Genomic DNA, 111,818 nt, shown 5'->3' on the forward strand with positions numbered 1-111,818 from the left:
TCTGCCGAAACGGCCTGCCGTTTCTGTTCTACGTCGACCCGGCGACGACTCGTGGCAAATTGTTGTACCGGCGATACGACGGCGACCTCGCCCTGATCACGGCCACCCCGACTCGGTGACACCGATGATCGGGGTGGTCCGTCGACGCGACGTCGCGGGCCGGCGGCCCGCCGCTCACTGTTCACCAAGCGATTCGGCGATCACCACGGTGTTGGCAGCGCTCGCGCCCACGGTCACGTCGAACCGGCCGCCACAGGTGATCAGCGCGAGACCCCGCATGTCGTGATGCGCGGCCAAGATCGCGTTGAGGGCCGCTGGGTCGGACTTGGGGATGTCGGCGATGACCTCGTCGACACGGAACCGCGTTGCCCGGCCCGCCGTCGCGGGCTGGACTTCGAGCTGGTCGCCGGGAACCAACTCACCGAGGTGGTCGAAGACGCCATGGCCGTTGACCTGGGTATGCCCGAGCACCACCGCCAGCCCTTGGGCGCCCGGCCGCGGACCGTCCGACCACCAGGTGGTGGATTCCATATCGCCGGGGACGCCGAAACTCTCGACATCGCGGCCGAGGAACGGGTCGTATTCGACGGTTGTCGGCGCGGCGAACATCGCGGCGTCGATACCGAGCCCGGGAACGACGAGCCGAGCCGGAGCCGCGTCATCGGACTGCCGAACCACCTCGCTCGCAGCGGAACCCGCGACCGCTGTGGCCGAGATGTCCTCGCCACTACCATCCGGCAGCAGCAGCGCCAGTGCGAGCGACAACAGGCCCACCGCGATAACTCGCAGTGCCATGACCGGATACCCGCGCACGTGCCTCACGCCGCGGACGGGCCACATACTTCGGCGGCCTGTAGGGCGGCAAGGGTCTCCTGGTTGGGAATCGGTAGCCGCGCCAGGACGTCGTTCACGGTCTGCGCGAGCGAGGAGAGCCGCGACCCGACGGTGTCGCCCGCCCCCCGCAGTACCGCCGTCGCGGCATCGACATCCGAGAGTTCCGCGGCGTTCAGCTGACTTTCGACACTGGCGACCGAGTTCGCGACATCGCCGAAGGCGCCACTGACCCGATCGCGCAGCCGCGCCCAGGTACTCGCGTCGGTGCCGGGAGTCAGCACGCGGTCGGTGGCGGGCAGCGCCAGGGCCGCGACGGTATCCCGTGCATCGCGTGCGGCGCCACCGAGCACAGCCAGATCCGCGCGCACACCGTCGAAGGCGGCGGCGATGGTCATCGGTTCGCTGTTCGACTCGGGGACAGCACCCTGGAACGACTCGGTCGCCGAGCACAACGACGCCGCGAAAGCGACCATGTCGGTGTGGACGTCCGATTGGTGTTCGGCGAAGTAGTCCCGATCCGCGGCGACCTGTGCCGCCGCGCGAACCTGTTCCGCGTTTTCGCGGCTCGCCGCGGAATTTCCGTCCAGCAGGCCTCCGTCGAACTCACAACGTGTGATACAGAATACCGCGAGCACGAGCGCTGTCCCGATCATGAGTATCCGGACGATCCGGGTGCGCCGCACCTGCGCGTTGCCACCCGAATCGGCGGCATTCGCGAATAATCGCTTCATCATTCCTCGTTCACATCTGCATTCCCTGGTTCTCATCTCAGGAAAGCACCGCCCTACCGTGTCGACCAGAGCCGAATGTCCCGGGCCGTCGTCATTCGACCGTGACGGGCACGAAGTTGATTGCCCTGCCGTAGCCATCGAGTACCCGCCCGACACGCTTCAAGGTCGCCACGCTGAGATCACGCTCCCGGATCTCAGCCTGTGGAAATGCGCGGACAATCGCTGATTCGAGCCGCAACGACTCGGCCATCGTCGGCAACCACGCGACCAACAGCAGGTTCGTTTCACCGCCGAGCATCGGAACGCACACCCGCACCGCGCTCCACTTCGTCGTCGTCGTGCCGAAGCGGTCCAGGTCGGCAGGGGGCACCCGCAACCGGTAGGTGACGAGAATCGGCCAGCCCGCTGCCTGCCGCGACATTTCCGCCCGGAGGATCAGGCGACCGGCACGGGTCATCTCCGTCAACCGCCGCCGAACCGACGTCGCACTCATTCCCGTATCGCTGGCGAGGTCGACGACGCTGCGACGAGCATCCTCGGCCAGCGCGGCCACCAGCCGTCGGTCCGAGAAACGACCGGGGTCGCTGGACCGGACGGCAGGCTGATCCGAATCACCGAGCGCGGCGCGCTCGTATTTGTCCAGCGAGCCCGCCCGCCAATCGCTGCCGTCGGCGTAGACGTTCACCCCCACGCTCGTCCGCGCCTCGACGACGCCGGCGAGCGTACTGAGCGAACGCGTAACGAACCCGTCGAGCGCGTTGAGATCGCCCGCGGCGACCCAGAGTTCCAGCTGGTAGCGGCCCGTCGTCCGCTCCACCGAGTAGACGGCGGGCAAGGCGCACACCGCGGTGGACAGCTGTTCGATTCGGTCCGGTCTACACGCGAGCTGCACGAGCGCGAACAGCGAATATTCCGGCGCGTAGGCCGTCGTCCAGGCCAGGCCTTCTGAGGTCAACCGCCGCCACCGTCTGGTCGCCGTCGCGGCGTCAACGCCGAGGGCGGCGGCGACACGCGACCAGGGCGCGCGCGGCGCGATCTGCAGAGCGTTCACCAGGTGCAGGTCGTCCTCGGTGAATACCGGCACCGATCGCGACCCGGGTGTGCGCGATTGGCCCGCGTGATGTCGTTGCACAGCGCCATTGTGACGACATCTCGGGCACGATCGAATCAACCAGCCCGCGACTCGCGGCGATCATGTCGGCGCGGGCATCTCGACAGCGCCGATCCGCACGGCAAGGGCAGCGGCCTGCACTCGCCCGCTGACGCCCAGTTTCGCGAACAACACCGTCAGTGAATTGCGCACCGTCTTCTCGGCGAGATAGAGCCTCGCGGCGATCTGCCGATTCGTCAGGCCTTCGCCCAACAGCGCGAACAGCTGCCGTTCACGTGGACTGAGCTGATCCAACATCGCCGTCCGTCCGATCTTGGCTCGCAGCTCCCGAGCCACCCGCGGATCGTAATGGTTCCCACCGGCAGCGACGGTTCTGATCGCGGCGGCGAGATCGATACCGACGATGTCCTTGACGACGTAGGCACTCGCCCCGGCCGCCATCGCATCAGCGAGCCTATCGGGGTCCGTGCTGGAAGTGAGAACAACGCAACGGAGGTCGGCGAACCGGGTGCGCAGCGTACGGCAGAGCTCGAGGCCACGACCGTCGGGCAGATCGGGGTCGATGACCACCACGTCCGGCGGGTCATCGCTTCGAATCCGCGCCATGGCCTGCAGCAGATTCACCGCCTCACCGTCGATGCCGATATCGGACTCACCGGCGAGCGCGACCTGCAGACCACGCAGGACGATCTCCTGGCGGTCTACGAGGAATACCCGGATGTCGGCAACGGATCGAGGTTCGGCCGCCTGACGCAGCCGCGTCGCCGTTGGCCGGCCGGAGAGTCGGCGTGGTTCGGTCAGGCCCTCGTCGCCGCGACCGGGCAACATCGCGACGGCCCCACGGTTGTGGCACAGCGGCCCTGGGCCGGACAGCCCTGCACGGTAGCTCTGTTCGGTGCTCGTTCGCATTCAGCCTTCTCCACTCAGCGCGAGTTCTCACTTCCACGGCCTGCCGCGCACAGCGAACCAGCCATACGCAGTCTCCGACTCCCGGAGCAGGTGGCTCGAAGTTGCCCGAGATTCGCCACGTTCGGCTTCCTGCTGCCGAAATCCACCAGTATCTGCCTATGACAACCGCGCATCCCACCGGCCGGGCACGCGAACACAATTCCTACCCATCGAACACTGTGTGACCACCGACCACATAAGAAAGAATCGTGACTCGGCACACAAATACGGCAGGAACTGTCACCGAAACCTCGACACTACGGACGACCGTTCAGGAGTTGTTCATCACAACTACGGCGAGGACGTCTGGCTCTTTTCTTTAATCAGCGGACCTTAATAGCGTCAAATGCGCGGGGGCCGAATTGACGCCGAGATCAAAGGATCCGGATATGACAACAGACATTTGGGCGAGATGCGAACCGGACTTTCCCGCTGCCGGACGAGACCGCGGACACGGCCCTGGTCGTGCTCGGCCCGTTCCGGCGCGGCGAGAGCTGGACTCAGCGGCGGCCTGGCCAGGACTGGTAGTACGCACGCACGGAGCCGTGCCCGCCGCTGACATGATGCGCACCATCAACGGCATCGGCCGGGCGTTGCGTGCGGCGTCGCTGTCCGCGACCGGCTGTGTCCGCATTTCGCGACGCGACCTGAGCGGGGTTCTCTACCAGGTCAATGCCACTGTCGACGGTCGGCTGTGCCGCGTTCAGATCATGGGCCCCGCGGCAGCGGTGATCGAGCGGTTCAGCCACCACGTGGACAGCGTGCGCGCCCGCCGGGCCGCCGGGTTCCTGCCTTACCCGCACAACCATGTCCTGTTCGTGCCCACTACGCCGCAGCCGATCGTCCGGCGCAAACCAGTCCGGCTCTTGACGCTGAGCGCGGGCGCGGCGACCGAGATCATGTACCGGATGGACTTCGCGACCTTTCTGTTTCGCGATGCCGAAACCGGGGTCGACGCCGTGGTCTATCGGGTGGGCGATCAGCAGGTCGGGTTGATGCGCCGGTCTCACGTCAGCACCGCAGGTACAGCGTCGCGTCGCATCGTGGTCGACAGCGGCGTTGCCGAGACCATCCCTGAACCCGCTGCCGCCGATCGGCTGTGCCGCCACGGCCTGCCCTCCCTGTTCTTCGTCGATCCCGCCACCGCGCGGGGACGACTGCTGTACCGGCGATTCGACGGGCACCTGTCCCTACTCGAAGCTTGCGACCGCACATGACACCGACGACCAGAGTTCTCATAGCGGATGGTTGGGCGATCGCCCAGCACGGCCTGCGTGGCGTCTGCGCGCAGTCGCCGAGCTTGACCGTCGCCGGTGTCGCGGATTCCCTGAAGGTGGCGATCGAGCTGATCGACCTGGCCCACCCGGACGTCATCGTCCTCGACCCGACGACCCTGCGCGGCGAGAGGATCGACACGACGGCCGCACTCGAGATGCTGCCGCCAACCACGCACTGCCTGATCTTCACCGAGAACCCCAGCCACGAAACGATGGTGTCGGCCGTGGCGAGAGGACGCACGGCGGTGCTGTGCAAGTCCGCGCCGATGGCCGAGTTGACGGCGCTGATCGAGCGGCTCGGCTCGCCATGTTCGCTGCTCGATGACCAGCTCAGCGCAACGGTGATCAACGAGGTCCGCCGCCACCGTGCGATCGAGAACGTCAGGTTGACCGAGCGGCAACGGCAACTGCTCGCCATGCTCGGAGCCGGGCTGACGAACCGGCAGATCGCGGCCCGGCTCTTCCTCAGCGAGAAAACGATCCGCAACGCCGTTTCCGGGTTGCTCAGCCGCCTGGACCTCCACAACCGCACCCAAGCGGCCGTTGTCGCGCACGCGCTCGGCCTCGAAGATTTTGGGCCGCAACCTATCCGGAGATCGGTATGACCAAACCCAGCCGCTGGTCATACCGACGATAGAGCAGACGGCCACGGCGCCAGCAGTCATCGATGAAGAACAGCGTCGCCAACCCTTTCGCGCACAGCTCACCCATCGCCGCCGTCTCCGTCATGACGGCCGCGGGCGCGGCCACGACGAAAAGGTACGGCGCGGAATCCTCCGCCGGAGGGCGGCGCGTACGGAGACGGCGCAGCCCAAGCGCCAGCGGGTCGGCGCAGGACTGGATACCCGGCCGGAACACCACTGAGTCCTCGCCCGTATCCGCGTCGATGAACAGGCGCGCGTTGTAATCACCTGCTTCCAGATCAACCGCGGCCGCACCAGGAGAGCACCGCCGCAGGTGGCACAATTTGCGGCGCACGATCGGCTTCATATCGCTGGCACAGGTCAGCCGCGGGTCGATCGAACCAGCTCCCCAGAAAGGTACTCCATCCGCAGCGCAGGTCAGCTTGCGCTCCAACTGTTCGGCGAGCACACGAACGACCGAGTCCGTTCCCGCAACCAATTGCACACGAAGCATGCGCGGCCCGCAGTACACCGTAGCCTCGGCCAACGTCTCGTTTCTGGCGCGGCCGGCGAGCCGAATCCGTACGCGCTCTACCTCAGCGGTATCCGCGCAAAGATCTCGCGCCACCGCTTTCGCGGCGACGACTATCCGCATCTCCGTGTATCGACACCACTCGATGTCGAAACGGTTCCCTCTCATTCGACGAACACGCACGAAACTCATCCTCGAGGTAAGTAATTTTTCCGGGACATTAACCCCTGCCCCGATGTGGTCTCAAAATGATCAGATTGATCCGAGCGAATCTTCGATTTCGGCAGAAGTGATACGCGACAGAATGGATTCTTGATGGCAAGAAACGAGTGGATCGAGAACGCCAACTGCCGGGCCGTGCCGCCCGATATGTTCTTCCCCTCCCAGCGGACGAGAAAACTCACCATCGCACGAGCACGGGGAGTATGCGCACACTGTCCGGTCATCAGGGAATGCGCGCGTTTCGTCCTGGACGAGAAGATCAACTGCGGAATCTACGCCGGTGTCTTGCTCGGATACGGCGCGGATGCTCGCCCGGCCGCGATCGAAGCACTCAAGCGGATCGTCGGCGCCGACGACAAAAGGCAACGCTGACTCGGCGTCCTGCCGCTGGTCGCGGCGCGGCGTCGGCCCGAACCGCGCAATCGGACCGACGCCGCGCGGCGCTCATCGAGTCAGCGACCCCTCCTTCACCTCGCCGATTCCGCTGACGGCGCACCAGCGGACGAATCGTCGGCTCGGGTGCTCCCCGAACCAAGCAGGTCTGCCAGCGTCTTGGCCGATGAGCTGCCGAATCCGACGGCGGGAAGCAGCAAGCTCACTCCCTCGGTGGCGACACTGCTGCCGGTACCCAAGATGTCGGCACCGACTGAACTGCCGGCCTCGGCCAGGTCCGCCACTGCCGGACCACCGGAACCGGAATCGGCGTACGCCGCGGCGGCACCCACCGCGGATACCCCCATTCCGATAGCGGCAGCGACCGCGACCCGACCGATACGTGAATTTCCCATGGTTAGCTCCCTTTGCGAGGTACCGGAATCATTGCCACCTGGCGAACATCCGAATAGAAACCGGATGAACATTTCGAAGGCTAGCCACGGTCGAGCATCGAGAACAGGACCGGCCGCACGGATGGGACATCTCGCAGACAAGTCGGGACAATCGTCGTTCTTTCGACATCGCCACCGCCCCCGCGGCCGGGTCGGCTACCGGTACTCGACGAATTCGGCCGAAAGGGTTGTCACCGACTTGACCCCGGAAACCAGGAGGTCGAGCAACGACCCGACGGCCGAACTGCCGCTGGATACCGCAGCGCCCCCGCTCTCGATGAGCTGAGCCAGCAGCTTCGACGCATCCGTTGCCGCGGAACTGCCCGAGCTGAGGACCTGCGCGCCGAGCGAGATACCGGTCTGGGCCGAACCGGTTCCCGCACCGACGAGCTCCGACGAGCCGAACCCGCCGGACGGCGCGGAATCCGCTGCGGCGGCAGCCGGACCCGCACCAGATAACACTATTCCCGCACCGATGAGAACAGCGGCTGAATTCCTCAGAATTCGCACATCCATCACGCACTCACCCTTTCCATCGACTCCACTGACAGCGATTCAGGCCATGTGACCGAATTCGCAGAACGAGGCGAAAACTATCAACCGGCCACGGCCGCGAAAAGCCTGATCGACGGGCGGGGGACAGTCGCCGCGACCAACAGGACACAAGGCCCGGAGCCGGTACTCGGCAGCGCGGGCGCTTCTCGCCATCTCGTTTCTCGATCGAGCGGTGTTGCCGACATCCGCGCACACCACGGCCGGGAAGCGAGGCCGAGGCTCGCTATCGGCGACCGGGATTCCGGAGTCCCGCCTGGAGCGCGCCACCTGGCCATGTGCTGGTTGGTAAGCAACGCCCTGCCGCTCATGATCGTCGTCGACGAGGGCCCCACCCAGGACCACCTCCACCGATACCTACTCCCCGCCGTCCGCCGGTCCGACCTGGCCATGCGACCCCGGTAACGGAGCCCACCCCGGGCCGGTATCAAGATCACCACGCTCTGGTGGCGCGCTATCGCGCGCATCGCTGACACCACAGCGTGGTGATCACCCGTCCAATTGACGGCGTGCCCGGCGGCGAGCGCGCTAGGCGACGGCGGTGGCTTCCAGCTCGACCAGTTGGCCAGGGACGGCGAGGCGGGTGACGCCGAGCATGGTGGTGGCCGGGGCGACTCGCGCCGCGCCGAGGCGGGCGGCCAAGACGCCGTAGTGCTGGAAGAGCAGGTCGACGTCGGTGGTGTAGACGTTGAGGCGGACCACGTCGGTCAGGGACATGCCGGCCTCGACGAGCACCGCCTCCACGTTGTCGATGCTCAGGGCCAGCTGGGCGGCCATGTCGCCCTCGTGCTGGGGCTTGCCCTCGCCGTCCATCGCGGTCTGGCCGGAGCAGTACAGGGTCCTGGTCTGCCCGGAAACGAGCTCGCCCTGGTTGAAGCCGAGGTCCACCGACCAGGTGACCGGATTGACCGCTGTGCGTTCCACTGCCATATCGACTCCATTCGATTCGCCGGTGTCCCGTGACACCGTGGAGCAAGCGTCGCAACCAATCACGACACCCTGTGTCGTGATTCGCTAGGGTCTTTCGGTGCGCGCGGACCGGCTGGTTTCCCTGGTGTTGCTGCTGCGCCAGCGTGGTCGGCTCACCGCGACCGAGCTGGCCGCGGAGCTGGAGGTGTCCACCCGCACCGTGCTGCGCGATATCGACGCGCTGTCCACGGCCGGGGTTCCGGTGTACGCCGAACGGGGCAGGCACGGCGGCTTCGCGCTGCTACCCGGCTTCCGCACCGAACTCACCGGGCTCACGCACGACGAGGCGCTGGCCCTGCTGATCGCCGGATCACGCCGCGGCGCACAGGCTTTCGGCCTCGACTCGGCGCTGGCCGCGGCCATGCTGAAGGTGGTCGACGCGCTGCCGCCGAACTACCGGGACACCGCGGCCGGCGTGGCCGAACGCCTGCTCGTCGAACCGGAAACCGACCTGCTGGCCCGCAGGCAAACCTCCGAGGAGATTCCCGCCGCGGTACTGGCCGAGGTCCGCCGCGCGGTGTTCGCGGGCACCAAGCTGCGCATCCACTACGCGCCCCCGGACACCCCGGCCGCATGGCGCACCGTGGACCCGCTCGGCGTGGTCATCGTGCGCGCACAGAGCTATCTGCTCGCCACCCGTTCCGGCGCCGACCGCACCTACCGCCTGTCCCGCGTCCTGGCCGCCGAGCAACTCGACGAGCCCGCCGAGCGCCCCGCCCGCGTCGACCTCGACCGCGCCTGGCAGGACCGCAGCACCCGCTTCCGCACCGGCGGCGACGCGCTCACCGTCACCCTCCTCCTCGCCCCGGCCCGCCGCGAGGAGTTGGTCACCACCGCCGTCGCCGTACACACCGAGCGCACCGACCCCGACGGCAGGCTGCGAATGGAACTGACCTTCCAGGACCTCCGCCACGCCCACTGGGCCCTCTGGCAACTCGGCACCGACGCCGAGGTACTGACCCCACCCTCGCTACGCGCCTCTCTCCACGAACACGCTGCCGCCATGGTCATCATGTACGACAGCTCGCCGTAGCCAACCGAAGTCCCCGGTCACACCTCGCCACTCGACGCACGCTTACGCCGTTCGTAGGCCGCGATTGCCTCATCCACCCCGCCCCGATCAGCTCGTTGCACCAGCCTGTTGAGCGCCTCGAGCCGCGTCAGCCGTTGCACACAATCATGGAGAGCTCTGTTGACCGTATCCTTCTCGGTCTCGGTCCCCAACAGCCGCATCGCCTCGGCGAGTATCTCGTCGTCCACGTCCACGTTCGCAATGCCCATCACACGTTTGTACAGGCGGTTGAGGGGTCGAGAGAAACTTGGACGGATACCGGTGGCCCACCTCTTGCGCGCACCATCAACGGCATGCATGCTAACCTATGCATGCACGATACTCGCCGCAAGAAGGAGGCCGGCCATGGCGACTGTCCAGGTCCGTGACGTCCCCGACGACGTCGCGGCTGTGATCGCGGAGAAGGCCAGCGCACACCATCAATCGGTGTCGGCTTACCTGCGCGACCTGATGGCCGCGGATGTCCGCCGGGAACTACAGCGGCGCGCGATCGCGGAGTGGAACAACAACCTCAAGAAGACCCAAGAGGAGCTGGGAATCACCGGGAAGGTGACAGTGTCCAGCGCTGACGTTGTCCGCGAGATCCGGGATGGGTACGACCGGGGCACCGAGTGATCGTCGTCGATGCCACCGTCTGGGTCGATCTCCTGCGTGGCCACCTGCCGAGCACATATGCCGACCGCATCGGCATCGCCGGTTGCATCGCGCCGCCGCATGTCGACTTCGAGGTGGGCTCAGCGCTGATCCGGCTGGAGCGGCGGGGCGACCTCGAGCCAGGCCAGGCCGCCGTGCTGATCGCCGCGTTCAGCAGTCACCCGGTGGAGCGGGTACGGGAGCCCGAAGACGCAACCGAAGCGCTCACGGTCCTGAACAACGCCACCTATGCCGACGCCTGGTATGTGGCGATGGCGAAACGGCGAGAGTACGCGCTGATGACCCTCGATGAGGGCATGAAAGAGGCAGCTCGGATCCACGGCGTCGACCTGGTGGGCGCCGCGTAGTCTCTCCCAATACGACGAACGCCCTCGGCGACCATCCCGGGTCACCGAGGGCGTTTCGCTCGCGCGGACTCAGCCGAGCAGGCGCCAGTCTTCGAGACCCTGGTAGAGCGGGACGCTCTGGGCCAGCTTCGACACCCGGCCACGCAGGGTCTCGATGTCCGAGGTACCCGCCAGCGCGGCGGCGATGATGTCGGCGACCTCGGTGAACTCGGCATCACCGAAACCACGGGTGGCCAGCGCGGCGGTACCGATACGCAGACCCGACGTCACCATCGGCGGGCGCGGATCGAACGGAACGGCATTACGGTTCACCGTGATCCCGACCTCGTGCAACAGATCCTCGGCCTGCTGACCGTCGAGCTCGGAATTACGCAGGTCCACCAGGACCAGGTGCACATCGGTGCCACCGGTCAGGACCGAAACACCCTTGTCCTTGACGTCGGCACCGGTCAAACGCTCGGCCAGGATGCGCGAACCCGACAGCGTGCGCACCTGACGGTCCTTGAACTCCTCGGTCGCGGCGATCTTGAACGCGGCGGCCTTGGCGGCGATCACGTGCATCAACGGACCACCCTGCTGACCGGGGAACACCGCCGAGTTCAGCTTCTTCGCGAACTCCTGCTTGGCCAGGATCAGACCGGAACGGGGACCGCCGAGGGTCTTGTGCACGGTCGAGGACACCACATCGGCATACGGCACCGGCGAGGGATGCAGGCCCGCGGCGACCAAACCGGCGAAGTGGGCCATGTCGACCCACAGGTAGGCGCCGACCTCATCAGCGATCTCACGGAAACGAGCGAAGTCCTGATGACGCGGGTAGGCCGACCACCCGGCAACGATCACCTTCGGCTTCGCCTTCACCGCGATGTCACGGACCTCGTCCATGTCGATGCGGTGGTCTTCCTTGGACACACCGTAGGAGTGCACGTCATACAACTTGCCCGAGAAGTTCAATCGCATGCCGTGGGTGAGGTGACCACCATGGGCCAGGTCCAGGCCGAGCAGCGTCTCGCCCGGGTTCATCAGTGCCATCAGCACCGCGGCATTGGCCTGGGCGCCGGAATGCGGCTGCACGTTGGCGAATTCGGCACCGAACAGTTCCTTTGCCCGATCCCGCGCCAGCGTCTCGACCACGTCGACGGCCTCGCAGCCACCGTAATACCGGCGACCCGGGTAACCCTCGGCGTACTTGTTCGTCAGCACCGAACCCTGCGCCTGCAACACCGCGCGCGGCACGAAGTTCTCCGAAGCGATCATCTCGAGCGTGTCACGCTCGCGGGCGAGCTCACCCGCCATCGCGGCGGCCAACTCGGGATCGAGCTCACCGAGAGACTGGGTATTCACCGAAGCGGTCGTCTGCGTCACGGACCTCAGTCTATGGGCCGCGCGCGAACGCCCGAGCAGCGGGGATAGCGCACCACCCGCACCGCCGCCACCCGAGCGACGCGGCTCACATTTCCCCGGCCGGGCGTCTGAACAGCTCCGTCACCCGGCGAACTGGGCGATCCGACGTAACGACACCGGCGAAAATGACCTATGACACAGGTATGAACTTCGCACCGGTAGGCCCGATCGAAGCGTTCGGCATCGCGGTTCACCAGCTGGTCTGCACCGTGGCCGGCGGCCGGCACTGTGTGATCTACACCTAGCCCCGACCGAAGGACCCGACATGAACTCGCTCGCCGTGACCCCAGCCGTGGCACCATCGAATCCGATCGAGGCGCTGTTGCTCCAGCTCGGCTACCTCGTCTGCACGCTGACGAACCCGGGCGGCTGCGCCGTCATCCAATAGGCATCCGCCGGATCGCGCCCGGCGTGAGCGGCTCGTCGAGCAGCCGCCCGAATCGCTCGACCCGGTCCTGCGCGTCGACCGCGTTGTCGAGCCAGCCGCCGAGCAGGCGATAGCCCTCCACATAGGTGCTGATGTAGGCCCGCCACAGCGGCGAGGACAGGAACCGCAGCGACTGCCGCGCCCGCTCCGGCGTGGCCAGGCTCCACCGCTGCAGGAAGCCGGCGACCTCCTCGTCACTGCGGTGCTGATCGTGCAGCAGCAGCGCGGCGTCTTGACGGACCGAGAGCAGCTTCGCCGAGGCGATCGCGAACCGTTCGGCCCGCTCCCCGTCGAACCGCAGGCCGAGATCGGCGTAGATCTCCTGAGCCCACACACCCCAGCCGGGCCCGACGATCGAGCGCAGGGCCAGATCGGCCAGCCCCTCGGCCATCAAACACTGCGGCGTGTTCACCAGGAACAGCGTCTGTTCCTCCTCGCCCGCCGCGACCAGCCCGGCCTCCTTGCGGCAGTGCTCGGTGTGGTGCCCCGGGTAGGCCTCGTGCGCGATGAGCGCGGGCAGGTGGCCGAGATGTTGTTTGAGGTCGGAGTTGATGGCGACCTTGGAACGGTAATTGCCCAGGTAGTAGTTGAATCCGGACCAGGGCTTGTCGCCGACCACCTCGTAGGTGACGGTCTCGTGGTCGGGCAGCGGATAACGCTCCCGCACCCGCTCGCGCAGCGCGCTGGAGAACGCCTCCACACAGGCCGAGAGCCGCTCCGGCGGGATCTCCTCGCCGCGCCGATAGGCGGCGACCCGCTCGGCCAGCGGACCGTCGCCGCCGAGCACCTCGTCCATCTGCCGGTGCGCTTCGCGGTAGTCGTCGGGGTCACCCGGTGCGATGTCGACGTCGAAATAGGCGCGGACCTCGTCGACGAAACCGATCTGCTCGCCGGCGAATTTGCGGGCCGAGCACTCCATCGCCACCAGGTGGGCGTCGAGGAACTCGGTACGCCGCGCCGAGAGCCCGGCATCGGCGAGACCCTCGCGCAGGCGCACCGCGCGGCGGGCCAGCTCGGCCGGATCGGGGACGGGCGCGTTCTCGACCTCGCGGCGCAGCCGCTGATCGCCGGTGTAGGCGTCGACGAAGCCGTCCTCGAGCCGGTCGAAAGCCAGCCCGAGCCGCAGGTATTCAGTGACAAGTGGATGTGACCCCATGCCGTCCGACCTTACGTCGTGAATTCGAAAAGCGGGCCCTACCTCGGCATCGTTACTCGTTACCGACCGGTAGCCAAACCCCCTGTTGCGCGCGGACGGCCAAGACGGAGCACAATCGCGGCATGCGGTCAGAGTTATTCCGGATCTCACTCGACGGGCAGCTGCGCTGTGCGGGTACGCAAGGACGGAGCGTCGGGTAGGTGGCACGGATGAGCGAGCCGAGCCCGTATGTGGAGTTCGACCGGAAGCAATGGCGCACCCTGCGCAAGTCGACTCCGCTGGTCCTGACCGAGGAGGAACTGACCGGCCTACGTGGTCTCGGTGAGCAGATCGATCTCGAGGAAGTCGCCGAGGTGTATCTGCCGCTCGCCCGGCTCATCCACCTGCAGGTGGCCGCGCGGCAGCGGCTCTTCGCCGCGACCGCCACCTTCCTCGGGGAGAAACATCCCGACAAGCAGGTGCCGTTCGTGATCGGGGTCGCGGGCAGCGTGGCGGTGGGCAAGTCGACCACCGCGCGCGTGCTGCAGGCGCTGCTGGCCCGCTGGGATCACCACCCGCGGGTGGACCTGGTGACCACCGACGGATTCCTCTATCCCACCGACGAGCTCACCCGCCGCGGCATCATGCACCGCAAGGGATTCCCGGAAAGCTATGACCGGCGCAAGCTGTTGCGGTTCGTAACCGAGGTGAAGTCGGGTGCCGAAGAGGTGTGCGCGCCGGTGTACTCGCACATCTCCTACGACATCGTGCCCGACGAGAAGCACTGTGTGCGCCAGCCCGACATCCTCATCGTCGAGGGGCTCAACGTGCTGCAGACCGGTCCGCGGCTGATGGTCTCGGACCTGTTCGACTTCTCGATCTATGTCGACGCCAGGATCGAGGACATCGAGAACTGGTATGTGCAGCGCTTTCTCGCACTGCGCAAGACCGGCTTCGCCGACCCCGATGCGCACTTCCACCACTACTCCGGCCTCAACGACGAGCAGGCCACCGCCGCCGCGCGCGACATCTGGAACTCCACCAACCGGCCCAATCTGGTGGAGAACATCCTGCCCACCCGACCGCGCGCGACCCTGGTGCTGCGCAAGGACGCCGACCACACCATCAACCGGTTGCGGCTGCGCAAGCTCTAACCCTGACGGGCCGCCGGTGTGCCGAGCGCGACCACCTGATCGGCCAATTCCGTTCGGGTGCCGTCGTGTTCGAGCACGAGGACGCCGTGCGGGATCGCCCGCGCGTCGACCGGATCGCCCGCGACGACCTGCACCGTCGACCGGCGCATCCGCGGCAGCATGTCGACCACCGGCTGCTCGGCCAGCGGCGCCCAGCCCTGGGCCGCCGACTGCAACCGGTCGACCGCGCTCGGCGCGCCGGGCGTGTCGGCCCACTTCCTGGTGGCGACGGTGATGGTGTCGTCGGCGCCCCAGCGCGGGCTGTAGGCCACCGAGCACTCGCCAGGCAGCACGGGCAGTTCCCGCACGGCGTTGGTGCGCACGTCGATGGTGGCGACGTGGCCGGTACCGCAGGTCGCGCTGCGTGCGGTCGACCCGGCCAGCACGAAGGTGTGCCCGTCGGGGCCTGCGGCGGCCGAGAGGTCGGCGTCGATGCCTGGCACCCGGCCCAGCGGCAGCACCACGTCGGGCCCGATCGCATACAGGTGGGTCTTCTCCCACCACAGACCCTGCGATTCCACCCTCGCCACCAGCAGGTAGTCGGGGGTGGCGGCGACCAGCCTGGCACCGTCGAAGTCGCCGCCGGAGCGCGGTGACGGCGAATCCGGCAGGGTGACATCGCGTTCGGGCCCGGCGGGCTCGGTGCCTGCCAGATCGAGGCTCATCAGCTGGCCCGGCTCGCGCCACCAGCCGACCACCGCGTCGCGCAGGCCGACCGCGACCGCGCAGTCGCAGTCGGTACGGCTCACCGCGCCGTCGCGCACCCGCACCGCAACCAGGGTGCCGGTGCTCGACTCCACCGCGAACGCGAACCGCCCATCGGCGGTGAAGCTCACCGCGTCCGCGGAGTATCCGAAGCTGCCGGTGGCGTGCACGGTGTCGCCGTCACGGAAGACCGCCAGCTCCCCCGTGGTGCGATAGGCGAACACCGAGGTGGCATCCGGCTGGTCGGGGGTGATCGCGGGCAGCGCGGTCGGCTCGGTACCGCAGCCCGCCATCAGCAGCGCGGCTGCCGCCATCGCGCCCGCGATCCAGGCGCGCCCACTCTCGCTCGCAACTCCCACCGCTCACCCCTGCACGTGTCGTCGGGCTCGTCTCGCGCAGCAGCCTAGCCGCAGGTCGCGTGCCGTGCCCGCAACTTCGAGACCGCGTCCATCCACCCGGCCGCGCCACGTGCGAGCCGCTGCCTCACACGCCGAAGCGGCGATGTCTCGCGGCGTAGTCACGCAGCGCGCGCAGGAAGTCGACGCGCCGGAACTCCGGCCAGTACGCCTCGGTGAACCAGATCTCCGAATAGGCGCTCTGCCACAGCAGGAAACCCGAAAGCCGTTGCTCACCAGAGGTTCTGATCACCAGATCCGGGTCGGGCTGGCCCGAGGTGTAGAGGTGCTGACCGATCGCATCGACGGTGATCGACTGCACCAGGTCTTCCCCCGACTCACCGGCGGCGATCTCCTGGCGCACCAGCGAGCGCACGGCGTCGGTGATCTCCTGGCGGCCGCCGTAGCCCACCGCCACGTTCACGTGCACACCGTCGCGGCCGCTGGTGCGTTCGGCCGCCGCGCGCAGGCGCTTGGCGATCAGGTCGGGGAACCCGGCCAGCGAACCGACGATCCGCACACTCCAGTTCTGCTCCGGCGCCGACAGTTCCTCCACCACGTCGGTGATGACCTCGAACAGGGTTTCCAGCTCTTCGGGGTCGCGGCGCAGATTCTCGGTCGAGAGCAGGTAGACCGTCACCATCTCGATGCCCTCGTCGGAGCACCAGCCGACCAGTTCGGCGATCTTGAGCGCACCGACCCGGTGCCCGTGGCTGACATCGGTGAAGCCGTTCTCCCTGGCCCAGCGGCGATTGCCGTCGCACATCACCGCGACGTGGCGAGGATGCTGCTTGTCGGCCAGCTGCTTGGACAGCCTGGCTTCGTAGATGCGATAGGGCAGACCACGCACCTGACCGAAAAAATCCACCCCAGCACCCTAGCGGTCGCGTATCCCCGCGACATGGGCAGTCGGTGGGTCGGTTGTGGTGGTCGGCACGTTTGTGGTGGTAGCGCGGGTTCTGCCGTACCGTAGAGACCGCAACTTACGGTACCGTAGGTTTGAACCTTGGAGGGATTCGTGGAGGCTGTGGCCGTGGGGGAAGCCGTCGGCGTGCTGAAGCCGCGATTCCGTGGCTGGATTCACACCTGGGCGGTCGGTGTCGCCGCGGTGGCGGTGGCCGTCCTTGTCGGGGTGGGATTCTCGGAGTCGGCGACAGCGGGCTGGTCGACACTGGTGTACGGGGTGTCGGTGATCGCGCTGTTCGGGATCAGCGCCGTGTACCACCGGGTCACCTGGCGCAGCGTGCGAGCACGAGTGCGGATGAAGCGGGCCGATCACTCGATGATCTTCCTGTTCATCGCCGGAAGCTACACGCCGTTCGCGCTGCTCGGGCTGCCCGGCTCGACCGGGCGGACGCTGCTGGCCGTGGTGTGGGCCGGTGCGCTGGCCGGGGTGGCGCTGAAACTGCTGTGGCCGACCGCGCCGCGCTGGGTCGGGGTGCCGCTGTACCTGCTGCTCGGGTGGGCGATCGTGCCGGTCGCGCCGGAGCTGCTGCGCAACGTGGGGATCGCGCCGCTGGTGCTGCTCGCGGTCGGCGGCGTCATCTACAGCGTCGGTGCCGTCCTCTACGCGACGAAGTGGCCCAACCCGTGGCCCGCGCACTTCGGCCATCACGAGTTCTTCCACGCGGCAACCGTCGTCGCCGCGGTGTGCCACTACCTCGCGATCTGGCTGGTCCTGCTCGGCTGACGGCGCGTTCGGCGCGATGGGCGCACCCGGCCTTCTATGCTCGATATTCGTGTCACCCGTCAGCGCTGCGCGCGAAACCTGGGCGGCCCGGCGTGCCGCGACCGGGCGGGCACGATGAACGGCCTGCTCCGCTGGGCGTTGCGCAGCTATTGGGGCCTGGCGCTGGTGGTGATCACCGCCAACCTCATCGGACTCGCCGCCATCTTCCTCGTCGCCTGGGCCGACGGCGTCTTCACCAGGGTCGGACCGAACTGGCGGGAAGCCGCCTCGCTGCTCGGCATCTACCCGGCCTTCGCCGTCGGCCTCGGCATCGCGATGGCCATCTACGACCGGCGCCGCTACCTGCAATGGCTCGACGACGGCCGCAAACCGACGCCCCACGAGGCGCGCAGGCTGATCGGCTTGCCCGCGGCGATCACGCTGCGCGCGATCATCCTGTGGATCCCCGGCATCGCGCTCACCGTGTGGCTGGTCGACCGGTTCACCGACTACGACAACGACGCGGTGGTGATCGCGGGTTTCGCGCTCGGCGCCCTCGAATCCGCGGGCACCACCTACCTGATCCTGGACCGGATGATCCGGCCCGCGGTGCCGATCATCGCCGCGGTGCTCGGGCCGACCGTGCACCCCACCGCCACCGTGCTGGTGCGCGTGCTGGTCACCTGGGCGGTCTCGGCCGCGCTGCCCGGCCTCATCATCATCACCGTGCTCAGCGACCGGGCCACCCCGGCCCAGGACCGGGTGCGCGCGGCCTGGATCTTCTCCATCGTCGCCCTCGCTGTCGGCGCGCTGGCTACCGCGCTGCTCGCCCGCTCGGTGGCAAGCCCGATGCGCACGATGTACCGGGCGCTGGAACGAATCACCCGCGGCGAACTCGACGTGCGGGTGCCCGTCGGCAGCGCCAGCGAGATCGGCAGGCTGGAACACTCGGTGAACGAACTCGCGGCCACCCTGCGCGAACAGGCGCACACCGAGGACGTCTTCGGCAGGCACGTCGGTTCCACCGTCGCCGAGCGCGCGCTGGCCGGCGGCACCGACCTGACCGGTGACGTGCGGATCGTGTCGGCACTGTTCGTCGATGTCACCGGGTCGGTGCAGCTGTCGGCGGAGATGGCGCCGGACCAGTTCGTGCACAAGCTCAACCGGCTGCTCGCCACCGTGGTCGCCGCCACCGAGGACAACGGCGGCCTGGTCAACAAGTTCGCCGGCGATGCCGCCCTGTGCGTCTTCGGCGCGCCGTCGGTCCTCGACGACGACGCCACCCCCGCCCTGCGCGCGGCCCGCCGCATCCGCGACGAGGTCGTGGCCACCGGCGAGCTCGACATCGGCATCGGCGTCGCGCGCGGCCGGGTCTTCGCCGGTGACGTCGGCGCCGATACCCGCCTCGAGTTCACCGTGATCGGTGACGCGGTCAACGAGGCCGCCCGCCTCACCACCGAGGCCAAGGAAGTCCAGCGCCGCATCCTGGTCAGCGATTCGGTCATCCAGGCCGCGAGCGGCGGCGAACGCGCACACTGGAAGCGGCACAAGGATCTGCGCCTGCGCGGCATCCCCGGCCGGACGCGGACCTGGACCGATATCCCGCCGGGGAGATGAACCGGCGACCGCCGGTCCCACCCACCGTCGGCACGGCGACCGCCGTCCTCGACCAGGTCGCGATCGGCGACGCGGCCCCCCGCTAGCGCCGGAGGGCCTCGGTGAGCGCGATGGGGGTGGTCACCGGGAGGTCGCAGACCGACCCACGGCAGATGTAGGCGGCGGGGGCGCCGTCGACCAGGGGGCGGTCGGTGAGCAAGGGCGCACTGTCGGGCGGGCCAGCGAGCACGATGGCGCCGCCCGGTGCGTAGGTGCGGGCCGCGTCGAGGAGTTCGGTGGCGGCGGAGGATTTCTCGGTGGCGGTGACGGCGACCTGCAGCGGGCCGCGAACCGACGCCTCGGCGACGGCGAGCCAATGGCCCGCGGTCCGCGGGGCCTTGGCCAGCAGTACGGCACCCAGCGCGAGGGTGTGGTCGGCCAGTTCGCGGTAGCGGACCGCGCGGTCGGGGTCGGCCATCGCCGATGCGGTGAGCAGGGCCTCGGCGAGGGCGGAGGCGCCGGCCGGGGTGGCACCGTCGACCGGGTCGCGCGGGCGGGCCACCAGGGTCTCGGCGTCATCGGCGGTGTCGAACCAGCTGCCGGGCCGGTCGGGGTCGGCGAAATGCTCCAACACACTGTCCAGCAGCACCTGCGCCGAGGCGAGCCAATCCACTTCGCCGGTGGCCTGGTACAGCGCGAGCAGGCCGGTGGCGAGCCAGGCGTAGTCCTCCAGCGCTCCGGGCGGAGTGCCGGCGACGCCGTCGAGCGAGGCGCGGCGCAGGCGGCCGTCGACCAGATGGACCTCGAGCAGGAACCGCGCGCAGCGCACCGCGGCCGCCACCCACGACGGCTCCTCCAGTGCCGCACCGGCTTCGGCGAGCGCGGTGATCGCCATCCCGTTCCAGGCGGTGACCACCTTGTCGTCACGGGCGGGCTGCGGACGTTCGGCACGCACCGCGAGCAGCCGGTCGCGCAGCCGGTCGAAGCGGGCGGCCTGGTCGGCGTCGACGGGATCGCTGCGCCGGGTGAGCACCGAGGTGCCCTGCTCGAAATTGCCGCCGGTGCTGACTCCGAAAGCCTCTGCGGCCCATACCCCGTCGAGCGGGCCGAGATCGCCGATCAGCTCCGACGGTGTCCACACATAGGTCGCGCCCTCGACACCGGGACCGCCGGGCGCGAGCTGGGTATCGGCATCGAGCGCCGAGGCGAAGCCACCCCGCGTGGTCGCCAGATCGGCGAGCAGGAACTCGACGGTCTCGCGTGCCACCCGGTGCGGCAGCGATTCCAGCGGGGTCGGTGCGGTGCGCCGGGCCAGATGGGCGTAGGCGCGCAGCAGCAGCGCGTTGTCGTAGAGCATCTTCTCGAAATGCGGGATCAGCCAACCCGCGTCGACCGAATAGCGGGCGAAACCGCCGCGCAGCTGGTCGTAGATTCCGCCGCGGGCCATGGCCTCGGCCGTGCGCTCCACCAGCTCGAACACCGCCTGCTCGCCGGTGCGTTCCCAGTGTCGCAGCAGGCCTTCCAGCATCGCCGACGGCGGGAACTTCGGCGCCCCACCGAAACCACCGTGCTCGCGGTCCTCGTCGGCGGCGATCGCCGACACCGCGCGGTCGAGAAGGTCTGGGACAATGGCGAATTCGGCATCTGGCAGCCCGGTCGCCTGCGCTCGCAGCGCCTCGGTGACCTGTTCGGCCGCCTTGTCGACGTCGTCACGGCGGGTGTTCCAGGTGTCGGTGATCGCGCTGAGCAGCTGGGTGAACGAGGGCATCCCACCGCGCGGCCGTTTCGGGTAGTAGGTGCCGCAGTAGAACGGCGCGCCGTCGGGCGTGAGGAAGCAGGTCATCGGCCAGCCGCCCTGCCCGGTCATCGCGACGGTGGCGTTCATGTAGACCGCGTCGAGGTCGGGCCGTTCCTCCCGGTCCACCTTCACGCACACGAAACCCGCGTTCATCTGCTCGGCGGTCGCGACATCCTCGAACGACTCGTGCGCCATCACATGACACCAGTGACAGCTCGCGTATCCCACCGACAGCAGGATCGGCACGTCCCGCGCTGCGGCCTCCGCCAGCGCCTCGGCATCCCATTCCCGCCAGTGGACGGGGTTGTCCGCGTGCTGACGAAGGTACGGCGAACTCGCATCGGCCAATCGGTTCACACGGCCAGCCTGCCACACCGGCCGCCCCCGGCGCCGAACCCGGTTCGGCCGCGCCACCCCTTGCCCGTTCCGACCCGCCGTATTCCTGGTTCACCTGCCCCGGTGCCGCAGCACCCGTGCCCCCAGCGAGCCCGCGGCGACCAGCACGGCGGCCATCGCGACAAAGACGATCTGCGGCCGGTCCAGGGTGTGGTCGCCTGCGGTCAGACAGCCCGCGACATTGATCAGCCGATGTCCGGTCGACGCGACCAGCACCCGCTGCTCGAAGCTCGCCGACCCGAGATACCCGAGGAGGAAGGCGAATGCCATGGTCGCGACGAAGAAGCAGACCGCGACCACCATTCCGGCGGTGATCGCCTGCACATGCCACAGCGCCCAGCCGGCCCCGGTCACCGACACCGCGGCGAACCTGGCCATGCGCGGCTCCGGCAGGGGCTGCAGCAGGCCACGACAATCAGCGCGACGTTCCCACCGACCCGCCTGCGGGAAACCACTTCGAGCCCTGTCCCGCCGACGGTCTTGCGGAACACCAGCCAGGTCACCAGCGCACCGAGCGCTGGCCCGAACTGGACCAGGGACAATGCCGCCGGGTCGATCCCCGAATGCCGGTTGTACCGCGAGCAATACCGCCGACGCGGCGAGCGTGGACGTGGCGAAGACACCGACGGCGGCCCACACCCGCGCGGCCGTCGGCGAAGGGAGGGGCCGAACGATGTCTGATCCGCCCGCGGCCGGGCCGGACGAGCCCGGCCGCGACTATTACGACCCGCTGGCGATGAGGCACCAGGCCGCGAGCAGCGGGTGCCCCTCACACAGCGACGGCATCGGCGGGCCGATCGGCTTGGCCTGCGGGGTGACGGCGGCCGGAGCCGGGGCGGGTTCGGCAACGGCCGCACCGGCTCCGACCACGGCAGCGCCGCCGAGGAGGGTGGCGAGGGCGATGCCGACGCCGAATCGAATTGCCTTGAGCTGCATGAGATCTCCTGAATCGTCATGGATGACGAAGGAAGCCTCGCATATTTGACCGATCGGTCGCAATAGCTGTCACGCTACCCGGCGAACCGGGTGTCGATCCAGGCGAGCATCGAGTCGAAGCCGTCCGTCCCGGCGAGCTCGCGAAGCCGGCCCGGTAACAGCGCGTCGAACCGCCACCGGCCGCCCTCCGGTGCGAGCGCTGCACCGGATGACTGCGCAGCCCACGCACCCGGCGGAGACCGGGCAGGTATTCGATGAACAGCGCAGGAGTCGCGGAGCCGACCGTGAGCAGTAGCGAATGCGCGCCTGCGACGGTCCCCACCCTGATCATGTACGGGAGGCCACGGCCGTCGCGTTCACCCGCGCGGGCTCGCGGTCGACCTGTACGAAGGCGAGCACCCCGACCGAGGCGAACCCGCCACCCGGATAGCAGGTCAGCCAGGCCGTCCCGCAGCGCCGCCCAACGCCGCCCAGCGTCGCCGGGTCGACCTCGAGCGGACCGGCCGGCCGCGGCCGCGTCCGTCGAACCATGTCATCCGGCCACGGTATCCACACCGCCTCCGGCCGGCCGCGACAAACCCCGGCTGGCCGCGCGCACGTGGGGCATCATTAGGGATGAAACCCCCGGACCGCGATCGAACAGGACTGCCATGGCACCGCGGCTGACGCTCTCCGCGCAGCGCGCCGCGCTGGAGCGCGAGTGGGCGCAGTGGGTGCCCGCTGGGCAATCCGCGCTCGGCCGCAGCGCGGCGGTACGCACGGAGGTCGCACAGTCGTGGTCGCGGTCGTTGCGCACGGTCGATCCGGCCCGCGATTGCGCGCCGGAGAGCGAGAGCGGCGACATCGGTCCGCGCTGGGCCGAATCACCGCTGCGCGGCCCGGTGACCGAACTGCGCGACCAGTTGCACAGCGTCGCCGACGACGCCGGGTATGTCGCCGCGGTCACCGACGCCTCCGGCACCATCCTGTGGACCTACGGCGGCCCGGTCATGCGTCGCAAGGCAGAGCAGGTGAACTTCGCGCCGGGCGGTCGCTGGGACGAGGCGCACATGGGGACCAACGCGCTGTCGCTGGCCCTGTGCACCGATCAGCCGCACACCGTGTTCTCCGCCGAACACCTGGTCGCGGCCTTGCACGGCTGGGTCTGCTACTGCGCGCCGATCCGCGCCGCCGACGGCACCCTGCTCGGCGTGCTCGACCTGTCCACCACCTGGCAGCGCTCGCATCCACTGGCCATGGCGACCGTGCGGACCATGACCAGCGCGATCGAGGCCAAACTGCACGCGGCCACACCCGCGCCCGCAGGCATGCGGCTGACCTGTCTCGGCGCGGGCAGACTGACCCGCGACGGCACGCCGATCCGGCTGCGCCCGCGCCAGCTCGAGATTCTCACCCTGCTCGCCCTCGACGACGACGGCTACAGTCACGAACGCCTGCACTACGCCGTCTACGGCGACCGCGCGGTCGGCGCGAGCACGCTGAAGTCGGAGATGTCGTATCTGCGCCGCGCCACCGGCGGCGACATCACCAGCCGCGTCTACCGCTTCACCACCGCGCTGTCGTGCGACGCCGTCGACGTGCTGCGGGCGCTGGAAGCCGGCGACCTCGATACCGCGGTCCGGCTGTATCACGGTCCGCTGCTTCCTGATTCGGATACCCCCGGAATCAGCGAATGGCGCGACTATCTCGCCGTCGCCATGCGCAACGCGGTACTGGCCAGCCGCGACGCCGAACACGCGCTCACCTACGGCGAGGCCGAGCCCGACGACATCGCGGTCCACGAACACGGCCTCGCCCTACTGCCCCCCGGCGATGCCAGGCGAGCGGTCCTGGTGGCCCGGCTGCACAGCGCGCAACGCGACTAGAGCCGACGCGCTGAACCCACACTCGTCGCTGCGATGGTCGCGATGTCGACCGATCGACGAAACAGTGGGCGATCAGCGCGGTTCCTCGACGCACCTCACCGAATCCGCGGCCTTCAACGTTTCATCAACCCTGACGGCGGATAGTGATGGGCGTCACGCTTCACCGGAATCAGCGAGGAGCTCACGCACATGATCTACGCCAAGCCGGGCGCCGAGGGCAGCATCGTCAGCTATGCACCGCGGTACGACAACTTCATCGACGGGAAGTGGGTTCCGCCGGTCGAGGGCCGGTACTTCGAGAACACCTCCCCGGTGGACGGGCAGCCGTTCTGCGAGATCGCCCGCTCGACCGCCGCCGACGTGGAACTCGCCCTCGATGCCGCGCACCGCGCCGCCGACACCTGGGGCGCGACCTCGGCCGCCGAACGCGCCAACATCCTCAACAAGATCGCCGACCGGATCGAGGGCAATCTCGAGGCCCTCGCCGTCGCCGAGACCTGGGACAACGGCAAGCCGGTCCGCGAGACACTGGCCGCCGACCTGCCCCTGGCCGTCGACCACTTCCGCTACTTCGCCGGCGCCCTGCGCGCGCAGGAGGGCGGGATCAGCGAGGTCGACGCCGACACCATCGCCTACCACTTCCATGAACCGCTCGGCGTAGTCGCGCAGATCATTCCGTGGAACTTCCCGATCCTGATGGCCACCTGGAAGCTGGCGCCCGCGCTGGCCGCGGGCAACGCGGTGGTGCTCAAGCCCGCCGAGCAGACCCCCGCCTCGATCATGAAGGTGGTCGAGCTCATCGCGGATCTGCTGCCGCCGGGAGTGCTCAACGTGGTCAACGGTTTCGGTGTCGAGGCGGGCAAGCCGCTCGCGTCGAGCCCGCGGGTGGCCAAGGTCGCGTTCACCGGTGAGACCACCACCGGCCGCCTGATCATGCAGTACGCCAGCGAGAACATCATCCCGGTGACGCTGGAGCTCGGCGGCAAGAGCCCGAACATCTTCCTGCCCGACGTGATGGCCGCCGACGACGACTTCCTCGACAAGGCCATCGAGGGCTTCGTGATGTTCGCGCTCAACCAAGGCGAGGTATGCACCTGTCCGTCGCGCGCGCTGATCGCCTCGTCGATCTATGACGAGTTCATGGCCCGCGCGGTCGAGCGAACCAAGGCGATCGTCAGCGGTAACCCGCTCGACGAGGCCACCATGATCGGCGCGCAGGCCAGCAACGACCAGTTCGAGAAGATCCTGTCCTACATCGATATCGGCAGGAAAGAAGGCGCCGAGGTGCTCACCGGTGGCGCGGTCCGCACCGTCGACGGGCTGGCCGACGGCTTCTACGTCGAGCCGACGATCTTCAAGGGCAGCAACGACATGCGCGTGTTCCAGGAGGAGATCTTCGGTCCGGTCGTCGCGGTGACCACCTTCGACTCCACCGACGAGGCGCTGAAGATCGCCAACGACACCCTCTACGGCCTCGGTGCCGGTGTGTGGACCCGCGACATGAACACCGCCTACCGTCTCGGTCGCGGGATCAAGGCGGGCCGGGTGTGGACCAACTGCTACCACGCCTACCCCGCGCACGCGGCGTTCGGCGGGTACAAGAAGTCCGGCATCGGCAGGGAGAACCACAAGATGATGCTCGAGCACTACCAGCAGACCAAGAACCTGCTGGTGAGCTACTCGCCGCAGAAGCTCGGCTTCTTCTGATGGCGCGGCGCTGATGGTCCGACGAGTAGATCTCACCGACCAGGCGGCGGCGCTGCTGCGGGACCTGACCGGGCGGCACGGCCCGGTCATGTTCCACCAGTCCGGTGGCTGCTGCGACGGCAGCTCGCCGATGTGCTACCCGCGCGGGGAATTCCGCGTCGGTGGCTCGGATGTACTGCTGGGCTTTCTGCCCGACGACATCCCGTTCTGGATGAGCGCCGACCAGTTCGAATACTGGCGGCACACCCATCTCACCGTCGACGTGGTGCCCGGCCGCGGCAGCGGCTTCTCGCTGGAGGCACCCGAGGGCGTGCGGTTCCTGATCCGCTCGCGCCTGCTCACCGACACGGAGGTGGCCGAGCTGGACTCCCAGCCGCCACCACCCACCGGTGACACCGTGATGTGAAACACGCGCTATCACATCGTTTCCGCAGGTCGGCGGCGCTCGACACGCGCCGCTGACCTGCGTGATCCACGGCCGTAACAGTCGTCAACCATTCTTCAACCCTCGACGATCACCGTTGCCGTCGCTACGCGCTTGTCTTTTGTTCGATGAGGAGTTCCTGTGAGTACCGACGCGATTCCCGCCACCGGCGCGGACACGCCAGCCGACGACTATCTGGCCAAACGCACCCTGCGCTCCGGCACCGCGGGCTGGGTGCTGCTTGCCGGGCTCGGCGTGAGCTATGTGATCTCCGGGGACTACTCCGGCTGGAACTTCGGCCTGGCCGAAGGCGGCTTCGGTGGTCTGCTGATCGCCGCGGTCGTCATCGCCGGAATGTATCTGGCCATGGTGCTCGGCATGGCCGAGCTCTCCTCGGCGCTGCCCGCGGCGGGCGGCGGCTACACCTTCGCCCGCCGCGCGCTCGGCCCGTGGGGCGGATTCGCCACCGGCACCGCCATTCTCATCGAATACGCGATCGCGCCCGCGGCCATCGCCACCTTCATCGGCGCGTATGTGGAGTCGCTGAACCTGTTCGGGATCACCGACGGCTGGTGGGTGTACCTGGCGGTCTACGCGCTGTTCATCGGCATCCATCTCAGCGGCGCGGGCGAGGCGCTCAAGGCGATGTTCGTGATCACCGGGATCGCGCTGGTCGGTCTGGTCGTCTTCGCGATCGCGGCGCTCGGGAAGTTCGACGTCGCCAATCTCACCAACATCGCGCCGGACCCCGACGCCACCGGCTCCTCGTCCTTCCTGCCCTTCGGCTACCTGGGCATCTGGGCCGCCGTGCCGTTCGCGATCTGGTTCTTCCTCGCCATCGAGGGTGTGCCGCTGGCCGCCGAGGAAGCCCGCGACCCGGAGAAGAACGTGCCGAAGGGCATCATCGTCGCGATGCTGCTGCTGGTGGTCACCGGCGCGGTGGTGCTGTTCCTGGTGACCGGCGCGCTCGGCGCCCAGGATGCCTCGGCCTCGGGCAACCCCCTGGTGGAGGCGCTCGGTGACAGCCCAGCGGCCAAGGTGGTCAACTACATCGGCCTGGCCGGACTGGTCGCCAGCTTCTTCTCCATCGTCTACGCCTACTCGCGGCAGACCTTCGCGCTCTCGCGGGCCGGCTACCTGCCCACCAGCCTGTCGGTGACCAATTCCCGCAAGGCGCCGGTGCTGGCGCTGATCGTGCCCGGCGTGATCGGTTTCGCGCTCTCGCTCACCGGCGAAGGTGCCATGCTGCTGAACATGGCCGTGTTCGGCGCGGCGGTGAGCTACGTACTGATGATGGTGAGCCATATCGTGCTCCGGGTCCGCGAGCCGAACATGCCGCGCCCCTACCGCACGCCCGGCGGCATCGCCACCACCTCGTTCGCGCTGGTCATCGCGGCCGCCTCGGTGGCGGCCACCTTCCTGGTCGACCCGAAGGCCGCGCTGTTCACCCTCGGTGTGTTCTGCGCCTTCATGGCCTACTTCGGCCTCTACAGTCGCCACCACCTGGTGGCCAAGTCGCCGGACGAGGAGTTCGCCGCGCTCGCCAAGGCCGAACAGGACCTCGAGTGACGCCACGCTGACCCATGCCCCACCGCTCGGCCGCCGGACCCCGCGGCGGCCGAGCGCCGACCACACTCGCGAAAGGAGGACGGCGCCCGGTTCCGGCGCCTGCACTCTGATGACGGTGTACCGCAGCACGATCGACGTCACCAGCTACACCTTCGACGGGCTCGTCGAACTCATGGCCAAGGCCACGCCCTTGCGCAGCGGCGACCAGCTCGCCGGGTGCGCGGCCGCGACCGACGCCGAGCGGGCGGCCGCGCAGTGGGCGCTGGCCGACGTACCGTTGACCACCTTCCTCTCCGAGATGCTCGTGCCCTACGAGACCGACGAGGTCACCCGGCTGATCATCGACAGCCACGACCGTGCCGCGTTCGCGCCGATCGCGCATCTCACGGTCGGTGGGCTGCGGGACTGGCTGCTCGCGGTCGCCGCCACCGACGACGCCGCCGCCGCCACCTTGGCCGCCGTCTCCCCCGGACTCACGCCCGAGATGGTGGCGGCAGTCAGCAAGATCATGCGCAACCAGGACCTGATCGCCGTCGCCAGGGCCACCGTGGTGACCGCGGGTTTCCGCACCACCATCGGCCTACCCGGTCGCTTGAGCACGCGGCTGCAACCCAATCACCCGACCGACGATCCCCGCGGGATCGCCGCGGCCACCCTCGACGGCCTGCTGCTCGGCTGCGGTGACGCGGTGATCGGCATCAACCCCGCCACCGACTCACCGCAAGCCACCGCCGACCTGCTGCACCTGCTCGACGAGGTGCGCACGCGCTTCGACATTCCGACCCAGTCGTGCGTGCTGTCCCACGTCACCACGACGATCGGACTGGTCGAGGCGGGCGCACCGGTGGACCTGGTGTTCCAGTCGGTCGCGGGAACCGAAGGCGCCAACTCCGGTTTCGGCGTGAACATCGCGCTACTGCGCGAGGGAAACGAAGCGGGGCGCTCCCTCGGCCGCGGCACCGTCGGCGACAACGTGATGTACCTCGAGACCGGACAGGGTTCGGCGCTGAGCGCGAATGCCCATCTGGGCGTCGGTGATCGGCCGGTCGACCAGCAGACGCTGGAAACGCGCGCCTACGCCGTGGCCAGGGATCTACAGCCGCTGCTGGTGAACACCGTGGTCGGATTCATCGGCCCCGAATACCTCTACGACGGCAAGCAGATCATCCGCGCCGGGCTGGAGGACCACTTCTGCGGCAAACTACTCGGCCTGCCGATGGGTGTCGACGTCTGCTACACCAATCACGCCGAGGCCGACTCCGACGACATGGACACCCTGCTCACCCTGCTCGGCGCGGCCGGGTGCGCCTTCGTCATCGCGGTACCGGGCGCCGACGACGTGATGCTCGGCTACCAGAGCCTGGCCTTCCACGACGCCCTCTACGCCCGTCAGGTGCTGAACCTGCGCCCCGCACCGGAATTCGAGGCGTGGTTGTCCGGGCTCGGCATGCTCGACGCGAAAGGACGTATGCGCCAAGTGGAACCGCTGTCCTCACCCCTGCGCGCCCTGGCGGGCACCCGATGAACGGCAGGCAGCGTGCGCGGTCCGATTCGCCGCCCGCCAGGTCCGCCACACCAGCCGTGCCGACCCCGGAGATGCCTGCGGCCCAGCGAGCAGCCTCATCACGTCCACCTGCCGCTCGCGACTCAGAATCCGCAGCGGACCCCCGAGCCGACTCCAACCGCACGAACCTCTCCAACCGCACGAACCTCGACGATGCCGCCGCCGGGTCACCGCACGAAGCCGACCCGAACTACGCCACCCGATCCCCCAGCGAGCCCGACCTGGACTTCGCCGCCAGTTCAGCCGGCGAAGCGGAGCCCAGCCCCGCAGCCGCCGGCCACACCGGTGCCACAGTCGGCGCGGCGGCCGCCGGCACCCGGACTCCAGTTGACACAGAGGCCGACTGCGCCCGAAATTCCGCAGCCGAGCCTGGCCGACGGCCGTCCACTACCGGAGCGGGTCCGGCCGTCACCATGACACGTGCAGCAACAGGTTCGCCGGAACAGGCCCCAGCACAAGCTTTCTGGCACGAACTGCGCAACCATACGCAAGCCAGGATCGGACTGGGCCGAACAGGAGACGCACTGCCGACAACCGAGGTGCTCGCCCTGCGCGCGGCACACGCGGCAGCGCGGGACGCCGTCCATGTGCCGCTGGATATCCGCGGCTTCACCGAGCAGATCGCGAACACCGGCCTCGGCACCCCGGTTTCGGTGGTCAGCCGGGCCGCCGACCGCTCGGAGTATCTGCGCCGCCCCGACCTCGGCCGACTGCCCGCCGACCTGTCCGCCGTCGAAAACAGCGGTGCCGATATCGGTTTCGTCCTCGCGGACGGCCTGTCCCCGCACGCACTCACCGAGCACGGCGCCGGACTGCTCGCCGCCTTGGCGGAGGAACTCGCCGATCGCTACGCCCTCGCGACCCCGGTCATAGCCACCCAGGCGCGCGTGGCCCTCGGGGACCACATCGCCGAGGCGATGGGCGTGCGCACCGTGCTGGTGATCATCGGCGAACGCCCAGGCCTCTCGGTCGCCGACAGCCTGGGCGTCTACCTCACCCACCTGCCCCGCCCCGGCCGCGCCGACTCCGAACGCAACTGCATCTCCAATATCCACCCGCCCGAAGGACTCACCTACCGCGACGCCGCCCGCGTCGTCTCGGGCCTGGTGGCAGGTGCGCGCACGCTCGGCCGCTCCGGTGTCGACCTCAAAGACACCTCACGCACCGATGCCGTCACCGCCGCCGACTCGCAGATCATCGAAGGCACGTGAAGCTCACCACGCCCGCGCGCCGTCGGCCCTGAACAGCACAGTGCCGGACGGTCCGCGCCCGACACCGACATTCCCGGGCCGACCCGTTCGACGCGAACCGGGACAGCGCGCTCCATAGAGTGTTGCCCATGATCCGCACCGCCGCCCTCGCCCATGTCCGCGACCGCAGGCTGATCCAGACGCGCCCGGAAGGCAAGGACGTCTTCTACATGGCCGGCGGCAAGATCGACCCGGGCGAAACCCCCTTACAGGCGTTACACCGCGAGATCGAGGAAGAACTCGGCGTCGGCCTGTCCGGCGTCGCCGAACTCGGCATCTTCGAAGCCGAAGCCTTCGGCCACGGCAAGAACACCCCACTGCACATGACCTGCTACCTAGCCGATTTCACCGGCGAACCCGTCGCCACCGGCGAGATCGCCGAATTCCGCTACTTCACCGTCAGCGAATACGCCGCCATGGACCAGGTGGCCCCCGGCTCCATGCTGGTCTTCCGCCGCCTCCACGAACTCGACCTCATCGACTGGTGATTGCTCACGTCCCGCTGCAGCTGATCCTGCGACAGGAACGCTGCCCGCCGGTTGATCACCGCGGGCAGGCGAGGCCGCGGTCGTTCGGAGATCGCCACGCGACCGAATCATGCGAACGGAAGCGGGTTTCGGTTGTCACATAGTGACCAGAAGTGTTGAGCCGCAGGATCTCGATCGACCTGACCCGGCCGTCGTTGTTCTCCAGCCGGACGATCCAGTACTGCTCGATGCCGAGGCGGGCGTACTCCGCGCGCTTGTCCACGCAGTCGGCGGTGACCGTCGCCGGTGACACCACTTCGACGACGAGCAGGGTGTCCGCCGCGGTGGGTTTGGTCTTCCACCTGTCACGCGGGCTTTCGATACACCGGTTGACGATGGCGTCGGGCCGACGGAGGTTGAACGGCACGGGAGGAATCAGTTCGGTACACCGCGAAACGAAGCGAGTGGAGTGGCCGATGGTACAGCTGTGAATGTGCCGATCACCACTGCCCCGATGACCGTCGCCGAACGCAGGGCCGCGCTGCGTCGACTAGTCGCACTGTTCGGCCTGATGAACACGATGATCGAGTTGAGCGCGCACGGCGCTCCCCGGTCGATGGCCGAACACGCCACCGCCGCGCGCGATCTCGTGGGTGAACTGGTCGCCGACCTGGCGGCAGCCCGCTAGGTCGACGCCGGTTTCGGCGGGTCGGAACCCTCGGTGCCGTTCGGGATGACGCCGGGATCGGTGCCTTCGTCGGCCTGCTGATCCGGTTCGGGATGCTCGGGCTCGAAGGTCTCCGGCAGGCCCTTGAGATGCTTGTTCATCGACCGGACCAGCAGCGCGGTGCCGACCAGCAGCACCAGGATCACCAGCAGACCGAGTGGGGAGGCCTTACCGAATTCGGGTCCGGTCGGCGTGCCGGGGTTTTGTGCGAGGAGAACGAGCATCATCGGTCGGCGTCCTCGATGCCGGCGAACAGGTCGGTCTCCGGGATGGCGGTGCGCACCCTCGTCTTGGCCAATTCGAACTCCTCGGTCGGCCAGAGCCGCTGCTGCATCTCCAACGGGATCGCGAAGAACGCCCCGTTCGGATCGATCTGAGTCGCGTGCGCGCGCAGGGCGTCGTCACGCTGGGGGAAGTATTTCGAGCATTCGATCTGGGTGGTCACCCGGCTCCAGGCGTCGCCGCGGCGCCACTCCCGCATCCGGTCCAGCCACTCCTGCAGCGGGAACTTCTCACCGATGCGCTCGTACTCCTCGGCGAAGGTCTCCAGCCGCTTCATGCTGAAGCCGTGGTCGTAATAGAGCTTGAGCGGTGTCCACGGTGCGCCCGCCTCGGGGAACTTCGCCGCATCGCCCGCGGTCTCATACGCGGCCACCGACACCTCGTGGCAGCGGATGTGGTCCGGGTGCGGGTAGCCGCCGTTCTCGTCGTAGGTGGTCATGACGTGCGGCCGGAACTCGCGCACCACCTTCACCAGCGCCTCGGTGGACACCTCGAGCGGCACCAGCGCGAAGCAGCCTTCGGGCAGCGGCGGCAGTGGGTCGCCCTCGGGCAGGCCGGAGTCGACGAACCCGAGCCAATGCTGACGCACGCCGAGCGCGTCGGCGGCCGCGGCCATCTCCTCGCGCCGGATCTCCTCGATCCGGTCGAGGACGCCGGGGGTATCCATGGCCGGGTTCAGGATGCTGCCGCGCTCACCACCGGTCAAGGTCACCACAAGGACCTCGACGCCCTCGGACGCGTACCTGGCCATGGTCGCGGCGCCCTTGCTGGATTCGTCGTCGGGGTGTGCGTGCACCGCCATGAGGCGAAGGCCACTCACGTCTCGTTCACCATCGCTCTCGCTCGCGGGTGTCAGAACTTCGTTCCCTATAGTTCCATCCGACCCCCCGTTTGTTCCGACCACCCCCGGGAGCGCGAAACCGATGACCGAGCCCGCACCGCAGTCCGCCGCGGCCTCGGCCGCCGCCGCAGCCCGCCACGCCGACCGTTACGGCACGAAACCACCGGTGCGCCGCCCCTGGCTGCTCGGCGCGCTCGGCGTCGGTGTGCTGGTCGCGGGCCTGGTCGTCGCCTTTCTCGGCTATCAGAAGTACGGCCCGAAGCCGATCGAGACCGAGCAGCTCGGGTACGTGGTGGTCGACGATGCCACGCTCACGGTGCGGATGAAGGTCACCAGGGACGAGCCGGAGCGGGATGTGGTGTGCTTCGTCCGGGCCATGGATCGCGACGGCGCCGAGGTCGGCAGGCGGGAAGTGCTGGTGCCCGGATCCGAGCACCAGAGCCTCGAGGTGGCCACCACGGTCAAGACCTCGGCCAGGCCATCGGCGGGCGACATCTACGGCTGCACCGACGACGTGCCCGCCTATCTACGGGTGGGTTGACCGGCCTCGCCTAGCCTGACCTGCATATTTATGAGACATGCTAAAATGGCCTGATACACGGTTCCGGGGCTCGGAGCCGTGTTTGCTGCATTGGCGGCCAGCGATGCTGTTCCGGGTTACGGGTTCACCCCCAGGATCGCTCCAGCCGTCGGGCCCGCGCATGCCTTCCTCACGGCCGGTACCGCGCGGGTTTCAGGGAATCCCGGTGCGCCGGGAACAACTACTAGGGAGTGATCGAGATGACCGAGAATGTGACCTGGCTCACCCAGGAATCGCACGACAGGCTCAAGGGTGAGCTGGACTCGCTCATCGCCAATCGTCCGGTCATTGCCGCCGAGATCAACGAGCGTCGCGAAGAGGGCGATCTCAAAGAGAACGGCGGCTACCACGCCGCGCGTGAGGAGCAGGGCCAGCAGGAAGCGCGCATCCGCCAGCTGCAGGAACTGCTGAACAACGCGAAGGTCGGCGTCGCCCCCACCAAGTCCGGTGTGGCTCTGCCCGGCTCGGTCGTCACCGTGTACTACGACGGTGACGAAGACGATACCGAAACCTTCCTCATCGCCACCCGCGAAGAGGGCCTCGGCGCCACCAACCTCGAGACCTACTCGCCCAACTCGCCGCTCGGCGGCGCGCTGATCGACGCCAAGGTGGGCGAGACCCGCGAGTACACGCTGCCCAACGGCAACACCATGAAGGTGACGCTGGTCAGCGCCGAGCCGTACCACGGCTGAGCGAGCGCCCGCCGAACCTGAACCCGAACGCGAACGGCCGCATCCGAAGCTCGGATGCGGCCGTTTCGTCATCTGTGGGTGCCCGTCAGCTCAGTGCCTGCTCGACATCGGCGAGCAGATCGCTGATGTCTTCGATACCGACCGAGAGCCGCACCAGATCAGCGGGCACTTCCAGCTCCGAACCCTCGGTGCTGGCGTGAGTCATCGCGCCGGGGTGCTCGATCAGCGACTCGATCCCGCCCAGCGACTCCGCCAGGGTGAAGATCGTGGTCCGCGAGCAGAACTTCAGCGCCGCTTCCTTGCCGCCAGCCAGGCGCACCGAGATCATCCCGCCGCTGCGGCGCATCTGCCTCTGCGCGATCTCGTAGCCGGGGTGGGTGGGCAGGCCGGGGTAGATGACCTGCGATACGGCCGGGTGATTGGTGAGGAACTCGGCGATCACCTCGGCATTGTCGCAGTGCTTCTCCATCCGCACCGCGAGAGTCTTGATACCGCGCAGCGTGAGGAACGCGTCGAACGGGCCGGGAACCGCACCGGCACCGTTCTGCAGGAACGCGAACGCGGTGTCGAGCTCCTCGCTGTTGGTGATCAGCGCGCCGCCGACGACATCGGAGTGCCCGCCCAGGTACTTGGTGGTCGAGTGCACGACGATGTCGGCGCCGAGCAGCAGCGGCTGCTGCAGGTACGGGGTGGCGAAGGTGTTGTCGACGACCAGCTTGGCGCCCGCGCCATGGGCGATATCGGCCAGCGCCGGAATGTCACCGATGCTCAGCAGCGGATTGGTCGGCGTCTCGATCCAGATCAGCTTGGTGTTGGGCCGCACGGCCGCGCGGACCGCGTCCAGATCGGCGATGTGGGCGGGCGAATGCTCGATGCCCCACTGGGTGAAGACCTTGTCGATGAGCCGGAAGGTGCCGCCGTAGGCGTCGTCGGGGATGACGATGTGATCGCCGGGACGCAGGATCGCGCGCAGCGCGCAGTCGGTCGCGGCCATGCCGGAGGCGAAGGCCCTGCCGTAGGCGCCCGATTCGAGAGCGGCCAGGTTGGCTTCCAGCGCGGTGCGGGTGGGATTGCCGGTGCGCGCGTACTCGTAGCCGCCGCGCATGCCGCCGACACCGTCCTGAGCGAAGGTGGAGCTCGCGTAGATCGGGACGTTGACCGCGCCGGTCTGCGGGTCGGGCTCGTAGCCGGCATGGATGGCCCTGGTCGAGAATCCCAGCTCACTCATGGGCTCAGACTAGTTGGCGGGTTTCCAGTGCACGCGCAGGGGTGTCGAGGGCGTACGAAGTGCCCGATTCGCCGGTGGGACTGCCGTTAGGCTGACGCCATGGTGACTGTCGAAGAGTTGTTCGCGATCGATCCGCTGCTGTCGCCGGAGGAACGCGAAATCCGCGATACGGTGGCCCGATTCGGCGAACGCAGGTTGCGCCCGCAGATCGCCGACTGGTTCGAGCAAGGCACCTTCCCGGCCAGGGAGATCGCACCCGAACTCGGCAAACTCGGACTGCTCGGCATGCACCTGGACGGCTACGGCTGCGCGGGCGCCTCGGCCACCGCCTACGGCCTCGCCTGCCAGGAACTGGAGGCCGTCGACTCGGGGGTGCGCTCGATGGTGTCGGTGCAGGGCTCGCTGGCGATGACGGCCATCCACTTCTACGGCTCCGAGGAGCAGAAGCAGCAGTACCTGCCCGCGATGGCGGCCGGTGAGCTGATCGGCTGCTTCGGGCTCACCGAACCCGACTACGGGTCCAACCCCGGCGGGATGCGCACCAGGGCCAAGCGCGACGGCGACGACTGGGTGCTCAACGGGTCCAAGATGTGGATCACCAACGGCTCGGTCGCCGATATCGCCGTGGTGTGGGCGTACGCCGAGGAGCCAGGCCAGGACCGGCCGCGCGTGCGCGGCTTCCTCGTCCCGGCAGGCACACCCGGCTTCACCACCAGGGAGATCCACCGCAAGCTGTCGCTGCGCGCATCGCTCACCGCCGCACTGGATTTCGACGACGTGCGGCTGCCTGCCGAAGCGGTGCTGCCGGAGTCGGGCGGCCTCGGCTCGCCACTGGCCTGTCTGAGCGAGGCGCGATTCGGCATCGTCTTCGGCGCGCTCGGCGCGGCCCGCGACTGCCTGGCCGCCACGATCGACTACGCCCGCACCCGCGAGGTGTTCGACAAGCCGCTGGCCGCCTACCAGCTCACCCAGGCCAAGCTCGCCGACATGGCGCTCGAACTCGGCAAGGGCCAGCTGCTCGCCTTGCACCTGGGTCGGCTGAAGGACCGGCACGAGATCACCGGCGAGCAGATCAGCGCGGGCAAGCTCAACAGCACGCGCGAGGCCATCACCATCGCGCGCGAGTGCCGGACGATTCTCGGTGCCAACGGGATCACCCTCGACTACCCGGTCCTGCGGCATGCGAACAATCTGGAATCGGTGCTCACCTATGAGGGCACCGCCGAGGTGCACCAGCTGGTGCTCGGTAAGGCGCTCACCGACACCAACGCGTTCCGGTAGGTCAGGTGCCGGTCGGTAGCGAGCTGCCGACCGGCACCTGCCGCAGCAGGCCACCCGCGTAGGCGAGCACCAGCACCGCCACGACCACGGTGAGCACGGTCAGCGCGAGCGGCACGGTGACCGCGACCGGCACGCCGACGGCGGTGAGCGTGGCCACTCCGCCGCCGCCCCAGATCAGCGCAGCCGTGAAGCGCCCGAGCAGTGCCGCGTACGGCGAGCGCCGCAGCACGCTCGCGACGCCGCGCCGTGCCGTGTATCCCGCGGCGGCCGCGACGACCGGATTCATGCCGAGCAGCTGCACGGCCGGGTCGGAGAGGTGCACGGCGGTCCTTTCGCACGCGGAGCTCGTTTGCCGGAAGTTCTCTCGAATCTGTTATACCGCTTCAGGATCCACCGCAGGCACCGTTCGTGCAACTCGACCGGAATCGGCCGATGACCTGCGTTCCACGCCAGTCTTCCCGCTCCCGCACCAGGTCACAACGCTGTCGGTTGCTACCCTGCGTTGGTGTTCTCGCCCGGCCCCGTTCTGCTCGAATTCTCGGCACGACGCATTTTGAAACAGTTGAACATCACTTATGGCGCGCCCGCGGCGGCCGCCGCCGCCGAGTTGCCCGCGCTCTCCGCCGAGCTCGATCAGCACGCCGCCGCCGTCCGCGACATTCTCGAATTCGGCGTCGCCGAATCGGGCGGGGTCGTGCTGAGCGTCCTGCTCGCCGCGTACGCGCGCGGGCTGCTCGACCAAGCTGCCGTCGACATGCCCGGCTCCGCGGCCGTCGCGCCGTTGTCCTGGCATGATGCCGGCTGGCTCGACCTGCGGTTGGCCGCGGTATGTCAGTACGCGGCCCTGCCCTGAGACGACGACCGGCGCCGTGCCACCGCTCGGGTGGCACGGCGCCGTAGCCCGGCGTCGCCGTACGCTCAGCGCGCGGTGTCAGTGCTCCCGCCGGGCGCGACCCACTCCTGCGCTTCGCCGGCCGCACCAGGACGCGGGGCGGCCTCGCCCGCCCGTGCCGCGTCTTCCCTGCCGCGCTGGTAGGCCTCGGCATGCCCCTTCATCGCGGGCATCTCCGACTCCAGGCCGCCGAGCCAGCGATTCCACCGCTGTTCCATCGGCCGCACCAGGCCGCCACCGACACCGACCACCAGGATGCCGCCGATGGTCGCGAGCACGGCGATCAGTACCGGAGTGGTCACCGAGGTCGCGACCCCGATCTGGTTGAGCGCGGCGATGATGCCGATGCCCCAGATGAACACCGCGGCGATCCGCCCGAGCATCGGCCCGTAGGACATCCCGCCGAGCATATTGGTGACCAGATCGCTCACCGCGCTCGCGATCGCCGCCGCGATCACCACGATGACGATCGCCACCGCCGCCTTCGGCAGCCAGGCCACGATGCCGTTGAGCAGGTCACTCACCGGATTCGGCCCGAACACCCCGAAGCCGAGCTGGAGCGCGATCAGCAGAATCGCGTAGTAGGCGAGCTTCGCCAGCAGATCCGAGGCGTCGTATTTGCTGCGCGACATCATCGTCTTCAGCTGGCCGCGTTCGACCAGTCGATCGAAGCCGACCCGTTCCAGCACGGCGTTCACGATCCTGGCGACCACTTTCGCGATGATCCAGCCGACGATCAGAATCGCGAGGAACGCGGCGGCTTTGGGAACGAATTGCGCGACCGAACTCCACGCGTCGGTCAAGCCCTGCTGGAAATCAATGGCAACGAGGGAGGTATCCACAGCACTTCCTTTCGTTCATCCCGGCCGCGGCTTATCAGCCGAAGCGCACCTGCCCAGGGGGTTCCCCGGATCCGGCCTGCGAATCGCGGAATTAGCGATGAATTTGCTCCCAGCGCGATGACCGGCAGAATTTACGGATCGTGCCGTCAATAGTGCGCTACTCGCGGTGGCTGCGGACGCGCGTGGGAGCGGGCATCCGGTCCAGGAGCTGACCGGCCTGACACGGCGATCGGCGCTTCCGCCTTTGCGCCGTGATCCACCAGGTCTCGGCCGCACCCGCACCGACCGTCTCCGGCTCGGCATGCCTGCGCGACGGTCGGGCACCCGACCCGTGTTCCACGGCAGGCGCTCGCGCCGTGGAATGCCGGGGTCGTGGTGGCCGGACCGGAGGCCGACGCTCACCTCCGAAATTCGGTTGCGGGTCGAGCCGGGCGGTTCCTAGGGTGATCGGCATGTCGTGCAACGTATTCATCCGCATCCGCCACGCCCGGGCTCTGGCCCGCTAGCGGACGCGGATCTCATCGTCGGCGTCCACCGGCGTGCCCAGGGCCCATCGAGACTCCATTTCCTCGATGACCCGGAAGGGCAACTGCTGTGGCGCAGGATCACTCACACAAGAACTATTCGCATACCCAGCGCAAGGTCACCGGGAAGCGCGGTCCACGCACCTCCCGTGATCTGACGCGACGCACCCTCTCGCAGAATTTCCTGGTGGACCGGAACGCGGTCGAGCGGATGCTGGCCGTGGCCGATCCGGTCGGCACCGTCTTCGAACCCGGCGCCGGCGACGGGGTGTTGACCAAGGCCATGGCCCGCCGTGGCGTGCGGGTCACCGCCTACGAAATCGACCCGCTGCTGGCGGCCAAGCTCTCGGCACAGACCAGGAACGAGCCCGGAATCCAGGTGGTGCGTGGTGATTTCACCAAGGCCAGGGCGCCGCGGAACCCGTTCGCGGTGGTCGGCAACATCCCGTTCTCGGCCACTGCCGACATCGTCGGCTGGTGTCTGCGCACCCCCGCCCTCACCTCGGCCACCCTGCTCACCCAACGGGAGTACGCCCGCAAACACACCGGCGACTACGGACGCTGGAGCCTGACCACGGTGCTGCACTGGCCGTGGTTCGACTGGCAGCTGCACGGCCGGATCGACCGCACCGGCTTCCGCCCTGTCCCCTCGGTCGACGCGGGCCTGCTCCGCATCGACCGCCGCAAGGAACCGCTTGTCGCACACCGCGATTCCTACGCCGAACTGGTCCGCACCGGCTTCTCCGGCATCGGCGGCACCGTCCGCGCGTCCCTGCACGCCCGCTACCACGGTGTGGATGCCGCGCTGCGTAAGGCAGGCATCGCCGACGACGTGGTGGTCGCCTACGTCCATCCGGAGCAGTGGGTGGACCTGCATTCGGCGCTGGCCGCATAGGGTCGACGCCGACCTGGGTTCGGAACACGCTGCGCGTTCACAAATCGCTCGAACGGTCCAGTTGGGGACTGTTCGGCGAAGAAGTGGGCGCTCAGCGTGGCCCCGCACCCAATCGGTCGCCGGTGGCATCCCCACCGGCGACCGATCAGTGGCCGATGGAACCGGTGCTGAGGAAACCCAGGAGGTCGTGGCGAGTGATGACGCCGACCGGCTTGCCGTCTTCGACGACCATGAGGGCGTCGCTGTCGGAGAGGGCCTTGGTGGCGGCGGAGATGGGTTCGCCGGCGCCGATGAGGGGGAAGGAGGGGCTCATGTGCTGGGCGACCGAGTCGGTGAGTTGGGCGCGGCCCTCGAAGACGGCGGAGAGCAGGTCGCGTTCGGTGACGCTGCCCGCGACCTCGCCCGCCATCACCGGGGGTTCCGCGCCGACGACAGGCATCTGGGAGACGCCGTACTCACGCAGGATCTCGATGGCGTCGCGCAGGGTCTCCGACGGGTGAGTGTGCACCAGGTCGGGCAGGGCGCCGGACTTGCCGCGCAGCACGTCACCGACCAGCGGCTCCGGCGCGGCCTCCAGCGGGGTGCGCAGGAAACCGTAGGAGCTCATCCACTTGTCGTTGAAAATCTTGGACAGGTAGCCGCGGCCGCCGTCGGGCAGCAGCACCACGACCACCGCGTCGGGATCGCGCCGGGCAACCTCGATCGCGGCGACCACGGCCATGCCGCAGGAGCCACCGACCAGCAGGCCTTCCTCGCGGGCGAGGCGCCGGGTCATGTCGAAGGAGTCGGCGTCGGAGACGGCGATGATCTCGTCGGGCACGGCGGGGTCGTAGGCCGTCGGCCAGAAGTCCTCGCCGACACCTTCCACCAGGTACGGCCGACCGGTGCCGCCGGAGTACACCGAACCCTCCGGGTCGGCGCCGATGATCTTCACCTTCCCGCCGGAGACCTCCTTGAGGTACCGGCCGGTGCCGGTGATGGTGCCGCCGGTGCCGACACCGGCGACGAAGTGGGTGACCTTGCCCTCGGTGTCGCGCCAGATCTCGGGACCGGTGGTCTCGTAGTGGCTGTCCGGGCCGCCGGGGTTGGCGTACTGGTTGGGCTTCCACGCGCCCTCGATCTCGCGGACCAGCCGATCGGAGACGTTGTAGTAGCTGTCCGGGTGCTCCGGCGGCACGGCGGTCGGGCACACCACGACCTCGGCGCCGTAGGCCCGCAGCACGTTGCGCTTGTCCTCGCTGACCTTGTCCGGGCACACGAACACGCACTTGTATCCGCGCTGCTGGGCCACCAGCGCGAGCCCGACCCCGGTATTGCCCGAGGTGGGCTCCACGATGGTGCCGCCCGGCTTCAGCAGACCCTCCTCCTCGGCGGCATCGATCATCTTGACCGCGATCCGGTCCTTGGAGCTGCCGCCCGGGTTGAGGTATTCGATCTTGGCGGCGACCAGACCCGCGTTCGGGCCGACCACCGAGTTCAGCCGAACCAGGGGCGTGTTGCCGATGAGGTCGACGACATGATCCGCGATGCGCATGGACCCATCGTCGCAGAACCTCAGATCGGCGCCACGACCTGGTCCGATGTTGTGCCCACAGTACGGCCGCGCAGCGCTGCCTCCGACCACCCCGATTTGGTGAGTACTCAGGTAGCACACCGGGTGCGGACCAGCTCGGCGGATCGACTGCTCGGATCGAAGGGCCTGCGATCGGCCCGCTCAGCGGGCACGGCACCTGCACACCGGCCGACTACCGTCGTAGAATTTTCGGATGTGAGCGCACCTCGAATCAGCTGGCGAACCGCTGCCGTCACCGGTGCCACCACCGTCCTGGCCGGGTCCGGCGCAGGGACTGTTTCCTGGGCGACCTACCGGCTGCTGATGACCCAGGCAGGCGCGGCCCGCGCGGTCATCGGCCGTGACACCTCCAAACCGCCCGAGGCCGACGGGGTGTACGCACCGGGTGCGCAGATCCCCGAACCGTGGCGCAAGGGCGTGCGTTCGGACCTGCACCTGATGATCTTCGGCGACTCCACTGCCGCCGGTCTCGGGTGTCTCGGTGCGGCCGATGTGCCAGGTGTGCGGCTCGCGCGCGGCCTTGCCGAGGCCACCGGGCTACGGATCAGATTGAGCACCAAGGCCATCTCCGGCGCCACCTCCAAGGGACTGGCCGGGCAGGTCGACGCGATGTTCGTGGCGGGCCCGCCGCCGGACGCCGCGGTGATCCTGGTCGGCGCCAACGACATCACCAAGAAGCACTCCATCCGGGCCTCGGCGCGCAGGCTGGCGATCGCGGTGTCGCGCCTGCGCGAGGCCGACGCGCTCGTCGTCGTCGGCACCTGCCCGAACCTGGGCACCGTCACCGCGATCCAGCAGCCGCTGCGGACGGTGGTGGCCAACTGGAGCGTGCGGTTGGCCAAGGCGCAGACCGTTGCGACCACACTGGCGGGCGGAACGGCGGTGCCGATGGGTTCGCCGCTGGTGGCCTCCGAGTTCCGCGCCGCGCCCGAGATCCTGTTCGCGACCGACGGATTCCATCCTTCCGCCGCCGGGTACGAACTGGCGGCGGCCCAGCTGCTTCCGGTGCTGATCGAACAGGTGCGCAGCCGCCCTGGTCTTCCGGTCGCGCACAGCGAGACGTAGATTCCAGAAAGACCGGCATAGTAAACGCCGTTCACTGAACCATCCGAAAAGGAGTCCTCATGCCCGAGGCCGTTATCGTCTCCGTCGCCCGCTCGCCCATCGGCCGTGCCGTGAAGGGGTCCCTCGCGGGGATGCGCCCGGACGACCTGACCGCACAGATGGTGCGCGCGGCACTGGCCAAGGTCCCCGCGCTCGACCCGAGCACGATCAACGACATCATGCTCGGCACCGGCTCCCCGGCGGGTGAGGGCGGCTTCGGCATGGCCCGCAATGTCGCGGTGCAGCTGGGGCTCGACACCGTGCCGGGCACCACCGTGCAGCGCTACTGTGCGTCCTCGCTGCAGACCACCCGGATGGCCTTCCACGCGATCAAGGCGGGCGAGGGTGATGTGTTCATCTCGGCCGGTGTGGAGACCGTCTCCCGCTACGCCAAGGGTTCGGCCGACAGCTGGCCCGACACCAAGAACCCCGAGTTCGCGCAGGCCGAGGCGCGCACCAAGGAGACCGCGGAGGGCGGCAAGGGCCAGTGGCACGATCCGCGCGAGGACGGCCTGCTGCCCGACGTCTACATCCCGATGGGCCAGACCGCGGAGAACGTCGCGACGCTGACCGGCATCACCCGCGAGGACCAGGACCACTGGGGCGTGCGCTCGCAGAACCGCGCCGAGGAGGCCATCGAGAACGGCTTCTTCGAGCGTGAGATCACCCCGGTGACCCTGCCCGACGGCACCGTGATCAGCAAGGACGACGGCCCCCGCGCCGGCGTCACCTACGAGGCGGTCAGCCAGCTCAAGCCGGTGTTCCGCCCCGACGGCACGGTCACCGCGGGCAACTGCTGCCCGCTCAACGACGGCGCGGCCGCGCTGGTCATCATGAGCGACACCAAGGCCAAGGAGCTGGGGCTGACCCCGCTGGCCCGCATCGTGTCCACCGGTGTGTCGGGTCTGTCGCCCGAGATCATGGGCCTCGGCCCGGTCGAGGCCGTCACGCGCGCGCTGGCGCTGGCGGGCAAGTCGGTCGCCGACATCGACCTGTTCGAGATCAACGAGGCCTTCGCCGTGCAGGTGCTGGGTTCGGCCCGTGAGCTGAAGATCGACGAGGACAAGCTCAACGTCTCCGGTGGCGCGATCGCGCTCGGCCACCCGTTCGGCATGACCGGTGCCCGCATCACCGCGACCCTGCTGAACAACCTGCAGACCTACGACAAGCAGTTCGGCGTGGAGACCATGTGCGTCGGCGGCGGCCAGGGCATGGCGCTGGTCATCGAGCGCCTGAGCTGAGATAGGGCATAAAAGAGCGGCCCACCGGATTCGGTGGGCCGCTCTTCGTATCTGCTACCTCAGTCGCGCTGGAAGTAGCTCAGCAGGCGCAGGATCTCGACGTAGAGCCAGACCAGGGTGACGGTCAGGCCGAGGGCGACGCCCCAGGCGGCCTTCGACGGCGCCTGGGCGCGGATCAGCTGATCGGCGGCATCGAAGTCGAGCAGGAAGCTGAACGCCGCGATGGCGATGCAGACCAGGCTGAACACGATCGCCAGCGGGCCGCCGTCGCGCAGGCCGAAGCCGCCGTCGGTGAAGAAGCTCGCGATCAGGTTGCCGACCATCAGGACCAGCACGCCGACCATGGCGCCGAGCAGCATGCGGGTGAAACGCGGGGTGACCCGGATGGCGCCGGTCTTGTAGACGACAAGCATGCCGAAGAACACACCGAAGGTGCCGAGCACCGCCTGGCCGATCAGGGCACTACCGCCGACACCGCCGAAGGTGACATCGGTGAACATCAGTGACAGCGCACCGAGGAACAGGCCCTCGAACGCGGCGTAGGACAGCACGATCGCCGGGTTGTCCATCTTGTTGCCGAAGCTCGCCACCAGGACCAGCACCAGGCCGATCAGGCCGCCGCCGATCACGAACAGCGGAGCCAGCCCGGGATTGGCAGAGGACAGCGCGAACGAGATGATCGCCGTGACGGTGAGCACCGCGAGGGTGATCCCGGTCTTGGTGACCACGTCGTCGATCGTCATGGCACGGGTGGCTGGGGCCTGCTGGAACTGCTGGCCGTACTGCTGCCCGTACTCGCCGTACTGCTGCGGGGGGTAGGGCTGCTTGCCCAGCTGACCCGCGCCGGCCACGCCCGAACCGAAGTTCGCGTAACCGCCGACTCCCTCCTGGCGAGGTAAGTTCTTGAACACCGGATTCGATGAGGTACGCACCGTGCGCCTTTCTTGGAGTGACTATTCGCTGTCCGCCTCGCGGCGAAGCAAGCTCCAACTGCCCTGTTCAACGCGCCGTGACCGGACGGAGTTCCCGAAGAGCGGGCACTCGTCCTGGTCGGACAAATCGGACTCTACCGCGTCGGGCCGTCACTATCGTTGTACGTCGCGCAAGCCACGAACGGACCGCGTCACCGTGAACTTCTGGTTCCGGCCGATCACATCGGTGTGCCCGACCATCCGTTCCACCACCCCGCGGTAGTTCAGATGCGAGTTGTACACCGTCCACAGTTCGCCGCCGGGCCGGAGCACCCGGCCGGTCTCGGCGAACATCTTGATCGCCGACCCGGTGTGCACGGCGGCACCGACGTGGAACGGCGGATTGCACAACACCAGATCGGCGCTGTTGTCCGCGGCCGCGGACATGGCGTCGTCGCGCACCACCGTCACCCGGTCGGCGACACCGTTGGCGGCCGCGGTCGCCCTGGCCGAGGCGACCGCGGCGGCCGACTGATCGGTGCCGGTCACCCGCAGGTGCGGACGGGATTTGGCCAAGGCCACCGCGAGAATGCCGGTGCCGCAGCCCAGGTCGATGGCCTCGCGCGCGTCGGGCTTCATCCGGTCGAGGTGTTCGAGCAGGAAGCGGGTGCCGATATCGAGGCGGGGACCGGAGAAGGCGGCACCGTGGGCCACCACGTCGCCCTCTATCTCGGCGATGCGCTCGGTCACCGGGAACCGCGACTCGCCGACCGGCAGCGGCTCGCCGACGACCAGTACGCGCGACTTCTGTCTGCCCCGGCCAGCCCGCACCTGCCCGAACGACTCGGCGAGCACCTCGTTCATGGCCGGGGTGAGGTACTTGTCACGGCCTCCCGCGAAGACCACCACGTCGCCCGCCGCGTAGCGCGCGATCGCCTCGGCCGTCTCGGCCAGGCCGGACAGCATGCGCGGCAGCCGCATGAGGACCACGCGCGCGCCCGTGAGCAACCCGGCGTCGAGGCCGTGCGCGGTGTAGCGGTCGGTGAGCCCGAGGGTCTTGGCGTTACCCGCCAGCGCGAGTTCGCCGGTGAGCAGGTCCTGGTGCACCCGCAGCCCGGTCAGGTCATGGCGGGCGGCGGCGCCCAAGGTCAGCGCGCCGTACGCGTCACCGATCACCGCAACCTCGCCGCTACCCGCCGCGGCCATGGCATCGGCGGCGGTGTCGAGGAGCAGGCGGTCGGCCGCGTCGACGGCGTAGAGGTTCGGTGCCTCCACGTCCGGATACCGGCGTAGCCGGGTGAGTACGTCCTCGACTCTGTCCACACGACAAGTGTGCTAGATCGTTGCCCCACCGTCACATCCGGCCCTGACATCGCGCCGTGGCCTACCTCACACTGTGCCGCCTTGGTGGATATTCCGATGCGCGCGAACATCTTCCGCCCGTTCCTGACCAGCCGATCCGCGCGTCCCGCATCGGTGCAGCACACCAATCCCGTTGTTCCCCAGCACTTCGGCCGCGCCCGGTGGATCACTCCGGTCACCTCGCGGCGGAGAGCGTCCACCGGCGCGGCCCCGGCACCCGCGCCGCCCGCGCAGGCCCGCATCGTGCCGATGTCGAGCACCGACCGACCGGTACCGGCCCGGCACCCAGCAAACTCGCCGTAGCCCGGACACACCCCGCTTCCTGCACCCGTCGGCCCACCGGGCCTGAGTACCATCGGCCCCATGCGCAACGCCCTCGTGTTCGGCCTCGTCGCCATCGCCGCGGTGACACTGCCCGGCTGCGGCACCGACGGCGGACCAGCCGCGACCCCGGTGCCCACCAGCGCCACCGCGGCGGGCACCGGGACCGTGCCGCGCGACGGCTCGCCCAAATCCGGCGATGCCACGGCGGACGCCGCGCTGACGGTCACCGACATCCGGCTCGGTAGCCACCCCGGCTTCGATCGGGTGGTGTACACCCTTGGCGGCACCGGAACCCCCGGCTGGCGGGTCGAGTACACCGGCAGCGCGGTCCAGGACGGCAGCGGCAGACAGGTCGAGGTGGCCGGTGACTCGATCCTCGAGGTACGCATCCTCGGCTCGGCGTATCCCTTCGACTCCGACGTCCCCGCCTACTCGGGCCCCGATCCGGTGACCGACCCGAACGTGCCCGGCATCACCGGCGTCTACGAGTCGCTGGTTTTCGAGGGCACGACGCAGTCGTTCATCGGCGTCGACGCCGACCGGCCCGCGTTCGCCGTCACCACGTCGAGCAACCCGACCCGGCTGGTCGTCGACATCGCTACCGGCTAACTACCCCTACCACGTGAGGGTATTTCCAATCGGTCGATGTCGCTGGTTAGACTGGCCGCCGTGATCGGCCACCATCCCCAGCAGCGCGCGCCCGGCCTCGCCGGTGTGCTGGCATTGCTGGCGCTGCTTGCCGGGATCGTCGCCATGCATTCCACGATCTTCGACACCACCCGCCCCGGGCGGGCGGAGCACACCGGCGCGCGCTCGGCGACCACGGATGTCGAGACACGGGCAGCCGAGTACTCCCCCGCGGCCGGGCACGCACCGCACCACGCCACCGTGCCGACACCGAGGATCACCGGCGCAGGCAGCGGGCCGCATCACGAGCCAGCGGGCACGACGCCGTCCGGCGCCGATCAGCCGTTCACCGCCACGATCGGCGGGAACCACGCCACCGTGATCGCCGCGGGTCCGCACCGGGGAGCCGCCACCGGCCCGGCCGGTGGGCCCGGCGCCGAGCCGGCCATGGCGACGAGCGGCGACGCGGTGCGGCCGGTCACCGTCACCACCGATCAGCTCACCGACCCGGAAGTGGCCGACGCGGAATGCGGTGGGTCGGGGAACGACGAGCACGCCGCCGTGCGCCCCTGTGTGTTCGTCCTCGTCGCACTGACGACCGCGCTCACGCTGGTCCTGCTCTACCGGCTCGGCGCCGAGACCGCGCCGAATGCCCTCGCGGCTACCCGGCCCTGGCGCGGCAGGCGGGAACGGCCGCCGCCATGGACCGTCCTCTCCCTGGCGCAGCTGGCGATTCTGCGGATCTGACAGGTCGGCAGTCCGCTGCCCGGGTGGATTGCCCTGACCATGTCCCCTCACCCCAGCATCCCCAGGAGGATCACCCATGTTCAGCACCCGTACCCGCGCCACCGTTGTCGCCGTCACCGCCGCGAGCGCCCTGCTGCTCGCCGCGGGTTGTGCCGACGACACCGAGACGGCGACGCGGGCGACCACGAGTTCGGCGACCTCGACCGAGACCACCGCGGCGACCGCCGCCGAGTTCAACGACGCCGATGTCACCTTCCTGCAGATGATGTACCCCCATCACGCGCAGGCCGTCGAGATGGCTCAGCTGGTGCCGAGCCGCACGCAGAACCAGGAGCTCATCGCACTGGCTGCGCAGGTCGAACAGGCACAGGCGCCGGAAATGGCGCAGATCACCGCGCTGCTGGCCGGCTTCGGCAAGCCCGCGCCGAGCACCGGCGATGGCCATGACGGCCACACCATGCCCGGCATGATGTCCGGCGAGCAGATGGCGGCGCTCGAGTCCGCGCAGGGCGCCGAGTTCGACCGGCAGTGGCTGGAAATGATGATCGAGCACCATGAGGGCGCGGTCGAGATGGCCCGCACCGAACTCGCCGATGGCGTCAACCCGGAATCCCGGCAGCTCGCGACCACCATCGTGGCCGACCAGGAGAAGGAGATCGGCACCATGCGGGGCATGCTCGGCCAGGGCTGAGCGATCGCGGCGCCGGGACCCGCGCGTCCCGGCGCCGCCACGTCTCGGTTGCTCATCGAAATCGCCGTCGCGAGCTGACGTCACCGGCGTGGTGCCAGTACGGTCGATATGTTCGGCGGCGGGCGCACTCCGGCGTCGGCTGTCGGTGAGGGAGGAGACAGGCATGAGACAACGGGAACGCGTCGGGGTCGCGGGCGCGCTCGTGGCGGCGGCCACCGGGATGGTCCTGATCGGCGCGTGCACCAAGCAGGTGCCCGGCGACGCCCAGGCCAACCAGACCGACCTCGCGTCGTACACCTCCGAGGTGGCCGCTTCCTCGGCGGCCAGGGTGCAGAAGGCGAACGACGACGCCTGCGACGGTCTGCGCGCGGCCAACAAGAGCTCGGTCACCTCGTTCAACGCCTACATCGAGGCCAGCAACAATCGGGCACCCGATACCGACGCCAAGGCCGACGAGGCCGTCGTCGTCCTGCGCAACAATGCCAAGGACCTCGCCCGCAAGATCACCAACGAGGTGATCCCGGTGCTGTCGGAACCGTTGCGCGCCTACCGCGACAACACCAACACCCTCGCCGACACTCTCGAACGCCGCGCCCCCACCGACGAACTCAACGGGGTGATCGATACCTTCAATGCCACCAAGGACGAGGCGATCGCCGTATGCGAGCCCTACGGCAACTGACGCCGTAGCAAACCGAGACACGCTGCCGCACCGGTGACCGCGGCCGCGTGCGCCGTGGCTAACCCACCCTGCACAGGGTTGATGAAACGCGGTGCGACCTGGTTCTTCTCCGGCTACCCGCGTGTTTGAATCGATCGCCCGATCGATCCGTGCGCAATGCGAGGTGTGTCATGTCATTCTGGGAAGTGCTCTGGCTCATCATTGTGAGCTTCGCCTTCGTCGCCTATCTGCTGATGCTGTTCCTGATCATCGGTGACCTGTTCCGGGATCGCGAGACCTCGGGCTGGGTGAAGGCGGTGTGGATCGTCTGCCTGCTCTTCTTCCCGCTGATCACGGCGGTGGTGTATCTGATCTTCCGTGGTCAGGGCATGGCCGAGCGTTCCAGCGCGGAGGCCGCGCAGCTCAAGCAGGCGCAGGACTCCTACATCCGCGAGACGGCGGGAACCAGCCCGGCGGCCCAGATCGCCGATGCGAAGAAGCTGCTCGAGGAAGGCTCGATTACCCAGGCCGAGTTCGACCAGCTGAAGTCCAAGGCGCTCGCCTGATCCGGTTACCTACCCCGAGAGCCCCCGCCACCGCGTGCGGGGCTCTCGGCGTTCACGGCCGAAATTCATCTGGGCGGTTGCCGTGCGGTCGCGTATTGTCGGGGTAACCGGACAGGACCAGTAGGGACCGGTGCACCGCTCGGGAGAAGGAGCCGCCCTCATGCCCGCACCGCTGCGCGACAGCGCAGTGCCCAAACACGAACAGCTGCGCGCGATCCTGCTGCAGAAGTGCACGCGCGAGCTACAGCCGGGCGACCTGATGACCAGCGAACGCAATCTGATGCAAGACTACGGCGTCAGCCGGATCACCGTGCGCGAGGCCATCGGGCAGCTGGTCAACGAGGGCTATCTGGTCCGGGTCCGCGGCAAGGGCACCTTCGTCGCGCACCGGCCGGTGCAGTCGCGGCTGCACCTGGCCTCCTTCACCGAGGAGATGCACAATCTCGGACACCAACCTGCCACCCTGGTACTGGTCGCCGAGGAGGCGGTTCCGCCGGAGGGCACCGCGCGGGCGCTGAACCTGGCCGCCGGTACCGCCGCGTATCACGTGCGCAGACTACGGCTCGCCGACGAGGAACCGGTGAGCGTGGACGACGCCTGGTTCAATCCCGAACTGCTGCCCGGCCTGATCTCGCACGATCTCACCGGTTCGATCTACCGGACCACCGCCGAGCGCTACCAGCGCCCGATCGAGCGGGCCGTGCAGATCGTGGACGCCCAGGCCGCGGAGGCCGGGATCGCCGCCCTGCTCGGGGTCAGAAAGGGCGCGCCCGTCCTGCATTTCGACCGGGTGTCGTTCAGCGCGGAGCTGCCGATCGAGCACACCCACAGCTGGTATCGAGCCGACCGCTATCGCGTGCAGATGGAAGTCGGCGAGCGATCTCAGGTATGAAACTCACTTATTTCAGATACCGTATGGGCGCTATCACAGCGAAGTGCTCGGAGGTACCACCCCATGTCCATCCGTAGATCCACCACGCGCGCGGGCCTGTCCGGCCTGCTCGCCACCGCCGCCCTGTTCGGCGCGGCGGGAACCGCCAATGCCATCGGCGGCATCGACTGGGACCTGCTCCCCTCGGGATCGGTGCAGATCGGCCCGCCCACCGGAAGTTCCATGGGTTCGTTCGACCTGGACCTAGGCAGCAGCACCGGTTCCGTCGACGCCGACCTCGGCTCCTCGGCACCCCCGCCGCGGCCGGACACCGGCTCGGCGATCCTCCCACCCCTCCCCGGCTCGGCGGGCTGAGTCACCCCGGCGCGCACCGCCCCCGGTGCGCGCCGCCCGGCCGACTCAGATGACGGTGCCAACGTCGGTGCGGATCAGGTTGGCGAGCGCGCGCTCGGCGATGGCGGCGATCGTCATCGACGGGTTACAGGCAGCGGTGTTGCCCGGCATGAGGGCTCCGTCGAGGACGTAGAGGCCGCGCTGACCGAGGACGCGGCCGTCGAGGTCGCAGACCGTACCCATATTGGCGCCACCGAGTGGATGCCAGGTGGAGGGGAACAGCGCGTTGGTGTCGAGGAGGGTGCCGCCCGGACCCGCGATGCGCCGGACCGCCGGATCGATGTGGCCGTCCTGGATGGCCCGATCACCGTCACCGGGCCAGCGCAGCGTCGCGGTGCCACCGCCGGACTCGTAGACGAATTCCCCACGGCCCGAACTGACTCCGTAGCCGACCAGCATGGTCGCTCCCGCGTCGACCGGCAGCGCCGGGATCGATGCCTGGATCACGGTGAACGCGGCGTTCGGGTCGTCCCAGTTCTTGCTGCCGTACACCACCGGACCGCCCTGCGTGGCGCCGAATCCGGCGGACGGGTCGCGCCAGACGTAGATCCGGTCGGCATTGGTGCCCCAGCCGCGGCCGAGCTCATCAGGCAGATCGGGGATCAGGCCCCGCCCCGCCGCTTGGACGAGCAGCCGCGTGGTGTTCAGGCTGCCCGCGGCCATGACCAGCGCCCCGGCGGTGATCACCTTGTGCTCCAGCACGTTTCCCGCGGTGTCGATCCGGTCGACCCGGATCACCCAGCGCCCGTCGGCGGCGCGTTCGACCTCGGTCACCTCGTGCAGCGTGCGCACCTCGACCAGACCGGTGGCCGCGGCGGCGGCCAGATAGGTGACGTCGACGGAGTGCTTACCACCGTTGTTCACGCCGAGCGCGCCGTCCCCGTTGGTGTAGGACGGTGTCATCTCCCCGCGCAGCTCGGCGAGGGCGTAGTTCCAGTCGATCGGCATCGGGATCTTCGCCAGCGGCAACCCGGCGGCGCGCACCCTTTCGGCGAATACCCTTGCCGCGGTGTAGTTCTCGTGCCGCACCAGCTCGTCCGGCGCGGGGGCGAGTCCGAGCATGGCCGCCACGCGCGGATAGTGGACGCGGTTCATGGTGTCCCAGTCCAGCCCGCCGGGGAAATGCGTTTCGAAGACCTCCCGCGTCGGTTGCAGCGACATACCCTGGTAGATCAGCGAGCCACCACCGAGCCCGGCCGCGCACAGCGCGGTCATGCCCGCACCCGGCACCGCTTCCACCAGACCGGCGTACGGCTCGAACACCAGCGGCCTGCCGAAGACCACCGGATCGGAGCGATACCAGAGCATGCGCTTGTCGGGACGGGTCGCCAGCGGGAAGGTCGTGGCGTTCGGACCGGTCGGCCAGCGCCTGCCGCGTTCGAGCAGCAGCACCGGCACGCCCGCTTCGGCCAGCCGCAGCGCGGTGACACCGCCGCCGAAGCCGGAGCCGATCACCACCACCCGATGCTCCTCCGTTGCGCGCGGGATGCCCAGGGCGGGTCGGGTGGTGGCCAGGGCGAGCCCGGCGGCGGCCGCGCCGGTGAGCAGGGCGCGGCGGGAGAGCTTCGACATGTGGGAACCTTCGTCCGGGATCGGTAACCGTGTTACCGGACGGCGACGTTACCATTCACCGGTGACCAGGGGCACCGATTCCGACGCATCGGCGAAGATCATCGCGGTGGTGCTCGACCTGCTGAGCACCGAGGGTTACGAGGCCGTCCAGCTGCGCGCCGTCGCCGCGCGGGCGCATGTCTCGCTGGCCAAGATCTACCGGCTCTTCCACACCAGGGACGAGCTGATAATCGCCGCCCTCGCCCAGTGGATGGACGCCAACGCCTACGCCGACGTGCGCCCGCCCGAGCCGGACGAACCGCTGCGCGAGAGCCTGAACCGGCTGCTGCGCAACGTATTCGAACCGTGGGAGCGCAACCCCGAGATGCTGGAGGCCTACCACCACGCCCGCACCGGCCCCGGCGGCGAACGCCTCGACAGCCAGGGCCTGCTCGCGGTCCTGCCCGCCGCCGAGGTCGCCCTGCGCGACCTCGACCCCGGCTACCTCGACGACCTCGGCCTGATCCTCGGCAATATGGCACTGGCCCTGATCGGCCGCTTCGCCGCCGGCACCCTCCCGATCACCCAGATCCTGACCACCATGGAACGCACGGTCTACCGTCTGACCACCGACAACGCCACCGCCGCCCGCCGCGGCACCCCCGCCTGACCCGCCCGCAGATCCGTTCGGGCACAACCGATACCTGTTTCCCGTCGGCGCGAAGGGGCATACGCCCGATGCGACGGATGTTCCGTCGCGATCTCGACGTAGATCCCAAAGCGAACAGGTGAGCTCCATGATTCTGCTCGGCGCCGTACTTCTCATAGCCGGACTCGTCTTCGGCGTCTCGCTGTTGTCGACCATCGGCATCGTCGTGCTGGTGATCGGTCTCGTCCTGGCCCTGGTCGGCAGCCTCGGCCGCCCGATCGGTGGCCGTCGCCACTACTACTGATCCGCCGTTGGAGGTACATCATGTCGGCGAACGTGTCCAGGATCCTGACATTCCTGGTGCTGTTGTGGCTGATCGTCGGCGTTGTCGCCGCAGGTCAGCGCGGCTACTACACCGAAAGAGAGCAGAACTGCGCGTCGCTTGGCACCATCGCGGTGACCGTGCTCGCCGGTCCGCTCAACTACATGGGCGTCAACCCCAAGGTGAACGACTGCACCCTGCCCGAGCCAAGCCAGTAGTCACCGTTGCGCGCGGGCGCGGATGAGCGCCGCGAGACGGTCCAGCGACTCCTGATTGCGGGCGGCGAAGACGACGTCCTGGGCCGGCCCCGGGATCAGTCGCGCCGGCCCGCCGCTGGCGCGTTCGGTCATCCTGATGGTGGTGTGCCCCGGTTCGGGTTCGGTGAGGGTGAGCCGGATCCAGGCCGAGCCGACCGACCACAGCCGGGCCTCGAGTTCGAGCCGGTGCGGTGGGTCCACCACACGCACCACGGTGGTGTCGCTGATCAGCACCGGCCACAACCCGAACCGGTAGTGGATGCGGCTGCCGACCGCGGGCCAGCCGGGATCGACTGCGCCGATGTGCGAGGCGCCGACCACCCAGCTCGCGTACAGCCAGCCGTCGGCCAGGGTGGCGAACGCGGCGGCGGGCTCGACGGGCACCGTGACCTCGGCAGTCAGCATGTCTGGTTCCTCGTCCGTCCCGGAAGTCCGACCGCTCCAGGGTAATCCGCGCACGCCACGCGCGCCGGTCGAGCACGGCCGCGCGCCACGCCGGAACCGGTGATGCGGGAAAATTGCTGTACAGCGATCACACGTGGGATCGTTCCCGTATGCCCACGGAACAAGCGCGGCTGGGTGACCCTCCCGGCCCCGCCGGCCGGACGGCCGAACGCACCGTTTTCGGTCACCCGATCGGCCTGACCAACCTGTTCGGCGTCGAGCTGTGGGAGCGTTTCTCCTTCTACGGCATGCTCACGATCCTGGGCTACTACCTCTACTACTCGACGACCGACGGCGGCCTCGGCCTGGAACAGAGCACCGCGCTCGGCATCGTCGGCGCCTACGGCGGACTGGTGTATCTGTCCACCGTCGTCGGCGGCTGGATTGCCGACCGAGTGCTGGGCATGGAACGCACCGTCTTCTACGGCGGCGTCGTGGTGATGGCGGGCCATCTCGCGCTGGCGATCCTGCCAGGACTGGCCGGGGTCGGCGTCGGCCTTGTGCTCGTCGCGTTCGGCAGCGGCGCGCTGAAGGCCAACGCCTCCTCGCTGCTCGGCACCCTCTACGCGCCCTCGGACGCCAGGGTCGACGGCGGCTTCACGCTGTTCTATCTCGGCATCAACCTCGGCGCCTTCACCGGGCCGCTGCTGACCGGCCTGCTGCAACGCGAGTGGGGCTTCCACGTCGGCTTCGGTGCGGCCGCGGTCGGCATGGCACTCGGCCTCACCCAGTACGCGGTGTTCCGGCGCAACCTGGGCACGCACGGACGCGCGGTACCCAACCCGCTCACCCGCCGCGAGCTGACCCCGGTGCTGATCGGGGTCGGGGTGGCCGCGGTCGTGATGCTGGTGGCCGCGCTGACGAAGCTGGTCACCCTCGACAACCTCTCCGACGTCACCACCGGCGTGATCGTGGTGGCCTCGATCGCCTACTTCGCGGTGCTGCTCACCAGCGCGAAGGTGACGCCCATCGAGCGCACCAGGGTGCGCGCTTTCATCCCGCTGTTCATCGCCAACGCGGTGTTCTGGTCGCTGTTCCAGCAGATGTTCACCATGCTCGCGGTGTACTCCGACGAGCGCGTCGACTGGCAGATCTTCGGCTGGGACGCACCGCCGAGCTGGATCGGCTCGGTGGAGCCGGTGTGGATCATCGCGCTCTCGCCACTGTTCGCGCTGATGTGGACCAAGCTGGGCAACCGGGCGCCGAGCACGCCGATCAAGTTCGCGCTCGGCGTCATCGGCATGGGCATCGCGTTCTGGCTGTTCGCCCTGCTGAGCGGGTTCGACGGCAAGACCGTTCCGGTGCTCGCGGTGTTCGCCATCCTCGGCGGGTTCGCGGTCTCGGAGCTGCTGCTCTCGCCGATCGGACTGGCCGTCACCACCCATCTCGCACCCGCCGCGTACCGCTCGCAGATGATGGCGCTGTACTTCTTCTCGGTCGGTATCGGCACCTCCATGGCCGGCACCCTTGCCCGCTACTACAGCCCCGACAGCGAGAGCGCCTATTTCGGCATCAGCGGCGGGGCGGCCATCGCGGCGGGACTCGCCGTCATCGCGTGCGCTCCCTGGATCAAGCGCCACATGCAGGGCGTGCACTGACCTGCGTCCGGGTATTCCCCGCCGACATTCGCACCATAAGGAGAAAGAGCGTGCCGACACCGGAGGCCACCCAGGGAGCGGGCCGCCCGAACGGATTGTTCCGCACCAAATCCGTCGAGCAGTCCATCCTGGACACCGACGAACCCGACGCCAGACTCCGCAAGGACCTCACGGCATGGGATCTCACGATCTTCGGCGTCGCCGTGGTCGTCGGCGCGGGCATCTTCACCCTGACCGCGCGGACCGCGGGCAACCTGGCAGGCCCCTCGGTCTCGCTGGCGTTCGTGTTCGCCGCGATCGCCTGCGGGCTCACCGCCGTCTGCTACGCCGAGTTCGCCTCCACCGTCCCGGTCGCGGGCAGCGCCTACACCTATTCCTACGCCACCTTCGGTGAACTGGTGGCCTGGATCATCGGCTGGGACCTCATCCTCGAGTTCGCCCTGGCAGCCTCGGTGGTCGCCAAAGGCTGGTCGCAGTACCTGGGCACGGTCTTCGGATTCGAGTCGGCCACCGTGCAGTGGGGCTCGGTCACCTTCGACTGGGGTGCGGTGACGCTGATCGCCGTGCTCGGTGTGCTGCTGGCACTCGGCACCAAGATCTCCTCGCGGGTCTCGGCGATCGCGGTGGCGATCAAGCTGGGTGTGATCGCGGTGGTGCTGGTCGTCGGCGTCACCTACTTCAAGGCATCCAATCTGAGCCCTTACATTCCGCCCGCGCAGCCGTCCGAGAACGGAGACAGCGGGCTGCACCAGTCGCTGTTCTCGTTCCTCACCGGCGCCGAGGGCAGCAATTTCGGCTGGTACGGGCTGCTCGCCGCGGCCAGCATCGTGTTCTTCGCCTTCCTCGGCTTCGACGTCGTCGCCACCGCCGCCGAGGAGACCAAGAACCCGCAGAAGGCGGTGCCGCGTGGCATCCTCGGATCGCTGCTCATCGTCACCGTGCTCTACGTCGCGGTGACGTTGGTGCTCACCGGCATGGTGCCCTACACCGAACTGTCCGGCGACAACGCCACCCTGGCGACAGCGTTCGCGATCCACGGGGTGGACTGGGCCAAGAACATCATCTCCATCGGCGCGCTGGCCGGCCTGACCACGGTGGTGATGGTGCTGTTCCTCGGCCAGACCCGCGTGCTGTTCGCCATGTCGCGCGACGGGCTGCTGCCGCGATCCCTCGCCCAGACCGGCAAGCGCGGCACCCCGGTCCGGCTCACCGTGCTCGTCGGCGTCGTCTGCGCGGCGCTGTCCGGGTTCGCCGATTTCGGTGCGCTGGAGGAGATGGTGAACATCGGTACCCTGTTCGCCTTCGTGCTGGTGTCGGTCGGCGTCATCGTGCTGCGCCGCACCAGGCCCGACCTGTCCCGCGGCTTCCGCGTCCCCCTGGTACCGCTCATCCCGATCCTCGCCGTGCTGTCCTGCCTGTGGCTGATGGTCAACCTCTCGGTCGACACCTGGCTGCGCTTCCTTGTCTGGATGACCATCGGCTTCGCCATCTACTTCGCCTACAGCCGCCACCACTCGTTACTCGGCAAACGACCCTCCAGCTGACCAACACCCGGCCGGTCCGGCGTGGTCCACCCCGACACGCCGAACCGACCGGGTCCCCAGCCAAAATTCCGGTACACCCGTACGAGTAGCTAGGCTGTCCGAGACGCCCCCATAGCCCAATTGGCAGAGGCAGCGGACTTAAAATCCGCCGAGTCAGGGTTCGAATCCCTGTGGGGGCACTTCATCTGCGCAGGCAATGGGCTCGCACGCGCGGCGCCCAGCATCAACTCGCCTGCCCGGGCCGCAGACCCTCCGCAACCGCGCGTTGCGGGTGGTCGGCCGCGTCTCCGTAGTCACCGGAGGGATTCATTTCACGACACGTGCCCACGCATCTCCTACTGCGCACAGCGCGGTCGCAGCGCTGATTGTCAGTCGCGTTTGCCCAGACAGTTGCGTGTTCCAGTCGTCCTCGTCCGGTGCACGATCGAACATCTGCGGGGCGGGGAGTCGGTTGGTCGGGCCATACCTCCGGTACAGCGCTCCAGCAGCACTGTCGATCGCACCGATGTTGTTCAGCGCCCAGAGATCCCACGGGTCACGTGGAGCGCTCCGGTCGTGCCATGTCGCGGTTTTCCCTGCGACAAAGGCCGGCAAAGTGGGCACGAGAAGTTCGGCCGGCGGCACGTCGCTGTACCGTTGTTCGAGCTCGCGGAGTTCTGTCGGCCACACCGGCCTGCCACGTGCCGACAGCAACTGGATCTTCACGGACAAGCCGGATCCCGAGCGAAGTAGAGCAGCTCCGGCATCGGGGACATTACTCAACGGCGGCGCCGAGTCGAGTCGCCCAAAGCTCCGCGCGACAGATCGCGGCAATGCCGCGTCGCGTTCGGCAGCCAGCGCCGTTCGGCTGTCGAGCGCAATCAGGTCGATGTCTTCACTCCGAATTGAGCTGCGACACTGTCACGGTCGTCGATACTCATGCCCGACCCAACCTTCCACACGTCGAAGCGCCGCACCCAGACGCTGGTCCTTGGCAAGCTGCGCCAGTCTGGCCGGATCGCTACGACGGTAGAGCGTCTCGATCGCCGGACGGACCTCTGGCTCGGCATTGCCGAGTTCCGGGCGCCTGGCAAGATCGAGCACGGTCTGCTCCGGCGTCGTGACCAATGCTGAGCCCAACGGTGTTTCAACCCGCTCCGCATCGAGTGCCTCGGTATCGCGGCGGACGAACCGGACCTGTGCGGAGCGGTCGGTCAAGGCGATCGGCCGGTGCTGACGTGGAACCGCGACAATCGCCGTCGCCAGCGCACGAGGCACGGCTCCCAGCACACGGGCGGCGCTGATACCCATGACGATGGCCTGATCCGGCCCATAGATCGATGACGCGATACCCGCGGCGACTGCTTCGAGGCCGGGCAGCCAGGTCCGGCCGACATAGTCCGGTGCAACGACGATGTAGTAACCGTGTGCAACGCGGTGCAGCACCCCTCGATCGACAAGCCGCGCGATCTCTGGCCGCGGTTGGGCATAGATGTGGGCCAAGTCCTGCGGCCGCACGGTTCGGAGCGGTACCCGCCAAAGCTCACTGGGTAGCACTGTGCCGCGGTGCCCTACCATCGGGGCCACCTCCCGAGAAGTATGCAACTAGTTGGCTTTAACCCAACGAAATGCATACTACCCGAGTTCCGGGTTCACGGTTGCAGCCCACACTCCGAGTCCGGATCCTGGCGGACGGCGTGACCCGCGGCAAGAGCATCGTCCGCCGGATGAGGCATCCTCGGCGATCGGGTGCTCAATCTGAAGCAGACCAGCCTTCAGCGTTGCCCCAGAGGGGCCGAGAACTTCAGACGAGGTCTCCCCAGAAGGCGACGAGGGGCGGTCGATTCCAGTCATCGCTGATGGACCAGCCGTCTTCGCCGTGGTCGGCGAACTCGTTGGTGATGTAGTTCGCGAGGTCGGTGCCGTAGATGATGATGTCGGTCTGGTGAACAGAGAGCACCGGGTGTCCGTAGACGCGGCGTCCGCTGGGGAGGTAGCGGTGAGCGAACACCGGGACGAGCTTGGGCACTCGGCTGAGGTGGCTTCGCGCGGCCGTGAGTGCTTCGACGAGGTTATTGGGGCGTTCACCCCAGCCTTGCATCCAGAGGCCGTGCTCGACGTCGACCAGTACGCCTTCGACCGCCCAGCCGACATGGGCGCGAAGGGCTGCGGTGTCGCCGTTGCGCCAGTCCGGCCAGGGGTGGTGTGGTTGAGCATCGCACCGCGACGACCCAGATCTGCCGGTTGCCTGCACGGACGTTCCCGAATACCATCGACATATCAGTGCACAACTGTTCACTCAAATCGATAGGCAGGGTGGGCGATGGGGTCTCGTCACACGGATACGTTCAGCACATTGCGCGATCAGGTGCGCGCGGATCTGCGCACGGCCACCGAGTTCGTTCAGGAAGCCCGTGCCGTCGCCGGTGTCAGGGGACGGGGGATCGGCAGGCTCGCCGACCGGGTCCGTCGCGACGTGACGGCAGAGGCCAGGGCGTTCGCCGACGACATCACCGATCTCGCCGACGCGGCCCTGCGCTCACGCACCGACAGCCGCAGATCCCGAATCAGCGACGCCATCACACGCCGCTCACGACGAGGTCGTTGACACTTCCAGGAGAGTCAACGACCTCGACACCCGCGGCCCACTCGACCGGATTCGCCACACCGTGGGCCTACCGTAGAACTATGAGTGCCGAACCTGTACCGGGTGGAGTCGTGCACGCACTGCCCGACGACCTGCGCACGGCGCTGGCCGGGCACTCGGTGGCGCTGGCGGCGTGGCGGGATATCACGCCGCTGGCGCGCAACGAGTTCATCTGCTGGGTGGAGGATGCCAAGCAGGCCCCTACCAGACAACGGCGGATTCGGCGGGCGCAGGAGGAGCTGGAAGAGGGCCAGCGGCGGCCGTGCTGCTGGCCCGGATGCAAGCACCGCGAGCGGACCGGGTCCTAGCTGATCAAACCCTTGGCGATGTGGGTGACCTGGATTTCGTTGCTGCCCGCGTAGATCATCAGGGACTTGGCGTCGCGGGCGAGCTGTTCGACCTTGTATTCGGCCATGTAGCCGTTGCCGCCGAACAGCTGCACGGCTTCCATCGCGACCTCGGTGGCGGCGCGAGAGGAGTACAACTTCATCGCCGACGCCTCGGCCAGGGTCACCTTGTCGCCGGCCGCGGTGCGCTCGATGGCGTTGAACACCATGTTCTGCACATTGATCCTGGCGATCTCCATCTCGGCCAGCTTCAGCTGGATGAGCTGGAACTGGGCGATCTCCTTGCCCCACAGCTTGCGTGACTTGGCGTATTCCACGCACAGGCGGTGGCATTCGTTGATGATGCCGAGGGCAAGGGACGCGATACCGATCCGTTCGGCCGCGAAAGACTCCTTGGCGCTTTCCTTTCCGTCACCCTTGGCGGGGTTCTCGGTTTCGCCGAGCAGCCGGTCGGGGGTGATGCGGACGTTCTCGAAGAACAGTTCGCCGGTGGGCGAGGAGTTCATGCCCATCTTCTTGAACGCGGGGCTCTGCACGAAACCGGGCATGCCCTTGTCGAGCACGAAGGTGAGCACCTTGCGGTCGCGGCGGTCGGTGCCGTCCTGCTCGTCGAGCTTGGCGTAGACGACGGTGACATCGGCGTGCGGGCCGTTGGTGATGAAGGTCTTGCGGCCGTTGAGGATGTAGTCGGCGCCGTCGCGGCGGACATAGGACTTCATCCCGCCGAAGGCGTCGGAGCCGGAGTCGGGTTCGGTGATGGCCCAGGCGCCGACCTTCTCCATGGTGACCAGGTCGGGCAGCCAGCGCTTCTTCTGCGCGAGGGTGCCGCGGCTGCGGATGGTGCCGACAGTGAGGCCGAGACTCACACCCATCGAAGCGACCAGGCCGAGGCTGACACCGGCCAGCTCGCTGTTGAGGATCACGCCCATACCGCCCGCGCCGCTGAACCCGCCACCGGACTTGCCGGACCCGGTGCTGCCGGACTCCTCGCGGGCCAGCGCCTTGGCCAGTCCTTCGCGCGCCATCTCGTCCAGCCCGAAGGTGGCGTAGAGCTTGCGGATGATGTCGAACGGCGGCAGCGCGCCGCTTTCCAGCTGGTCGATGTGCGGGGTGATCTCCTTGGCGATGAACCCGCGCACGGCCTCGCGGAACATCAGGTCTTCGTCGGACCACTGGTACATCTGCAGAACTCCCGTGGGGGTCGCCGGAACTTTCCCCAAATATAGAACACGTTCCACTTTGGCGGCAGGCTTGGCCCACCCCATGGAACACATTCCAGCTTGACGGCAGCCTTGGTCCACCCCTATAGAACACGTTCTATTTATTGCCGATCGTGGCCCCTGACACGGTTCCCGTGATCCGGTTCGGGGCGTAGGTTCACAAGAGACTGATCGTCAACACAAAGGGGTGGTATCGATGCGAGTGGTCAAGCGAATCAGGGGATACGCCAAGGCGATCGGGCAGGCGCGGCGCCATCGCGGCGATCTGGTCGGGTGGCTCGGCAGGCGCCCGCAGCTCGCGGCGGCGACCATGACCTACGAGACGGCCCTGCTGTTCAGCAACCGGCTCGATCCCCGGCTCAAGGAGCTCGCTGAACTGAAGACGGCGGGACTGGTGGCCTGCCAGTTCTGCCTGGACATCGGCTCGGCCCTGGCCCATACCGCCGGACTGACCGAACGGCAGATCATCGATCTGCCCCGCTACCGGACCAGCGACGCCTACACCGAGCTGGAGAAGCTGGTGCTGGCGTTCGCCGAGGCGATGACGACCACGCCGGCGGTCGAGCTCGACGATCTGCGCGCCGAGCTGCTCACTCACCTGTCCAAGGCGCAGCTCACCGAACTGGCCGCGACCATCGCGTGGGAGAACCAGCGGGCACGGCTCAATCAGGGCCTCGGCGTGCAGCCCACCGGCATGGCCGACGGGATGGTGTGCGCGATGCCGGAACCGCGGTCCGCGCACCTGGACGAGCCGAAGGCGGCCGACGGGTCGTAGGCGGCCGACGGGTCGTGACCCTCAGCGGTCCACCCAGGCGGGTGCCGTGCGGGTGATGATCGGACCGACGAACTCCCGGAGCATGGCCGCTTCGTCGGCGGCGTCGCGGCCGGGAGTGGCAAGGAACGAGACGATCACGCGGGTGAGCCAGCGGGCGAGCCTGCTGCGTTCGGGGTCGCTGAGGTCGGCGTCGGCGAACATGGCCGCCGCGAGGGATTCGATGACATCGGAATCCTGACTGATCCGGCCCGCCGTGCCCGAATCGCCGGGCCGGAACCACGCGATGAGCAGCGGATCGGCGCGGACGGCGGCGATGGCGCCGAGCATCGCGGCGACGATGCGCTCCCCCGGGTCGGCGATGTCGCGGACCCGCTCGGCCAGCCCGGCGACGATGCGGCGGGTCTCGCGGTGCACGAACGCGATCCGCACGGCCTGCCGGTTCTCGAAGTAGCGGTAGAGCGTGGCTCGCGAGCAGCCTGCGGCCGCGGCGATATCGCGCATTCCGACCGCCGCGACACCACGCTCCGCGAACAGCCGCGCTGCGGCGTCGATGATGCGCTCGGCGGCCAGATCCGCACGGTCGGTCGCCAGCCAATCACCGCTCATTCCGCACCTGCCTGGCCAACCGGCGACCAGCACGGACCGGCCACGGCGCCGGTCCCCGCTGCCGACCTCCCACTGCGCAGCGCAGCCACGCGGCCGTCACAGGCCACCACCCGCCGCCGACCGCGTACCGGGCACAGTCGCCCCCACTGCCCCTGCCCGATCCTGTCGGGCCCCTTGCGACGCGGCTGGCGATCCACCGGTTGCCACCGCGCCGCCACTATCCGCCGACCGCCCATACCGCGCATCCTAGCGACGGCCGCCCCGCTCGCCGGCACGTCACGCCGCCGCCCGGAATGGCACCGAGACCGGCCACCGCACGTAGTTACCCTGCGACCAGCGCACGGCGTCGAGGTCGACGGTGAACTCCGGGCAACGGGTCAGCAGCTCCTCGAGCGCCACTCTGGCCTGCATGCGGGCGGCGGCCGCGCCGAGGCAGTGGTGGTGCCCGTGACTGAAGGTGAGGATGCGTTTGGGATTGCGGCGGACATCGAGTTCGGCTGCGGTGGGGCCGAACTCGCGCTCGTCCCGATTGGCCGAGCCGTAGAGCAACAGGACGCGCCTGCCCGCCGGAATCGTGGTGTCGTGCAGGTCGACGTCGCGAGTGGTGGTGCGGGCCAGACCCTGCACCGGTGAGGTCATGCGCAGGAATTCCTCGACGGCGTCGGGGATGAGTGACGGGTCGTCGACCAGCCGCGCGCGCTGGTCGGGGTAGGTGGTGAGGAGCTGCACCGCGCCACCGAGATTGCCGGTGGTGGTGTCGTTGCCGCCGGTGATCATCGTGAAGGCGAAGCCGAGAATCGCGACCAACCCGTCGTTGTCGCCGTCTGCGCCGAGGCCGGAGGCCAGCAGGTGCGAGATGGTGTCATCGCCCGGTTCGACACGGCGCCGCGCGATCAGCTCGCCGAAGTAGCCGACCAGTTCGCCGACGGCGGTGAAGGCGTGCTGGTCACCGGCGGCCAGGCCCGCTCCGGCCACCGCGCCGCCGACGATGCTCTCGGTCCACTCGTCGAACTTGCCGTGATCGCGTTCGGGGACCCCGAGATAGTGGGCGACCACCATGGTCGGTAGCGGCTTGAACAGGTCGGCCACGATATCGCCGCCGCCGTCGGCGCGCAGCCGCTCGATCCGCTCGACGACGAACCTGCGCACCGCCGGTTCGACCGAATTCACTTGGCGCGGCGTGAATCCCGGCGCGACACGACGGCGGAAGTCGGTGTGCTCGGGCGGGTCCATGAAGACGAACGGTTTCACGTCGCCGAACCCGGCCGCCGCCAGGTCGACGTAGTCGACTGTCAGCCCCGAGGCGGAGGAGAAGGTTTCCGGGTCCCGCGCGGCGGCCCACACGTCGGCGTGCCGGGACAGCACGTAGAAATCGTCGGCTTCGCGACCGGCGGGAACCACCCGGTGGACGGGGTCCTGATCGCGCAGTGCCGAGTACATGGGCCAGGGATCACGCCAGGTCTCCCCGGAGCTTAGTTCGAATCCGACCGTGCGAGACGCCGTTGAGCTCATGACTCTACGGTAAGACATCTCTACCTATATGTCTCACGAATCGGTGTGGTTGCCTGCCGGAAAAGCGATTGCCCGGCGGAGCATGGATGTGGCCTCCTTGTGCGGATGAAAAGACAGCGACCGGGGAACGCCCGGTACACCGGAGACGGACTGAAACTGCACCGGCATGCCGTGCGGGGAGTCCGTGGGGTGCGCACGGTGCTGACGCCGCGGCCGGGCACCCACGCCAGGTTCAGCACCAACCGCTTCCACGACACCCGGCACGTACTGTCCGACGAGCACGGCGCGCGACTGCTGTGGGGACTCGCATTCCAGGCCGAGCCGGGAACGGTAGTGCTGGATCACGCCGGAACGCCGCCGCGAGCTCCTGACCGAACTCGCCCCCACCCGCCCAACCGGTACCGACCCGCCGCCACCGGGCGCCGGTGCGACCACGACGCCGCTGAACCCGGCGACACCACCCGATGACCGTTCCCATCCGGATACCCCTCCCGATCCGAATACCCCTGCGTCATCGACCACGAATATCTCGGATTCACCCGGGGCTGGCGAATTCTTCGGGCGGGTTCGGTGAGGGAGATTCTCCAGCATGATCCAGAACTCGAGTTTCCGCGCGGGCCGACGTGCGCTCGCGGCGGTTCTTCCGCTGGCCGTCGCGGTCACGTTCGCCGGGACCGCCTCCGCGGATGTCACCCCGGACCAGCAGGCGCGCTACGTCGCCGGTCTGGCCTCGACGGGGCAAACCGAGAACATCGGCTACCGCACGACCGTCGCCCCCGACCTGCGGACCGTCACGGCGACGGTGGACGACGGCCGCTTCGTCCTCGGCGAAGACGGCACGCTCACCGTCGAATCCGCTACCGGCAGCCCGGTAGCTCAGGTGCCGACCAGCTTCGGCACCGTCGGCGGTAACACCATCACGGTGGCCACGGACATCTCCGCCGACGGGCGCACCGTCACCGCCACGCCGCAGGTGTCGCGGGCCGCTGCCACCGAACTGAAGACGATCGCCACCAACCCGGCCGCGCAGAACTCCGATCCGATCCACAATGCCGCCGCGATCGGCGCCGGCGTCGGCCTCATCGCCGCCGCCGTGGTGTGCGTGCCGATGATCACCACGATGATCCTGTATCTGCCGTGCGTCGGGCTGATCGGTCTGCCCAACGCACTCGTCGGCGCGCTGATCGGCGCGGCGGTCGGTGCCGTCGCGCCGGATGTCATCCCGCAGGTGCTGCCCTGACGCAGCCGGTGCCCATCCACCCGCGCTGAGCGGACACAACCGCCTCGAACGGTCGAGAAATGATCGTTCGAGGCGGTTGGTGTGTGGTCAGCCCGGTCAGCGCAGGATCGACATCGCGATGCCGTCGAGGATGTCGTGTTCGCTCACGACCAGCTCGGAAATGCCTGCGCGGCCGGCCAATTCGTCGGCGAGTACCTCGGTGATCACCGCGCCGCCGCCGATCACGTCGACCCGGCCGGGATGCATCGGGCCGAGGGCCGCGCGCTGATCGTGGTCCATCGCGATCAGGCGATCGCACACCTCGTGCACCTCGGCCAGACTCAGCCGGGTGAGATGCACCCGCTCCGAATCGTATTCGGGCAGGTCGAGGGCAACTGCGGTGATGGTGGTCATGGTGCCTGCCACGCCGACCCAGGTGTGGACCTTGTCGACCGGCACCTTGGCGAATGCCTCGTCGAGCTTGTTCGCGGCGAATTCGCGGGCGGTGGCGACCTGGTCGGCGGTCGGCGGGTTGCCGGGCAGGCAGCGTTCGGTGATCCGCACGCAACCGATGTCGGCGGAGTAGGCCGCCTGCACACCGCCGCTGTCGCCGACCACCAGCTCGGTGGAGCCGCCGCCGAGGTCGACAACGACGAAAGGTCCTGATTCGGCGGGCAGCTCGCCGACCGCGCCTGCGAACGACAGCCGCGCTTCCTCGTCGCCGGTGATCACCTCGGCCACCGCGCCGTTGACGACCCGGCCCAGTTCGGTGCGGGTCATGCCGAAGAAATCGTCCCGGTTGGCTGCGTCGCGGGTGGCCGAGGTCGCCACCATCCGGACTCGCGAAACACCCTGCGCGAGCATCACATCCACGTAGTCGGCCAGCGCAACCCTGGTGCGCTCGATCGCCTCGGGTACGAGCCTGCCGGTGGCGTCGACCCCCTGACCGAGCCGCACGATGCGCATCTCCCGATGCACATCGGACAGGCCACCATCGGCACCGACCTCGGCGACCAGCAGACGGATCGAGTTGGTTCCGCAGTCCACTGCGGCGATACGCTCACCCATGGTTCCTCCTGATCTCCGGCGCTGCGCACCGGTCGCTGCTCGCGATTATGCCCGGTGCGCTGCCACCCGGTCCCGGCCATTCGACACCGCATCCGGCCGGCCCGCATTGTGATCAGCGGCGAGCCCGGCGGATTTCTCGCCGGTGGTGCGAGAACCGCGCGGCTCACACAATGACCGGCTGTCGACTAGGCGGGCTCCTCGGACGTGCGGGACGCGGGCCAGTCGGCCGGGATGGCGGTGCCGCGCAGTCCGGCCTCGGCGGCCAGTGCCACGGCCTCGTCCCCGAACGGGTTGAGTCCATGGCCCTTCGCGAGCGAATGCGCGATCAGCACGTGCAGGCATTTCACCCGGTCCGGCATGCCGCCGCCGGTGAAATCGGTGCCGAGCGATTCGATCTCGTCGCGCTCGGCCAGGTAGCTCTCGTGCGCGGCGCGGTAAGCCGCGGCCAGCTCGGGATCGGCGGCGAGCCGTTCGGTCATCTCGCGCATCACCCCGGCCGACTCCTGCCTGCTGGCCTCGGCGGTGAGCCGCGGATCGGTCAGGTAGTAGAGGGTGGGGAACGGGGTGCCGTCGGGCAGCCGCGGCGCGGTCTTCACCACGGCGGGCACACCGTCGGGGGTGCGGTAGGCGACGGCGAGGACTCCGCGCGGCTCGCGGCCCAGCTGCTGGGCGATGATCTCGAGATCGCGCTCGTTCGGTGCGGTCACCTCGGTCCTTCCTGGTCCGGTTCGGAAATGCTGCGCCACAGGTCGGTGTACCAGGGGTCGGGCGCCGCTTGTCGGGTGCTCATCGGCGGCGGAGCCGGTGCCTCGATGCCGGGAACCTGCACGATGTAGGGGGTTTCGCCGGGCATCACCAGCCGCAACCGGTCGCGGGCCTCGGAGCGGATGTAGGCCGGATCCTGCTGCTTGGCGCGGCGATCGCGCAGGGCGGCCAGGTCGGCGTCGAGCTCGGCACGCTCCGCTGCCAGCGCCGCCGCCTCGGCGCGCTGACTGAAGTAGGTGCGGGTCGGCACCGCCAAGGTCAGCGCCAAACCACACAGCACGGCAGCGAGGATCACCGCCTTGCCGGTCGACAGACCGAGGATGGTGTGTTCGTTGCGGGTGAGCTTGCCGCTCGGCTTGCGCTTACCGCCCGCGGTGGACTCGGGGCGGCGGCGGGTGGTGCGTTTGGCCGCGGCGGGGCGGCCCGGCGAATCGAGATGGCTGGGGCGGGAGCGCGCGGCCCGCGACGTGCGGCGGTCGCCTCGTCCGGCCGGACTGGTCCCACGCGCACGTCGCTCGGTCATTCGCTCCCTACCCCGTCATCTCATCGCTGTGCTCAGAACTCGCCGGTGAAACGCGGGAAGGCCACGTCACCGGCATAGCGTGCCGAGTCACCGAGGGCGTCCTCGATGCGCAGCAGCTGGTTGTACTTGGCGACCCGCTCGGAACGGGCGGGGGCGCCGGTCTTGATCTGACCCGAGCCGACGGCGACCGCGAGGTCGGCGATGGTGGTGTCCTCGGTCTCGCCCGAACGGTGCGACATCATGGTCTTGTAGCCGTTGCGGTGCGCCAGCTCCACCGCGTCCAGGGTCTCGGTGAGGGTGCCGATCTGGTTGACCTTCACCAGCAGCGCGTTGGCCGCGCCCTTGGCGATTCCCTCTTCCAGGCGCTCCGGGTTGGTGACGAACAGGTCGTCGCCGACCAGCTGCACCTTGTCGCCGATGGCGTCGGTGAGCGCGACCCAGCCATCCCAGTCGTCCTCCGACAGCGGGTCCTCGATGGAGACCAGCGGGTAGCGGGTGAGCAGGTCGGCGTAGAACTCGCCCATCTCGGCGGCCGTGCGGACCTTGCCCTCGAACTTGTAGCCCGCACCCGGGGTGTAGAACTCGGTGGCGGCCACGTCGAGCGCGAGCGCGACGTCGGTGCCCAGCTTGTAGCCGGCCTTCTGGATGGCCAGGCTGATCAGGTCGAGCGCCTCCACGGTGCCCGCGACGTCGGGGGCGAAACCGCCCTCGTCACCGAGACCGGTGGACAGGCCCTTCTCCTTGAGCACGGCCTTGAGCGAGTGGTACACCTCGGTGCCCCAGCGCAGCGCCTCGCGGAAGGTGGGCGCGCCGATCGGGGCGACCATGAACTCCTGCACGTCGACGCCGGTGTCGGCATGCGCGCCACCGTTGAGGATGTTCATCATCGGCACCGGCAGCACGTGGGCATTCGGGCCGCCCAGGTAGCGGAACAGCTCCAGGCCCGAGGACTCGGCGGCACCGCGCGCGACCGCGAGCGAGACGCCGAGCAAGGCGTTGGCGCCGAGGCGGGACTTGTCGGGGGTGCCGTCCAGATCCAGCAGGACCTGGTCGACGGTGCGCTGCTCGACGGCGTCGAGGCCGATGATGGCGGGCGCGATCTCGTCGAGGACGCCCTCGACGGCCTTGGTGACACCCTTGCCGTTGTAGCGGTCGCCACCGTCGCGCAGCTCGACCGCCTCGTGCTCACCGGTGGACGCGCCGGAGGGGACGTCAGCCCTGGTCAGGGTGCCGTCATCGAGGGCGATCTCGACCTCGACAGTGGGGTTGCCACGCGAATCCAGAATCTCGCGAGCTCCGACCTGTTCGATGATGGCCACGAAACGACTCCTTACGACGGAAAGGCACGGTAGGTCTCACGGGATGGTCCGTGCGGAGCCGAGCCTATCGTCTCGGCATGTCGCGGGGTAACCGGCACTCCGGCCGCACCGCGACTACACCCGGCGTCCGATGCTGTAGATGGCGGCCCTGTCCCGCACGACCCGCATGTACTTGTTCGACTGGTTGTAGGCGAACAGGGCCCGCTGCCAGCCGTCGGCCGAGGTCAGGTCGCCGCCGCGGACGCACAGGTACTTGGCGGCGGTCAGCGCCGCGTCGTCGATGTTCTGCGGGTCGAGCACGCCGTCGCCGTTGGCGTCGACGGCCCAGCGCCGCCAGGTCTCCGGGATGAACTGCAGTGGCCCGACCGCGCGGTCGTAGACGGTGTCGCCGTCGAGGCTGCCGCCGTCGGTGTCGCGGATCTCGGCGTTGCCGTTGGTGCCGTCGAGGGCGACGCCGATGATCGCGGGGCGCACGGTGCCGTCGGAGTCGACGCCCGCACCGCGATGGGTGCCGTGCCCGCTCTCCACGCTGGCGATGCCGGCCAGGGTGGTCCAGGCGATCCCGCAGTCGGGCCGTGACCTGGCCAGTACCGCCGCCGCGTACCCGTACGCCTCGAGGGCCACCGGTTCGATCCCCACCGCGCCGGACTGCTCCTGCGCCCACGCCCGCAACTGCTCCGAGGCCCGGCCCGGCGCATCGATATCGATCGCGGGCAGGGCCGCGCCCGGCCCTGGCGGCATATCGCCGGGGATCGAGGCGAGCGAGCTGCACCCCGCGAGCAGGGTGGTCAGCGCGACCGCGGCGAGCACGCCGGCTTTCTTCACAGACACGTAACCAATCATCCAGATCCGGTGCCGGGTCGGCACCTCTCACAGGGAGTTCTCAGAGTGCGGGTCAGCCGAGCAGGTCGGCGGTGGCCCGGTGCGACGGCGCGCTCAGCACTGTTGCGGTGGTGCCGGATTCGACGATCCGGCCCTGGTCGAGGACGACGAGGACGGTGCAGTGCCGGGTGACCAACGCCATGTCGTGACTGATCAGCACGACCGCGGTGTCCCTGGTGGCGCGCAGGTGGTCGAGCAGGGTCATGATCGCGGTGGCGGTGGCGGAGTCGAGGGCGGTGGTTATCTCGTCGCAGATCAGGACGGCCGGGTCGGCGGCGAGTGCCCTGGCGAGGGCGACGCGCTGGCGTTGGCCGCCGGAGAGTTCGCCGGGTCGGCGGGTGGCGAAGTCCGCGGGGAGTTCCACGGCGTGCAGCAAGGATTCGACCCGCGCCGGAATGTCCTGGTCTGGCACCCTCGCGATCCGCCGCAGTGGCCTGGCGAGAGTCTGGCCGACGGTGCGTTGTGGATTCAGCGCCGCCAGCGGATTCTGCGTCACCAGCGCGATCCCGTTGGCCCCCGCCGTGATTCGCCGCTTCCGTCCGATCGGGATGCGGGTGCCCCTGACCTCGATGGTCCCCGAAGCCGACCGGTGCAAGCCCGCGATCACCCTGGCGAGGGTGGTTTTGCCCGCTCCCGACGGACCGACGACGGCCAGCGCGGCGCCGGGGCGCACGGTGAAATGGATGCCGGTGAGGATGGGGTGTCCGTCCACGGTGGCGGAGATCCCGTCGGCGCGCAGGGCTGTGGCGTCCCCGTCGCGGCCACGGCGCTGCCCCGCATCGCTGCCGAGCGACACCGCGACGTCGACAGGTCCGCCGTGCTGTCCGACCGCGCCGGACGGATCTGGGCGGCCGTTCGGCATCGTCGGGTCGGCCTGGTCCGCCGAGTTCCCCGCGGGCCCACCCGTGTCGGCGCCGGGCCCGACCGCGGACCCGGTCGACGTCTGCCCCACACCCGAGCCCGGCCGATCCGACCCGGTCGACATCCGACCCACGCCCGAGCCCGGCCCATCCGCCCATCCGCCGGGTGGGCGGACTTCGATGACGGTGTCGGCGATGGCGTGGATGGTGGTGGTGTCATGGCCGGAGAGGAGGACGGCGGTCGAGCTGTCGGTGGCGAGGTCGGAGATGAGGCGGGCGATCTCGGTGCGGAGGGCGCCGTGCAGGCCTGCGAGAGGTTCGTCGAGCACGACGACCTCGGGGTGGCGCAGGAAGGCGCGGGCCAGGGCTACCCGGCGCTGCTGTCCACCGGAGAGACGGCCGCAGCGCCGGCGCAGGTGGGTGAGGTCGAGGCCGACGCGTTCGACGGCGGCGCGGCGGTCGGCGTCGGAGGCGGTCGGCGCGGCCTCGGCCAGCACGGTCCTGACCCGCAGCAGCGGGTTCAGCTCGGAACCGGGGTCCTGGCCGACATAGGCGATGCGGGTGCGCCGGAACATCCGCAGCGCACCGGGATCAAGCGCGAACACCTCGTGCCCCGCTACCCGGACGGAGCCTGCGCGCCGTGCCCCGGCCGGAATATGCCCGAGCAGCGCCCGCATCGCCGTCGACTTCCCCGCGCCCGATGCTCCGGTCAGCGCGGTCACGGTCCCCGGCCGCAACCGGAACGACAACGGCGCCAGCAACACCGCACCGGTCTCGGCGACCACGCTCAGCCCTTCGACCACCACCACATCCGCGCCGGATTCCGGTCGGCCGTCCGCCTCGAGCTGATCGGCGTCGGCCGCGGTCGCTCGCGCATCGTCCGCGCAGGCCCGCTGGCCAGCGGCGATGACGGTGGGGTTTCGGGCGATGCCGCCGGTGACGACCAGGTTGACGCCCACCGCGACCACCGCGATCGCGGCGCTCGGCGCGAGCACGGCCACGGGGTTCAGCAGCAGGCCGGAGGCGTTGTCGCGGACCATGTTCGCCCAGTTGTCGTCGTCGAGGGCGGGGACACCGAGGAAGGCGACGGTGCTGACGAGATAGACCGCGACGACGAAACGCAGGCCGAGCTGGGTGGTGAAGACGGCGCGCAGGTTGGGCAGGATCTCCCGGAAGACCAGGTGCGGCAGCGATTCCCCGCTCGCGATCGCCGCCTCCACATACCCGTTCGCCGCGATCCCCGCCGCGGCGGCGGCGAAGATCCTGGCGCAATACGGCACCCCGAACAGCAGCGAAACGACGATTAACGCGCCAACTCCGCCCTGCGGCCACGCGGTCAGCACGAGCAGGATGCCGAGCACAGCGGGTAGCAGAATCAGCAGATCCCCGCCGAGCGCGATCACCGCCGCCGCCCGCGGCCGGACCGCCGCCACCGCGCCGAGCACGGCCGAAAGCACGGTCACTGTCGCCGCGATCACCGCCGACACCATCAGCAGCTCGAAACCGCCGGTGAGCAGATGGCTCAGCACATCCCGGCCGAGGCGATCCGTCCCGAGCAGCGCCGCACCACCCGGCTCGGCGAACGGCATTCCGACAGCCCGCTCCGCGGGGTACGGCGCCAGCAACGGCCCGGCCACCGCGAGCAGCAGCACCAGCGCCACCGCCGCCCCGACCGACCATCGCCACCAGCCGGCCACGCGAACACCACGGCGCCGCACCGCAACCCCGTGGACCCTCGCACGTTCGATGTCCATCACTTCACCACCCCGTGCCACCGGAGCTCGATCCGCGCATCCCGACCGCATTTCTGGACGACCTCCCGCGCGCGGTGCCGAACGCTGATTCCCGGCCGCGGCCGAGCCGTCGTCCACCGGCGCCGCGCTGCGCGCACACAATCGCACCGATTTGCTGAAATTCGGGGCAGCAGAGCGTTTTGTGGGCGGCAAGCGTGTGCTCTAGCAACCGACGCATCGCGGTGGGAGCGCGGTAGTCGCGCCGCCGCGACCATGATCCTCATCGCGCACCCACCGACGCCCAGCTCCGCACCACATCGGCCACCGCGAGCAGCGCCATGGTGACGATGGCGGTCAGCGCCACCACGGCGGCAACGGTCGTGGTGTCGCGGTCGGCGACCGAGCCCGCGAGGACCGCGCCGATTCCGGGATAGTTGAACAGGGTTTCCACCACGAGGGTGCCGCCGAACAGCATGCCGACCGAGGTCGCGTACCCGGCGACGATAGTGGGCGCGGCGAACGGCAGCAGATGCCGCCACAGCACCGCACTGGATGGAATACCTTCCAGCACAGCGCTTTCCACGTGCGGCGCGGCGGCGGCATCACGCAGGGCCGAGCGCACCACCCTGGAGTTCCAGCCGATCTGCGGGATCGCCAGCGCGAGCACCGGCAGGATCAGCATCTCCGGTCCGGCGGGGAAGCCCGAGCGGTCGGTGATGGTGACCGCGGGCAGCAGTCCGGTCGCCAGCGAGAAGACCAGGATCAGCACGGTGCCGCACACGAATTCGGGCACCGCGACCGAGATCGTGGTCGCCGGCTGCAGCAGGCGCGCGCCGAACGCGGTGGGGCGCAGCGCCCACCAGCAGCCGAGAGCCAACGATGTCACCACGGTCAGCAGCAGGGCGATGCCGCCGAGCAGCATGGTCTGCGGAAACCTGTCGGCCAGCAGCGCGCCGACCGAACCTCCGCGAGCGGTCTGCCCGAAATCACCGGTCGCCACGCCGGAGATCCAGTGCCAGAACTGCACCGGCAGCGGCCGGTCGAGGCCGAGCTCGTGCTCCTTCGCCACGAGTTCGGCTCGGCTCGCGTCCCGGCCGAGCGCCGAGCGGGCCGCGCTGCCCGGAAGCAGATCCACCGCGACGAAGACGACGGCGAGCAGCGCGACCAGCAGCGCGATCCGCCGGAACACGAGCAGGGCGAAGGATTGCACGGCGATCACACCAGCCAGGCGCGTTCCAGTTGCACGCGGGCGAAGCCGCCGAGCGTCGGCAGGCCGCGCACCGGCGCGGTGGCGATGTCGACGCCGTCGGCCATACCCCACACGAGGTAGCCGCCGCGCTCGAACTCGATGCGCTGGATCTCACCGACGGCCGCTGCGTACTCGTCCCCGGTGACCGCCAGCGCCTTGGCGGTGGCAGCGTCGAATTCGGCGTCGTGGAACGCGGTTTCGTTGCGGTTGGACGACGGCGACATCAGTTTCTCCGCGAAGAACAGGATCGAGTCGTTGGTGCCCCATGACACCGTGTACAGCGGCGCGTTGAGCCAGGTCTCGTCGTAGAAGGCGGCCGACTCGACGACCTGCACGTCGAGACGCACCCCGATCTCGGCCAGCTGGGCGGCGATCACCTCGGCCGATTCCACCTCACCGGCCACCTCGGCCTTGGTGACGAACGGGTAGCTGCGGCCGGTGTCGAAATTCGCTTCGCGCAGCAGTGTTTTCGCCCGTTCGATATCGCGGTCGCGGCGCAGCGCGGAATCGTAGAGCGGATCGGCAGTGCCGAGCACATCGGCGGCGACGGTGCCGTAACCGGAGTGCACCTGGTCGACCAGCGCGGTCCGGTCGACCCCGAGCCGCAGGGCGGTGCGCACCCTCGGGTCGGCGAACGGGCCGTCGGCCACGCGCATGGCCACGCCGAGCATGGTGTCGTTCGGGCGCCGGATCACCTGCAGGTCGCCACGCCCCTCCGCGCTGCGTCCGGCGATCGCGCCGGCGTTGGAGGCGAGGTCGATCTGACCGCCGAGCACCGCGTTGCCGAGCGCGGTGACGCTGTCGAACATGGTCACCTCGATCGCGTCGAGCAGCGGCGGGGTGCCGTGCCACCGGTCGTTGCGCACCAGCCGGGCATTGCCGCCCCGGTAGGACTCGAGCTTGAACGGTCCGGTACCGATCGCGGCGGTGAAATCGGTGGTGCCCTGCGGCACGGTGAAGGTCATGAGCCGCAACAGCAGCGGAAGCTGGGTGTTGGGCTCGGGCAGGGTGAACACCACCCGGTCCGGGCCGTCGGCGGCGATACCGTCCTCGGCCACCGGCATCTTCGAGGCCCCGCCCACCTGACGCAACCGTTTCATCGACCACACCACGTCCTCGGCGGTGACCGGGGTGCCGTCGTGGAAGGTCACGCCCTCGGCGATGGTGAAGGTCCAGCGGCGGTTCTCGGCGTCGGCCTCCCACCGCGAGGCCAGCCGTGGAGCGACGGTCGGGTCGGCGCCGGGGACGGTGAGCGCGTCGTAGACGAGGGAGGCGATCAGGAAGTCGCTGTCGTTGCTGAGATTGGCGTGCGGGTCACGTTCGCTGCGGGCGGCGGTGCCGAGCGCGCCGACGCGCAGTGTGCCACCCTGTTTCGCGGGTCCGTCGGATTCGTCCTCGCTGGTGCACGAGGCCACCAGCAGTAGTGCGGTGACGCCGAGTCCGGACTGCAGGAGCTGCCTGCGGGTGAAAGCCATCGTGTTGTCTCCCTCGAACCGCGCGCGAAAGCGCCTCGCTTGTCCAGCGCTGCAAACCAGGCGAGGCTAGCCTAAAAGCGTGACGGAGCGGGGTCGTTCCTGTCCAGCACCCAGGCTTGTCGGCCCCGGATGACACGCGTCGAGCCGGCTCGGGTAGAAATCTCCTGTTATATGGATCGGCTATTTTCCAGCCGACACGTTAGGTAAGTCTTGCCTAAACATCAGCGGCGCACTACCTTCGCACATCGAGTCCGACATTCACCCGCGATCGACCGATGCGAAGAAGGGAAGGCCGGTGAAAAGCGTTCTCCCGGAACGTATGACGATTCACCTGCACGACATCGAACATCGCGAGCTCCCGCACGGCGCGGCCATGGCCGTCCGAACGCTCGCCACCGACATCCGGCACCGATTGGGTGACCGACCACATACCGCGACACTGCACGATCCGGCCCTGCTGGAACTGATCGAGCGACGTGCAGGCGAACTCCCCGTCGCGGTCCGCCATGCCGTGCGCCCACCCGCCACACCCGCCGGCGCGACCGTGGTGCGCGGATTGCCCGTCGACCAAGCGGAATTCGGCCCGACACCCCGGGACTGGCAGGACGCGGCCACCTCGGCCGCCGACCCGGAACACCTGGGCTCGCTCGAACTCGACATCGCGATGTTGCTGCTCGCGCGCTGCGCCGGTGCGCCCTTCGGCTGGGCGGGCCAGCAGAACGGCAGGCTGATCAACAACATCGTGCCCGCCGCGGGCCACGAGGACGAGCAGTCCGGCGCGAGCAGTTCCACCCTGCTCACCCCGCACACCGAGGACGCCTTCCACGCCGCGCGCGCGAATATGCTGATGCTGGCCTGTGTGCGCAATCCCGACCGGGTCGCCACCACGGTGTCCTCGGTACGCGAGGTGCGCCTGTCCATGGCGGACCTGCGGGCGCTCACGGTGCCGACCGTGCCGATCCTGCCCGATGTGTCCTACGGCACCTCCTTCGACCAGCCCGCACCGCCGCTGCCGACCATCTGGTTCGACGAAACCGACAGCGCCACACTGCGTTACGATCCCGCCTACACCCCGCTCGACGACGCCGACCCGGCGTATCGCGCGGCCTATGCCCGGCTCACCGCCGAATTCGCCAGGGTGTGCCACAGCCCCGCGTTGGCACCCGGTGAACTGCTGCTGGTCGACAACGACGTGGCCGTGCACGGGCGGGTGCCGTTCCGTGCCCGCTACGACGGCACCGACCGCTGGCTCAAGCGGGTGAACATCAGGTTGCCCGAACGTCGCCGACGCGCCGAGGAATCGTCCGAGAATGGGTACGGGCAACGGGTGATCGCGCCGTTCCGGGCGAGCACCGATCGGACAGCAGAGCGGGGCAGGACAGATGAACGCAGCGCAGACGAGCGAGGATCCGTTGAACAACCGTGACCGGAGCACCCCGCTGCGGGTGCTTTCCCGCAGTGACCTGGCGGACGTGCCGATCACCCCGGCCGAGGTGGTGCGGGCCGTCGAGGAGGCCTATCTCGCCTTCGCGGCGGGCGAATCCGACAACCCACGCAAACTGAGTGTCGCCGATCCCGGCGGCTCCTCGGTGTCGTACGCGATGCTCGGTCGCGACGGCAGGCGCCGGGTGGTGGCCATGAAGACCTCCTACAAATTCGACCCGGGCCACGACCGCAGCACCAAGCGGTACTACACCACCATCACCCTCTACGACGACACCACCGGCGCGCCCATCGCGATGATGGACTGCGCCAGGGTCGGCGCGCTACGAACCCCGGCCGTTACGGCGCTGCTGGTGCGCGAGACCGCCCGGCGTGGCGCCGAGAGCGCGCTGCTCATCGGCACCGGGACACAGGGCCGCAACGCGCTGCCGCACCTGCTCGCGGCGAATCCGCAGCTGCGCAAGCTGATGGTGTACGGCACCCACCCCGACGGGCTCGACGCGGTGCACCGGCACCTGGCCGACGCCGTGCCGCACGCCCTGCTCGAGGTGGTCGACGATCCGTACGCGGCGGCGCCGAGTGCCGATGTGGTGCTGGCGACCGCAGGCCCCGGCACCGAGGTGGCGCTCGAATCCAGCCATCTCGCACCGGGTTCGGTGGCGGTGCTGGTCGGCTACGGGCTGGCCCCGTCGACCCTTGTCGATGCCGACCGGGTGGTCGCGACCAGCGCCGCGCAGATGGCGCTCACCGGCACCGACATGGCGGGCCCCGACGGCACCCTGCGCGCGGTCGACGCCGAACTACCGCAGGTGCTCACCCGCACCGCCGTCGCCCGTCGCACCGAGGACGAGAAGATCTTCGTCTACAACAGCGGTCTCGTGCTCACCGATATCGCGGTCGCGCACGCGCTGGCGGCGAGGGCGATCACCGAGGGGCGAGGTGTCGAGGTGCCGCTGTGGGACTGACTGTCGCAGCCGCGGCGTGTGGTGGTCGCGGGGCCGCGGCATGACCGCACCGGGGAGCGGTGGTTCGCCGGGTTCGGTGGCGAGTATGGGAGGCCCGGCCGATAGCGCACCGCCCGCCGGGCATGGCGAGTCGCCGGGAGCGAGCGCGATCGGTCCCGTGCACTGCGCGCCGCCGATGCCCGCCGACGTCGACCCGCTGGAACGACGGCTGCTCGCGCACCCGCACCTGCTCGGCGATATCGCCGCGGCGGTCGGCGGGCCGTTCCATGTGCTGTTCCCCGAGCGAGTCGCGAGGAATGTCACCGCTTTTCACGAGGCGTTCCGCGCGGCGGGCGTCGACGGTTTCGTGTACTTCGGGAAGAAGGCGAACAAGGCGGCGTGCGTGGCCCGGGCCTGCGCGGAGAGCGGTGCCGGGATCGACGTCGCCAGTGTCGGCGAGCTGGTCGCGGCGCTGGCGCAGGGCGTGCGCGGCGAGGACCTGATGGTCACCGGACCGGCGAAGTCCGACGAGCTGCTGTGGCTCGCGGTCCGGCACGGCAGCACGATCGCGATCGACGCGCTCGACGAACTGGCTCGGCTCACCCGGATCTGCGCCGGTCACGACCAGATCTCGCGATCCACGCCGCCGACGCGGACCGGTGGGCCGACCCCGGCAGGTCGGCCCGCCCGCATTCTTTTGCGAATCCAGCCGGACGGATCGACCAGCCGCTTCGGACTCGACCGGGCCGAACTCGCGCAAGCACTGCGATCGGCGCCGGCGGGTGGGCCGGTCCTGCTGTCCGGCTTCAGCTTTCACCTCTCCGGCTACGACGCGACAGCGCGCGCCGACCTCGCGGCGACGCTGGTCGAGCATTGTGTTCGGGCCCGCGCCGACGGCCATCTCGCTGACACGATCTCGATCGGCGGCGGATTCGGCGTCGACTACCTCGACGCCGGGTCGTGGACGAGATTCCGGGACACCTCGAGTGAGAAGTGGTTCCACGGCCGCGCTCCCGGCCAGGACTACTACCCCTACCACTTCCCGGTGCCCGGCGCCGCCATGCTCACCGCGGTGCTCGCACACAACCGGCTGGCGGAAGCCCTGCGCACCAACGGGATACGGCTCTCGATCGAACCCGGCCGGGCACTTCTGGACCGTGCGGGTAGTTCGATCTTCCGGGTGCAGGGCGGGAAAACCCGGACCGCGCACGGCGAACCGTACGACATCCTCACCGTCGACGGCACCAGCCTGAGCCTGTCCGAACAGTGGTTCGACAGCGAATACCTGCCCGACCCCGTGCTGTGGCCGGCCAGACCCGGCACCATCACTGCCAGCTGTGTCGGTGCCACCACCTGCCTGGAGTCCGACCTGCTGAGCAGGCGGCGCATTCCGCTGCCTCGGCGCGCCCAGGTCGGCGATCTGCTCGTCTACCCGAACACCGCCGGGTATCAGATGGACTCCAACGAGTCCACGTTCCACGAACTCCCGCTGCCACCGAAGGTCGTCGTGCGCGAGGTCGACGGACGGCCGGGCTGGAGCCTGGACGCCACCGCCCGCTGATCGGCGAGTTTTCCCAATCCGATGGAGGAATCCCCATGGCTCTCGTCACGCGCGTGACGGATCTGATCGGCCGCACCCCACTGTTCGAACTGGCCGTCACCGATGCCGGAACCCGGCTGCTGCTCAAGCTCGAACAGTTCAATCCGACCGGCGCCGCCAAGATCAGAATGGCCCGTTCGATGGTGCTCGACGCGGAGCGACGGGGTTTGCTGCGCGATGGCGGGCATATCATCGAGTCGACGTCCGGAAACACCGGACTCGGCTTGGCGGTGGTCGCGGCCGAACGTGGCTATCGATTCACCGCCGTGGTCGACAACCACGCATGTAAGGACAAACTGCGCGCGATGAAGGCCATGGGCACCGATCTGGTGTTCGTCGCCGACGACGGTGACGACGAGCTGGCCACCTCGGCACGGGAGGACCTCGCCGAGGCGATGGCGGCCGCCCGCGACGACGCCTACTTCACCGAACAGCACAACAACGACGCCAACGCGGTCGGCTACTACGCGGTGGCCGAGGAATTGCTGGCCGAGGTCGAGCGCGTCGACATCCTGCTGTCGGCGGTGGGCACCGGTGGGTCGCTGTTCGGCACCGCCACCCGGTTGCGCGAGCTCGGCACACCCGCCAGGGTGATCGGCGTGGAACCGGTCGGCTCGATCGCCTTCGGCGGCGAGGGCGGCCCGTACTGGCAGTCGGGCACCGGCACCCCGCCCGGCGCCACCATCGGCACCGCCGTCGACTACGCCCAGCTCGACGAGGGAGTGAAGGTGAGCGATGTCGACGCCTTCGCCACCGCGCGCGCCGTCGCCAGGACACACGGGCTGCTGATCGGCGGCTCCGCGGGCGGTTCGGTGCACAATGCCTTGACGCGGCTGGCGGAATTCCCGGCCGGGTCGACCGTGGTGACCATCGTGTGCGACGGCGGCGAGAAGTATCTCGACACCGTCTTCGACGACGACTGGATGGCCGCGCGCGACCTGCTCGACCCCGCCGCCGAATGCGAGATCACCACGCTGCTGCGCCACTATTCGCCGCTGCGGCACCACGACGAACTGATGGAGGTCAGGTGAGCGCGAACGCGCGCCACATGTGCGGCCGCCCGAGCGCGGCCGCTGATTCGCTGATCGGCCCAACGAGGCGGCATCGTCGGGGAGCGGACGGGTGATCGGCACGCGTGCCGACAGCAGCGCACTGGCCCGGCTGGCGACGCCGATCGCGCTGACCCAGCTGGCGCAGATCGCGGTCTCGACGACCAACCTGGTACTGATGGGCACCCTCGGCGTCGCGCACGTGGCGGCCGGTGGCCTCGCACTGGTGCTGTTCAACCAGATCCGCACCATGTGCGTCGGGTTGATCACCGGCACAGGCAACCAGATCGCGGGCGCGGTGAGCGCGGCGGGCAAACGCGGCGATTCGGCCGACGACGAGGTGCGCGCGGTGGTGCGCGCGGCGTTCGTCATCGCGACCATCGCGGGCCTGCTCGGCGGCGCGATCCTGGTCGGGCTCGGCTGGGTGCTGCCCTGGCTCGGGCAGGACGAGGGCGTCCTCGCGCTGGCGAGGCCGATGATGATCGCGCTGGCGCCCGGCCTGCTGCCGTGTCTGTGGTTCCAGGTGCTGCGCCAGTACACCGTCGGGATGCAGCGGCCGCAGGCGCTGCTGCTGGTGACGCTGGGTTCGGTGGGGCTGAATCTGGTGCTGGCGCTGGCCTTCATCCACGGCTGGGCCGGTCTGCCCGCCGCAGGCCTGACCGGTGTCGGCATCGCGACCTCGCTGGTCTTCCTGATCACCTTCGGCGTGTTCTGGACGATGGTGCGCCGCGACGAGAAGCTGAGCCGCACGCTGCCGACGACGCCATGGCCGGTGCGCTGGTCGACCGTGCGCGAGGAGCTGCGCCTCGGCACCCCGATCGCGCTGACCTACGGGTCGGAGGCGGGCATGTTCTCGGTGCTCGCGCTGGTGATCGGCAGCTTCGGGCCCGCGGCGCTGGCCGCGCACAATGTGGTCTACCAGGTGATCTACATCGTGTTCCAGGTGGCGATCGGCATCTCGCACGGCGCATCGATCCTGGTGAGCCACGCCGTGGCCCGCGACGAATTCAGCCATGCGCGCACGCTGGCCTTCGTGGCGCTGCGGCAGGCGGGCATCGTCGCCGCCGTCACCGGCGTGGTCTACGTCGTCGCGCCGAATGTGGTCCTCGCGCCGTTCCTCGACACCGGCGACGCCGACACCATCGCCATCGCGCACACCCTGCTGCTCATCGGCGTCGTGCTGCAATTCTTCGACGCCGCCCAGAACATCGGCACCGGCCTGCTCCGCGGCCTGAAGGAAACCTCGGCAGGCTTGCGTCTGTCCCTGATCGGCTACTGGGCGGTCGGCCTCCCCAGCGCCCTCCTGTTCGCCTTCCCCCTCGGCCTCGGCGCCGCGGGCGTCTGGTGGGGCCTCACCACCGGTCTGGCCACCACCGCGGCCCTCATGCTGCGCAAATACCTCCGCCTCCTCGACACCGCCGCCCGAACCCACACCAGCCGCATCCCAGCCGCCCAGGCGCACTGACCGATCGCAGATCAAGATCAACAGGCCCTGGCGCGGAATTCCACTCGCACGACGTTTACGCCATCGCCTGGTGATCGCTTGTCCAGTCGCGGGGCGGGTCGGAGTCGACGTTGGGCGGGACACCGCGTCCTGAGTCATTCCGAGCAGGCCAGCGGCTCAACAAAACACCGCAGCTCCACACCCAGCCCAGCCCCGCACGACCCGACCCCGAGGAGGGTCACGCCGCGCAGCGGCGGTCGCGGCCGTCCCCGTCGATCAGGCGCCGTTTCGCAAGCGACGAAGGAGCAAGAAACGGTGCCTGATCGACGGGGACCAAGGGGCCGCGACACGAGCGCGCCAGCGCTCCAAAAACACAGCTCTAGATGTTCACCCCGTAATCCCTGGCGATGCCGGCCAGGCCGGAGGCGTAGCCCTGGCCGATGGCGCGGAACTTCCACTCGTTGTTGTGGCGGTACAGCTCGCCGAAGACCATGGCGGTTTCGGTGGAGGCGTCTTCGGAGAGGTCGTAGCGGGCCAGTTCGACGCCGGTGTTGGCGTCGGTGACGCGGATGTAGGCGTTGCGGATCTGGCCGAAGGACTGGCCGCGGGCCTGGGCGTCGTGGATGGAGACCGGGAAGAAGATGTTGGTGATGCTCGGCGGGGTGGCCGCCAGGTCGACGTTGATCACCTCGTCGTCGCCGTCGCCTTCACCGGTGAGGTTGTCGCCGGTGTGCTCGATGGTGCCTTCCGGCGAACGCAGGTTGTTGTAGAAGACGAAGTGCTGGTCGGAGAGCACCTTCAGGTTGGCGCCGGTCGCCAGCGCGCTGGCGTCGAGGTCGTGATCGGCACCGGTGGTGGTGCGCACGTCCCAGCCGAGGCCAACGGCCACCTTGGTGAGATTGTCGGTCTGCTTCGACAGCGAGACATTGCCGCCCTTGGCGAGTGTGACGCTCATGGAACCCTTCTATCAGATCGTTGGAGTTGCTACCGGCCGTTCTCGGCCCATGCACGCAGGGTCTCGACCCGGCCCTCCAGCGCGCGCAGTTCGCTGTCGTCGAGCACGGTGCGCTGGATACCGCGATCCACCGCGAAGGCGGACTGGCGGTGATCGTCGATGACGTCGACGTCGAGTTGCACCGCGGTGTAGTCCGCCGCGTCGGGCATCGACTCGGCGATCACCGTCGCCCGCCCACGCGCGCACAGCGCGACATTGCCGCCGCCGAGGATCAGCAGGGCCACCTCGGGCCTGGCCCGCAGCCGGGCCAGCGAACCGCGATCGGACTTCAGGCTGATCATGATGCGCCGGTCTCCTGCCCGCACCGGCCACGACACCGGGATGGCGTGCGGTGCCGGATCGGTGGTCACGAGCACCGCAATGGTCTCCTGCGGCCACACCGGCAACACGTCGAGCTCGGGGTGATCGGTCATCTGGTCCTGCCCTACCGGGTCGACTTCCGTTGCCATCTACCTCACCTCGACGATCGTCGGACATCACGCCCCGCCACCGAACAGGGGCCGAGCACGAGTCTAAATCGGTGTGGCACTTGCCCGCTGGCACGTGCGGCGATTGTCCGGCAGATCTCAGCAACGTCTCAGCCCGCCACACCATCATCAGCGTCATTAGCTGACCGGTAACCAGTATTCGCGCCAGTCCCGTTCGGTCAGCGGGAGACGCTCGCCGCGCGCCGATTCCGCGGCGTCTTCGGTGGCCCTGATCGCGGCCGCGAAGTCGATGGTCGCCTTGCGCAGGCGCTCCTCGGCCGAGTCGGGGCCACCCAACTCGACCACCCGCAGCGCGGCGGGGATCAGATCAGCGGGCAGCCCGGCCCTGGCACTGCGCGCGCGAACCTTCTCGGCCAGCGCCAGCGCGGGCTGCGCCATGGCGATACCGTCCAGGCAGGACCGCCGCGACTTCTCCGCGGACTTGCGCTCCTCCCATGCCTTCTCCTGGGCGGCGATCTTCTCGTCCACCGAAAGGCCGGCGGGTAGGTCGGCGGCCAGCAGGTGGGGACTGCGGTGCACCAGTTTGTCCACCAGCGTGGCCGCCACCTCCTCGACGGTGAATTCGCCTGCGGCTTCGGCGATCCTGGAGTGGAACAGCACCTGCAGCAGCAGGTCGCCGAGCTCCTCCCTGATGGTCGCGTAGTCGCCGTCCTGGATGGCGTCGAGCAGCTCGTAGGTTTCCTCGAGCAGGTACGGGCGCAGCGAGTCGTGGGTCTGCGTGGTCTCCCAGCCGCCGAAGTTCCACAGCCGGTCCATCACCTCGACCGCACCGGCGAGCCCGGCGGCGACCACGGCGGTGTCGGTCTCGCGCGCGTCGCCCATCAGGCCGGTGTCACTTCCGTGACGACCGAAAGATCCACCAGTCCTTGCGGTTTACCGTCGAGCGCGAGCAGCAGGTCGGCGACGAACTGCAGCACGGCCACATCGCGTACCCGGTCGGCGCCGACACTGTCGGTGACCCGCGGCAACGGCAGCTGCACCAGCCCGCTGGCCGCCCGATAGGTGGCGCTCGGGTAGAGCCGCTTGAGCCGCAACTGCTTGGAATCGGGCAGCGACAGCGGGGCGAGCTTGAGTGTGGTTCCGGTGACCACGATCTCGGACACGTCGTAGGACCGGGCGAGCAGGCGCAGCTTGGCCACCGACACCAGCCTGCCCACCTCCACCGGCAGCGGGCCGTACCGGTCGACCAGTTCCTCCACCACCGCGGCCAGCTCCGAATCATCGTGTGCGGCGGCCAGTTTGCGATATGCCTCCAGCCGCAGCCGGTCGCTGGCGATGTAGTCGGGCGGGATGTGCGCGTCCACCGGCAGATCGATGCGCACCTCCTTGGTCTCCTCGGTGACGATCGGCTTACCGTCGGCGGCGGCGCGATAGGCCTCCACGGCCTCGCCGACCAGCCGCACATACAGATCGAACCCGACACCGGCGACATGCCCGGACTGTTCGGCGCCGAGCACATTGCCCGCACCGCGGATCTCGAGGTCCTTCATCGCCACCGCCATACCGGCGCCGAGGTCGGAGTTCTGCGCGATGGTGGCCAGCCGGTCGTAGGCGGTCTCGGTGAGCGGCTTCTCCGGCGGGTACAGGAAGTAGGCGTACCCGCGCTCCCGCGAGCGGCCGACGCGGCCACGCAGCTGGTGCAGCTGCGAGAGGCCGAGCGAATCCGCGCGCTCCACGATCAGGGTGTTGGCGTTGGAGATGTCGAGACCGGTCTCGATGATGGTGGTGCACACCAGCACGTCGAACTCGCGCTGCCAGAAGCCCTGCACGGTGCGCTCCAGCTGGTCTTCGTTCATCTGTCCGTGCGCGACGACCACCCTGGCCTCCGGCACCAGATCGCGAATCCGCTTGGCCGCCTTGTCGATCGAGGACACCCGGTTGTGCACGTAGAACACCTGGCCGTCGCGCATCAGCTCGCGGCGGATGGCGGCGGTGACCTGTTTGTCGTTGTAGGCGCCGACATAGGTGAGCACCGGGTGCCGTTCCTCGGGCGGGGTGAGGATGGTCGACATCTCGCGGATGCCCGCCAGGCTCATCTCCAGGGTGCGCGGGATCGGGGTGGCCGACATGGTGAGCACGTCGACGTGCGTGCGCAACGCCTTGATGTGCTCCTTGTGCTCGACACCGAAGCGCTGCTCCTCGTCGACGATGACCAGGCCGAGGTCCTTCCAGCGCACCCCCGTCTGCAGCAGGCGGTGGGTGCCGACCACGATGTCGACCTCGCCGTCGGCCATGCCTGCCATGATCTCCTTGGCCTCGGCCGCGTCGGTGAACCTCGACAGCCCCTTCACTGTCACCGGGAAACCCGCGACCCGCTCGGTGAAGGTCTGCAGATGCTGCTGGGCCAGCAGAGTGGTCGGGACGAGCACCACCACCTGCTTGCCGTCCTGCACCGCCTTGAACGCCGCGCGCACCGCGATCTCGGTCTTGCCGTAACCGACGTCGCCGCAGACCACCCGGTCCATCGGGACGGCCTTCTCCATATCGGCCTTGACCTCGGTGATCGCGGTCATCTGGTCGACGGTCTCGGTGAACGCGAACGCGTCCTCCATCTCCTGCTGCCACGGAGTGTCCGGGGCGAAGGCGTGGCCCGGCGCGGCCTGGCGGGCGGCGTAGAGCTGCACCAGTTCGCCCGCGATCTCGCGAACGGCCTTGCGCGCCTTGCGTTTGGTATTCGCCCAGTCGGAGCCGCCGAGCTTGGACAGGCTCGGCAGTTCGCCGCCGACATAGCGGGAGAGCTGATCCAGCGATTCCATCGGCACGAACAGCCGGTCGCCCGGCTGGCCGCGCTTGCTCGGTGCGTACTCGATGACCAGGTACTCGCGGCGGGCACCGCCGACGGTGCGCTCGATCATCTCCACGAAACGGCCGATGCCGTGCTGGTCGTGCACCACCATGTCGCCGGCGGACAGCGCGAGCGGGTCGACCTGGTTGCGGCGCTTGGCCGGCAGCCGCTTGCCCTCGGTGGGCGCGGTGACCCGGTTGCCGGTGAGGTCGGACTCGGCGACGACCACCAGGCCCGCGTCGTCGAAGACCAGGCCGTCGTGCAGCGAACCGCACAGCACGCCGACCACGCCCGCCGCGGGCACCGCGTCGGCGTCGAGCGCCGCGGCGGGGACCTCGGCCTCGGCCAGTCGTTCCAGGATGCGTTGCGCCGTACCGTGTCCGGTGACGACGACGACCGCGCGCCCACCCGTGGCCACGTGCGCGCGCAGCGAGGCGAACATGGTGGCGACCAGTTCCTCGGACCCGCGTGCGGTCGGGCCTGCCAGCACGGGCAGGTTCACCTCGGTCGGGTCACCGGAGCTGAGCGGGCTCAGCGTCCACCACGGCAGTCCGAGCTCGTCAGCGCTGGAGTGCAATTCGGGCAGACTGCGGTAGCCGGAGGCGGCCAGGTCGAGGCCGTGCGCGCCGAGCGGGGCGTCACTGCCGAAGGAGGCCGCGGTCCAGGACGCCTCGAGGAATTCCTCGCCGGTGCGCACCAGGTCGGCGGCGCGGGTGCGGATCTTCTCCGGATCGCACAGCAGCAGGTGGGTGCCCGCGGGCATGGCCTCGGTGAGCAGGCTCAACTTGCCGGGCGCGAGCACGGGAAGCAGGGCCTCCATGCCGTCGACCGGGATACCCTCGGTGATCTTGTCCAGCATCTCGACCAGCGCGGCATCGGCGGCGTTGTCGGCGGCGACGGCGGCCGCGCGTTCGCGGACCGGCTCGGTGAGCAGCAGCTCGCGGCACGGCGGCGCGACGACGGTCTCGACCGTCTGCTCACCGAGCGAGCGCTGATCGGCCACCGAGAACGGGCGCAGCTCGGTGACCTCGTCGCCCCAGAACTCCACCCGCACCGGATGATCGGCGGTGGGCGGGAACAGGTCGAGGATGCCACCGCGCACCGCGAACTCGCCGCGCTTGCCGACCATGTCGACTCGGGTGTACGCGAATTCCACCAGGCGGGTGAGCAATTCGTCGAAGTCGGCCTCGGCACCAGCGCGCAGCACGATCGGCTCGATATCGCCGAGGCCCGCGGTCATCGGCTGCATCAGCGAGCGCACCGTGGTGACCACCACGCGCAGCGGCTCCGGGTAGATCGGGTCCGCCGGATGGGCCAGCCTGCGCAGCACCTCCAGCCTGCGGCCGACGGTGTCGGGGCCGGGCGACAGCCGCTCGTGCGGCAGCGTCTCCCAGGACGGGAACTGCGCCACCGACGGGCCGAGCATCTCGGCCAGCTCGACGGTCAGGTCGTCGGCCTCGCGACCGGTGGCCGTGACGACGACCAGCGGCTGCTGCGCCGCGATGGTCTGGGCCACGAACGGCCGGACCGCCGACGGAGCCACCAGCTCCACCCCGGACTTGCCGACCAGGTCGGCGACCGTGCGCAGCGCGGCGTCACCCCCAGCCGCCTCGGCCAGACCGGCGAGCGGGGGACGCAGGGAGGACATGAACGCTCCTGATACGCAGAGGGGATGTTCCGCGTCGGAGTCTAATCACCGGCTCCGACACGTTTCCGCATGCCTCCCGGGGCACCCGCCCCCGGCGATCCGGGTCGTCCGCGCGTACCGTCGAGGGGGAACGGGCCTGCGCCCGGAGAAGGCGGCCGGCGGGCACGCCGGAGAGGACACAGCGTGAGTATGGCCCAGCGTGAACGCCACGCCCTTGTCGCGACGATGATCGAGGCCGGTCCGTCCGCGCCGACCCTGTGCGGCACCTGGACCGTGCACGACCTGGCCGCCCACCTGGTGGTGCGGGAGCGCCGCCCCGATGCCTCGCTCGGCATCCTGGTGCGACCGCTGGCCGGGTACCTCGAGGCCGCCCAGGACACGATCGCCCAGCGCTCGTTCGCCGAACTCGCCGAGCAGGTCCGCACCGGCCCGCCATGGTGGTCGCCGCTGCGGCCGGTCGACGCGATCGTCAACCTCACCGAGATGTTCGTCCATCACGAAGACGTGCGCCGGGCCGAACCAGGCTGGGAGCCACGGGAATTGACGGCCGCCGACGAGGCTGCGCTGTGGTCGGCGCTGCGCAGGATCGCTCGCGCCGCCTACCGCAAGTCACCCGTCGCTGTCGTGCTCGCCACCCCCGACGGCGACCGGATCGTCGCGCACAAGGCACCCGGCGCCGAGGTGGTGCTCACCGGTAAGCCCTCCGAGCTGGTGCTGCACGCGTTCGGCCGCGACCAGGTACGCCTGGAGCCCACCGGCGCCGCCGACGATGTGAGCGCGGTGCTCGCCTCCGACCGCAGCGTCTAGAGCCACTCCGCGCTGCGCCGCCACAAATCGCGCGTCGAGCCTTGATTTCGACCGACCGGCGCGATTGTGGATGCGCAGCCCGGGTCGGGCGCTACACCACGTAGCGGCGCAGGCGCCGCGCCGCGAACTCGCGGAAGTACGACAGCTTCTCCGGCGGCACGATCGAGGGCAGCAGGAAAAACCACGCGCGTTCCATCCTGGCCGCCATCTGGTCGATCGACTCGGTACCGACCGCGACGATGTGCACCCCGGCGGTGAGCTCGTGCAGCAGCAGGCCGACCACCTCGGGATCCAGGTCGGCGTGCAGGTCGCCCTGGGAGATGGCGCGCTCGGCCAGCACCCGGTACGTCTCGCTCCACACCTTGGCGATGTTGTCGCCCTGGGCACCCCGATAGTCGCCGATCTGGTGGGTGAGCTTGAGCATCGCGCCGACCATCGGATCGTTCATCGACAGGTCGGCCACCACATAGGTGATCCCGATGCACGCCTCGAGGGCGGGCACCCTGGAATCGAAGAAGCCCTGGCAGGAACCGACCAGGCGCTCGTTGCCCTGGTCGACCACCGCCCGCGCCAGCTCCTCCTTGGAGCCGAAGTGAAAGTACAAGGCGCCCTTGGTCACATTGGACTGCGCGATGATTTCGCTGAGGCTCGCGTTGGCGTAGCCCAAACGGAGAAAGACATCGGCAGCGCCTGCAAGGACGGAGTCGCGGGTGATCTCCGCGCGCGCTTGCCTAGCCATCAGATCCGCCTGTCATCCAAATCCAGCCATCCTGAAGTAGACCGACATCGAAGAATTTTGCTCGACATACCGCCCGGCAGCACCCGAAAGGATGGGTGAACCGTACCACCAGACCGCTTCGGGACAGCCAGATCCCGAATCAGGCGAGGCCGACGGCGCTATCGTCCGGTTACCCCGCCGAGTCATCCACCTGCCCGGTATTCCATTCGGAGCTGAGGCCCGGTTCGGCTTCCAGGTGACTCAATCCGTTCCAGCACAGGTTCACCAGATGCGCAGCGACCACTTCTTTCGGCGGGGTGCGCTCGTCGAGCCACCAGGTCGCCGCCGTCGACACCATGCCGACGAGGGCCTGGGCGTAGAGCGGAGCCAGGCTCGGGTCGAGATCACGCCTGGCGAAATCGCCCGCGAGTAGATGCGCGACCTGGTTGACGGCCTCGTTGAGCAGGCTCGAGTAGCGCCCGTCGGCGTTCACCGCGGGCTGGTCGCGGACCAGGATCCGGAAGCCGTCGGTGCGCTCCTCGATATAGGTGAGCAGCGCCAGCGCCACCTGCTCGAGCCGCACCCGAGAACGGTTGCGGGTGAGCGAGGAGGTGATCATGTCCAGCAGCATCGACATCTCGCGGTCGACGACCACCGCGTAGAGCCCCTCCTTGCCGCCGAAATGCTCGTAGACCACCGGCTTGGAGACCTGCGCCCGCTGCGCGATCTCCTCGATGGAGGTCGCGTCGTAACCCCGCTCGGCGAACAGCGCGCGACCGATCTCGATCAGCTGCTGCCGTCGCTGCGTTCCGGTCATCCGCGGCCGCGACGTACGACCTGTTTCGCTCGAAGACATGCGCCCCCGCCCTCTCCGTGACTCGTGCCGGTCTTCAGATCTGTACGTACGTACCGAGAAGGCTAACAACGGGCCCGCGGGGCCGCGCCGACAGGCACACCCAAGATTCGCCGGTCGGTGGGATCATGTGCGAGGATCATCCCCGTGCCGTAGCACAGTGGTGGGTTGTCCTGGCCCACTGGTGTGGCGATCCGCCGTAGTGTAATGGCAGCACCTCTGATTTTGGTTCAGATAGTTCAGGTTCGAGTCCTGGCGGCGGAGCACACGGACACAGTGACGTATCGTCGGCCCGCACCATCACCGACCGAACCCGCCACAGCACACTCGCTGACAGGCAGCCGAGGGAGATCCATGCCACCGCAGACCGCCGTCGTCGTTCTCGCAGCAGGTGCTGGGACGCGAATGCGGTCGAAGACCCCGAAAGTGCTGCACCCGCTGGCGGGCCGGTCGATGCTCTCGCACGCGCTGCACGCCGCCGTCGAGATCGACCCCACCCACCTGATCACCGTGGTCGGCCACGACCGGGAGAAGGTCGCCGCCGCGGTCGACGAGGTGGGTAAGGAACTCGACCGCGACATCGTCTGCGCGGTACAGGAGGAACAGCTCGGCACCGGCCACGCGGTGCGGTGCGCGCTGGACGCGGTGCCGGTGGACTTCACCGGCGATCTGCTCGTCACCTCCGCCGACGTGCCACTGCTCGACGGCCACACCCTCTCCGCGCTGCTCGACGAACATCGCAGCTACGCCGAGCGGCCCGCCGTGACGGTGCTGACCTTCCTCCCCGACGACGCCAACGGCTACGGCCGGATCGTGCGCGACGCCGACGGCCAGGTCGCCGAGATCGTCGAGCACGCCGACGCCACCCCGGCCCAGGCCACGATCAAAGAGGTCAACTCCGGCGTCTACGCGTTCGACGCCTCGGTCCTGCGGACCATGATCGGGCGGCTGTCCACCGCCAACGCCCAGCACGAGCTCTACCTCACCGACGTGCTGCGCCTGGCCCGTGAGGCAGGCCATCCGGTGCACGGCGCGCGCCTGATCGACTCCAACAAGGTGACCGGGGTCAACGACCGGGTGCAGCTGTCCCAGGCGGGCGCCACCCTCAACCGCTACATCCTGGAACGGCACATGCGCGCCGGGGTCACCATCATCGACCCCGCCACGACCTGGATCGATGCGAGCGTGCGGATCGGGCGCGACGCGGTGCTGCGGCCCGGCACCCAGCTGTTCGGCGAGACCAGCATCGGGGAGGACGCCGAAGTCGGCCCGGACACCACGCTCACCGACGTCGTCGTCGGCGCGGGCGCGAGTGTGATCCGCACCCACGGCGAACGCGCCGAGATCGGCGATGGCGCCACCATCGGCCCGTTCAGCTACCTGCGACCTGGCACCGTTGTCGGCGAGTCCGGCAAGCTCGGCGCCTTCGTCGAGACCAAGAACGCCTCGATCGGCGCGCACTCGAAGGTTCCGCATCTGACCTATGTCGGCGACGCCACCATCGGCGAGTACAGCAACATCGGCGCTTCCAGTGTTTTCGTGAACTACGACGGCGTGAACAAGCACCACACTGTGGTCGGTTCCCACGTGCGGACCGGGAGCGACACGATGTTCATCGCCCCGGTCACGGTGGGTGACGGCGCGTACACCGGGGCGGGTACTGTACTGCGTAGGAGCGTTCCACCGGGGGCACTTGCGGTGTCGGGTGGGCCACAGCGCATCATTGAGAACTGGGTGCAGCGTTACCGTCCGGGAACCGCTGCGGCGCGCGCGGCGGCGGAAGCCATCGCGGCAAACGAGACGTCTGAGCAGACAATCGAGCAAAAGGATGGCAACCAGCAGTGACCGCGTTCTCGATCGACAACCAGAAGAACTTGATGCTCTTCGCCGGCCGGTCACATCCCGAGCTGGCCGAGCAGGTCGCCAAGGAACTGGACGTCGACATCACCCCGCAGACCGCGCGTGACTTCGCCAACGGCGAGATCTTCGTTCGCTTCGAGGAGTCGGTCCGCGGTTCCGACGCTTTCGTGCTGCAGAGCTTCCCGGCACCGCTGAACCAGTGGCTGATGGAACAGCTCATCATGATCGACGCGCTCAAGCGCGGTTCGGCCAAGCGGATCACCGCCGTGCTGCCGTTCTACCCGTACGCGCGCCAGGACAAGAAGCACCGCGGCCGTGAGCCCATCTCCGCCCGCCTCGTCGCCGACCTGCTCAAGACCGCGGGCGCCGACCGCATCATCACCGTCGACCTACACACCGATCAGATCCAGGGGTTCTTCGACGGCCCGGTCGACCACATGCACGCGCTGGTGCAGCTCTCGGAGTACATCCGCACCAACTACCCGTCGGACAACCTGGCCGTGGTCTCCCCCGACGCGGGCCGGGTGAAGGTCGCCGAGAAGTGGGCCGACGCGCTCGGCGGCACCCCGCTGTCGTTCATCCACAAGACTCGCGACCCGCTGGTCCCCAACCAGGTGAAGTCCAACCGCGTCGTCGGTGACGTCGAGGGCCGCACCTGCGTGCTGATCGACGACATGATCGACACCGGTGGCACCATCGCAGGCGCGGTGAAGGTGCTCAAGGAGGCGGGCGCCGGTGACGTGATCATCGCCGCCACCCACGGTGTGCTCAGCGACCCGGCCGCCGAACGGCTGGCCGCCTGCGGCGCCAGGGAGGTCGTCATCACCAACACGCTGCCGATCAGCGAGGAGAAGAAGTTCCCCACGCTGACCGTGCTGTCCATCGCGCCGCTGCTGGCCCGCACCATCCGCGAGGTCTTCGAGAACGGCTCGGTGACAGGGCTGTTCAACGGCAACGCGTGAGCTAGCTGTTCCGCCTCCCCGAGACTTTCGGCCAGACCTCGGTGCGGGGTCGGATTAGCCGGTCCCCGGCGAGTTGCCCATGTTCTCGCGAGACCAGTCGGTTGCGATGCGTCCTGTCGGACGTGGCGCACCGGCTGGTCTTGGTGCATTGTGGGGTTTGAGATCTTGACGTATCGAGGGGGGACATGAGCGCGGAATCGGAGCGGCCGGTCGAGTTGGGGAAACGTGGCGCGCGGGAACCCGCGCGACCAGCTGCCGCGCCTACTCAGAAGCTGTGGGCCGACGATGTGCCGCCGAGGGAATTGCCGGGGGTGCCGACGGCTTCTGGCACCGGTGAGCCGTGGTCTGGGCAGCGGCCACCGTCGGTGCCAGGGTCGATCGCGCCGGTGCCGCCTGCGGGACCCGTGCGGGCCGACGGTGGTTGGGCAGGGGGCGAACAGGGTGCACCGGTCGAGCTGCCGCCGTACCCGCCACCGCCACCGCCGGTGTATCCGGTGCCGGGACCGATGGCCTACGGTGTGCCGCAGTATCCGGGGCCGGTCCCCTACCAGCCGATGCAGGCTGGTCCGGTGCCACGGTACGGGTACACCGACGACACGCCCATCTGGTCGATCCTCAGTTTCTGCTGTGTCGCGGCATCGGTGCTCGGCGGCGCGATGCTGTGCGGACTTCCGGTGCTGATCACCGCGCCGACCGGGATCGTGCTCGGCGTCGTCGGGCACGGCAAAGGCGAGCAGATGGGCAAATGGGCCGCGATTGCCAATGGTGTCACCGCCGCACTCGCCGCACTCGCTGTCGTGCTGTTCATCGCGTTTCTCGGCAGCATCTGAGCGGCGCCGGGCGATACTGGGGAGGTAGCTGGCCGATCGCCTGGCAGGAGCGTCGATGAGCAAGCACGAGGAACCGGAGCGGCCCGCCGTCTCCTACTCGCTCCGGGACGACACACCGGCGGACTCGACCACGGCAGACCAGAAGCAACCGGGACGGCCCGGCATCGCCTACGATCTGCCCGCCGAACCCGACGGCGGCACTCGCACCAGACAGCCATGGTCTACAGCGGGCTTCGTCCTGGCCGTCGTCGCCCTGCTGTTCTTCCCGATCATCTTCGGCGTCATCGGTGTCGCCTGCGGCCTGTACGGTCGCAGGCGCGGCGAGGAACTCGGGAACTGGTCGGCCCTCGCGGCGCTCACCGCGCTGCTGGCCGGCCTCGCCATCCGGGTGTTCTTCTTCGACGCCGACCTGATCCCCGCGCAGAACTGAGAAACGCCGCAGACGATGGACACCTTCACCGGATTCCCGCTGGCCGCGCTCGACTTCTACGAAGACCTGGAAGCCGACAACTCCAAGACCTTCTGGACCGCGCACAAGCGGATATACGACGAGGCGGTGCGGGCGCCGATGCTGGCGCTGACCGCCGAACTCGAGCCGGAGTTCGGACAGGCCAAGATCTTCCGGCCCTATCGGGACGTGCGGTTCTCGGCCGACAAGTCGCCGTACAAGAACCATCAGGGCGCGGTGGCGGGCACGGCGCCAGGAGTCGGCTGGTATGTGCAGGTGGGTGCGGCCGGGCTGTTCGTCGCGGGCGGCTGCTACCAGATGTCACCCGCGGCGCTGGCCGCGCTGCGGGCGACCATCGACGACGAGGTGCGCGGCGCGGAACTGGCCGCCGTTCTGTCAGAGGTGACCGCGGCGGGGTTCACCATCGGCGGCGAGCAGCTCAAGACCAAGCCGAAGGGCTACCCGGCAGATCATCCGCGCATCGAGCTGCTGCGGCACAAGTCGCTCGTCGCGAGCCGCGAGTTCGGGGCACCTGAGTGGCTCACCACCCCGGCCGCGGCGACCGAGGTCCGGCGCGCCTGGAACGACCTGCGCCCGCTGGTGGAGTGGTTCACCGGAGTGCTGGCCGGCGTGGCCCACTGACCACGGGCGTTGCTTGCGTGACGGCGGGCGCGCCGAGGCCGATACTGGGGCTATGAGCCGTGAACCGCTGGACATGGACATGGGCGATGACGATCAGGCCGACGACATCGTCGAATACGAGCGCTACGTCGAGGACCCGCCCGCGGACTACGTGATCCGCAATCACGAGGCCGACGCCGACGGCTTCCTCGGCATCGACGAGGAGCTCGGCGAGGAGTGGTCCGCGCGCGGTGCCGCCCGCGAGGCCGTCGCCGAGGACGAACGCCCCGCCGAGGTCGCCGCGGTGCGGGTGGTCGGCGACGACCGTGTCGACGGCGACCTCTACGACCGCGAGGGGCTAGACGGCGACGAGGACCTCATCGCCGGCGAGACCCTCGCCGACGAACTCGACCTGTAGAGCCCGTAACCCTCAGCGCCGCTGCGCCAGGACCAGAGCGAACCGATCGTCCTGGTCGGTCCAGAGGTGTGTCGTGGCGAAGCCCGCTGCGTCGAGTTCGGCCCGCAAGCCGTCGGGCCGGAACTTGGCCGAGATCTCGGTGCGCAACTGCTCGCCCGCGGCGAACTCGACGGTGAGGTCCAGATCGGCGATGGTGGCGGTCATCGCCTCGGTGGCGCGCAGACGCATCTCGATCCACTCGTTGTCCGAGTCCCACAGCGCGACGTGTTCGAACCGGTCCGGTGCGAAATCGGCACCGAGCCGATGGTTGAGCACGTGCAGAACGTTGCGGTTGAACTCGGCGGTGACACCGGCCGCGTCGTCGTAGGCGGGAACGAGCACGGCCGGGTCGATCACCAGGCCCGCCCCGAGCAACAGCAGTTCGCCCGGTTCCAGCACCTCGGCGATCCCGGCCAGGAATTCGGCACGTTCGGCGGGCACCAGGTTGCCGATGGTGCCGCCGAGGAAGGCGATCATGCGGCGCCCGCCACGCGGCAGATTGTGCAGGGTGTCGGTGAAATCGCTGACCACACCGTGCACGCTCAATTGGGGGTACTCAGCGGCCACCTCGGCGGCGGCACCACGCAGGGCGGAAGCCGAGACATCCTGGGGTACGTAGGTTTTCAATGCGCCTTCGGCGGTGAGCGCGTCGAGCAGCAGGCGGGTCTTCGCGGCCGAGCCCGCACCGAGCTCGACCAGTACCTCCGGCCTGGCCGCCGCCGCGATCTCCCCGGCGACCCGCTCCAGCAGGGCCCGCTCGGTGCGGGTCGGGTAGTACTCGGGTAACTCGGTGATCCGCTCGAACAGCTCGCTGCCCCTGGCATCGTAGAACCACTTGGGCGGCAGGGTTTTCGGGGTGGCGGACAGGCCGGCGCGGGCATCGGCGCGCAGGGCGGCGGCGAGATCGTCGTCGGTGAGGTGGATGTCCAGCAGCGGCGCGGTCATGAACGGACCCTTTCGGTCACGGGAAGCTCGAGAGCGGATACGGTGCAGTGGCCGGGGCCTGCGACCGCCAGCCGGCGATCGTCGATCGGCTGCCACCGGGGATCGTCGTCGTAGGGTTCGGAACTCAGCACGGTGTGGTCCTCGGCCACCAGCACCGACAGGGCATGCCAGCAGGTGGTGGCCCACAGCTCGGCGCCGTTGCCGAGCAACAGGTTCAGCCGAGCGCTCGGCTGGTACCGCAGGACGGTGGCGACCAGCAGGCGCAGCGCGTCGGCCGGGGACGTGATCGGGCCGTCGGGCGTGATAGCTCCGAGCAGCCCGCGCAGCAGCACCCACAGCGCCGCCGAGTCGGTGAGCGATTCGGCCCGCAGCAGCGCCGCGGGCGAGCCGAACGGGCGGGTGGGTGTCACCAGACCGGGAACATCGGCGCCCTGCGCACCGATCGATGCCGCCCGGACCAGGAACTCGTCCAGGTCGGCGAGGACGAGCGGCATGGTGGTACGCCAGTCGGGGACGACGCCGTTGTGGCTGAAGGCCCAGTGCTCGTCGACGAACGGCGCGCAGGCCGCGCGCTCGACCGGCATGCCCACCGTCGCCGAACGCACGGCGGCGACCACCGACCGCGACTCGAGCTGGCCGAGTACCTCGACGACCGCCGGGTCTGTCCAGATCGGCGCGGCATTGCGATACCGGGTGACGGCCTCGCGCGCACCATCCATACCCACCTCGGCCCGCCGCCACCACGCGACACCGAACCCGTCGGCGTTGATCGTGCCGCCGCCACGCATCTCCGCCGGCGCCCACGATTGCGTGTACAGCGAATGGGCACCGCGCACGACCAATTCACCGACCGCGACGGGCGGGCCGACATACCCGAGATGACGGCACATCAGCGGCCCACCCACCCCGTGTACCGGACGCGGGCGCTGTATACTGCGGATCGACGGGCCAGGTGTCGGCGCGCACCGGCGGTGCCGCCGCCGCGCATCAGAGCTCCTCCGGTCGCAGGTCGCGGGCCAGCCGGAAGCCCGCGAAAATCTGGCGGCGGATCGGATGGTCCCAATTGCGGAAGGTGCCGCGACAGGCCACCTCGTCGGTGCCGAACGAGCCACCGCGCAGTATGCGGTAGTCGCCGCCGAAGAAGACCTCCGAGTACTCGCGGTAAGGGAACGCGCGGAAACCCGGGTAGGCCTCGAAACCCGACGAGCACCACTCCCAGACATCACCGATGAGCTGGTGGACCCCGGTCGCGGACACCCCGGCGGGATAGGCACCGACCTCGGCGGGTTCCAGGTGACGCTGGCCGAGATTGGCCAGCCGCTCGTCCGGGATGTCCTCGCCCCACGGATATCGGCGGGAGTCGCCGGTGGCCGGATCGAACCTGGCAGCCTTCTCCCACTCGGCCTCGGTAGGCAGGCGTTTACCCGCCCAGCGCGCGTACGCCTGCGCCTCGAACCAGCACACGTGCACCACCGGCTGCCGCGGGCGAAGCGGGGTACGGACACCGAAAACCGTTCGCGTCCATCCACCGTCGTCGTGCTGCCAGAACTGCGGAGCGACGAGTCCGGCCTCCTGCCGGTGTGCCCAGCCGCGCTCGGACCACAGTTCCGGCCGTTCGTACCCGCCGTCGGCGATGAAGGCGAGGTACTGCGCATTGGTGACGGGCGCGACGTCGATGGCGAACCCCGGCACGTGAACGGGGTGGGCTGGGCGCTCGTTGTCCAGTGCCCACGGGTCGGCCGAGGTGCCCATCAGGAATTCGCCCGCGGGGATGCGTACCTCACCGGTCACCGGGACCGGCGCGGTGGGCGCCGGTGGTGCCGACAGCACCGGAGCGCCGAGCCGCAGCTGGTGGGTCGCGAGCATGGTCTCGTCGTGCTGCTGTTCGTGCTGGGCGATCATCCCGAAGGCGAAACCCTTGTCCACCAGTGGATTACCGGACAGCGTGCTGGAGTCGAGCACATCGAGCGCCTTCTCCCGCACGGTGCCGACGTAGCCGCGCGCCTGGTCGGGGTTCAGCAGCGGCAGCGCGGGACGGTTCGCCCGCGCGTGCTTGAAGGCGTCGTAGAGCTCGTCGATATCGGCGCGCACCGGCTCGCGGCCGCCGACGTCGCGTACGAGCCAGAGCTCCTCCTGGTTGCCGATATGGGCGAGATCCCAGACCAGTGGGCTCATCAGCGGCGAATGCTGGGCGAGCAGATCGTGCTCGTCGACGGCGTCGGTGAGCACGGTGGTCCGGTGGCGGGCCCGCTGCAGGACCTCGGCGATCCGGTCGCGCATGCGCTCGCGATCGCTGTGCTCGGTGGCGGCGGAAAGGGTCACGTGGATCAACTCCGGAGAAAGTCGGGCGACAACGAGTCGGGAGGTCGGTGCGGCGGCGGGGCCGAGTGCGGGGCGAGACACCGCGAGCCGGCGCGCCCGCTGATCCGGCGATCCGCGGTGCGCGCCTCCCCTCGATTGCCGACCGCCGTCGCGGGTCCGCGCCGATCGGTCGGCGCACCGCGATGGACGCTGTTCATCGAACCGGCCTCCGCCGGTCGCGCGTCGGACGCTCGCCCGCGCGACAGCGACGCACCGCTGCCGCCAACTCCGCTGCGGCGGTGGCTGATCGGGCATGCGCGCCCGCCAGTTCGAGCAGGCTGACTGCCGCCGCGCGTAGGTCGGGATCGGCAAGGCCGCGGCGCGCGGCGAGCAACCACTCCCCCGCGACGGGAGCGGCAAGGCGCGTCGCCTCCGCGACCACGGCGGGGGCGCCGAGCAGAGCGTCGAGCGCGTGGATCGGCGTGGTCCAGGTGTCGCCCGGCTGGGCATCGAGGTAGCGGACCTCGAGGTGGCCGGCGGCGCGGACCGGCGGGAACAGCGTGGTCAAGTGGTAGTCGAGATCGGCGCGAGTGGGGCGGCGGCCGACCTCGTCGTCGAGGGCGCCGCCGAGCCAGTCGGCGAAGGTGGCGCCGGGCGGGGGTGACCAATCGTCGTCGCGGCCTGCGCAGCGCACACACAGCAGCGGCACATCGAGGGCCCAGTGCGCGTAGGCCGCGATCGGATCGGCCCAGTCGGCCACCGGCGGGCGGGTACGCGACGGGTCGAGCCGCAACCAGGTGCGCATCCGCTGGGAGACCCACTCCCCCGGCGGCGCGCCGTACAGCTCGGGCGAGCAGGCGAACGCGGCGATCAGCGCGGGTGCGAGGACGTACAGTGCCGTCCAGCGGGCACGTACCTCGGCCGGGTCGGCTCCGGCGTCGACGCTGACCTGGGTTGCCGCGGTATTGCACATCATGAGGCTGCCGAACGGGCCGACTCCGGCGAACCGGCTTTCCATGGCCGTGTAGCGGGGCAGGCGGAGCAGTCGTTCGGGCGGGCGGGCGGCGTCGGCGGCAGCGGCGGTGATCCCGATGCCCGCGGCGGCGAGCAGGCGCCGCAAACGGGCCGCATCGGCTGCGAGGTTCCGGGTGAGCGCCTCGGCCTCGGCGAAGGGGGCGCTGGAGAGTTCTATCTGACCACCGGGTTCGATGGTGACCCTGCTTCCCCCCGGCAGGGTGGCCGCGGCCGAAGCCGGGGCGATCGAGCTGGGCGCGTGGGGTCCGAGCGCCGCCGCCATCAGCTCGATGGAGGGTCTGGCACCGGTGGGTCCGGTGGTGAGCCACTCCAGTTCGGCGCCGATCAGGCTGGGTGGCCCCAGCTTGAAGCAGACCCCACCCACATAGGCCTCCGCCGCCGCCCTGGAGGACAACTCCCCCTGGTCGAGGGCGGTTTCTGGCCGCGAAGGCCGTTCCAGTGTGACCGCCATGCCAACCTCCGCGTGCTGGGCAATGCTCTGGGAATCCGCCTGCTCGCGCAACCGGGTCATTCCAGAGTAGCGACGGGCACCGACAGGAAAAGTGACGAATTGGGGAACGGCTCGGGCCGCTATGGTCGTCCCCATGATGGATCTCGCCGCACTCAGAGCCGCCACCCCAGGACTGGCGGACGGACAGGTCTTCCTCGACAGCGCCGGATCGTCGCTGCCGCCGAAGATCGTCACCGACACCGTCGTCGCTCATCTGCGGCGAGAGGCCGAGATCGGTGGCTACCGAGCGGCAAACGAACGCATCGACGACCTCGCCGCGGTGAAGACCTCGATCGCCACCCTGATCGGCGCGACGCCGGACAGCATCGCGCTCAGCGACAGTGCGAGCCGGTCATGGGCCGATTTCGCCTACTCGGTACCGCTGCGGCCCGGCGACCGCGTGCTCATCTCCGAAGCCGACTACGCCAGCAACGCGATCGCCGCACTGCAGCGGGCCGCGCGCACCGGCGCGGTGGTCGAGCGCATTCCCAGCGACGACACAGGGCGCCTCGACACCGACGCGCTGGCGGCCATGCTGGACGAGCGCGTGAAGCTGGTGTCGCTGCAGCACGCGCCGACCAACGGCGGCCTGGTCAATCCGGTCGGCGAGGCCACCAGGATCGCCCACGAGGCCGGTGCGCTGGTGCTGCTCGACGCCTGTCAGTCGATCGGCCAGCTGCCGATCGACGTCGCCGCGCTCGGTGTCGACGCGCTCTCGGCCACCGGTCGCAAGTGGCTGCGCGGGCCACGCGGCACCGGATTCCTCTACGTCCGTGCCGAATTGGCCGAGACCATGGAACCGGCCCGGCTCGACCTGCACAGCGCATCCTGGGTGAGCCCGACCGAGTACCGGCTCGCCCCCGACGCGAGCCGGTTCGAATTCTGGGAGTGCGATGTGGCCGCCCGGCTCGGTCTCGGCGCCGCCGTCGACTACCTGCTCGGGCTCGGCGCCGACGCGGTGTACGCGGCGGTCGCCGAGCGCGCGGACCACCTGCGCAAGACCTTGCCCGAGCTGCCCGGCGTCACCGTGCACGACCTCGGCACCGAGCACAGCGGCATCGTCTCGTTCACCGTCGACGGCCACGACCCGATCGCCGTGCGTGACCGGCTCGCCGAGCACGCGGTCACCGTCACCGTCAGCCACGCGAGCTCCACCCTGCTCGACATGACCGGTCGCGCCCTGCCCGCGATCGTGCGCGCGTCCCCGCACTACTTCGTGAGCACCGACGACCTGGACCGCTGCGCCGCCGAGCTCGCCCGCGTCATCGGTTGACCGCCTAATTGCTCGTGGCCGAACGGCAACGGCTATCGTTGTCGGACCCGGATGCCGCGCAGTCCCGTTGGCCGGACACCGCGCGGTCGCCGGGCATGGTCGGCAGGGCCAGGTCAGGGCGGTAACTGATCGGCTGATGCGGGAATTTGCCGCACCATCGGGTAGACCATACGTGTGGACCGCCACGCTGCCACCTTCGCCGTTGAGCTGGCGGGGAGCTCGGCGTCAGTCGGGGTTAACGCCGGGTTGGCTGGCGGGGATTTTCTGTTGGGAGAGCACGGCCGTAACCGATCGTTGGCGTAAAGGGAGTCCGACGTTGAGCAGGTTCACCGACGAAATGTTTGCCACAGCGCTGTCCAGTCCGCGGGGGCTGGTCACCGGGGAACCGGAGGCGGCGTTGCGGCAGAGCTGGGGGGAGATCCATCGCACCGCGCGGCGGATGGCGGGTGGGCTCGCCGCAGCCGGGATCGATCACGGTGCGGCGGTCGGCGTGCTGGCCGGCCTGCCGGTCGACATCGCCCCTGTGTGCCAAGCCATCTGGATGCGTGGCGCCTCGATCACCATGCTGCACCAGCCGACCCCGCGCACCGATCTCGCCGTCTGGGTGCGCGACACCGAGACGGTGCTGCGCATGATCGACGCGAAGGCGGTGGTCCTCGGCGCGCCGTTCGACGCCGCCGAGCCGGTGCTGCGCGAACGTGGCATCACCGTGGTGCGGATCGAGGACCTGCACGCGGGCGCCGACACCGAACCCGTCCCCACGGACGAATCCGATATCGCGCTGCAGCAGTTGACCTCCGGGTCCACCGGCTCGCCCAAGGCGGTGCGGATCACCCACGGCAACTTCTACGTGAACGCGCACGCGATGTTCAATCGGGTGAAGTTCCAGCTCGACGACGACGTGATGATCAGCTGGCTGCCGCTGTTCCACGACATGGGCATGGTCGGGTTCCTCAGCGTGCCCATGCAATTCGGCGCCGAGGTGGTCTGTGTGACCCCGCTGGACTTCCTGGCGAGGCCGCTGCTGTGGGCCGAGCTGATCGCCAAGTACCGCGGCACCGTCACCGCAGCACCGAACTTCGCCTATTCGCTGCTGGCCAGGCGGCTGCGCCAGGCCGATCCTGGGTCGATGGACCTGTCCAGCGTGCGCTACATGTGGAACGGCGCCGAACCGGTCGACCCGGACACGATGATCGCGCTGGCGGAGGCGGGCAAGCACTTCGGACTCAATCCGATGGCGCTCACCCCGGTGTACGGCATGGCCGAGACCACGCTGGCCGTCTCGATTCCCGACCCCGGCCACGGCATGGTGCTCGACGTGATCGACGCCGATCTGCTCGAGGCGGTGGGCAAGGCGGTACCGGTCGCCGAGGACGGCCACCACGGCACGCCGCGCAGGCTGCCGACGCTGGGCCATCTCGTCGACGACCTGGAGGGCCGGGTGGTCGACGCCGAGCGCCAGCCGCTGCCGGTCCGCTCGGTCGGCGTGATCGAATTGCGCGGTCCCGCCGTGACTTCGGGCTATGTGACGGTCGACGGTTTCCGCTCCGCCAAGGACGCGGACGGCTGGCTCGACACCGGCGACATCGGCTACTTCACCGAGTCGGGCCTGATGGTGGTGTGCGGGCGGATGAAGGACGTGATCATCATGGGCGGCCGCAATATCTACCCCACCGATATCGAGCGGGCCGCGCTGCGCGTCACCGGGGTGCGGCCCGGCAACGCGGTGGCGGTGCGGCTCGACGCGGGTGAGAAGCGCGAGAGTTTCGCGGTGGCGGTGGAATCCAACAACCACACCGATCCCGACGAGGTGAAGCGCATGGAACGCGAGATCGTGCACGAGGTGTTCGCCGAGGTCGGCGTGCGCCCACGCACGGTCGCCGTCCTCGGCCCCGGCGCCCTGCCGAAGACCTCGTCCGGCAAGCTCCGCCGCGCCGCCACCGCGGTGCACCTGCGCTGAGCGCGGTCACGGCTCGCCATCGCGGATGGCGAGCCGTGAATTCCACTCAGTGCAGCTGGTTCTGGGCGTCCACCAGGCCCCGTTTCAGCAGCAGTTCCACGGCGTCGGCGGCTTGCTCCACGATCACCGGGACTTCTTTGCGTTCCGGCGCGGCGAACGGCTTGAGCACGTAGTCGGCGGGGTCCTGGCGGCCCGGCGGGCGGCCGATGCCGATGCGGGTGCGCAGGTAGTCCTTGGTGGTCAGCGCCTGCGAAATGGAGCGCAGGCCGTTGTGCCCGCCCTCGCCGCCGCCCTGCTTGAGCCTGATCGCGCCGAAGGGCAGGTCGAGCTCGTCGTGGACCACGATCACCTGCTCGGCGGGCACCGAGAAGAACTTGGCCAGCGCGGCCACCGGGCGGCCGGACAGGTTCATGTAGGTGCGCGGCTTGGCGATCAGCACCTGGCGTCCGTCCAGCCGCGCCTGCAGCAGATCGGCACCGGACTTCTTGTGCACGGCAAAACGGCCGCCGACGCGCTCGGCGAGCACGTCGGCGACCAGAAAGCCCACATTGTGGCGGGTGCGCTCGTATTCGGGGCCGGGGTTGCCGAGCCCGATCACGAGCGACGGCCCGTTGGATTCGATCATCGGCCGAATCCTAGTTGGCGAGTCCTACTCGGACTCGGCCGCGGCCTCGGCGGCGCCTTCGCCCTCTTCGTCCAGCGCGGCGGCGGACGGCGCGGCGATGATGTTGACGATCAGCGCCTCGGCGTCGCCGGCCAGGGCGACACCGGCGGGCAGCTCGATGCCGCCGGCCAGGATCTGGGTGCCCGCCTCGATGCCATGGACCGAGACCTCGATGGACTCGGGCAGCTTCAGCGCGTCGGCCTCGATCGACAGGGTGGTGGCTTCCTGGGTGACCAGGGTGCCCGCGGCGGCGTCGCCGGTGACCACGACGTTGACGTCGGTGACGACGCGCTCGCCCTTCTTGACGATGAGCAGGTCGGCGTGCTCGATGTAGCGGCGGATCGGGTGCACGACGACCGACTTGGTCATCGCGAGCTGGTTCTTGCCGTCGACGACCAGATTGAGGATGGCGTTGGTGCCGTGCTCACGCAGGATGGCGGCGAAGGCCTGGGCGTTGAGCGCCAGGTGCTGCGGCTCGGACTGGTGGCCGTACAGCACGGCGGGCACGTTGCCGTCGCGACGGGTACGGCGCGCGGCACCCTTACCGAACTCGGTACGGACGGCGGCTTCGATCTGGCTCACGTCGGACATGACTGAATGCGCTCCTACGGCTCTTCCGGCTGGTCATTGTGGGCGACCCATCCGAGGGTCAACGTCTACTCGTCGGGCGAAGAACGAACGAGGACGGCCGGAAAGCCGTGCCGCGTCGATCACGGTGAGCACACGAGGCGCACACCCTCGCCGAGACAACCCGACCACCATACCGCATGCGCATCGCCGGGAAAAAACGGCCCCGACCGCGCGAGCACCCCGCCGACCCCGGCCGTGACCGGCGCCGTTTACCCTGGACAGGTTGCCATACCACTTGCGAAAGGTTTTGTGTGAGCGAGTCCGGAGACAGTGCCGCCCCCACTCCGCGCGGACTCCCCGCCGAGGTCGCGCGGCGCCGCACGTTCGCTGTGATCTCGCACCCCGACGCGGGTAAGTCCACTCTCACCGAGGCGCTGGCGCTGCACGCCAGGATGATCTCCGAGGCGGGCGCCATCCACGGCAAGGCCGGTCGCAAGTCGACGGTGTCGGACTGGATGGAGATGGAGAAGGCGCGCGGCATCTCGGTGAGTTCGACCGCGCTGCAGTTCAACTACCGGGCCGCCGGTTCCGACATCGACAATGTGATCAACCTGGTCGACACCCCCGGCCACTCCGACTTCTCCGAGGACACCTACCGCGTGCTCACCGCGGTCGACGCCGCGGTGATGCTGATCGACGCGGCCAAGGGCCTCGAGCCGCAGACGCTGAAACTGTTCCAGGTGTGCCGCCACCGTGGCATCCCGGTGATCACCGTGATCAACAAGTGGGACCGGCCGGGTCAGGCGCCGCTGGAACTGCTCGACGAGATCAGCGAGCGGATCGGCCTCACGCCGACGCCGCTGTTCCTTCCGGTCGGCATCGCGGGCGACTTCCGCGGCCTGCTGCGGCGTGGGCCCGAGGGCGCGGCGACCGAGTACATCCACTTCACCCGGACCGCCGGTGGCGCGACGATCGCACCGGAGGAATCGCTGACCGCGGCCGAAGCCGAGGCGCGCGAGGGTGAGGCGTGGACCACGGCGGCCGAGGAGAGCGAGCTGCTGTCGGCGACCGGGCAGGATCACGATCAGGAGCTGTTCCTGGCCGGGCAGACCTCGCCGGTCATCTACGCCTCGGCGATGCTGAATTTCGGCGTGCGGCAGCTGCTGGAGACTCTGGTCGCGCTGGCGCCCGCGCCGGGTCCGCGCGCCGATGTCAGCGGTACCGATCGGCAACCCGCGGATCCGTTCAGCGCGGTGGTGTTCAAGGTGCAGGCGGGGATGGACACCGCGCACCGGGACCGGCTGGCGTTCATGCGGATCGTGTCCGGCGAGTTCGAGCGCGGCATGGTGGTGACGCACGCGCAGACCGGTCGCCCGTTCGCCACCAAGTACGCGCTGACCGTATTCGGCCGCGAACGCACCACCGTCGACACCGCCTACCCCGGTGACGTGGTCGGCCTGGTGAACGCGACCGCGCTGGCGCCGGGGCACACGCTGTTCGTGGACAAGAAGGTGGAGTTCCCACCGATCCCGAGCTTCGCCCCTGAGCATTTCGCCACGCTGCGCGCGCAGAGCGCGGGCAAGTACAAGCAGTTCCGCAAGGCCATCGACCAGCTCGATTCCGAGGGCGTGGTGCAGGTGCTACGCAACGAGGCGCGCGGTGATGCTTCGCCGGTGCTCGCCGCGGTCGGCCCGATGCAGTTCGAGGTGGTCACCGCCCGCATGCAGGCGGAGTTCAATGTCGAAACCCAGCTGGATTTCCTCGGGTACAGCCTGGCCCGCCGCACCGATGCCGAGTCGGCGCCGGAACTGGATCGCCAGCGCGGAGTCGAGGTGTTCACCCGCACCGACGGCGCGATTCTCGCCCTGTTCAGCGACAAATGGCGACTGCAGTACATCGAGAAGGAACACCCGAAGCTCACCCTGGAGCCGCTGGTCGCGACCGCCGACTGAAACCCTACCGACGATCGCCCCTCGGCCCGGCGGCTCCAACTACCCAGCCCCGCACCCGCGACCTCGAGGAGCGGCAGCCGCGAAGCGGCTGGTCGCGGCCGGGTCGCCGGTCAGCGCTCGAAGCGCATGCGCCGCAGGCGCGAGTCTCGAACGCTGACCGGCGGCCCCTAGGGGCCGCGACCCGAGCGCGCCAGCGCTCCAACTACCCAGCCCCGCACCCGCGACCTCGAGGAGCGGCAGCCGCGAAGCGGCTGGTCGCGGCCGGGTCGCCGGTCAGCGCTCGAAGCGCATGCGCCGCAGGCGCGAGTCTCGAGCGCTGACCGGCGGCCCCTAGGGGCCGCGACTCGAGCGCGCCAGCGCTCCAACAAACACTGTCTCAGGCGGCCGGTCCGGGGTTGCGCTGGACCGAGGAGATGTGGTTCTCCTGGGCGATCATCCCCCAGCGGCTCGCCGTCAGCCGCAGGCTCGGCAGATCGCTGAGCGAGAGAACCACCTCGTAGGTGCGCTCGTAGCCGGTGTGCGCGATGCGCCAGTGCCCGTCCTCGCACCGCACGTAGCGGTCGGTGTAGAAGGCGGCACCGCGCAGGCACATGTTGTGCTCGGGGATGATCACCGTGTCGGCCAGATACCAGGTGCCGGTGGCGGTGTCACCGTCGACATCGATTTCGGGGTGATCGCAGCGGTGCTCGGTGATGACATGCGGGCCGAGGGTGTTGCGCAGGAAGGCGAGGAAGGCCTCGCGCGATTCGAACTGCAGGTATTCGCTGTAGGTGGCGGTCGCCTCGGGAACCATGGTGTCGGCGAACTCGTCCCAGCTCTTGGTGTCGAGGCTGCGCAGGTAGCGGAACTTGAGTCTGCTGATGGCGGTGATGTCGTCGGGATGGTCCGGTGGACGCGGGGCCGGGCCCTGCTCGTCGAGCTGCTGCTGCTCGGTCATCCCACCGTCCCCCGGACCGGGACCGGCGACCAGCGGTTCGTCGTCGCCGGGAAGTAGCGGGCTCGGGCGCACCCAGGTGGGGCCGACCGTCTCGTCGGCACGCACTTCGGGCGGACCTGGCACCTGCTCCATGTCTCCACGATCCCACTGAAACGACCGTAGTGCCGGATCTGTATCAGATCGCTATCACGCCCGACACCTGAGCGTGACCTCCCCCGGCACCGGCCCGCGCTGTCTCAGCTACCGATGGTGAAGCAGGTGCGGCAGAAGTCCTCGCCGAATTCCGACAGCCGCAGGCTCTTGCGCACGATCTTCGGCGCGCGGCCCGCCTTCTTGAGCGCTTCCTCGACCACGGGCTGCACCTCGAGCACCATGTACCGGCTCAGCACCACCGGGTCGTCGGAGGTGTAGGTGAGGCCGAGACGGTTGAGGTTGATCAGGTAGGAGCGGGCCCGGTCCGGGTAGCGCACACCCGCTTGCTCCGGCACCGAGGTCAGATCGCCCTGCACCAGCTCCGAGCCGATGCCGAGCGGACGATTGGTGCGCACGTCGACCGAGGGCTGCGGGCCGTTGAGCGCCATGAAGCGCAGGATGCGGGCCTCGTCGGGGGCGATCTCGTCGAGGATGCGGTCGTAGGCCGGGTGCACGTCCTCGGTGAAGTAGACATCGGCGGAGCGTGCGAGCAGCGCGTCGCCACGGCGGCGCAGGTCCTCGGTGCTGGCCGAACGCAGGTAGGGGCCGACGGCGACGGCCTGCTGGGTGGCGCCGTTGGGCGTCGGCACGTAGCTGACGATCTCGCGCACCGATCCCTCGGTGACGCCGAGCGCGCTGCGCGCGATGGAGCGCAGCGCATTGCCGGTGCGCTCGGCGATCTCGGCCGAGGATTCACCGTCCAGCGCTGCCTGGGCCAGTTCCTTGGTCACCTCGTAGGTGGTGCCGACGGCCCACTGGCTGCCGCGCACCGCCGTACCCGCCGCGAGTCCGGCCGCGCGGAACACCCCGCGGATCAAGCGGGCCTCGTTGCTGATCTGTCGCTGCTCGACATCCGAGCTGCGCTCGACGGCGCGGGTACCGGCACGGGCCAGGTCCTGTCCGGTCCTGTCGTCTGTCACGTCCTACTCCGAAGTCTCGCCATGGGAACGATCGCCCACAGATTATTGCCCGACCACGCTCCAGGCACAGTGTGTCCGCGGCGCGCCCCTGACCGCGCCTGTGTTGTGCCCTGTCACGACAATGTGGTGGTGCTCATTGTTCCGACTCGCCATCGCGAATACGGCATTCGGGACAGGATCTGTGACTGATGTCTCAGACACTACCCTGTGTCCTGTGGCACGACGAATGGACCTCGTTCCGCACCTCACAGTAGGGTCACCTCGCCATGGGGGTGCTAATTTCGGTTTCCGGTGAGGCGGCGAGCACCGGGGTAACGGCAGGAGGGTGTCGTGTTGGAGAGTGTGTTCGGGTTACACCCGACACTCCTGCTCGAAATTCTGACCATTCCTCTTTTCACAGGAGTGATCGGTTACATCACGAACTGGACCGGCATCCTGATGCTCTTCCAGCCGATCAAGTTCTACGGCATCCGATTGCCCGGCCTGCGCGCCGTATTTCCTTACCTACCCAAACGAATTCAGGTTCTGCCGCTGCTCAGTTACGACGGCCGGATCGGCTGGCAGGGCATCGTGCCCTCACGCGCGGACAAGATGGCCAGCATCGCCGTCGACAAGGGGCTGTCCAAACTCGGCAGCGTTTCCGACTTCTACCGTGAGCTGGATCCGGAGAAGCTCGCCGAACATCTGGCCGAGGTGGCCGACGCCCAGATCAGCGACATCGTCGAGGTGATCCTGCGCCGCGAGCACCCCCAGCTCTGGTACAACCTGCCCACCCAGGTGCGTGAGATGGTGCATCAGCGGGTGCGCGCGCAACTGCCGGAGATCCTGCGCGAACTCACCGTCGAACTCGGCAGCAATATCGACCAGCTGCTCGACGTGAAGCAGATGGTGATCCGCTATTTCCAGGCCCGCCCCCAGCTGCTCAACCAGTTGTTCCAGGTGCTCGGCGCCAAGGAACTACGGTTCATGCAGAACTTCGGCTTCTATTTCGGCGCGCCCTGCGGGCTGCTGCTCGTGCTCGCGCTGCACACGACCGGGCTCTCCCCGCTGATCGTGCTACCGGTCGGCGGCATCATCATCGGCTGGGTGGTGAACTGGGTCGGCATCAACATGATCTTCGCGCCCGCGACGCCCAAGTGGTGGTGCCCGTGGCGGCAGGGACTGCTGATCAAGCGCCAGCCCGAGATCACCGCGGGCTACGCCGAACTCGTGTCCACCGAGGTGGTCACCGTGGCCAATATCGGCGACGAACTGCTCAACGGCCCTCGCTCGGACCGCACCCTGCAGATGCTGGAGGACACCCTGCGCCCGGCCGCCGACCGCGCTCTCGGCCCGGCACGCCCAGCGGTGAAGTTCATGCTCGGCAGCCGCGAATACGACTCGCTGCAGTCCACCATCACCGCCGAGGCGATGACGATCGCGCCGATGGCGTTCGCCGATCCGGCGTTCAACGTCCAGCAGGGCCGCCAGGTCAACGAGTACATCGCCCGGCAAATGTCCGCGCTTTCCCCGCACGACTTCGTGGACATGCTGCGTTCGGCCATCAAACAGGACGAATGGTTGCTTTTCGTCCATGGCGGCGCGCTCGGGCTGCTCGCCGGATACGCTCACATCCTGGTCTTCGGAACAGGAGTAGCGACCACATGGATGTAGACGATCCGGGCCCGTCCACCGAGGTGGTCCGACATACCGGGCGGCAGCCCGCGACCACCGGGGCCCGGCGCGGTGGGCTGCCGGTGTCACCGGTGCGCACCGTGCGGGCGGCGACCGGCGTGGCACGGGTCGCGCTGACGGCGGCCTCCGGGATGACGCTGTGGACCCTCGACACCGCGCTCGGCGTCACCGTCACGGTGCTGCGCGGCAGCATGGCGGGCACCCCGCCCAAGGAAGTCCTTGCCGAGGCCGAGGACGAGGTGCGCGACCGGCTCCGGCACGCGCTCGGCCTGCCGAGCGGCGTCGATCAGCATCGCGAACCCGGCATGCCGACGCTGCGCGAGCAGGGCGCCGAGCTGCTGCGGCTGTCGGCCAGTACCCATGCCACCCAACCGGATACGCACCCGGCCTACCCCGGCATCCTGGCCGAGATCACCCCCGACGAGGCGCGGATCCTGCGCTTCGTGCACGTCGACGGGCCGCAGCCCGCGATCGACGTGCGCACCGGCCGCCAGCGCGCGTTCGGCGGCGAGCGCCTGATCAGCGGGCTGACCATGCTCGGCGAGCACGCCGGGCTGCGGTTCCCGAACCGCGTCCCGCAGTACCTGCCGAATCTGCGCAGACTCGGGCTCATCGAGTTCACTCGCGAACCGGTCGGCAATCCGAGCCGCTACCAGCTCATCGAGGCGCAGGAGCAGGTGCGTGACGCGATGAAGCGCGGTTTCGGCACCAAGGTGAGCTACCGCAGCATCATCCTCACCGAGTTCGGCGCCGATTTCGTCACGACGTGCTTGCCGGTGGTCATCGGCGACGGCCGCGAAACGGCCACCTAGGGCTGGCTCACACGTCTTCGGCCAGCTCCAGCCAGCGTTCCTCGGCGGCATCCTTTTCGGCGACGACCTCTTTCAGCTCCGCGCCGAGAGTCACCAGTTTGTCCGGGTCGGTGGCGGCTTCGGCGAGTGCGGTGTGCAGTTTCCGCTCGCGCTCGTCGAGCTTGGCGATGGCCCGTTCCAGGCGGGCCAGTTCTTTGCGGGCGGCGCGGTGGTCGGCCGAACTGGTCGATGCGGCAGCGGGTTTCGCAGCGGTCGGCTTGGCGGCCGAGGCCGACGCGGCCCTCTTGGTGAGGTACTGGTCGATGCCACCGGGCAGGTTGGTGAGCTTGCCGTCGCCGAACAGCGCCCAGGTGGTGTCGCAGATGCGCTCGACCAGATAGCGGTCGTGGCTGATCACCACGAGGGTGCCCGCCCAGTTGTCGAGCAGGTCCTCCAGCTGCTGCAGGGTATCGATGTCGAGATCGTTGGTCGGCTCGTCGAGCAGCAGCACATTCGGCTCGGC

The 111,818-nt window shown here is 68.9% G+C and carries 116 protein-coding genes and 2 tRNA genes (2 of these 118 only partly in view); 61 read left to right on the forward strand and 57 right to left on the reverse strand.

What is annotated here, in order from left to right:
- On the forward strand, window positions 1-119 hold the final stretch of the coding sequence (locus ACFOW8_RS11835) for a sigma 54 modulation/S30EA ribosomal C-terminal domain-containing protein (protein WP_378549985.1). 628 nt of this gene lie to the left of the window's left edge; 119 of the gene's 747 nt are visible here — the last part of the coding sequence; its start codon lies off the left edge, out of view; the stop codon is at window positions 117-119.
- A gap of 55 nt (window positions 120-174) precedes the next feature.
- Here the strand turns inward: ACFOW8_RS11835 and ACFOW8_RS11840 are convergent, their stop codons facing one another.
- The 4 genes from ACFOW8_RS11840 to ACFOW8_RS11855 all read right to left on the reverse strand — a co-directional run bounded on the left by ACFOW8_RS11840 (window position 175) and on the right by ACFOW8_RS11855 (window position 3,432).
- Window positions 175-795 carry a class F sortase gene (locus ACFOW8_RS11840; RefSeq protein WP_378549988.1) on the reverse strand — a complete coding sequence of 207 codons (621 nt, stop codon included), beginning with the start codon at window positions 793-795 and terminating at the stop codon, window positions 175-177.
- A 23-nt stretch (window positions 796-818) separates the two neighbouring features.
- Window positions 819-1,565 carry a hypothetical protein gene (locus tag ACFOW8_RS11845; protein WP_378549991.1) on the reverse strand — a complete coding sequence of 249 codons (747 nt, stop codon included), beginning with the start codon at window positions 1,563-1,565 and terminating at the stop codon, window positions 819-821.
- Between the two features lie 91 nt (window positions 1,566-1,656).
- Window positions 1,657-2,649: an Lrp/AsnC family transcriptional regulator gene (locus tag ACFOW8_RS11850; RefSeq protein ID WP_378549994.1), complete on the reverse strand. Its 993-nt coding sequence runs from the start codon at window positions 2,647-2,649 to the stop codon at window positions 1,657-1,659.
- 108 nt (window positions 2,650-2,757) lie between these two features.
- Entirely contained in the window at window positions 2,758-3,432 is a 675-nt protein-coding gene (locus tag ACFOW8_RS11855) for a response regulator transcription factor (RefSeq protein ID WP_378550726.1), read from the reverse strand.
- A gap of 755 nt (window positions 3,433-4,187) precedes the next feature.
- On the opposite strand from ACFOW8_RS11855, the gene ACFOW8_RS11860 reads away from it, so the two are divergent.
- Together ACFOW8_RS11860 and ACFOW8_RS11865 are read left to right on the forward strand one after the other, a co-directional pair.
- The gene (locus ACFOW8_RS11860; RefSeq protein WP_378549997.1) at window positions 4,188-4,841 is read left to right on the forward strand and encodes a sigma 54 modulation/S30EA ribosomal C-terminal domain-containing protein; all 654 of its coding nucleotides are present in this window, start codon (window positions 4,188-4,190) and stop codon (window positions 4,839-4,841) included.
- A complete protein-coding gene (locus tag ACFOW8_RS11865; RefSeq protein ID WP_378549999.1) occupies window positions 4,838-5,506 on the forward strand; it encodes a response regulator transcription factor in 669 nt (222 codons plus the stop codon). Before ACFOW8_RS11860 ends, ACFOW8_RS11865 begins: the two co-directional genes overlap by 4 nt.
- Here ACFOW8_RS11865 and ACFOW8_RS11870 read toward each other — a convergent pair.
- Window positions 5,487-6,248, reverse strand: a complete 762-nt coding sequence (locus tag ACFOW8_RS11870; RefSeq protein WP_378550002.1) for a sigma 54 modulation/S30EA ribosomal C-terminal domain-containing protein — start codon at window positions 6,246-6,248, stop codon at window positions 5,487-5,489. The genes ACFOW8_RS11865 and ACFOW8_RS11870 overlap by 20 nt on opposite strands.
- 123 nt (window positions 6,249-6,371) lie before the next feature.
- On the opposite strand from ACFOW8_RS11870, the gene ACFOW8_RS11875 reads away from it, so the two are divergent.
- Window positions 6,372-6,650 carry a WhiB family transcriptional regulator gene (locus ACFOW8_RS11875; protein WP_378550005.1) on the forward strand — a complete coding sequence of 93 codons (279 nt, stop codon included), beginning with the start codon at window positions 6,372-6,374 and terminating at the stop codon, window positions 6,648-6,650.
- Between the two features lie 95 nt (window positions 6,651-6,745).
- Here ACFOW8_RS11875 and ACFOW8_RS11880 read toward each other — a convergent pair whose 3' ends face one another.
- The 3 genes from ACFOW8_RS11880 to ACFOW8_RS11890 form a co-directional block, all read right to left on the reverse strand.
- Entirely contained in the window at window positions 6,746-7,066 is a 321-nt protein-coding gene (locus ACFOW8_RS11880) for a hypothetical protein (protein ID WP_378550008.1), read from the reverse strand.
- Window positions 7,067-7,261: 195 nt separating this feature from the next.
- A complete protein-coding gene (locus ACFOW8_RS11885) occupies window positions 7,262-7,624 on the reverse strand; it encodes a hypothetical protein (RefSeq protein WP_378550011.1) in 363 nt (120 codons plus the stop codon).
- A 561-nt stretch (window positions 7,625-8,185) separates the two neighbouring features.
- The gene (locus ACFOW8_RS11890) at window positions 8,186-8,581 is read right to left on the reverse strand and encodes a RidA family protein (RefSeq protein ID WP_378550728.1); all 396 of its coding nucleotides are present in this window, start codon (window positions 8,579-8,581) and stop codon (window positions 8,186-8,188) included.
- Window positions 8,582-8,684: 103 nt separating this feature from the next.
- Between ACFOW8_RS11890 and ACFOW8_RS11895 the strand changes: the two genes are divergently transcribed.
- Window positions 8,685-9,659 (forward strand): helix-turn-helix transcriptional regulator, encoded by a 975-nt coding sequence (locus tag ACFOW8_RS11895; protein ID WP_378550014.1) that lies wholly within the window; start codon window positions 8,685-8,687, stop codon window positions 9,657-9,659.
- Window positions 9,660-9,676: 17 nt separating this feature from the next.
- Here ACFOW8_RS11895 and ACFOW8_RS11900 read toward each other — a convergent pair whose 3' ends face one another.
- The gene (locus ACFOW8_RS11900) at window positions 9,677-9,907 is read right to left on the reverse strand and encodes a type II toxin-antitoxin system VapB family antitoxin (RefSeq protein WP_378550017.1); all 231 of its coding nucleotides are present in this window, start codon (window positions 9,905-9,907) and stop codon (window positions 9,677-9,679) included.
- Window positions 9,908-10,043: 136 nt separating this feature from the next.
- On the opposite strand from ACFOW8_RS11900, the gene ACFOW8_RS11905 reads away from it, so the two are divergent.
- Together ACFOW8_RS11905 and ACFOW8_RS11910 are read left to right on the forward strand one after the other, a co-directional pair.
- Entirely contained in the window at window positions 10,044-10,313 is a 270-nt protein-coding gene (locus ACFOW8_RS11905; protein ID WP_378550020.1) for a FitA-like ribbon-helix-helix domain-containing protein, read from the forward strand.
- Window positions 10,310-10,699, forward strand: coding sequence for a type II toxin-antitoxin system VapC family toxin (locus tag ACFOW8_RS11910; protein ID WP_378550023.1), 390 nt, complete (start codon window positions 10,310-10,312; stop codon window positions 10,697-10,699). Before ACFOW8_RS11905 ends, ACFOW8_RS11910 begins: the two co-directional genes overlap by 4 nt.
- Before the next feature lie 69 nt (window positions 10,700-10,768).
- Here ACFOW8_RS11910 and glyA read toward each other — a convergent pair whose 3' ends face one another.
- Window positions 10,769-12,064: a serine hydroxymethyltransferase gene (glyA, locus tag ACFOW8_RS11915; protein WP_378550026.1), complete on the reverse strand. Its 1,296-nt coding sequence runs from the start codon at window positions 12,062-12,064 to the stop codon at window positions 10,769-10,771.
- A 304-nt stretch (window positions 12,065-12,368) separates the two neighbouring features.
- Here glyA and ACFOW8_RS11920 point away from each other — a divergent pair, with 304 nt between their 5' ends.
- On the forward strand, window positions 12,369-12,491 hold the full coding sequence (locus ACFOW8_RS11920) for a hypothetical protein (RefSeq protein WP_378550029.1): 123 nt from the start codon (window positions 12,369-12,371) through the stop codon (window positions 12,489-12,491).
- Here ACFOW8_RS11920 and ACFOW8_RS11925 read toward each other — a convergent pair.
- Entirely contained in the window at window positions 12,481-13,686 is a 1,206-nt protein-coding gene (locus ACFOW8_RS11925) for a DUF885 domain-containing protein (RefSeq protein WP_378550032.1), read from the reverse strand. The two genes, ACFOW8_RS11920 and ACFOW8_RS11925, sit on opposite strands and share 11 nt — an antisense overlap.
- 200 nt (window positions 13,687-13,886) lie before the next feature.
- On the opposite strand from ACFOW8_RS11925, the gene coaA reads away from it, so the two are divergent.
- Window positions 13,887-14,819: a type I pantothenate kinase gene (coaA, locus tag ACFOW8_RS11930; protein ID WP_378550035.1), complete on the forward strand. Its 933-nt coding sequence runs from the start codon at window positions 13,887-13,889 to the stop codon at window positions 14,817-14,819.
- Here the strand turns inward: coaA and ACFOW8_RS11935 are convergent.
- Both ACFOW8_RS11935 and ACFOW8_RS11940 read right to left on the reverse strand, forming a co-directional pair.
- Window positions 14,816-15,922: a hypothetical protein gene (locus ACFOW8_RS11935; RefSeq protein WP_378550038.1), complete on the reverse strand. Its 1,107-nt coding sequence runs from the start codon at window positions 15,920-15,922 to the stop codon at window positions 14,816-14,818. The genes coaA and ACFOW8_RS11935 overlap by 4 nt on opposite strands.
- A gap of 124 nt (window positions 15,923-16,046) precedes the next feature.
- A complete protein-coding gene (locus ACFOW8_RS11940; RefSeq protein WP_378550040.1) occupies window positions 16,047-16,826 on the reverse strand; it encodes an isoprenyl transferase in 780 nt (259 codons plus the stop codon).
- 159 nt (window positions 16,827-16,985) lie between these two features.
- Between ACFOW8_RS11940 and trhA the strand changes: the two genes are divergently transcribed.
- Both trhA and ACFOW8_RS11950 read left to right on the forward strand, forming a co-directional pair.
- A complete protein-coding gene (gene trhA / locus ACFOW8_RS11945; protein WP_378550730.1) occupies window positions 16,986-17,648 on the forward strand; it encodes a PAQR family membrane homeostasis protein TrhA in 663 nt (220 codons plus the stop codon).
- A gap of 36 nt (window positions 17,649-17,684) precedes the next feature.
- The gene (locus ACFOW8_RS11950) at window positions 17,685-19,244 is read left to right on the forward strand and encodes an adenylate/guanylate cyclase domain-containing protein (protein WP_378550043.1); all 1,560 of its coding nucleotides are present in this window, start codon (window positions 17,685-17,687) and stop codon (window positions 19,242-19,244) included.
- Between the two features lie 82 nt (window positions 19,245-19,326).
- On the opposite strand, the gene ACFOW8_RS11955 is transcribed toward ACFOW8_RS11950, so the two are convergent.
- The 4 genes from ACFOW8_RS11955 to ACFOW8_RS11970 form a co-directional block, all read right to left on the reverse strand.
- Window positions 19,327-21,378 carry a thioredoxin domain-containing protein gene (locus tag ACFOW8_RS11955; RefSeq protein ID WP_378550047.1) on the reverse strand — a complete coding sequence of 684 codons (2,052 nt, stop codon included), beginning with the start codon at window positions 21,376-21,378 and terminating at the stop codon, window positions 19,327-19,329.
- Window positions 21,379-21,468: 90 nt separating this feature from the next.
- The gene (locus tag ACFOW8_RS11960) at window positions 21,469-21,795 is read right to left on the reverse strand and encodes a hypothetical protein (RefSeq protein ID WP_378550050.1); all 327 of its coding nucleotides are present in this window, start codon (window positions 21,793-21,795) and stop codon (window positions 21,469-21,471) included.
- Window positions 21,796-22,137: 342 nt separating this feature from the next.
- Window positions 22,138-22,353 carry a hypothetical protein gene (locus tag ACFOW8_RS11965; RefSeq protein ID WP_378550053.1) on the reverse strand — a complete coding sequence of 72 codons (216 nt, stop codon included), beginning with the start codon at window positions 22,351-22,353 and terminating at the stop codon, window positions 22,138-22,140.
- Window positions 22,354-22,680: 327 nt separating this feature from the next.
- A complete protein-coding gene (locus ACFOW8_RS11970; RefSeq protein WP_378550055.1) occupies window positions 22,681-22,884 on the reverse strand; it encodes a hypothetical protein in 204 nt (67 codons plus the stop codon).
- Window positions 22,885-23,003: 119 nt separating this feature from the next.
- On the opposite strand from ACFOW8_RS11970, the gene ACFOW8_RS11975 reads away from it, so the two are divergent.
- The 7 genes from ACFOW8_RS11975 (at window position 23,004) to ACFOW8_RS12005 (ending at window position 31,220) form a co-directional block, all read left to right on the forward strand.
- On the forward strand, window positions 23,004-24,218 hold the full coding sequence (locus ACFOW8_RS11975; RefSeq protein WP_378550058.1) for a transcriptional regulator: 1,215 nt from the start codon (window positions 23,004-23,006) through the stop codon (window positions 24,216-24,218).
- A 189-nt stretch (window positions 24,219-24,407) separates the two neighbouring features.
- On the forward strand, window positions 24,408-25,925 hold the full coding sequence (gene adh, locus ACFOW8_RS11980) for an aldehyde dehydrogenase (RefSeq protein ID WP_378550061.1): 1,518 nt from the start codon (window positions 24,408-24,410) through the stop codon (window positions 25,923-25,925).
- Between the two features lie 13 nt (window positions 25,926-25,938).
- A complete protein-coding gene (locus tag ACFOW8_RS11985) occupies window positions 25,939-26,331 on the forward strand; it encodes a DUF779 domain-containing protein (RefSeq protein WP_378550064.1) in 393 nt (130 codons plus the stop codon).
- Between the two features lie 159 nt (window positions 26,332-26,490).
- The gene (gene eat / locus ACFOW8_RS11990; RefSeq protein WP_378550067.1) at window positions 26,491-27,918 is read left to right on the forward strand and encodes an ethanolamine permease; all 1,428 of its coding nucleotides are present in this window, start codon (window positions 26,491-26,493) and stop codon (window positions 27,916-27,918) included.
- A gap of 109 nt (window positions 27,919-28,027) precedes the next feature.
- On the forward strand, window positions 28,028-29,443 hold the full coding sequence (locus ACFOW8_RS11995) for an ethanolamine ammonia-lyase subunit EutB (RefSeq protein ID WP_378550070.1): 1,416 nt from the start codon (window positions 28,028-28,030) through the stop codon (window positions 29,441-29,443).
- 452 nt (window positions 29,444-29,895) lie between these two features.
- Complete coding sequence (eutC, locus tag ACFOW8_RS12000; protein ID WP_378550073.1) at window positions 29,896-30,693, forward strand: ethanolamine ammonia-lyase subunit EutC; 798 nt, start codon at window positions 29,896-29,898, stop codon at window positions 30,691-30,693.
- Window positions 30,694-30,821: 128 nt separating this feature from the next.
- A complete protein-coding gene (locus ACFOW8_RS12005) occupies window positions 30,822-31,220 on the forward strand; it encodes an NUDIX hydrolase (protein ID WP_378550076.1) in 399 nt (132 codons plus the stop codon).
- A 55-nt stretch (window positions 31,221-31,275) separates the two neighbouring features.
- Here ACFOW8_RS12005 and ACFOW8_RS12010 read toward each other — a convergent pair whose 3' ends face one another.
- Window positions 31,276-31,692: a Uma2 family endonuclease gene (locus ACFOW8_RS12010; protein WP_378550732.1), complete on the reverse strand. Its 417-nt coding sequence runs from the start codon at window positions 31,690-31,692 to the stop codon at window positions 31,276-31,278.
- Between ACFOW8_RS12010 and ACFOW8_RS12015 the strand changes: the two genes are divergently transcribed.
- Entirely contained in the window at window positions 31,687-31,887 is a 201-nt protein-coding gene (locus ACFOW8_RS12015; RefSeq protein WP_378550079.1) for a hypothetical protein, read from the forward strand. The genes ACFOW8_RS12010 and ACFOW8_RS12015 overlap by 6 nt on opposite strands.
- Here the strand turns inward: ACFOW8_RS12015 and ACFOW8_RS12020 are convergent.
- Together ACFOW8_RS12020 and mca are read right to left on the reverse strand one after the other, a co-directional pair.
- Entirely contained in the window at window positions 31,884-32,153 is a 270-nt protein-coding gene (locus tag ACFOW8_RS12020; RefSeq protein WP_378550082.1) for a hypothetical protein, read from the reverse strand. The genes ACFOW8_RS12015 and ACFOW8_RS12020 overlap by 4 nt on opposite strands.
- On the reverse strand, window positions 32,150-33,010 hold the full coding sequence (mca, locus tag ACFOW8_RS12025; protein ID WP_378550734.1) for a mycothiol conjugate amidase Mca: 861 nt from the start codon (window positions 33,008-33,010) through the stop codon (window positions 32,150-32,152). Before mca ends, ACFOW8_RS12020 begins: the two co-directional genes overlap by 4 nt.
- A 121-nt stretch (window positions 33,011-33,131) precedes the next feature.
- Between mca and ACFOW8_RS12030 the strand changes: the two genes are divergently transcribed.
- Window positions 33,132-33,590, forward strand: a complete 459-nt coding sequence (locus ACFOW8_RS12030) for a DUF4307 domain-containing protein (protein ID WP_378550085.1) — start codon at window positions 33,132-33,134, stop codon at window positions 33,588-33,590.
- 239 nt (window positions 33,591-33,829) lie between these two features.
- A complete protein-coding gene (greA, locus tag ACFOW8_RS12035; protein WP_218719513.1) occupies window positions 33,830-34,321 on the forward strand; it encodes a transcription elongation factor GreA in 492 nt (163 codons plus the stop codon).
- An 85-nt stretch (window positions 34,322-34,406) separates the two neighbouring features.
- Here greA and ACFOW8_RS12040 read toward each other — a convergent pair whose 3' ends face one another.
- Entirely contained in the window at window positions 34,407-35,549 is a 1,143-nt protein-coding gene (locus ACFOW8_RS12040) for a cystathionine gamma-synthase (protein ID WP_378550088.1), read from the reverse strand.
- A gap of 99 nt (window positions 35,550-35,648) precedes the next feature.
- On the opposite strand from ACFOW8_RS12040, the gene ACFOW8_RS12045 reads away from it, so the two are divergent.
- Window positions 35,649-36,830, forward strand: a complete 1,182-nt coding sequence (locus ACFOW8_RS12045; protein ID WP_378550091.1) for an acyl-CoA dehydrogenase family protein — start codon at window positions 35,649-35,651, stop codon at window positions 36,828-36,830.
- Between the two features lies 1 nt (window position 36,831).
- On the opposite strand, the gene ACFOW8_RS12050 is transcribed toward ACFOW8_RS12045, so the two are convergent.
- Complete coding sequence (locus ACFOW8_RS12050; RefSeq protein ID WP_378550094.1) at window positions 36,832-37,152, reverse strand: hypothetical protein; 321 nt, start codon at window positions 37,150-37,152, stop codon at window positions 36,832-36,834.
- Window positions 37,153-37,392: 240 nt separating this feature from the next.
- Here ACFOW8_RS12050 and ACFOW8_RS12055 point away from each other — a divergent pair, with 240 nt between their 5' ends.
- Window positions 37,393-37,683, forward strand: coding sequence for a DUF6401 family natural product biosynthesis protein (locus ACFOW8_RS12055; RefSeq protein WP_378550096.1), 291 nt, complete (start codon window positions 37,393-37,395; stop codon window positions 37,681-37,683).
- Window positions 37,684-37,748: 65 nt separating this feature from the next.
- On the opposite strand, the gene ACFOW8_RS12060 is transcribed toward ACFOW8_RS12055, so the two are convergent.
- Window positions 37,749-38,564, reverse strand: coding sequence for a mechanosensitive ion channel family protein (locus ACFOW8_RS12060; RefSeq protein ID WP_378550099.1), 816 nt, complete (start codon window positions 38,562-38,564; stop codon window positions 37,749-37,751).
- Between the two features lie 678 nt (window positions 38,565-39,242).
- Here ACFOW8_RS12060 and erm point away from each other — a divergent pair.
- A complete protein-coding gene (gene erm / locus ACFOW8_RS12065) occupies window positions 39,243-39,983 on the forward strand; it encodes an ErmE/ErmH/ErmO/ErmR family 23S rRNA (adenine(2058)-N(6))-methyltransferase (protein WP_378550736.1) in 741 nt (246 codons plus the stop codon).
- Window positions 39,984-40,128: 145 nt separating this feature from the next.
- Here the strand turns inward: erm and ACFOW8_RS12070 are convergent, their stop codons facing one another.
- Entirely contained in the window at window positions 40,129-41,517 is a 1,389-nt protein-coding gene (locus tag ACFOW8_RS12070; RefSeq protein WP_378550102.1) for a cystathionine beta-synthase, read from the reverse strand.
- 234 nt (window positions 41,518-41,751) lie between these two features.
- Between ACFOW8_RS12070 and ACFOW8_RS12075 the strand changes: the two genes are divergently transcribed.
- Both ACFOW8_RS12075 and ACFOW8_RS12080 read left to right on the forward strand, forming a co-directional pair.
- Window positions 41,752-42,621: an SGNH/GDSL hydrolase family protein gene (locus ACFOW8_RS12075; RefSeq protein ID WP_378550105.1), complete on the forward strand. Its 870-nt coding sequence runs from the start codon at window positions 41,752-41,754 to the stop codon at window positions 42,619-42,621.
- Window positions 42,622-42,680: 59 nt separating this feature from the next.
- The gene (locus ACFOW8_RS12080; RefSeq protein WP_378550107.1) at window positions 42,681-43,901 is read left to right on the forward strand and encodes an acetyl-CoA C-acetyltransferase; all 1,221 of its coding nucleotides are present in this window, start codon (window positions 42,681-42,683) and stop codon (window positions 43,899-43,901) included.
- 59 nt (window positions 43,902-43,960) lie between these two features.
- Here ACFOW8_RS12080 and ACFOW8_RS12085 read toward each other — a convergent pair whose 3' ends face one another.
- Both ACFOW8_RS12085 and ACFOW8_RS12090 read right to left on the reverse strand, forming a co-directional pair.
- On the reverse strand, window positions 43,961-44,833 hold the full coding sequence (locus tag ACFOW8_RS12085) for a Bax inhibitor-1/YccA family protein (protein ID WP_378550110.1): 873 nt from the start codon (window positions 44,831-44,833) through the stop codon (window positions 43,961-43,963).
- 153 nt (window positions 44,834-44,986) lie between these two features.
- A complete protein-coding gene (locus tag ACFOW8_RS12090; protein WP_378550113.1) occupies window positions 44,987-46,135 on the reverse strand; it encodes a class I SAM-dependent methyltransferase in 1,149 nt (382 codons plus the stop codon).
- A 402-nt stretch (window positions 46,136-46,537) separates the two neighbouring features.
- Here ACFOW8_RS12090 and ACFOW8_RS12095 point away from each other — a divergent pair, with 402 nt between their 5' ends.
- The 7 genes from ACFOW8_RS12095 (at window position 46,538) to ACFOW8_RS12125 (ending at window position 51,036) form a co-directional block, all read left to right on the forward strand.
- Complete coding sequence (locus tag ACFOW8_RS12095; protein ID WP_378550116.1) at window positions 46,538-47,107, forward strand: AMIN-like domain-containing (lipo)protein; 570 nt, start codon at window positions 46,538-46,540, stop codon at window positions 47,105-47,107.
- Between the two features lie 36 nt (window positions 47,108-47,143).
- Complete coding sequence (locus ACFOW8_RS12100; protein WP_378550119.1) at window positions 47,144-47,872, forward strand: DUF6153 family protein; 729 nt, start codon at window positions 47,144-47,146, stop codon at window positions 47,870-47,872.
- Window positions 47,873-47,948: 76 nt separating this feature from the next.
- Window positions 47,949-48,563 (forward strand): DUF305 domain-containing protein, encoded by a 615-nt coding sequence (locus tag ACFOW8_RS12105; protein ID WP_378550122.1) that lies wholly within the window; start codon window positions 47,949-47,951, stop codon window positions 48,561-48,563.
- 163 nt (window positions 48,564-48,726) lie between these two features.
- Window positions 48,727-49,245 (forward strand): hypothetical protein, encoded by a 519-nt coding sequence (locus tag ACFOW8_RS12110; protein ID WP_378550125.1) that lies wholly within the window; start codon window positions 48,727-48,729, stop codon window positions 49,243-49,245.
- 170 nt (window positions 49,246-49,415) lie between these two features.
- Window positions 49,416-49,790, forward strand: a complete 375-nt coding sequence (locus ACFOW8_RS12115; RefSeq protein WP_378550128.1) for an SHOCT domain-containing protein — start codon at window positions 49,416-49,418, stop codon at window positions 49,788-49,790.
- Window positions 49,791-49,950: 160 nt separating this feature from the next.
- A complete protein-coding gene (locus ACFOW8_RS12120; RefSeq protein ID WP_378550131.1) occupies window positions 49,951-50,682 on the forward strand; it encodes a GntR family transcriptional regulator in 732 nt (243 codons plus the stop codon).
- 63 nt (window positions 50,683-50,745) lie between these two features.
- Entirely contained in the window at window positions 50,746-51,036 is a 291-nt protein-coding gene (locus ACFOW8_RS12125) for a hypothetical protein (protein ID WP_378550134.1), read from the forward strand.
- A 45-nt stretch (window positions 51,037-51,081) separates the two neighbouring features.
- Here ACFOW8_RS12125 and ACFOW8_RS12130 read toward each other — a convergent pair whose 3' ends face one another.
- On the reverse strand, window positions 51,082-52,647 hold the full coding sequence (locus ACFOW8_RS12130) for a GMC oxidoreductase (RefSeq protein WP_378550137.1): 1,566 nt from the start codon (window positions 52,645-52,647) through the stop codon (window positions 51,082-51,084).
- Between the two features lie 61 nt (window positions 52,648-52,708).
- Here ACFOW8_RS12130 and ACFOW8_RS12135 point away from each other — a divergent pair, with 61 nt between their 5' ends.
- From ACFOW8_RS12135 to ACFOW8_RS12145, 3 genes are all read left to right on the forward strand, one after another.
- Entirely contained in the window at window positions 52,709-53,296 is a 588-nt protein-coding gene (locus ACFOW8_RS12135; RefSeq protein ID WP_378550140.1) for a TetR family transcriptional regulator, read from the forward strand.
- Between the two features lie 127 nt (window positions 53,297-53,423).
- The gene (locus tag ACFOW8_RS12140; RefSeq protein ID WP_378550738.1) at window positions 53,424-53,579 is read left to right on the forward strand and encodes a DUF6131 family protein; all 156 of its coding nucleotides are present in this window, start codon (window positions 53,424-53,426) and stop codon (window positions 53,577-53,579) included.
- A gap of 20 nt (window positions 53,580-53,599) precedes the next feature.
- On the forward strand, window positions 53,600-53,815 hold the full coding sequence (locus ACFOW8_RS12145) for a hypothetical protein (RefSeq protein WP_378550143.1): 216 nt from the start codon (window positions 53,600-53,602) through the stop codon (window positions 53,813-53,815).
- Here the strand turns inward: ACFOW8_RS12145 and ACFOW8_RS12150 are convergent, their stop codons facing one another.
- Complete coding sequence (locus ACFOW8_RS12150) at window positions 53,816-54,259, reverse strand: SRPBCC family protein (protein ID WP_378550146.1); 444 nt, start codon at window positions 54,257-54,259, stop codon at window positions 53,816-53,818. It lies immediately after the preceding gene.
- A gap of 149 nt (window positions 54,260-54,408) precedes the next feature.
- On the opposite strand from ACFOW8_RS12150, the gene ACFOW8_RS12155 reads away from it, so the two are divergent.
- From ACFOW8_RS12155 to ACFOW8_RS12165, 3 genes are all read left to right on the forward strand, one after another.
- The gene (locus tag ACFOW8_RS12155) at window positions 54,409-55,896 is read left to right on the forward strand and encodes a peptide MFS transporter (protein ID WP_378550149.1); all 1,488 of its coding nucleotides are present in this window, start codon (window positions 54,409-54,411) and stop codon (window positions 55,894-55,896) included.
- Window positions 55,897-55,946: 50 nt separating this feature from the next.
- Window positions 55,947-57,440, forward strand: coding sequence for an amino acid permease (locus tag ACFOW8_RS12160; RefSeq protein ID WP_378550152.1), 1,494 nt, complete (start codon window positions 55,947-55,949; stop codon window positions 57,438-57,440).
- Between the two features lie 105 nt (window positions 57,441-57,545).
- A tRNA-Leu gene (locus tag ACFOW8_RS12165) sits at window positions 57,546-57,619 on the forward strand.
- 127 nt (window positions 57,620-57,746) lie between these two features.
- On the opposite strand, the gene ACFOW8_RS12170 is transcribed toward ACFOW8_RS12165, so the two are convergent.
- The 3 genes from ACFOW8_RS12170 to ACFOW8_RS12180 all read right to left on the reverse strand — a co-directional run bounded on the left by ACFOW8_RS12170 (window position 57,747) and on the right by ACFOW8_RS12180 (window position 59,673).
- On the reverse strand, window positions 57,747-58,325 hold the full coding sequence (locus tag ACFOW8_RS12170; protein ID WP_378550740.1) for a nucleotidyl transferase AbiEii/AbiGii toxin family protein: 579 nt from the start codon (window positions 58,323-58,325) through the stop codon (window positions 57,747-57,749).
- A gap of 15 nt (window positions 58,326-58,340) precedes the next feature.
- The gene (locus tag ACFOW8_RS12175; RefSeq protein WP_378550154.1) at window positions 58,341-58,937 is read right to left on the reverse strand and encodes a type IV toxin-antitoxin system AbiEi family antitoxin domain-containing protein; all 597 of its coding nucleotides are present in this window, start codon (window positions 58,935-58,937) and stop codon (window positions 58,341-58,343) included.
- A gap of 286 nt (window positions 58,938-59,223) precedes the next feature.
- Window positions 59,224-59,673: a hypothetical protein gene (locus tag ACFOW8_RS12180; RefSeq protein WP_378550157.1), complete on the reverse strand. Its 450-nt coding sequence runs from the start codon at window positions 59,671-59,673 to the stop codon at window positions 59,224-59,226.
- 102 nt (window positions 59,674-59,775) lie between these two features.
- Here ACFOW8_RS12180 and ACFOW8_RS12185 point away from each other — a divergent pair, with 102 nt between their 5' ends.
- Both ACFOW8_RS12185 and ACFOW8_RS12190 read left to right on the forward strand, forming a co-directional pair.
- Complete coding sequence (locus ACFOW8_RS12185) at window positions 59,776-60,027, forward strand: hypothetical protein (RefSeq protein WP_378550160.1); 252 nt, start codon at window positions 59,776-59,778, stop codon at window positions 60,025-60,027.
- 80 nt (window positions 60,028-60,107) lie between these two features.
- Entirely contained in the window at window positions 60,108-60,374 is a 267-nt protein-coding gene (locus tag ACFOW8_RS12190; protein WP_378550163.1) for a YdeI/OmpD-associated family protein, read from the forward strand.
- Here ACFOW8_RS12190 and ACFOW8_RS12195 read toward each other — a convergent pair.
- Entirely contained in the window at window positions 60,371-61,594 is a 1,224-nt protein-coding gene (locus ACFOW8_RS12195) for an acyl-CoA dehydrogenase family protein (protein ID WP_378550166.1), read from the reverse strand. The genes ACFOW8_RS12190 and ACFOW8_RS12195 overlap by 4 nt on opposite strands.
- Before the next feature lie 235 nt (window positions 61,595-61,829).
- Here ACFOW8_RS12195 and ACFOW8_RS12200 point away from each other — a divergent pair, with 235 nt between their 5' ends.
- Window positions 61,830-62,408: a carboxymuconolactone decarboxylase family protein gene (locus ACFOW8_RS12200; protein ID WP_378550169.1), complete on the forward strand. Its 579-nt coding sequence runs from the start codon at window positions 61,830-61,832 to the stop codon at window positions 62,406-62,408.
- Between the two features lie 21 nt (window positions 62,409-62,429).
- Here ACFOW8_RS12200 and ACFOW8_RS12205 read toward each other — a convergent pair whose 3' ends face one another.
- Both ACFOW8_RS12205 and ACFOW8_RS12210 read right to left on the reverse strand, forming a co-directional pair.
- Window positions 62,430-63,014: a TetR/AcrR family transcriptional regulator gene (locus ACFOW8_RS12205; protein ID WP_378550172.1), complete on the reverse strand. Its 585-nt coding sequence runs from the start codon at window positions 63,012-63,014 to the stop codon at window positions 62,430-62,432.
- A gap of 276 nt (window positions 63,015-63,290) precedes the next feature.
- On the reverse strand, window positions 63,291-64,526 hold the full coding sequence (locus tag ACFOW8_RS12210; protein ID WP_378550175.1) for a cytochrome P450: 1,236 nt from the start codon (window positions 64,524-64,526) through the stop codon (window positions 63,291-63,293).
- Between the two features lie 589 nt (window positions 64,527-65,115).
- Here ACFOW8_RS12210 and ACFOW8_RS12215 point away from each other — a divergent pair.
- Window positions 65,116-65,766: a hypothetical protein gene (locus tag ACFOW8_RS12215; RefSeq protein ID WP_378550178.1), complete on the forward strand. Its 651-nt coding sequence runs from the start codon at window positions 65,116-65,118 to the stop codon at window positions 65,764-65,766.
- A 96-nt stretch (window positions 65,767-65,862) separates the two neighbouring features.
- On the opposite strand, the gene ACFOW8_RS12220 is transcribed toward ACFOW8_RS12215, so the two are convergent.
- The 8 genes from ACFOW8_RS12220 to ACFOW8_RS12255 form a co-directional block, all read right to left on the reverse strand.
- A complete protein-coding gene (locus ACFOW8_RS12220; RefSeq protein WP_378550181.1) occupies window positions 65,863-66,813 on the reverse strand; it encodes a Ppx/GppA phosphatase family protein in 951 nt (316 codons plus the stop codon).
- Window positions 66,814-66,998: 185 nt separating this feature from the next.
- Window positions 66,999-67,520 (reverse strand): DUF501 domain-containing protein, encoded by a 522-nt coding sequence (locus ACFOW8_RS12225; RefSeq protein WP_378550184.1) that lies wholly within the window; start codon window positions 67,518-67,520, stop codon window positions 66,999-67,001.
- Window positions 67,517-68,101 carry an FtsB family cell division protein gene (locus tag ACFOW8_RS12230; protein WP_378550187.1) on the reverse strand — a complete coding sequence of 195 codons (585 nt, stop codon included), beginning with the start codon at window positions 68,099-68,101 and terminating at the stop codon, window positions 67,517-67,519. Before ACFOW8_RS12230 ends, ACFOW8_RS12225 begins: the two co-directional genes overlap by 4 nt.
- Window positions 68,102-68,133: 32 nt before the next feature.
- A complete protein-coding gene (eno, locus tag ACFOW8_RS12235) occupies window positions 68,134-69,420 on the reverse strand; it encodes a phosphopyruvate hydratase (protein WP_378550190.1) in 1,287 nt (428 codons plus the stop codon).
- Between the two features lie 114 nt (window positions 69,421-69,534).
- The gene (locus ACFOW8_RS12240) at window positions 69,535-70,263 is read right to left on the reverse strand and encodes a lytic transglycosylase domain-containing protein (protein ID WP_378550194.1); all 729 of its coding nucleotides are present in this window, start codon (window positions 70,261-70,263) and stop codon (window positions 69,535-69,537) included.
- Between the two features lie 52 nt (window positions 70,264-70,315).
- Window positions 70,316-72,916: an ATP-binding cassette domain-containing protein gene (locus tag ACFOW8_RS12245; protein ID WP_378550197.1), complete on the reverse strand. Its 2,601-nt coding sequence runs from the start codon at window positions 72,914-72,916 to the stop codon at window positions 70,316-70,318.
- A gap of 259 nt (window positions 72,917-73,175) precedes the next feature.
- On the reverse strand, window positions 73,176-74,105 hold the full coding sequence (locus tag ACFOW8_RS12250) for an ABC transporter permease (RefSeq protein ID WP_378550200.1): 930 nt from the start codon (window positions 74,103-74,105) through the stop codon (window positions 73,176-73,178).
- 5 nt (window positions 74,106-74,110) lie between these two features.
- Entirely contained in the window at window positions 74,111-75,619 is a 1,509-nt protein-coding gene (locus ACFOW8_RS12255; RefSeq protein ID WP_378550203.1) for an ABC transporter substrate-binding protein, read from the reverse strand.
- 319 nt (window positions 75,620-75,938) lie between these two features.
- Here ACFOW8_RS12255 and ACFOW8_RS12260 point away from each other — a divergent pair, with 319 nt between their 5' ends.
- From ACFOW8_RS12260 to ACFOW8_RS12280, 5 genes are all read left to right on the forward strand, one after another.
- Window positions 75,939-77,045, forward strand: coding sequence for a TauD/TfdA family dioxygenase (locus tag ACFOW8_RS12260; RefSeq protein ID WP_378550206.1), 1,107 nt, complete (start codon window positions 75,939-75,941; stop codon window positions 77,043-77,045).
- A gap of 19 nt (window positions 77,046-77,064) precedes the next feature.
- Window positions 77,065-78,027, forward strand: a complete 963-nt coding sequence (locus ACFOW8_RS12265; RefSeq protein ID WP_378550742.1) for an ornithine cyclodeaminase family protein — start codon at window positions 77,065-77,067, stop codon at window positions 78,025-78,027.
- Between the two features lie 85 nt (window positions 78,028-78,112).
- Window positions 78,113-79,567 carry a Y4yA family PLP-dependent enzyme gene (locus ACFOW8_RS12270; RefSeq protein ID WP_378550209.1) on the forward strand — a complete coding sequence of 485 codons (1,455 nt, stop codon included), beginning with the start codon at window positions 78,113-78,115 and terminating at the stop codon, window positions 79,565-79,567.
- Window positions 79,568-79,602: 35 nt separating this feature from the next.
- Window positions 79,603-80,637 (forward strand): PLP-dependent cysteine synthase family protein, encoded by a 1,035-nt coding sequence (locus ACFOW8_RS12275; RefSeq protein ID WP_378550212.1) that lies wholly within the window; start codon window positions 79,603-79,605, stop codon window positions 80,635-80,637.
- A 94-nt stretch (window positions 80,638-80,731) separates the two neighbouring features.
- Window positions 80,732-82,120, forward strand: a complete 1,389-nt coding sequence (locus ACFOW8_RS12280) for an MATE family efflux transporter (protein ID WP_378550744.1) — start codon at window positions 80,732-80,734, stop codon at window positions 82,118-82,120.
- Window positions 82,121-82,478: 358 nt separating this feature from the next.
- Here ACFOW8_RS12280 and ACFOW8_RS12285 read toward each other — a convergent pair whose 3' ends face one another.
- The 4 genes from ACFOW8_RS12285 to mfd form a co-directional block, all read right to left on the reverse strand.
- On the reverse strand, window positions 82,479-83,054 hold the full coding sequence (locus tag ACFOW8_RS12285) for a TerD family protein (RefSeq protein ID WP_378550215.1): 576 nt from the start codon (window positions 83,052-83,054) through the stop codon (window positions 82,479-82,481).
- Between the two features lie 29 nt (window positions 83,055-83,083).
- Window positions 83,084-83,563 (reverse strand): hypothetical protein, encoded by a 480-nt coding sequence (locus tag ACFOW8_RS12290; protein WP_378550218.1) that lies wholly within the window; start codon window positions 83,561-83,563, stop codon window positions 83,084-83,086.
- 156 nt (window positions 83,564-83,719) lie between these two features.
- Window positions 83,720-84,424 (reverse strand): MazG family protein, encoded by a 705-nt coding sequence (locus ACFOW8_RS12295; RefSeq protein ID WP_378550221.1) that lies wholly within the window; start codon window positions 84,422-84,424, stop codon window positions 83,720-83,722.
- Entirely contained in the window at window positions 84,424-88,035 is a 3,612-nt protein-coding gene (gene mfd / locus ACFOW8_RS12300; protein WP_378550224.1) for a transcription-repair coupling factor, read from the reverse strand. Before mfd ends, ACFOW8_RS12295 begins: the two co-directional genes overlap by 1 nt.
- A gap of 183 nt (window positions 88,036-88,218) precedes the next feature.
- On the opposite strand from mfd, the gene ACFOW8_RS12305 reads away from it, so the two are divergent.
- Window positions 88,219-88,842, forward strand: coding sequence for a TIGR03085 family metal-binding protein (locus tag ACFOW8_RS12305; protein WP_378550227.1), 624 nt, complete (start codon window positions 88,219-88,221; stop codon window positions 88,840-88,842).
- Between the two features lie 91 nt (window positions 88,843-88,933).
- On the opposite strand, the gene ACFOW8_RS12310 is transcribed toward ACFOW8_RS12305, so the two are convergent.
- Both ACFOW8_RS12310 and ACFOW8_RS12315 read right to left on the reverse strand, forming a co-directional pair.
- The gene (locus tag ACFOW8_RS12310; RefSeq protein WP_378550230.1) at window positions 88,934-89,581 is read right to left on the reverse strand and encodes a TetR family transcriptional regulator; all 648 of its coding nucleotides are present in this window, start codon (window positions 89,579-89,581) and stop codon (window positions 88,934-88,936) included.
- Window positions 89,582-89,750: 169 nt separating this feature from the next.
- Window positions 89,751-90,377, reverse strand: a complete 627-nt coding sequence (locus ACFOW8_RS12315) for a TetR/AcrR family transcriptional regulator (RefSeq protein ID WP_378550233.1) — start codon at window positions 90,375-90,377, stop codon at window positions 89,751-89,753.
- A gap of 229 nt (window positions 90,378-90,606) precedes the next feature.
- On the opposite strand from ACFOW8_RS12315, the gene ACFOW8_RS12320 reads away from it, so the two are divergent.
- From ACFOW8_RS12320 to ACFOW8_RS12350, 7 genes are all read left to right on the forward strand, one after another.
- A tRNA-Gln gene (locus ACFOW8_RS12320) sits at window positions 90,607-90,677 on the forward strand.
- A 90-nt stretch (window positions 90,678-90,767) separates the two neighbouring features.
- Window positions 90,768-92,258, forward strand: a complete 1,491-nt coding sequence (gene glmU, locus ACFOW8_RS12325; protein WP_378550236.1) for a bifunctional UDP-N-acetylglucosamine diphosphorylase/glucosamine-1-phosphate N-acetyltransferase GlmU — start codon at window positions 90,768-90,770, stop codon at window positions 92,256-92,258.
- Window positions 92,255-93,235: a ribose-phosphate diphosphokinase gene (locus tag ACFOW8_RS12330; RefSeq protein WP_378550239.1), complete on the forward strand. Its 981-nt coding sequence runs from the start codon at window positions 92,255-92,257 to the stop codon at window positions 93,233-93,235. The genes glmU and ACFOW8_RS12330 overlap by 4 nt, the downstream gene beginning before the upstream one ends.
- Before the next feature lie 185 nt (window positions 93,236-93,420).
- The gene (locus ACFOW8_RS12335) at window positions 93,421-94,065 is read left to right on the forward strand and encodes a hypothetical protein (RefSeq protein ID WP_378550242.1); all 645 of its coding nucleotides are present in this window, start codon (window positions 93,421-93,423) and stop codon (window positions 94,063-94,065) included.
- Between the two features lie 55 nt (window positions 94,066-94,120).
- Complete coding sequence (locus ACFOW8_RS12340; RefSeq protein ID WP_378550244.1) at window positions 94,121-94,495, forward strand: hypothetical protein; 375 nt, start codon at window positions 94,121-94,123, stop codon at window positions 94,493-94,495.
- Between the two features lie 15 nt (window positions 94,496-94,510).
- The gene (locus ACFOW8_RS12345; RefSeq protein ID WP_378550246.1) at window positions 94,511-95,155 is read left to right on the forward strand and encodes a DUF2461 domain-containing protein; all 645 of its coding nucleotides are present in this window, start codon (window positions 94,511-94,513) and stop codon (window positions 95,153-95,155) included.
- A 52-nt stretch (window positions 95,156-95,207) separates the two neighbouring features.
- On the forward strand, window positions 95,208-95,552 hold the full coding sequence (locus ACFOW8_RS12350; protein ID WP_378550248.1) for a hypothetical protein: 345 nt from the start codon (window positions 95,208-95,210) through the stop codon (window positions 95,550-95,552).
- Between the two features lie 12 nt (window positions 95,553-95,564).
- Here the strand turns inward: ACFOW8_RS12350 and egtD are convergent, their stop codons facing one another.
- The 4 genes from egtD to egtA form a co-directional block, all read right to left on the reverse strand.
- Window positions 95,565-96,536, reverse strand: coding sequence for an L-histidine N(alpha)-methyltransferase (egtD, locus tag ACFOW8_RS12355; protein WP_378550251.1), 972 nt, complete (start codon window positions 96,534-96,536; stop codon window positions 95,565-95,567).
- Window positions 96,533-97,426 carry a class II glutamine amidotransferase gene (locus tag ACFOW8_RS12360; RefSeq protein ID WP_378550746.1) on the reverse strand — a complete coding sequence of 298 codons (894 nt, stop codon included), beginning with the start codon at window positions 97,424-97,426 and terminating at the stop codon, window positions 96,533-96,535. Before ACFOW8_RS12360 ends, egtD begins: the two co-directional genes overlap by 4 nt.
- A gap of 97 nt (window positions 97,427-97,523) precedes the next feature.
- On the reverse strand, window positions 97,524-98,816 hold the full coding sequence (gene egtB / locus ACFOW8_RS12365; protein WP_378550748.1) for an ergothioneine biosynthesis protein EgtB: 1,293 nt from the start codon (window positions 98,814-98,816) through the stop codon (window positions 97,524-97,526).
- A 235-nt stretch (window positions 98,817-99,051) separates the two neighbouring features.
- Window positions 99,052-100,323, reverse strand: coding sequence for an ergothioneine biosynthesis glutamate--cysteine ligase EgtA (gene egtA, locus ACFOW8_RS12370; protein WP_378550253.1), 1,272 nt, complete (start codon window positions 100,321-100,323; stop codon window positions 99,052-99,054).
- A gap of 133 nt (window positions 100,324-100,456) precedes the next feature.
- Here egtA and ACFOW8_RS12375 point away from each other — a divergent pair, with 133 nt between their 5' ends.
- Both ACFOW8_RS12375 and ACFOW8_RS12380 read left to right on the forward strand, forming a co-directional pair.
- Window positions 100,457-101,635, forward strand: a complete 1,179-nt coding sequence (locus tag ACFOW8_RS12375) for an aminotransferase class V-fold PLP-dependent enzyme (RefSeq protein ID WP_378550256.1) — start codon at window positions 100,457-100,459, stop codon at window positions 101,633-101,635.
- A 316-nt stretch (window positions 101,636-101,951) separates the two neighbouring features.
- Entirely contained in the window at window positions 101,952-103,595 is a 1,644-nt protein-coding gene (locus tag ACFOW8_RS12380) for a fatty acyl-AMP ligase (RefSeq protein WP_378550259.1), read from the forward strand.
- A 46-nt stretch (window positions 103,596-103,641) separates the two neighbouring features.
- On the opposite strand, the gene pth is transcribed toward ACFOW8_RS12380, so the two are convergent.
- Together pth and ACFOW8_RS12390 are read right to left on the reverse strand one after the other, a co-directional pair.
- On the reverse strand, window positions 103,642-104,220 hold the full coding sequence (pth, locus tag ACFOW8_RS12385; RefSeq protein WP_378550262.1) for an aminoacyl-tRNA hydrolase: 579 nt from the start codon (window positions 104,218-104,220) through the stop codon (window positions 103,642-103,644).
- Window positions 104,221-104,244: 24 nt separating this feature from the next.
- Window positions 104,245-104,850 carry a 50S ribosomal protein L25/general stress protein Ctc gene (locus tag ACFOW8_RS12390; RefSeq protein WP_378550265.1) on the reverse strand — a complete coding sequence of 202 codons (606 nt, stop codon included), beginning with the start codon at window positions 104,848-104,850 and terminating at the stop codon, window positions 104,245-104,247.
- A gap of 290 nt (window positions 104,851-105,140) precedes the next feature.
- Here ACFOW8_RS12390 and ACFOW8_RS12395 point away from each other — a divergent pair, with 290 nt between their 5' ends.
- The gene (locus ACFOW8_RS12395; RefSeq protein ID WP_378550268.1) at window positions 105,141-106,781 is read left to right on the forward strand and encodes a peptide chain release factor 3; all 1,641 of its coding nucleotides are present in this window, start codon (window positions 105,141-105,143) and stop codon (window positions 106,779-106,781) included.
- A 376-nt stretch (window positions 106,782-107,157) separates the two neighbouring features.
- Here ACFOW8_RS12395 and ACFOW8_RS12410 read toward each other — a convergent pair whose 3' ends face one another.
- The gene (locus tag ACFOW8_RS12410) at window positions 107,158-107,718 is read right to left on the reverse strand and encodes a nuclear transport factor 2 family protein (RefSeq protein WP_378550750.1); all 561 of its coding nucleotides are present in this window, start codon (window positions 107,716-107,718) and stop codon (window positions 107,158-107,160) included.
- A 236-nt stretch (window positions 107,719-107,954) separates the two neighbouring features.
- A complete protein-coding gene (locus tag ACFOW8_RS12415; RefSeq protein ID WP_378550277.1) occupies window positions 107,955-108,830 on the reverse strand; it encodes an Abi-alpha family protein in 876 nt (291 codons plus the stop codon).
- 402 nt (window positions 108,831-109,232) lie between these two features.
- Between ACFOW8_RS12415 and ACFOW8_RS12420 the strand changes: the two genes are divergently transcribed.
- Window positions 109,233-110,483 (forward strand): hypothetical protein, encoded by a 1,251-nt coding sequence (locus tag ACFOW8_RS12420; protein WP_378550280.1) that lies wholly within the window; start codon window positions 109,233-109,235, stop codon window positions 110,481-110,483.
- Window positions 110,474-111,316: an Abi-alpha family protein gene (locus tag ACFOW8_RS12425; RefSeq protein ID WP_378550283.1), complete on the forward strand. Its 843-nt coding sequence runs from the start codon at window positions 110,474-110,476 to the stop codon at window positions 111,314-111,316. Before ACFOW8_RS12420 ends, ACFOW8_RS12425 begins: the two co-directional genes overlap by 10 nt.
- Window positions 111,317-111,323: 7 nt before the next feature.
- On the opposite strand, the gene ACFOW8_RS12430 is transcribed toward ACFOW8_RS12425, so the two are convergent.
- Window positions 111,324-111,818, reverse strand: the end of a protein-coding gene (locus tag ACFOW8_RS12430; RefSeq protein WP_378550286.1) for an ABC-F family ATP-binding cassette domain-containing protein. It continues 1,290 nt past the right edge of the window; only the last 495 of its 1,785 coding nucleotides appear in the window; its start codon lies off the right edge, out of view; its stop codon occupies window positions 111,324-111,326.

Source organism: Nocardia rhizosphaerae (assembly GCF_042650365.1).
GTDB lineage: Bacteria > Actinomycetota > Actinomycetes > Mycobacteriales > Mycobacteriaceae > Nocardia > Nocardia rhizosphaerae.

Coding starts and splice junctions, on each gene's coding strand:
- ACFOW8_RS11965 (WP_378550053.1), bottom strand. CDS start 22,353: ATGCAGCTCAAGGCAATTCGATTCGGCGTCGGCATCGCCCTCGCCACC.
- ACFOW8_RS12340 (WP_378550244.1), top strand. CDS start 94,121: ATGAGCAAGCACGAGGAACCGGAGCGGCCCGCCGTCTCCTACTCGCTC.
- ACFOW8_RS12240 (WP_378550194.1), bottom strand. CDS start 70,263: ATGATTGGTTACGTGTCTGTGAAGAAAGCCGGCGTGCTCGCCGCGGTC.
- ACFOW8_RS11960 (WP_378550050.1), bottom strand. CDS start 21,795: ATGGCCAGGTTCGCCGCGGTGTCGGTGACCGGGGCCGGCTGGGCGCTG.
- ACFOW8_RS12100 (WP_378550119.1), top strand. CDS start 47,144: ATGTCGCTGGTTAGACTGGCCGCCGTGATCGGCCACCATCCCCAGCAG.
- glmU (WP_378550236.1), top strand. CDS start 90,768: ATGCCACCGCAGACCGCCGTCGTCGTTCTCGCAGCAGGTGCTGGGACG.
- ACFOW8_RS11880 (WP_378550008.1), bottom strand. CDS start 7,066: ATGGGAAATTCACGTATCGGTCGGGTCGCGGTCGCTGCCGCTATCGGA.
- egtA (WP_378550253.1), bottom strand. CDS start 100,323: ATGGCGGTCACACTGGAACGGCCTTCGCGGCCAGAAACCGCCCTCGAC.
- ACFOW8_RS12095 (WP_378550116.1), top strand. CDS start 46,538: ATGCGCAACGCCCTCGTGTTCGGCCTCGTCGCCATCGCCGCGGTGACA.
- egtB (WP_378550748.1), bottom strand. CDS start 98,816: ATGCGCGACCGGATCGCCGAGGTCCTGCAGCGGGCCCGCCACCGGACC.
- ACFOW8_RS12045 (WP_378550091.1), top strand. CDS start 35,649: ATGGTGACTGTCGAAGAGTTGTTCGCGATCGATCCGCTGCTGTCGCCG.
- ACFOW8_RS12205 (WP_378550172.1), bottom strand. CDS start 63,014: ATGAGCGGTGATTGGCTGGCGACCGACCGTGCGGATCTGGCCGCCGAG.
- ACFOW8_RS12290 (WP_378550218.1), bottom strand. CDS start 83,563: ATGGCAACGGAAGTCGACCCGGTAGGGCAGGACCAGATGACCGATCAC.
- ACFOW8_RS12005 (WP_378550076.1), top strand. CDS start 30,822: ATGATCCGCACCGCCGCCCTCGCCCATGTCCGCGACCGCAGGCTGATC.
- ACFOW8_RS12315 (WP_378550233.1), bottom strand. CDS start 90,377: ATGACCGGAACGCAGCGACGGCAGCAGCTGATCGAGATCGGTCGCGCG.
- ACFOW8_RS12080 (WP_378550107.1), top strand. CDS start 42,681: ATGCCCGAGGCCGTTATCGTCTCCGTCGCCCGCTCGCCCATCGGCCGT.
- mca (WP_378550734.1), bottom strand. CDS start 33,010: ATGGCGGTGCACGCACACCCCGACGACGAATCCAGCAAGGGCGCCGCG.
- ACFOW8_RS11840 (WP_378549988.1), bottom strand. CDS start 795: ATGGCACTGCGAGTTATCGCGGTGGGCCTGTTGTCGCTCGCACTGGCG.
- ACFOW8_RS11860 (WP_378549997.1), top strand. CDS start 4,188: ATGCGCACCATCAACGGCATCGGCCGGGCGTTGCGTGCGGCGTCGCTG.
- ACFOW8_RS12220 (WP_378550181.1), bottom strand. CDS start 66,813: ATGGGTGAGCGTATCGCCGCAGTGGACTGCGGAACCAACTCGATCCGT.
- ACFOW8_RS12125 (WP_378550134.1), top strand. CDS start 50,746: ATGTCCATCCGTAGATCCACCACGCGCGCGGGCCTGTCCGGCCTGCTC.
- ACFOW8_RS11995 (WP_378550070.1), top strand. CDS start 28,028: ATGACGGTGTACCGCAGCACGATCGACGTCACCAGCTACACCTTCGAC.
- ACFOW8_RS12210 (WP_378550175.1), bottom strand. CDS start 64,526: ATGAGCTCAACGGCGTCTCGCACGGTCGGATTCGAACTAAGCTCCGGG.
- ACFOW8_RS12030 (WP_378550085.1), top strand. CDS start 33,132: ATGACCGAGCCCGCACCGCAGTCCGCCGCGGCCTCGGCCGCCGCCGCA.
- ACFOW8_RS12215 (WP_378550178.1), top strand. CDS start 65,116: ATGATCCAGAACTCGAGTTTCCGCGCGGGCCGACGTGCGCTCGCGGCG.
- ACFOW8_RS11985 (WP_378550064.1), top strand. CDS start 25,939: ATGGTCCGACGAGTAGATCTCACCGACCAGGCGGCGGCGCTGCTGCGG.
- ACFOW8_RS12200 (WP_378550169.1), top strand. CDS start 61,830: ATGCGAGTGGTCAAGCGAATCAGGGGATACGCCAAGGCGATCGGGCAG.
- ACFOW8_RS12110 (WP_378550125.1), top strand. CDS start 48,727: ATGAGACAACGGGAACGCGTCGGGGTCGCGGGCGCGCTCGTGGCGGCG.
- ACFOW8_RS12410 (WP_378550750.1), bottom strand. CDS start 107,718: ATGACCGAGCAGCAGCAGCTCGACGAGCAGGGCCCGGCCCCGCGTCCA.
- ACFOW8_RS12115 (WP_378550128.1), top strand. CDS start 49,416: ATGTCATTCTGGGAAGTGCTCTGGCTCATCATTGTGAGCTTCGCCTTC.
- ACFOW8_RS11950 (WP_378550043.1), top strand. CDS start 17,685: ATGCTCGATATTCGTGTCACCCGTCAGCGCTGCGCGCGAAACCTGGGC.
- ACFOW8_RS11905 (WP_378550020.1), top strand. CDS start 10,044: ATGGCGACTGTCCAGGTCCGTGACGTCCCCGACGACGTCGCGGCTGTG.
- ACFOW8_RS11920 (WP_378550029.1), top strand. CDS start 12,369: ATGAACTCGCTCGCCGTGACCCCAGCCGTGGCACCATCGAATCCGATC.
- ACFOW8_RS12130 (WP_378550137.1), bottom strand. CDS start 52,647: ATGTCGAAGCTCTCCCGCCGCGCCCTGCTCACCGGCGCGGCCGCCGCC.
- ACFOW8_RS12310 (WP_378550230.1), bottom strand. CDS start 89,581: ATGGCTAGGCAAGCGCGCGCGGAGATCACCCGCGACTCCGTCCTTGCA.
- ACFOW8_RS12350 (WP_378550248.1), top strand. CDS start 95,208: ATGAGCCGTGAACCGCTGGACATGGACATGGGCGATGACGATCAGGCC.
- mfd (WP_378550224.1), bottom strand. CDS start 88,035: ATGTCCTCCCTGCGTCCCCCGCTCGCCGGTCTGGCCGAGGCGGCTGGG.
- ACFOW8_RS12040 (WP_378550088.1), bottom strand. CDS start 35,549: ATGAGTGAGCTGGGATTCTCGACCAGGGCCATCCATGCCGGCTACGAG.
- ACFOW8_RS12150 (WP_378550146.1), bottom strand. CDS start 54,259: ATGCTGACTGCCGAGGTCACGGTGCCCGTCGAGCCCGCCGCCGCGTTC.
- ACFOW8_RS12295 (WP_378550221.1), bottom strand. CDS start 84,424: ATGGGCGACGCGCGCGAGACCGACACCGCCGTGGTCGCCGCCGGGCTC.
- ACFOW8_RS12145 (WP_378550143.1), top strand. CDS start 53,600: ATGTCGGCGAACGTGTCCAGGATCCTGACATTCCTGGTGCTGTTGTGG.
- ACFOW8_RS12345 (WP_378550246.1), top strand. CDS start 94,511: ATGGACACCTTCACCGGATTCCCGCTGGCCGCGCTCGACTTCTACGAA.
- ACFOW8_RS11870 (WP_378550002.1), bottom strand. CDS start 6,248: ATGAGTTTCGTGCGTGTTCGTCGAATGAGAGGGAACCGTTTCGACATC.
- ACFOW8_RS12020 (WP_378550082.1), bottom strand. CDS start 32,153: ATGATGCTCGTTCTCCTCGCACAAAACCCCGGCACGCCGACCGGACCC.
- ACFOW8_RS12190 (WP_378550163.1), top strand. CDS start 60,108: ATGAGTGCCGAACCTGTACCGGGTGGAGTCGTGCACGCACTGCCCGAC.
- ACFOW8_RS12275 (WP_378550212.1), top strand. CDS start 79,603: ATGGCTCTCGTCACGCGCGTGACGGATCTGATCGGCCGCACCCCACTG.
- ACFOW8_RS12070 (WP_378550102.1), bottom strand. CDS start 41,517: ATGCGCATCGCGGATCATGTCGTCGACCTCATCGGCAACACGCCCCTG.
- ACFOW8_RS12360 (WP_378550746.1), bottom strand. CDS start 97,426: ATGTGCCGTCATCTCGGGTATGTCGGCCCGCCCGTCGCGGTCGGTGAA.
- eutC (WP_378550073.1), top strand. CDS start 29,896: ATGACACGTGCAGCAACAGGTTCGCCGGAACAGGCCCCAGCACAAGCT.
- ACFOW8_RS12390 (WP_378550265.1), bottom strand. CDS start 104,850: ATGTCCGACGTGAGCCAGATCGAAGCCGCCGTCCGTACCGAGTTCGGT.
- ACFOW8_RS11925 (WP_378550032.1), bottom strand. CDS start 13,686: ATGGGGTCACATCCACTTGTCACTGAATACCTGCGGCTCGGGCTGGCT.
- ACFOW8_RS12260 (WP_378550206.1), top strand. CDS start 75,939: ATGACGATTCACCTGCACGACATCGAACATCGCGAGCTCCCGCACGGC.
- ACFOW8_RS11975 (WP_378550058.1), top strand. CDS start 23,004: ATGGCACCGCGGCTGACGCTCTCCGCGCAGCGCGCCGCGCTGGAGCGC.
- ACFOW8_RS12120 (WP_378550131.1), top strand. CDS start 49,951: ATGCCCGCACCGCTGCGCGACAGCGCAGTGCCCAAACACGAACAGCTG.
- ACFOW8_RS11865 (WP_378549999.1), top strand. CDS start 4,838: ATGACACCGACGACCAGAGTTCTCATAGCGGATGGTTGGGCGATCGCC.
- ACFOW8_RS12230 (WP_378550187.1), bottom strand. CDS start 68,101: ATGACCGAGCGACGTGCGCGTGGGACCAGTCCGGCCGGACGAGGCGAC.
- ACFOW8_RS12155 (WP_378550149.1), top strand. CDS start 54,409: ATGCCCACGGAACAAGCGCGGCTGGGTGACCCTCCCGGCCCCGCCGGC.
- ACFOW8_RS11900 (WP_378550017.1), bottom strand. CDS start 9,907: ATGGGCATTGCGAACGTGGACGTGGACGACGAGATACTCGCCGAGGCG.
- ACFOW8_RS12105 (WP_378550122.1), top strand. CDS start 47,949: ATGTTCAGCACCCGTACCCGCGCCACCGTTGTCGCCGTCACCGCCGCG.
- ACFOW8_RS11970 (WP_378550055.1), bottom strand. CDS start 22,884: ATGGTTCGACGGACGCGGCCGCGGCCGGCCGGTCCGCTCGAGGTCGAC.
- adh (WP_378550061.1), top strand. CDS start 24,408: ATGATCTACGCCAAGCCGGGCGCCGAGGGCAGCATCGTCAGCTATGCA.
- ACFOW8_RS12270 (WP_378550209.1), top strand. CDS start 78,113: ATGGGAGGCCCGGCCGATAGCGCACCGCCCGCCGGGCATGGCGAGTCG.
- ACFOW8_RS11875 (WP_378550005.1), top strand. CDS start 6,372: ATGGCAAGAAACGAGTGGATCGAGAACGCCAACTGCCGGGCCGTGCCG.
- ACFOW8_RS12425 (WP_378550283.1), top strand. CDS start 110,474: ATGGATGTAGACGATCCGGGCCCGTCCACCGAGGTGGTCCGACATACC.
- ACFOW8_RS12285 (WP_378550215.1), bottom strand. CDS start 83,054: ATGAGCGTCACACTCGCCAAGGGCGGCAATGTCTCGCTGTCGAAGCAG.
- ACFOW8_RS12245 (WP_378550197.1), bottom strand. CDS start 72,916: ATGGACATCGAACGTGCGAGGGTCCACGGGGTTGCGGTGCGGCGCCGT.
- ACFOW8_RS12140 (WP_378550738.1), top strand. CDS start 53,424: ATGATTCTGCTCGGCGCCGTACTTCTCATAGCCGGACTCGTCTTCGGC.
- greA (WP_218719513.1), top strand. CDS start 33,830: ATGACCGAGAATGTGACCTGGCTCACCCAGGAATCGCACGACAGGCTC.
- ACFOW8_RS12375 (WP_378550256.1), top strand. CDS start 100,457: ATGATGGATCTCGCCGCACTCAGAGCCGCCACCCCAGGACTGGCGGAC.
- egtD (WP_378550251.1), bottom strand. CDS start 96,536: ATGACCGCGCCGCTGCTGGACATCCACCTCACCGACGACGATCTCGCC.
- ACFOW8_RS12255 (WP_378550203.1), bottom strand. CDS start 75,619: ATGGCTTTCACCCGCAGGCAGCTCCTGCAGTCCGGACTCGGCGTCACC.
- ACFOW8_RS12195 (WP_378550166.1), bottom strand. CDS start 61,594: ATGTACCAGTGGTCCGACGAAGACCTGATGTTCCGCGAGGCCGTGCGC.
- ACFOW8_RS12335 (WP_378550242.1), top strand. CDS start 93,421: ATGAGCGCGGAATCGGAGCGGCCGGTCGAGTTGGGGAAACGTGGCGCG.
- ACFOW8_RS11845 (WP_378549991.1), bottom strand. CDS start 1,565: ATGAAGCGATTATTCGCGAATGCCGCCGATTCGGGTGGCAACGCGCAG.
- pth (WP_378550262.1), bottom strand. CDS start 104,220: ATGATCGAATCCAACGGGCCGTCGCTCGTGATCGGGCTCGGCAACCCC.